This window comes from Singulisphaera rosea, from assembly GCF_054877945.1.
The window spans coordinates 1-115,343 of record NZ_JBTYIP020000024.1; the positions used below are offsets into that span (position 1 = coordinate 1).

General features: G+C 64.8%; 78 protein-coding genes and 3 pseudogenes (1 of these 81 running past the window's edge). 43 read left to right on the top strand and 38 right to left on the bottom strand.

The window, feature by feature from the left end; all coding sequences use genetic code 11:
* Positions 1 to 1,337, top strand: a pseudogene (locus ACYOEI_RS29985) (hypothetical protein); the annotation flags it as partial.
* 187 nt (positions 1,338 to 1,524) lie between these two features.
* Here ACYOEI_RS29985 and ACYOEI_RS29990 read toward each other — a convergent pair.
* Positions 1,525 to 5,073, bottom strand: coding sequence for a PVC-type heme-binding CxxCH protein (locus ACYOEI_RS29990; protein ID WP_462853348.1), 3,549 nt, complete (start codon positions 5,071 to 5,073; stop codon positions 1,525 to 1,527).
* A gap of 251 nt (positions 5,074 to 5,324) precedes the next feature.
* Here ACYOEI_RS29990 and ACYOEI_RS29995 point away from each other — a divergent pair, with 251 nt between their 5' ends.
* The 3 genes from ACYOEI_RS29995 to ACYOEI_RS30005 are packed head-to-tail and all read left to right on the top strand — an operon-like array spanning position 5,325 to position 7,158.
* The gene (locus tag ACYOEI_RS29995; protein ID WP_462853349.1) at positions 5,325 to 6,212 is read left to right on the top strand and encodes an RNA polymerase sigma-70 factor; all 888 of its coding nucleotides are present in this window, start codon (positions 5,325 to 5,327) and stop codon (positions 6,210 to 6,212) included.
* Positions 6,213 to 6,251: 39 nt separating this feature from the next.
* On the top strand, positions 6,252 to 6,710 hold the full coding sequence (locus tag ACYOEI_RS30000; RefSeq protein ID WP_462853350.1) for a carboxymuconolactone decarboxylase family protein: 459 nt from the start codon (positions 6,252 to 6,254) through the stop codon (positions 6,708 to 6,710).
* 19 nt (positions 6,711 to 6,729) lie between these two features.
* Positions 6,730 to 7,158 carry a cupin domain-containing protein gene (locus ACYOEI_RS30005; RefSeq protein ID WP_462853351.1) on the top strand — a complete coding sequence of 143 codons (429 nt, stop codon included), beginning with the start codon at positions 6,730 to 6,732 and terminating at the stop codon, positions 7,156 to 7,158.
* A 251-nt stretch (positions 7,159 to 7,409) separates the two neighbouring features.
* On the opposite strand, the gene ACYOEI_RS30010 is transcribed toward ACYOEI_RS30005, so the two are convergent.
* The gene (locus tag ACYOEI_RS30010; RefSeq protein WP_462853352.1) at positions 7,410 to 8,444 is read right to left on the bottom strand and encodes an NHL repeat-containing protein; all 1,035 of its coding nucleotides are present in this window, start codon (positions 8,442 to 8,444) and stop codon (positions 7,410 to 7,412) included.
* A gap of 98 nt (positions 8,445 to 8,542) precedes the next feature.
* Positions 8,543 to 9,877 (bottom strand): Fic family protein, encoded by a 1,335-nt coding sequence (locus tag ACYOEI_RS30015; RefSeq protein ID WP_462853353.1) that lies wholly within the window; start codon positions 9,875 to 9,877, stop codon positions 8,543 to 8,545.
* 263 nt (positions 9,878 to 10,140) lie between these two features.
* Between ACYOEI_RS30015 and ACYOEI_RS30020 the strand changes: the two genes are divergently transcribed.
* Positions 10,141 to 11,253, top strand: coding sequence for a DUF3500 domain-containing protein (locus ACYOEI_RS30020; RefSeq protein ID WP_462853354.1), 1,113 nt, complete (start codon positions 10,141 to 10,143; stop codon positions 11,251 to 11,253).
* 7 nt (positions 11,254 to 11,260) lie between these two features.
* Entirely contained in the window at positions 11,261 to 12,589 is a 1,329-nt protein-coding gene (locus tag ACYOEI_RS30025) for a HupE/UreJ family protein (protein ID WP_462853355.1), read from the top strand.
* Between the two features lie 19 nt (positions 12,590 to 12,608).
* On the opposite strand, the gene ACYOEI_RS30030 is transcribed toward ACYOEI_RS30025, so the two are convergent.
* A complete protein-coding gene (locus tag ACYOEI_RS30030) occupies positions 12,609 to 14,657 on the bottom strand; it encodes an ArnT family glycosyltransferase (protein ID WP_462853356.1) in 2,049 nt (682 codons plus the stop codon).
* Between the two features lie 575 nt (positions 14,658 to 15,232).
* On the opposite strand from ACYOEI_RS30030, the gene ACYOEI_RS30035 reads away from it, so the two are divergent.
* Both ACYOEI_RS30035 and ACYOEI_RS30040 read left to right on the top strand, forming a co-directional pair.
* Entirely contained in the window at positions 15,233 to 17,038 is a 1,806-nt protein-coding gene (locus tag ACYOEI_RS30035; protein WP_462853357.1) for an autotransporter outer membrane beta-barrel domain-containing protein, read from the top strand.
* A 270-nt stretch (positions 17,039 to 17,308) separates the two neighbouring features.
* Positions 17,309 to 17,584, top strand: a complete 276-nt coding sequence (locus ACYOEI_RS30040; RefSeq protein ID WP_462853358.1) for a hypothetical protein — start codon at positions 17,309 to 17,311, stop codon at positions 17,582 to 17,584.
* A 437-nt stretch (positions 17,585 to 18,021) separates the two neighbouring features.
* On the opposite strand, the gene ACYOEI_RS30045 is transcribed toward ACYOEI_RS30040, so the two are convergent.
* The 5 genes from ACYOEI_RS30045 to ACYOEI_RS30065 form a co-directional block, all read right to left on the bottom strand.
* On the bottom strand, positions 18,022 to 23,835 hold the full coding sequence (locus ACYOEI_RS30045; RefSeq protein WP_462853359.1) for a DEAD/DEAH box helicase: 5,814 nt from the start codon (positions 23,833 to 23,835) through the stop codon (positions 18,022 to 18,024).
* On the bottom strand, positions 23,804 to 24,349 hold the full coding sequence (locus ACYOEI_RS30050) for a hypothetical protein (RefSeq protein WP_462853360.1): 546 nt from the start codon (positions 24,347 to 24,349) through the stop codon (positions 23,804 to 23,806). Before ACYOEI_RS30050 ends, ACYOEI_RS30045 begins: the two co-directional genes overlap by 32 nt.
* On the bottom strand, positions 24,346 to 25,806 hold the full coding sequence (locus ACYOEI_RS30055; protein WP_462853361.1) for an Hsp70 family protein: 1,461 nt from the start codon (positions 25,804 to 25,806) through the stop codon (positions 24,346 to 24,348). Before ACYOEI_RS30055 ends, ACYOEI_RS30050 begins: the two co-directional genes overlap by 4 nt.
* A 259-nt stretch (positions 25,807 to 26,065) precedes the next feature.
* The gene (locus ACYOEI_RS30060) at positions 26,066 to 27,982 is read right to left on the bottom strand and encodes a hypothetical protein (protein WP_462853362.1); all 1,917 of its coding nucleotides are present in this window, start codon (positions 27,980 to 27,982) and stop codon (positions 26,066 to 26,068) included.
* Positions 27,983 to 28,104: 122 nt separating this feature from the next.
* Complete coding sequence (locus ACYOEI_RS30065; RefSeq protein WP_462853363.1) at positions 28,105 to 31,221, bottom strand: hypothetical protein; 3,117 nt, start codon at positions 31,219 to 31,221, stop codon at positions 28,105 to 28,107.
* Between the two features lie 566 nt (positions 31,222 to 31,787).
* Here ACYOEI_RS30065 and ACYOEI_RS30070 point away from each other — a divergent pair.
* The 10 genes from ACYOEI_RS30070 (at position 31,788) to ACYOEI_RS30115 (ending at position 40,637) form a co-directional block, all read left to right on the top strand.
* On the top strand, positions 31,788 to 32,873 hold the full coding sequence (locus ACYOEI_RS30070; RefSeq protein WP_462853364.1) for a dipeptidase: 1,086 nt from the start codon (positions 31,788 to 31,790) through the stop codon (positions 32,871 to 32,873).
* A gap of 181 nt (positions 32,874 to 33,054) precedes the next feature.
* The gene (locus ACYOEI_RS30075; protein WP_462853365.1) at positions 33,055 to 33,417 is read left to right on the top strand and encodes an ArsR/SmtB family transcription factor; all 363 of its coding nucleotides are present in this window, start codon (positions 33,055 to 33,057) and stop codon (positions 33,415 to 33,417) included.
* A gap of 2 nt (positions 33,418 to 33,419) precedes the next feature.
* Complete coding sequence (locus tag ACYOEI_RS30080; RefSeq protein ID WP_462853366.1) at positions 33,420 to 33,899, top strand: SRPBCC family protein; 480 nt, start codon at positions 33,420 to 33,422, stop codon at positions 33,897 to 33,899.
* Positions 33,896 to 34,390, top strand: a complete 495-nt coding sequence (locus ACYOEI_RS30085) for a DinB family protein (protein ID WP_462853367.1) — start codon at positions 33,896 to 33,898, stop codon at positions 34,388 to 34,390. Before ACYOEI_RS30080 ends, ACYOEI_RS30085 begins: the two co-directional genes overlap by 4 nt.
* A gap of 86 nt (positions 34,391 to 34,476) precedes the next feature.
* A complete protein-coding gene (locus tag ACYOEI_RS30090) occupies positions 34,477 to 35,250 on the top strand; it encodes a DUF899 domain-containing protein (protein WP_462853368.1) in 774 nt (257 codons plus the stop codon).
* On the top strand, positions 35,247 to 35,678 hold the full coding sequence (locus ACYOEI_RS30095) for a hypothetical protein (RefSeq protein ID WP_462853369.1): 432 nt from the start codon (positions 35,247 to 35,249) through the stop codon (positions 35,676 to 35,678). The genes ACYOEI_RS30090 and ACYOEI_RS30095 overlap by 4 nt, the downstream gene beginning before the upstream one ends.
* Positions 35,679 to 35,916: 238 nt before the next feature.
* Positions 35,917 to 36,444, top strand: coding sequence for a hypothetical protein (locus ACYOEI_RS30100; RefSeq protein ID WP_462853370.1), 528 nt, complete (start codon positions 35,917 to 35,919; stop codon positions 36,442 to 36,444).
* 327 nt (positions 36,445 to 36,771) lie between these two features.
* A complete protein-coding gene (locus ACYOEI_RS30105) occupies positions 36,772 to 38,571 on the top strand; it encodes an alpha-amylase family glycosyl hydrolase (protein WP_462853476.1) in 1,800 nt (599 codons plus the stop codon).
* 592 nt (positions 38,572 to 39,163) lie between these two features.
* Complete coding sequence (locus ACYOEI_RS30110) at positions 39,164 to 39,568, top strand: DUF4332 domain-containing protein (protein WP_462853371.1); 405 nt, start codon at positions 39,164 to 39,166, stop codon at positions 39,566 to 39,568.
* A gap of 118 nt (positions 39,569 to 39,686) precedes the next feature.
* Positions 39,687 to 40,637, top strand: coding sequence for a ComEA family DNA-binding protein (locus ACYOEI_RS30115; protein WP_462853372.1), 951 nt, complete (start codon positions 39,687 to 39,689; stop codon positions 40,635 to 40,637).
* A gap of 1,034 nt (positions 40,638 to 41,671) precedes the next feature.
* Here the strand turns inward: ACYOEI_RS30115 and ACYOEI_RS30120 are convergent.
* The 10 genes and pseudogenes from ACYOEI_RS30120 to ACYOEI_RS30165 all read right to left on the bottom strand — a co-directional run.
* Positions 41,672 to 42,331 carry an AAA family ATPase gene (locus tag ACYOEI_RS30120; RefSeq protein ID WP_462853477.1) on the bottom strand — a complete coding sequence of 220 codons (660 nt, stop codon included), beginning with the start codon at positions 42,329 to 42,331 and terminating at the stop codon, positions 41,672 to 41,674.
* A gap of 552 nt (positions 42,332 to 42,883) precedes the next feature.
* A pseudogene (locus ACYOEI_RS30125) lies at positions 42,884 to 43,042 on the bottom strand (AAA family ATPase); the annotation flags it as partial.
* A 249-nt stretch (positions 43,043 to 43,291) separates the two neighbouring features.
* Positions 43,292 to 44,731, bottom strand: a complete 1,440-nt coding sequence (locus ACYOEI_RS30130; RefSeq protein ID WP_462853373.1) for a DUF1501 domain-containing protein — start codon at positions 44,729 to 44,731, stop codon at positions 43,292 to 43,294.
* On the bottom strand, positions 44,728 to 46,098 hold the full coding sequence (locus ACYOEI_RS30135) for a serine hydrolase (RefSeq protein WP_462853374.1): 1,371 nt from the start codon (positions 46,096 to 46,098) through the stop codon (positions 44,728 to 44,730). The genes ACYOEI_RS30130 and ACYOEI_RS30135 overlap by 4 nt, the downstream gene beginning before the upstream one ends.
* Before the next feature lie 79 nt (positions 46,099 to 46,177).
* Positions 46,178 to 49,174 carry a PSD1 and planctomycete cytochrome C domain-containing protein gene (locus ACYOEI_RS30140; RefSeq protein WP_462853375.1) on the bottom strand — a complete coding sequence of 999 codons (2,997 nt, stop codon included), beginning with the start codon at positions 49,172 to 49,174 and terminating at the stop codon, positions 46,178 to 46,180.
* 486 nt (positions 49,175 to 49,660) lie between these two features.
* Entirely contained in the window at positions 49,661 to 50,140 is a 480-nt protein-coding gene (locus ACYOEI_RS30145) for a DUF4365 domain-containing protein (RefSeq protein WP_462853376.1), read from the bottom strand.
* Positions 50,141 to 50,151: 11 nt separating this feature from the next.
* Positions 50,152 to 50,631, bottom strand: coding sequence for a hypothetical protein (locus tag ACYOEI_RS30150; RefSeq protein WP_462853377.1), 480 nt, complete (start codon positions 50,629 to 50,631; stop codon positions 50,152 to 50,154).
* A gap of 238 nt (positions 50,632 to 50,869) precedes the next feature.
* Positions 50,870 to 54,241: a PVC-type heme-binding CxxCH protein gene (locus tag ACYOEI_RS30155; protein ID WP_462853378.1), complete on the bottom strand. Its 3,372-nt coding sequence runs from the start codon at positions 54,239 to 54,241 to the stop codon at positions 50,870 to 50,872.
* A 755-nt stretch (positions 54,242 to 54,996) separates the two neighbouring features.
* A complete protein-coding gene (locus ACYOEI_RS30160) occupies positions 54,997 to 55,770 on the bottom strand; it encodes a M13-type metalloendopeptidase (protein WP_462853379.1) in 774 nt (257 codons plus the stop codon).
* Positions 55,751 to 56,182, bottom strand: a pseudogene (locus ACYOEI_RS30165) (hypothetical protein); the annotation flags it as partial. The pseudogene ACYOEI_RS30165 and the gene ACYOEI_RS30160, both read right to left, overlap by 20 nt.
* Positions 56,183 to 56,594: 412 nt before the next feature.
* On the opposite strand from ACYOEI_RS30165, the gene ACYOEI_RS30170 reads away from it, so the two are divergent.
* On the top strand, positions 56,595 to 57,074 hold the full coding sequence (locus ACYOEI_RS30170) for a DUF1579 domain-containing protein (protein WP_462853380.1): 480 nt from the start codon (positions 56,595 to 56,597) through the stop codon (positions 57,072 to 57,074).
* 86 nt (positions 57,075 to 57,160) lie between these two features.
* On the top strand, positions 57,161 to 57,949 hold the full coding sequence (locus ACYOEI_RS30175) for a VOC family protein (protein WP_462853381.1): 789 nt from the start codon (positions 57,161 to 57,163) through the stop codon (positions 57,947 to 57,949).
* Positions 57,950 to 58,218: 269 nt separating this feature from the next.
* Here the strand turns inward: ACYOEI_RS30175 and ACYOEI_RS30180 are convergent, their stop codons facing one another.
* A complete protein-coding gene (locus ACYOEI_RS30180; RefSeq protein ID WP_462853382.1) occupies positions 58,219 to 59,043 on the bottom strand; it encodes a hypothetical protein in 825 nt (274 codons plus the stop codon).
* Between the two features lie 440 nt (positions 59,044 to 59,483).
* Between ACYOEI_RS30180 and ACYOEI_RS30185 the strand changes: the two genes are divergently transcribed.
* Positions 59,484 to 60,923: a pentapeptide repeat-containing protein gene (locus ACYOEI_RS30185; RefSeq protein WP_462853383.1), complete on the top strand. Its 1,440-nt coding sequence runs from the start codon at positions 59,484 to 59,486 to the stop codon at positions 60,921 to 60,923.
* A gap of 203 nt (positions 60,924 to 61,126) precedes the next feature.
* On the opposite strand, the gene ACYOEI_RS30190 is transcribed toward ACYOEI_RS30185, so the two are convergent.
* The 7 genes from ACYOEI_RS30190 to ACYOEI_RS30220 all read right to left on the bottom strand — a co-directional run bounded on the left by ACYOEI_RS30190 (position 61,127) and on the right by ACYOEI_RS30220 (position 69,893).
* A complete protein-coding gene (locus tag ACYOEI_RS30190; protein WP_462853384.1) occupies positions 61,127 to 61,507 on the bottom strand; it encodes a response regulator in 381 nt (126 codons plus the stop codon).
* Between the two features lie 21 nt (positions 61,508 to 61,528).
* Complete coding sequence (locus ACYOEI_RS30195; protein ID WP_462853385.1) at positions 61,529 to 61,966, bottom strand: hypothetical protein; 438 nt, start codon at positions 61,964 to 61,966, stop codon at positions 61,529 to 61,531.
* Positions 61,963 to 62,340 (bottom strand): response regulator, encoded by a 378-nt coding sequence (locus ACYOEI_RS30200; RefSeq protein ID WP_462853386.1) that lies wholly within the window; start codon positions 62,338 to 62,340, stop codon positions 61,963 to 61,965. Before ACYOEI_RS30200 ends, ACYOEI_RS30195 begins: the two co-directional genes overlap by 4 nt.
* Positions 62,341 to 62,410: 70 nt before the next feature.
* Positions 62,411 to 66,271, bottom strand: coding sequence for a PAS domain S-box protein (locus tag ACYOEI_RS30205; RefSeq protein WP_462853387.1), 3,861 nt, complete (start codon positions 66,269 to 66,271; stop codon positions 62,411 to 62,413).
* Positions 66,268 to 67,548 carry a PP2C family protein-serine/threonine phosphatase gene (locus ACYOEI_RS30210; protein ID WP_462853388.1) on the bottom strand — a complete coding sequence of 427 codons (1,281 nt, stop codon included), beginning with the start codon at positions 67,546 to 67,548 and terminating at the stop codon, positions 66,268 to 66,270. The genes ACYOEI_RS30205 and ACYOEI_RS30210 overlap by 4 nt, the downstream gene beginning before the upstream one ends.
* Positions 67,545 to 69,428, bottom strand: a complete 1,884-nt coding sequence (locus ACYOEI_RS30215) for an AI-2E family transporter (RefSeq protein ID WP_462853389.1) — start codon at positions 69,426 to 69,428, stop codon at positions 67,545 to 67,547. The genes ACYOEI_RS30210 and ACYOEI_RS30215 overlap by 4 nt, the downstream gene beginning before the upstream one ends.
* A gap of 255 nt (positions 69,429 to 69,683) precedes the next feature.
* Entirely contained in the window at positions 69,684 to 69,893 is a 210-nt protein-coding gene (locus tag ACYOEI_RS30220) for a hypothetical protein (RefSeq protein ID WP_462853390.1), read from the bottom strand.
* Between the two features lie 221 nt (positions 69,894 to 70,114).
* On the opposite strand from ACYOEI_RS30220, the gene ACYOEI_RS30225 reads away from it, so the two are divergent.
* Both ACYOEI_RS30225 and ACYOEI_RS30230 read left to right on the top strand, forming a co-directional pair.
* Positions 70,115 to 70,702, top strand: coding sequence for a DUF6985 domain-containing protein (locus ACYOEI_RS30225; RefSeq protein ID WP_462853391.1), 588 nt, complete (start codon positions 70,115 to 70,117; stop codon positions 70,700 to 70,702).
* 361 nt (positions 70,703 to 71,063) lie between these two features.
* Positions 71,064 to 72,365, top strand: a complete 1,302-nt coding sequence (locus tag ACYOEI_RS30230; RefSeq protein WP_462853392.1) for an acetamidase/formamidase family protein — start codon at positions 71,064 to 71,066, stop codon at positions 72,363 to 72,365.
* A 60-nt stretch (positions 72,366 to 72,425) separates the two neighbouring features.
* Here the strand turns inward: ACYOEI_RS30230 and ACYOEI_RS30235 are convergent, their stop codons facing one another.
* From ACYOEI_RS30235 to ACYOEI_RS30260, 6 genes are all read right to left on the bottom strand, one after another.
* Positions 72,426 to 74,528 (bottom strand): redoxin domain-containing protein, encoded by a 2,103-nt coding sequence (locus tag ACYOEI_RS30235; RefSeq protein ID WP_462853393.1) that lies wholly within the window; start codon positions 74,526 to 74,528, stop codon positions 72,426 to 72,428.
* 91 nt (positions 74,529 to 74,619) lie between these two features.
* Positions 74,620 to 75,591, bottom strand: a complete 972-nt coding sequence (locus tag ACYOEI_RS30240; RefSeq protein ID WP_462853394.1) for a hypothetical protein — start codon at positions 75,589 to 75,591, stop codon at positions 74,620 to 74,622.
* Positions 75,588 to 76,187 carry an RNA polymerase sigma factor gene (locus ACYOEI_RS30245; protein ID WP_462853395.1) on the bottom strand — a complete coding sequence of 200 codons (600 nt, stop codon included), beginning with the start codon at positions 76,185 to 76,187 and terminating at the stop codon, positions 75,588 to 75,590. Before ACYOEI_RS30245 ends, ACYOEI_RS30240 begins: the two co-directional genes overlap by 4 nt.
* 41 nt (positions 76,188 to 76,228) lie before the next feature.
* Positions 76,229 to 76,744 carry a hypothetical protein gene (locus tag ACYOEI_RS30250; protein ID WP_462853396.1) on the bottom strand — a complete coding sequence of 172 codons (516 nt, stop codon included), beginning with the start codon at positions 76,742 to 76,744 and terminating at the stop codon, positions 76,229 to 76,231.
* Between the two features lie 324 nt (positions 76,745 to 77,068).
* The gene (locus tag ACYOEI_RS30255) at positions 77,069 to 80,005 is read right to left on the bottom strand and encodes a sigma-70 family RNA polymerase sigma factor (RefSeq protein ID WP_462853397.1); all 2,937 of its coding nucleotides are present in this window, start codon (positions 80,003 to 80,005) and stop codon (positions 77,069 to 77,071) included.
* A gap of 244 nt (positions 80,006 to 80,249) precedes the next feature.
* A complete protein-coding gene (locus ACYOEI_RS30260; RefSeq protein ID WP_462853398.1) occupies positions 80,250 to 80,885 on the bottom strand; it encodes a hypothetical protein in 636 nt (211 codons plus the stop codon).
* A 1,305-nt stretch (positions 80,886 to 82,190) separates the two neighbouring features.
* Between ACYOEI_RS30260 and ACYOEI_RS30265 the strand changes: the two genes are divergently transcribed.
* A complete protein-coding gene (locus ACYOEI_RS30265) occupies positions 82,191 to 84,374 on the top strand; it encodes a polysaccharide biosynthesis tyrosine autokinase (RefSeq protein ID WP_462853399.1) in 2,184 nt (727 codons plus the stop codon).
* A 147-nt stretch (positions 84,375 to 84,521) separates the two neighbouring features.
* On the opposite strand, the gene ACYOEI_RS30270 is transcribed toward ACYOEI_RS30265, so the two are convergent.
* On the bottom strand, positions 84,522 to 84,746 hold the full coding sequence (locus ACYOEI_RS30270) for a hypothetical protein (protein WP_462853400.1): 225 nt from the start codon (positions 84,744 to 84,746) through the stop codon (positions 84,522 to 84,524).
* 73 nt (positions 84,747 to 84,819) lie between these two features.
* Between ACYOEI_RS30270 and ACYOEI_RS30275 the strand changes: the two genes are divergently transcribed.
* The 16 genes from ACYOEI_RS30275 (at position 84,820) to ACYOEI_RS30350 (ending at position 104,247) form a co-directional block, all read left to right on the top strand.
* Positions 84,820 to 85,584: an efflux RND transporter periplasmic adaptor subunit gene (locus ACYOEI_RS30275; RefSeq protein WP_487247903.1), complete on the top strand. Its 765-nt coding sequence runs from the start codon at positions 84,820 to 84,822 to the stop codon at positions 85,582 to 85,584.
* Between the two features lie 157 nt (positions 85,585 to 85,741).
* On the top strand, positions 85,742 to 86,470 hold the full coding sequence (locus tag ACYOEI_RS30280) for a sugar transferase (RefSeq protein WP_462853402.1): 729 nt from the start codon (positions 85,742 to 85,744) through the stop codon (positions 86,468 to 86,470).
* 26 nt (positions 86,471 to 86,496) lie between these two features.
* The gene (locus ACYOEI_RS30285; RefSeq protein WP_462853403.1) at positions 86,497 to 87,306 is read left to right on the top strand and encodes a WecB/TagA/CpsF family glycosyltransferase; all 810 of its coding nucleotides are present in this window, start codon (positions 86,497 to 86,499) and stop codon (positions 87,304 to 87,306) included.
* A 452-nt stretch (positions 87,307 to 87,758) separates the two neighbouring features.
* A complete protein-coding gene (locus ACYOEI_RS30290; RefSeq protein WP_462853404.1) occupies positions 87,759 to 88,895 on the top strand; it encodes an O-antigen ligase family protein in 1,137 nt (378 codons plus the stop codon).
* A gap of 10 nt (positions 88,896 to 88,905) precedes the next feature.
* Positions 88,906 to 90,057: a glycosyltransferase gene (locus tag ACYOEI_RS30295; protein WP_462853405.1), complete on the top strand. Its 1,152-nt coding sequence runs from the start codon at positions 88,906 to 88,908 to the stop codon at positions 90,055 to 90,057.
* A 100-nt stretch (positions 90,058 to 90,157) separates the two neighbouring features.
* Positions 90,158 to 90,694 carry a serine O-acetyltransferase gene (locus ACYOEI_RS30300; RefSeq protein WP_462853406.1) on the top strand — a complete coding sequence of 179 codons (537 nt, stop codon included), beginning with the start codon at positions 90,158 to 90,160 and terminating at the stop codon, positions 90,692 to 90,694.
* 118 nt (positions 90,695 to 90,812) lie between these two features.
* Entirely contained in the window at positions 90,813 to 92,033 is a 1,221-nt protein-coding gene (locus tag ACYOEI_RS30305; RefSeq protein ID WP_462853407.1) for a lipopolysaccharide biosynthesis protein, read from the top strand.
* Positions 92,034 to 92,113: 80 nt separating this feature from the next.
* Positions 92,114 to 93,433: a glycosyltransferase family 4 protein gene (locus ACYOEI_RS30310; protein ID WP_462853408.1), complete on the top strand. Its 1,320-nt coding sequence runs from the start codon at positions 92,114 to 92,116 to the stop codon at positions 93,431 to 93,433.
* A 56-nt stretch (positions 93,434 to 93,489) separates the two neighbouring features.
* The gene (locus ACYOEI_RS30315) at positions 93,490 to 95,241 is read left to right on the top strand and encodes a right-handed parallel beta-helix repeat-containing protein (RefSeq protein WP_462853409.1); all 1,752 of its coding nucleotides are present in this window, start codon (positions 93,490 to 93,492) and stop codon (positions 95,239 to 95,241) included.
* A gap of 110 nt (positions 95,242 to 95,351) precedes the next feature.
* Positions 95,352 to 96,149, top strand: a complete 798-nt coding sequence (locus ACYOEI_RS30320) for a class I SAM-dependent methyltransferase (RefSeq protein ID WP_462853410.1) — start codon at positions 95,352 to 95,354, stop codon at positions 96,147 to 96,149.
* Positions 96,150 to 96,386: 237 nt separating this feature from the next.
* Entirely contained in the window at positions 96,387 to 96,638 is a 252-nt protein-coding gene (locus ACYOEI_RS30325) for a DUF1016 N-terminal domain-containing protein (protein ID WP_462853411.1), read from the top strand.
* 173 nt (positions 96,639 to 96,811) lie between these two features.
* The gene (locus ACYOEI_RS30330) at positions 96,812 to 99,607 is read left to right on the top strand and encodes a DUF1553 domain-containing protein (RefSeq protein ID WP_462853412.1); all 2,796 of its coding nucleotides are present in this window, start codon (positions 96,812 to 96,814) and stop codon (positions 99,605 to 99,607) included.
* 35 nt (positions 99,608 to 99,642) lie between these two features.
* On the top strand, positions 99,643 to 100,062 hold the full coding sequence (locus ACYOEI_RS30335; protein ID WP_462853414.1) for a retroviral-like aspartic protease family protein: 420 nt from the start codon (positions 99,643 to 99,645) through the stop codon (positions 100,060 to 100,062).
* A gap of 66 nt (positions 100,063 to 100,128) precedes the next feature.
* On the top strand, positions 100,129 to 101,583 hold the full coding sequence (locus ACYOEI_RS30340) for a DUF1501 domain-containing protein (RefSeq protein ID WP_462853416.1): 1,455 nt from the start codon (positions 100,129 to 100,131) through the stop codon (positions 101,581 to 101,583).
* A 901-nt stretch (positions 101,584 to 102,484) separates the two neighbouring features.
* Positions 102,485 to 103,213 (top strand): hypothetical protein, encoded by a 729-nt coding sequence (locus tag ACYOEI_RS30345; RefSeq protein WP_462853418.1) that lies wholly within the window; start codon positions 102,485 to 102,487, stop codon positions 103,211 to 103,213.
* Positions 103,214 to 103,320: 107 nt separating this feature from the next.
* Positions 103,321 to 104,247, top strand: coding sequence for an SMP-30/gluconolactonase/LRE family protein (locus ACYOEI_RS30350; protein ID WP_462853419.1), 927 nt, complete (start codon positions 103,321 to 103,323; stop codon positions 104,245 to 104,247).
* 113 nt (positions 104,248 to 104,360) lie between these two features.
* Here the strand turns inward: ACYOEI_RS30350 and ACYOEI_RS30355 are convergent, their stop codons facing one another.
* The 3 genes from ACYOEI_RS30355 to ACYOEI_RS30365 all read right to left on the bottom strand — a co-directional run bounded on the left by ACYOEI_RS30355 (position 104,361) and on the right by ACYOEI_RS30365 (position 108,543).
* Positions 104,361 to 105,641 carry a Gfo/Idh/MocA family protein gene (locus tag ACYOEI_RS30355; protein ID WP_462853421.1) on the bottom strand — a complete coding sequence of 427 codons (1,281 nt, stop codon included), beginning with the start codon at positions 105,639 to 105,641 and terminating at the stop codon, positions 104,361 to 104,363.
* Between the two features lie 201 nt (positions 105,642 to 105,842).
* The gene (locus tag ACYOEI_RS30360; RefSeq protein ID WP_462853423.1) at positions 105,843 to 107,474 is read right to left on the bottom strand and encodes a sigma-70 family RNA polymerase sigma factor; all 1,632 of its coding nucleotides are present in this window, start codon (positions 107,472 to 107,474) and stop codon (positions 105,843 to 105,845) included.
* 127 nt (positions 107,475 to 107,601) lie between these two features.
* Positions 107,602 to 108,543 carry a methyltransferase domain-containing protein gene (locus ACYOEI_RS30365; RefSeq protein ID WP_462853424.1) on the bottom strand — a complete coding sequence of 314 codons (942 nt, stop codon included), beginning with the start codon at positions 108,541 to 108,543 and terminating at the stop codon, positions 107,602 to 107,604.
* Between the two features lie 171 nt (positions 108,544 to 108,714).
* On the opposite strand from ACYOEI_RS30365, the gene tilS reads away from it, so the two are divergent.
* Complete coding sequence (gene tilS / locus ACYOEI_RS30370; RefSeq protein WP_462853426.1) at positions 108,715 to 110,073, top strand: tRNA lysidine(34) synthetase TilS; 1,359 nt, start codon at positions 108,715 to 108,717, stop codon at positions 110,071 to 110,073.
* Between the two features lie 47 nt (positions 110,074 to 110,120).
* Positions 110,121 to 111,653 (top strand): NCS1 family nucleobase:cation symporter-1, encoded by a 1,533-nt coding sequence (locus ACYOEI_RS30375; protein WP_462853427.1) that lies wholly within the window; start codon positions 110,121 to 110,123, stop codon positions 111,651 to 111,653.
* Positions 111,654 to 111,849: 196 nt separating this feature from the next.
* Here the strand turns inward: ACYOEI_RS30375 and ACYOEI_RS30380 are convergent, their stop codons facing one another.
* Entirely contained in the window at positions 111,850 to 114,483 is a 2,634-nt protein-coding gene (locus ACYOEI_RS30380) for an Ig-like domain repeat protein (RefSeq protein WP_462853429.1), read from the bottom strand.
* Between the two features lie 646 nt (positions 114,484 to 115,129).
* On the opposite strand from ACYOEI_RS30380, the gene ACYOEI_RS30385 reads away from it, so the two are divergent.
* On the top strand, positions 115,130 to 115,343 hold the 5' portion of the coding sequence (locus ACYOEI_RS30385) for a hypothetical protein (RefSeq protein ID WP_462853431.1). Its footprint extends 1,460 nt past the window's final position; only the first 214 of its 1,674 coding nucleotides appear in the window; its start codon is at positions 115,130 to 115,132; its stop codon lies off the right edge, out of view.

A 115,343-nucleotide genomic window follows, 5' to 3' on the forward strand; every position in this document is an offset into this window, starting at 1 on the left:
AGGCCCTCTGGGCGTTCCGGGTCCTGAGCATCGTCGCGTTCGCGGGGGGCGGGGTGCTGCTCTGGCGGCGATTGAGGCGGGAGGATGTCGGGAATTCGTTGCCACGCCTGGCGTTGGCGTTCTTGTATGCGTTCGAGGTGAAGGGGGCCTCCTTCTCGATCAACGGGATGGAGACGGCCTTCATGCTGCTGTTGGTGGCGTGGCAGGTCGACCTGCTCGGGCGCGAGTTCCCCAGGCGTTGGCTGGCGCTGGGGCTTTGCTGGGCGGGCCTGATGTGGACGAGGCCGGATGGGTGCATCGACATCACGGTGCTGTCGGCCGCCGACCTGATCTTCGGCGAGGGGACTCGTCGGCGGAGGTTGGCCGATATCCTCGGGGCGGCCGCCGTCTGCACGGCGCTCTACCTCCCCTGGTTCCTCTGGGCCTGGTCCTACTACGGCTCGCCGATCCCGCAGACGGTCCAGGCGAAGTCGAACCTGGTCTCGTGGGCGGGGGGACAGTTCAACCCGTTCCGGCGCTACCTCGCGGGGATCGCCAAGGTCTTCCTGCCGGTCTATTACGAGATGGGTGACGGCGAGGGGTGGTATCCGGGGATCCACGGCTGGTGCACTGGCCTCGGGGCCTTTTGCGCGGGGTACTGGCTGCTCCCTCTGTCCGACCGCCTGGGGCGGGCCTGTTCGCTCGCGTTCGCCCTGTTCGGGATTTATCTCACTGTCTTGAATTATATGTTCCCGTGGTACGCACCGCCGGCGTTGATGCTCGGGCTGGTCGTCCTGGCGCGGGGCGTGCCGACGCTGGTGGGCCTGGTTGCGGGGCAGGGGAGGGTCGGCCGGGCCCTGGCCGCGGTGCTATTACTGGGGATCGCGGCGGAACGGGGCGTGATGTATGCCTGGACCGCTTACCAGATGAAGGTCCAGACGGCCGAGGTCGAGATGGGCAACCGGGCGAAGCTCGGGCTTTGGCTCAAGACACAGATGCGCGAGGGAGAGACCCTTTACCTCGAGCCGGTCGGCTACATCGGGTATTTCAGCGGGGCGAGGATTCGCGACTGGCCCGGCCTGGTCGCCCCGCAGGTCTCCGAACTGGCGAAACGGCGGAACTGCGACTTCTACACGGTCGTCCCCCCTCTCAAACCCGACTGGATCGTGCTCCGGCCCTGGGAGGCCCAGCGCATGGTGGAGCGGATCCCCGGCTTCCAACAGGGTTACGTGTTGGCCAACCGCTTCGACATCAACGCGAAGCTCCGGGACCTCGCGTTCCTGCCCGGCCGGAAGTACCTGACGAACGACGCGGCGTTCCTGGTCTTCCGCCGTCGAGGGGCGACGTATCGCGAGTGACGAGGGCCAATCGGCCCGCTGAATTCTACCGCTCGCTCCGGTTGACTCGTTGGGAACTCACCACAAAGGCACAAAGAAGTCCGGGAAGAAGTCCGAGGAATCCCCTTTCCGTCAGGATTGATCCCTTTGTGTCTTCGTGCCTTTGTGGTGAAGCGCCCTCCCCATCAGAGCTCGGTGGAATCCCGCGTCATTTCTTGGGCGCCGGTTCGCCCGTGCCGTCGAGGAGGTAGGCCATCAGGTCGAGGAATTCGGCCTCGGGGATGATGTTGCCGAAGTCGGCGGGCATTGGTGAGAGCCGGGTCTGGCGCTGTTCTTCGACGTCGCCAACGGGGATGACTTGTTCCTTGCCGGCCTGGTCGACCAGGACGATGTCCTGCCCTTCCTTGCGGCGGAACAAGCCGGAGAGGACTCGGCCGTCGCTCAGGGCGTAGAAGGTGCTCATGAACGCGGGGTCGACGTTGCGGTTCGGGTCGAGCACGTCCTCGACGATCCGCTCGAGCCCGCGCTTGCCGACGCCATCGAGCTGCGGGCCCACGAGGGCCCCCTGGCCTCCGACCTGGTGGCACGCGGCACAGTTCTTGACGAACACCGCCTGGCCCCGTTCCGCCGAGGCCTTCGCCCGGTCGAAGTGGGTGCGGCGACCTTCGATGAGCTTCTGGGTCTCCTCCTGGACCGGAGGCAAGCTCGCCGTGAGCTTGTCGACCCGCTCGGCGGCCCCGTTCGGCTGGGAGGCGAGGAGCTTGTCACGCAGGCCGGGATGCTGGAGCAGTCGGGGCGAGACCGTGCCCTTCTCGACCAACGCGAGCAGTCGGTCTCCCCCTTCGCGGTTCTGGGCGAGCGCGTCGGCGAGGACCGTTTGGAGCCTCGCGGGGACGGCCTTGAAGACCTGGGCGAGCGTCTCGTCCGACGGCGGTCCGTCGGAGCGGACGGCCTCCTGGGCGATCTCCTGGCGGAGCTCCGGCACGATCGCGGTGTCCGCGAGGCAGGCGACGAGCGCGCTTCGGGTGACGTCGGGGTGGAGGGTGACGATCGCGTGCGCGGCGGCCTGCCGGGCGGCGGGCTCGGCGAGCTCCGAGAGGGCGATCGCCCGGAGCGGCCCTTCGAGGTCGCGCAGGCCAAGCGACTCGGCGAGCTGGGCGGCGGCGACCCTGCGCCGGACCGCGACCTCGGTGGTGACCTCCGGCAACGCGACGACCGCGGGCTCGACCCGGGCGATGGCGACCCAGGCGAAGGACCCGACATCGACGTCGTCGACGACCTCCAGGTAACCCTCCTTGCCCGCGTGGGGGGCGAGGTCCCAGGTGACTTTCGTGGCGACGTCATTGCGAGGCGCGAAGCTCGAGGCCAGGATCCCGCCCGACCCGGCGAGACGGACCCTCACGAGGTTCCTGGGCACTACGGGGCGGTCCGGGTATCCGAGGTGGCCGCAGAGGTAGAGGCTCAAGGACTCGGGGAGCCGGAACGTCTTCGACCGCAGGGTCCCGACGTAGGTCTCGCCCAGCGGGAGGCTGCTGAGGAACGGGGTTGCTGCGTCGTTGTCCTGCGATTTCCTCGGTTCGACCTGCCAGCGGGGGCTGGGCTCGCCATTTTTCCCGGTGGCGATCCAGTCGTCGTTGCCGGGGCCGATCGATTCGAGCAGTCGCGCGGCGAGTGAGGCGCCCCACGCGCGGAGCTCCTCGGGCTCGGGTCGCCCCTGTTGACGGAGGCCGTTGCGGATCGCCGTCAAGAGCTCGAGCTGGAGGTCGATGTCGTCGGCCACCCCTTTGCGGGCGATCTCGGCGAGGGATACGACGTCGGTGTCGGGGGGCAGGTGCTTCGCGGCGTGGCCGAGCCAGAGGCTCATCGTCGCCGGCGGGGTCGGGCGACTCCGGAGCTGGGCGATCAGGAACCCGCCCGCCTCGTCGGTCGGCAGCGCCAGGGCCACGGCGGCCACCAGCGAGTCGTCGGCCTCGGGGTGCTCGCGGCGGCCCCACTGGGCCAGGGTCCCGGGGACCTTCACGATCTCCAGCAACGAGAGTTTGACCATGTGACGGAGGTGGACATCGTCCTCGGGGGTCTCCTTCCAGAGCGAGATCAGCCCGTCGATCTCCGACTCGTTGGGGTGCCGTCCCACGGCGTCGACCGCGGCGCGCCTTACCAGGGGCTCGGCGTCGTGCAGGCCCTTGTGGATCAATGATCTCAGCGTGTCGTCGATCTTCGGGGTTTCGGCGAGCGCCCGCATGACGTGCCCGCGGACAAGGCGGTCGGGGTCGGTGGCGGCTTTCACCAACTCGTCGGGCTGGAGGGTCCCGAGACGGTGGAGCGTCCAGAGGGCATGGGCCCGGACGGTCGTCGCCTCGTGCCCGAGGGCCGGGCGCAGGAGGTCAGTTGCTGAAGCCCCGATCCGGTCGACCAGCTCATCCGAGGCCCGCTGGCGGACGCCCAGGACGGGGTGGGCGAACGCTTCGATCAGGGCGGGAGCCTCCGCGGCCCGGAGGTCGGGCGAGGCGCTCAGCGGGGCCGGCTTGTCGCCCTCGCCCACGTAGGTCACGCGCCAGATCCGGCCTCGGTCGCGGTCGCGGCCGGGGTGGGTGAGATCGACCTCGTAGTGGCCGATGATCTTGTTGTAGAAGTCGGCGATGTAGAGCGCACCGTCGGGGCCGATCTGGAGGTCGACGGGGCGGAACCAGGGGTCGTCGGTGCTGACCAGGTCGGCTTCGGCGACGGCCTTCACCGTCGAGCCGATGTATTGGAGCGAGTCGCGGTTGACCCGGCTCGTCATGACGTTCCCTACAAACATGTTGCCGCGATAGTCGGGGGGGAAGTTCTCGCCGGTGTAATATGTCGTGCCGGCGATCGCGGTCGAGCCGTGCGTGTGCTCCATCACACCGGGCACGTAGCCGAGGCCGTTGTGCGGGCGGCCGAAGCTGTCGTAGTATCCGTTGCGGAGGAGGAGCATGATCGGCCGGGTGTGGCAGTCGGCGTTGAAGAGGTCGCCGGAGGGGTCGAACGCCATGCCGAACGGGTTGACCTGGCCCCAGGTGTAATGCTCGATCCGGGAGCCGTCGAGGCGCATCCGGTACGTGTTCCCCGTGATCAGCTCCACGCGGTTGCCGTCGCGCCCGGCCACGGATGAGACGTTCGCCCAGCCATGGTTGGCATAGAGCCAGCCGTCGAACCCGCGTCGGAAGGCGTTGTTCAGGCCGTGGGTGTCGCGGTCGAAGGCGAACGGGCCGTAGAGATGCTCGCGGCGGTCGGCCTTGCCGTCGCCGTCGGTGTCCTGGAAGTCGTAGATCGAGGGGATACTGAACGCGATCACCCCGTTCTTATACGGGTAGAGGCCGATCGGGATATTGAGCTCGTCGGCGAAGACCGTGGCCTTGTCGGCGCGGCCGTCGTGGTCGGTGTCCTCGAGGACCCGGATCGAGTCACGCCCCTTGCGGTCGCCGGGCGCGGCGAACGGGTACTCCGTCGAGCCCGCGACCCAGAGCCGCCCCCGGGCGTCGAACGCCATGTTGATCGGCTTCTGGATCTCCGGCTCCGACGCGAAGAGCTCGATCCGGAACCCCTTGGGGAGGTGGAACGTCGCCTGCTCCTCCCCTGGTGTGCGGGGCTCGGTCGGTCGCACCACCGCCTCGAACGGGTCGGGAACCGGCGGCTCCGCGCCGAGGGTGCCGAGGCCACCGAAGGCCAGGATCAGGACCAGCGCAGCCCCTGGTCGGGCCTGCGTGCCCTTCGTCAGTCGCTCATGTGGCATCGTCGCAATTCCTTCAGGTAGGCAGTCGGCTCGTAGCAGACCTCCCAGTATCGTGTCTGGGCCCCCTCGATTCAAACCCAACGTACTCCCCGGCGCAAACCGTGACGGGCTCGCCGAACATTCGGGGCCGCTGGTACTTCCGACGAAATCGCCGGGGGATGTCACCGATTGGCGAACTCATTCGTCCTTGGTAGCACTGGGGGCCGAGGTGCGAATCGGCTCGCGAGGGGTTGGGGGTGTCGAGGTATCCGATGAATCTCCCCGAGGATCGGCAGGTGGTCGAATTCGAGCGGATGCGTCCGAGGCTGCTGTCCTTGGCGTACCGGATGCTGGGCTCCGCGGCCGACGCCGAGGACGCGGTCCAGGACGCCTACCTGCGGCTCCGCCAGGCCGGCTCGATCGACTCGTTCGAGGCCTGGCTCGTCAAGACGACGACCCGGCTCTGCATCGACCGGCTCCGCAAGGCGAGGCATCGGGCCGAGTACGTCGGTCCCTGGCTCCCCGAGCCGATCCCCGAGGCCTGGGACGCCTACGCCCCGGACCGCCTGGAATTGGCCGAGTCGCTGTCGATGGCGTTCCTCGTCCTGCTCGAGACCCTCTCCCCGGCCGAGCGTGCGGCTTATCTCTTGCGGGAAGTCTTTGACTACGAATTCGACGAGATCGCCGCGCTCCTGGACAAGACCCCCGTGAACGTCCGGCAGATCACCGCCAGGGCCAAGAAACGGCTCGACCGTAAGGAGCCTCGCTACCGGCCGGAGTCCGGCCACGCCCACGAACTGGCGGACCGGTTCTTCGCCGCCTGCCGGGCGGGCGACCTCGCGTCCATCGAGTCGATGCTCGCCGAGGACGCGACCTACTACGGCGATGGCGGCGGCCACGCCCACGCCTCCCCCCGGCCGATTCTTGGCGTACGGAAGATCGCCAACTTGCTCTCCGTCGTCTTCCGCAAACGCCAACGCACGTGCGTGCTGACCACGAATACGGTGAACGGCCAGCCCGGCATCGTCTTTTCCCAGGAGGGGACGGTCATCCAGGTCCTCACCTTCGCCTCGGAAGGGGGCCGCGTCCGCTCGCTCTATAGCGTCCTGAACCCGGAAAAGCTTTATCTATGGGCCCCGTCCCCGTCCGACGGGTCCTAAGACCCCGCCCCCGAGCGGGACTTGAAAGGAGAATGATGTATGGAACCCCGACTCGATTACCCCAAGCTCGCCCCCGAGCCCGCCCGGGCGTTGTACAGCGTCGGCGCCTACCTCGCGGGGTGTGGGCTGGAGCACTCGCTCCTCGAGCTGATCAAGATCCGGGCCTCGCAGATCAACGGCTGTGCCTTCTGCATCGACATGCACACGAAGGATGCCCGCGCGGCCGGCGAGACCGAGCAGCGGATCTACGCCTTGAACGCCTGGCGCGAGACTCCGTTCTTCAGCGATCGAGAGCGGGCCGCCCTGGCCTGGGTCGAGGCCGTCACCCTGATCACGGGCGGCGTCTCCGACTCGCTGTATCACGAGGCGCGGGGGCAGTTCTCCGAGAAGGAGTTGGTGGACTTGACCTGGGCCTCGGCCGTGATCAACGCCTGGAACCGCATGGCGATCCCCTTCCACAGCGTGCCGGGATCGTATCAACCGAAGTCACATTCCTGAACCACTCGAGGAGACGACGATGAAACGAATCCTACTCGCGGCCGCGATCGGTGCGGCCCTCGGTGCCGGCGGGCTCTCGCTGGCTCACAACCATGATGACGGTAAGGAGTCGGTGAAGCCGCTCTCCGCCCGCGACATCAAGGAGCTCCTGGACGGCAAGAAGGCCCGCGTGACCACGGTCGAGGTGACCTTCGGCCCCGGAGTCGCCGGCAAGCCGCACCGCCATCCCGGCCCGATCTTCGGCTATGTCCTCGAAGGCGAGTTCGAACTCGGCCTCGACGACGAGCCCGTCAAGACCCTGAAGGCCGGAGACACCTTCTACGAACCTGGCGGGGCCTTGCATCGGGTCTCTCGCAATCCCAGTGACAAGAGCACGACCCGAGTCCTGGCCGTGCTCCTGCACCCCCGAGACGCCGAGGAACTCGTCCTCCCCCCGGCCAAGGATTGATTTTGCTTCTCCCGAGCTCCGCCAGGTCCTGTCCGGTCGTCCTTGTTGGAGATTCACCACAAAGTCACCAAGGCACAAAGGAATTCCGAAGGAGTCTCGAGAGTGATTCGAACTCTCGGAATCCTCCCTTGGTGCCTTGGTGCCTTGGTGCCTTGGTGCCTTTGTGCCTTTGTGGTGAAGAACTCCCCCGGCGAGAGCTCGATGAAGTTCGTTGAAGGATGATTTGTGGAGTCGAATGATTTACAGAGAGACTATTGCGAAACCGTGAATTTCTGGATTCGGTGGTTGTACGAGTCAACCACGTACAGTCCTCCTTTCGAGTCCACGGCCACGCCGTGAGGGGCCGTGAATTGCCCGGGTTCGGTCCCTGGCTCCTCAGTCAATCCTCGGAGGTATTTGCCTCCCGACGAGAACTGCTGCACGCGGCCGCCGACCGAGCTCACCCACACGCGGTCGTTGCGGTCGACGCAGACCCCGACCGCGCCTCGCATGGTGGTGCCGAGGTAGTTGCCCCCGAATTCGCCGGCCTTGTTCAAGTCTTTGCCCCAGGCGAGGAGGAACTTCCCGTCGGGCGTGAATTTCTGCACCCGGCACATCGAGCCTTCGGTCGTATAGACATGACCTTCGGAGTCGAGCGCCACGAATTGCGGCCCGCCCCCCCGGGCTTTGGGGTTGATGTTCCCCCCGAACTGTCCCTCCTTCGTGCCGAACTCGCCCCACTTCCCGAGGAATTTCCCTTGGGTGTCGAAGACCTGCACGCGGCGGTTGGTCTGATCCGCGACGTAGACACGCCCGTCCGGCCCCACGGCGATCCCGCCAGGGTAATCGAGCTCGCCGTCCCCTCGGCCTGTCTTCCCCCACTCTCGCAAGAATTCCCCCTGGCGTGAGTAGACGGAGACCCGATCGGGCTTGGGCTCCTCCTTGGCTCTCATGGCGGAGAAGTGCGTGAGATAGAGGTTCCCCTCGCGATCGAGGGCGATGCCCCCGGGGTTGGGCAGCACCTTGAAGCTGGTCAGGAATTCCCCCTCGGGGCTGAATCGCTGAAGCCGGGCGTTGTAGAAGTCGGAGACCCAAACGGTGTCGTCCCGATCCACGGCGATGCCGATGGGGAAGTCGAACTCGCCGGGTTTCTGGCCCCGCTTCCCCCACTCCCGCACGAAACGAGGCTCGTCTTCCGCCTTGTCGTCGGCCGCCGCGGCCGCGCTTGCGGGAGGGATCCAGGTCAAAAGGATCACTGTGACCACTGCCCACGACCCCACCAAAGGCGAACGATAGGAGAGTGTCATGTGTGTTAGCTCGTGTTGAGGTGCGGGAATCCCGAAGCTTGGTCGAGACAAGGTGCCCGACCCATTGTTTCGACAATCGTGCGCGACGCGTTGTGTCGTCAGGGCGAAGAATCAGGCACTGTCCCTTCTGCAATATCTGCGGCAATCTTCGCTGCCAGCTCCGTGGGTGATTCTTCGGAGATGATCCCGTTGCGCACGACGAGCCAGCGGTCTCGGCGGATTGTCATCTCTTCGCCTCCCGGGGACTTGGTCTCCGCGGCGGTCCAAGGCGGATATCCGTCAGGGTTCGGGATCGACCACTTCAGTACCGGCTGAACGGGTTCCGGTGAGAGTCGAGCAAGAAGGTCCCCGCCGAGGACACTTGCACAGGCGAGACGCTCAACCGCGGGCATTTCGGGGACGCGGACGCGAATGCGAAAGGCCCGACTGGGACGGACAGGGTGGCCCTCGCACAAATCAATGAAGTCATCAACATTGAGCTGATCTGACGCCTTGATTTCGACCGAGGCGGCCGAGTCCATGAACTGGTCGGCAAGTTTAGCTTCGACGTTTGCGAGCATAAGTTGAATGCTTGCGTTCCAGACTGCCAATCGATTGGACTGCACGCGGCGGTATTTTTGCTTCGAGAGATCATATCCTTGTTTGCGCTGGGCCGCCCGCTCGAGATCGCGGAGGGCGTCCTCCAGGCGACCCGCGACGATTTCCAGGAAAGCTCCCAGGTCGCCATCATCGGCTCGCCCGAGCGCGTCCAAGTATTGGTCTCGATCTTTACGGCGAATGATGATCGGCGGGTAGCCTGCGCGGACCAACTCGAGGTTTGTGATGGCCCGGCCCGTACGCCCGTTGCCGTCATCGAAGGGATGGATGTGTTCTAGCCAGGCATGCAGGACCGAGGCGCGTAGGAGCGGGGGGGCATCCGGGTGGTCCTTCGACCACGATTCCCAGTCCTCCATTTGATTCATGATCTCATGCCAGGTCCTCGGTGGGATATGTTTGGATCCTCGGTTCCGGACCTCGGATCTGCGAAAGGTGCCCGCCGCAATCCGTCCGGACAAGATCAACTCGTGAAGTTGCCGGAGCTGCTCGAGATTAGTAGGTGTCTGGAGTCTCGCCATCTCCGCGAGCTCGTCGAGCGCAGAGGCGAGAGCCTGGGCATCTTTCGAGAATCCCGGGTCATGACCGCTGATTGTGATCCCTTTGAGGACGGCGAGCTCGGTTTCGCCGACCGAGAGGGTGCTGCCCTCGAGCGCATTGGATTCGGCGATCTGGTCGAACCGCGTTTCCCCATAGTATTCGCGCAGCGTCATGTCGGTCAGCGTCCCCTCCGCGCGGAGGAGTTGAACGCGCAGACTCAGGTCGGCGATCACGTCCTGGATCGCTCGAGCCCCGTCGCTCGGGAGCAAATACGGTGTACCTTTCAAATCTTCATGCATGGAATGGTCACTTCTCGGAGTCACCTGGCCCGGGTCCAGAGCCGACCCGGCCCAGCGGAGGTTTTGACCCCGGCATGTCTGTGCGTGTTGTCGTGGCTTGCTCGCACCGAGGCGTCATCGAATAGGTTGAAGACGCTCCTGAACGTGTAAATGAAGCGGAATTTAGGAAAATCAATTTTACGATCTGATCGCGCCGAAGCTACCGTCGAGAGGGGAAGATGAGGGCCGACTTGGGCCGGGTGACGGAGAACGGAGGAATTCGGATGAGCAAAACCGCTCTTCTCGTCCTCGTCGGCGCGGCGGGTGCTCTCGGGCTTGGCCTGGTCGCGGCCGGGCTGGGGCCCGTCGCTCCTCGGGCTGTTGCACAGACCGCCCCGACGGTTGCGCCCGCGGCATTCCTGCCGCTCGCGGCGAATGCGGCCGACGTCGTCGACGCCGCGAACGCCTTCCTGGCCACGCTCTCGGAGGCGCAGCGGAAGGTCGCCCAGATCGAACTGACGCCGAAGCTCGCCGCCCGATGGTCGAACTTCCCGGGCGGCTCCAACCTTCGCAATGGGGTCTTCTTTCGAGAGCTCAAGGGGTCGCAGGTCGCCGCGGCGATGAAGGTCGCACGCCTGGCCCTGAGCGACGAGGGGTTCGCCCGGTTCCAGGAGATCCGGGCGGACGACGACCTCCTCGGCAAGCTCGAAGGGCCGCGAGGCCCCGGCCTCCGCGGTCCTGGTGGTCCGGGCGGCGGATACAGCGCGGCGAACTACATGATCGCGTTCCTGGGCAAGCCGTCGAAGACCTCGCCCTGGATCCTCCAACTGGGGGGCCATCACCTCGCCTTCAACATCCATTACAAGGGGGCCGCCGGGGCCTCGAGCCCGTATTTCGTCGCGGTTGAGCCGACGAGTTGGAAGGATGCGGACGGCAAGACACACGCCCCGCTCGCGCCGATGCGCGACGCCATGTACGGCCTGCTCCATTCCCTCTCGACCGAGCAACTCGCGAAGGCCCGGCTCGACACCCGCTTCAGCGACATTTACGTCGGGCCCGGCCGCGATGGAATGTTCCCCTCGAGCGTGGGGATTCCCGTCTCCGAGCTCTCCGGTGCGGCGAAAGGTCGGGTCAAGGAGGCGCTCGCCGCCTGGACCGGCGACACGCCGCAAGGGGCCGAGTATCGGAAGCTCTACGAGGCGGAACTGGACCGGACGAAGGTCGCGTACTCGGGCACGACGACCCTCAAAACCCGGGGCGACTACGTCCGCATCGACGGGCCGCACGCCTGGATCGAATTCTCCTGCCAGAGCGGGATCGTCATCCGCGACCAGATCCACTACCACACGATCTGGCGTGATCGGGTCGCCGACTATGGCGCGGAATTCTCTTTCTGAGGCACCCATGCGTCGATGGCTCCTGGCCTTCCTGCTCCTCGTGTCGGCGTCGCCCGCATGGGGCCACCCCATGCCCAACTCGGCGGTCGTCCTGCGGCTCCATCGCGATGCGATCGACGCCGAGGTGACGCTGCCGATCATCGAGCTGACGCTGGGCTGGGAGAAGCCGTTGCCCATGGACGCCGGCCAGGTTGTCCGGCAATACGGGGAGGAGCTCAAAGGCTACGTCCTGGATCACGTACGACCGGTCGCACCCGATGGTCGCCCCTGGACGGTGTCGGTGCGCGAGGTGGTCCCGGTCACCGAGTCGAACCCCGACGTCCGGTTGACGCTGACGTTGACCCCGCCCCCCGGCGCCCCGACCGATCGTCTGACCCTGCACTACGACGTGATCTTCCACCACCTGATCACCCACTCGGCGCTCGTCACGCTCGCGGAAGACTGGCGGCACGGCGTGACCGACGAGGTGCCGGTGCTCCTCGGGACGATGCGAGACACGAACCCCTCGATCACGATCGACCGTTCCGGAGGGAGTTGGCTCCAGGGATTCGTCGCCATGCTCCGCCTCGGCGCCCGGCATATTGCCGAGGGGGCCGACCACCTCATGTTCCTGCTCGTGCTGATCCTCCCCGCGCCCCTCGTCGCGGCCGGAGGGCGTTGGAGGGGCTATGCCGGCGCTGGGGTCGCCGTGCGACGGATTGTCGAGGTCGTGACCGCATTCACCATCGGCCACTCGATCACGCTCGCGATCGGGGCGTTTGGCGACGTGCGACTGCCCGAGGCGTTCGTCGAGTCGGCCATTGCCCTGTCGATCCTGGCCTCCGTCGTCCACGCCCTGGTCCCGATCTTCCGGGGCCGAGAGGCCGTCATCGCGGGAGGCTTCGGGCTGGTCCACGGCCTCGCGTTCGCGGCGACGCTGAACGGCTTCGGGCTCGACCCGCTGACACTCGCGTCGAGCGTCCTCGGCTTCAACCTCGGGATCGAGGCCTTCCAACTCCTGGTCATCCTCGCGGCGATGCCCTGGCTCGTGCTTTTGGCCCGCACGCGCATCTATGGGCCGTTCCGCGTCCTCGGCGCGGCGCTCACCGGGGTCGCCGCCTTGGCCTGGTTTGCGGAGCGGGCCTTCGGCCTGGTCAACTCCGTGGCGCCCTTCGTCGAAGGCGTCGCGTCCCACCCCCTCTGGTTGCTTGTGGGCCTCGCGATCCTTGCCCTCGCCTCCCTCGCCGTCGAGGCTGTGTGGAGGCGTCCGAACCTTGTGGTTGACCCCTCCTCAGAGCCCGACCATGCCTCGAACGAGCCTTTGGAGCCGATCCACTCCGCGCGCGTTGTTTCCTAGACTCGTTGGTGTTGGCCGATCAGCGGGACTGGCGAGCCGGCGGGGGGACTGGGCTGAGCTTTGGGTTGATTCGAGCACAATCGGCTTCGGTGACGTCGTAGACGAAGATCGAGTGGCCAACCCTGGCCGAGGGGGTCAGCTCGGAGAAGTAGCCGAAGGCGCCGGGCGACTTGATCGACGAGGGACCGAATTCCCCCGGGGAGCGGGCGTCCCAGGCCGCGGACCAGGTCATCGAGGGCTCGCCGGGGTCGTAGACGCGCCAGGACAGGCCGCGGACGAGTGAGGCGCTCACCGCATAGACGCCCGGCCTGAGTCTCGCCTCGGGCCCGATCAGGGCGGGGCTCTCGTACAACGCTCGGGTCGAGGTCGGCATGACCGGCGGCAGGAACCAGGGGAGTGGGCGGCCCCGCAAGGCGAAGATGTTCGGGTTGATCTGGCCGAAGTAGGCCAGGCCGACACGACGGCCCGGCCGGTTCTGCGACAGCCAACGCTCGAGCGTGACGAGGTCTTGGCCCCAGTCGAGGTTGCTGTCGATCAGGTGCTCCGACCCGCGGTCGGGCCCGCCCGAGACCCGGTTGAACGAGGCGAGGTAGCTCGGGTGGATCATCGCCGACTGCGCCGCCGTCAGGCTGAGAGCGACCACCACGACGGCTGACATGGCCTTGCGTCTCGGTGCGGCAAGGCCGGCGATCCAGGGCATGACCTTGCCCGAGGCGATGAAGACGAACGGGAAGACCGGCAGGATGTAGCGGAGCCCGAGGTTCAGGTCGGTCAGTGTGCTCATCGCCACCAGGACGATGGCCGGGAAGGTGAGGACGGCGAATTCGTCGAACCAGGCGGCCCGCGTCCGGCGGACCGCGACCAGAGCGACGATCGAGAGCAGGACGAGGACCCAGGTCCCCTCGGGCACCTTGTAGGCGAGGCAGGCGAGGTAATAGTACCACCAGCCGGTCGAGCGGAGGGTCCCGTCGAGGTAGACCGGATACCCGGAGGTCTTGGAGGGGTCGGCGGTCGGGTCGACCCAAATCCGAGGAATCCCCTCGGTCTCGATCCGCTGCGCGTCGAACCCCATGAGGTAGTGGTAGGGGAGGGGAGCGGGGATGGCGGCGAGCCAGGTGCCCCGGAACATGTTGACGCGATTGCGGAGCGCCAGGTCGACCATCCAGTTCGGGCCGAGCGGCCTCGCGACGGCCGGCGGGATCGGACGCGGGCGGGTGAGGCTCCGGCACGTGAAATCGAACGAGCCCAGCGGCTTCCCCACGCCCTCGAAGCCGTAGCCGACGTCGATCACGATCAGGCTGATCACCACGATCGCCAACCCGTGCAGGACGTCTCGCGCCAGTCGGGGCCATCCGCCGAGGTCGCGCTCGATGACGACGCGCGCCAGCCAAAGGAGTGGCCAGTAGGCGTAGAGCAAAACCAGGCTGAACTTCGCGAGCTGGGCGAGCCCCAGGAGGATGCCGGCGAGGATGGCCCGACTCCAGGAGGGGTGTCGCAGGTAGGCCCAGAAACCGAACGTCGCGCCGACCGCCAGGGCCGCGCCGGCGACATCGCTCGTCACCAGCCGGGCGTGGGCCAGGACGTTCGGGCAGAGGCACCAGAGCGCCAGGCTGAGCAGGCCTCCCGAGCGGCCGTAGAGCCGGGTCGACCAGGCGAAGAGGGACAACCCCGCGACGATCGAGAAGAGGGGCATCACGGCCCTCGCCCTCGTGAACAGCTCGAAATACCGCCCGGCATTCAGGAATGCGAACGACTGGCCGAAGCTCGCCTGGGAGGGTGGGTTGTTCGTCCAGCTCCCGAGGTGGTAGAGCGGCTCCGTGACCGGCCGGGCCAGCAATACCGGCAAGGCTGCGACGAGCTTGGCGAGCGGCGGGTTGTGAGGGTAGAGCTTGAACGTCCCCGTCTCCCAGTAGGAGACGCCGGCCGGGAGATGGGCGATCTCGTCGACGGTCGGGTTCTCGCGTCGGAGGCTGTCGAAGGCCAAGGCGTAATGGACGCCCAGCAAGATGACGACGACCAGGGCGGTCCACGCCTTCGGGATGTCCGCACGAGGCGTTGAGGCCGGCATCAGTGGGCGTGTCGTCGAGGCCTTCGCGTGCAAGCTTCGAGACAAGAGCAAGGCCTCCGAGACCAGGACACCCCCACGCCCGGCAAGCGGGGAACATCCATCAATCGCGTCGTGACTGGATCTCGACCTCGGTGGACCGGCCTATGTGTACATCGGGCGGATAGCCTTCGCGACCTCCAATTTCAGAGAAGATCCACCCCGTTATATCTCGGCCTCCGAGAGGATGCCACCGCCTTCACGCTTGCCGATCCAGGGTGTCCTACTGTCATGTTCGCGAGTGTGTATCGACGTTCGGATTGGGAAGACTTTGCCGGATATCTCGCCGATTGTCGGCCTCGAGGATTCGACACGGATCCCGGCCCGATGTGGCTTCCGCAAGACGTCGGCACCGGTTTGGCGTGTCGCAGCTCCAATTCCAGCCGAGCTTTACACCACGCCCGTGCCCGACGTCTCGCGTTCGTTGTGGCACGCCGAACATTCTGGGAGAAGCTCTTGTGTGAGTTGTGCCGATAAGGAGTGGTGGTAGGACCATGCAGACGGCGCCGCGGGGCGGGCCGAGTCAAAGGGAGTAGGCGATGAGACAGAAAATCGTGCGGCTCCTGAACAAGGCCCGGCCGACGCTCGAGGGCCTGGAGGGGCGGCAGCTTCTGAGTGGGAAGACGGCCGCCGTCACCCTCAGCGAAGATCAGAGGCTGGAGTACAACACGCCGCAGGGCACGCACGTGGTCATCAGCCTTCTGGGCCCCGGAAGCCTGGGCGGGACGACGGTCGCCGCGGACGGGTCGCTGAGCCTCGTCTACCGCGGGACGAACCAACTGAGCGCCATCGTCGGCAAGGTCACGGGCCGGGGGGGGAGGAACAAGGACGTCCCCCTTCAGAGCATCACGAATGCCAACCTCGACATGGACGACCTGAGCGGGATTGGCAGCAGTGCGCTCAGCGTCGTGAACCTGAAGAACTTCGACCTGGTCTCCGGCGGCCAGATCAACATGACGGGGGGCGTGCATACGCTCTTCCTGAACTCGGTCGCCAGCAACACCCAGGTCAACCTGCGCACGCTCCCCGACGCGATCCTGAACGGGGACTCGAAGACGGATACCGCCGAAGGGGTGACTCTCACCTACAACTACGACGCCTCCGGCGCCCTGATCCTCTCGAGCGTCTCGGGGCAATTCGCGGCCGGCGAGAACATCGTCGAGCCGCAGCCGACCGTCGGCACGGGCAACAGCGTGGCGAACGTCCCCGGCCCGCCGCCGGCCCCGCCGGGCCTGATCCTGGCCATCAACCACGTCAAGGGGAGCCCGAGGGTCCCCGCGTCGATCGGCGATCCGCAGATTTTCGGATATGACGCGACGGCCAATACGCTGATCCGGTTCGACGCCACCACGGGCGCCGCGCTCCAGTCGATCTCGATGGCCGGGCTCTCGGGGCCGGTCGAAGGAATCGCCCTCGGCCGTGCCAACGGCCAGCTCGTGGCGCTCGTGAACGCGGGCACGAATATCTATGCGTTCAACGCCGTGACCGGGGCTGCGCAAGGGCAGTTCAGCACGGCCAACCTCGCCGCGTCGGGGTTGACCGGCATCGACGGGATCGGCTCGACCGACAGCCAGACGGTGGTGACCGACTCGCTCGCGGGCAACGGCGGTCTGGCCCAGATCATCGACGTGTCCTCCAGCCTCTCCAGCGGCCAGGCGGTCGCGCTCGGGAGGCCTTATAATCCGCAGGGGCAGTTCGCGTTCTCGAACGGGGCGACGGGTATCCCCGGCTCGCAGACCCTCTTCGTCACCGGATCCGCGTACTTCAACACGCTCCAGCCGTTCACCACACAGTTCGGCATCCTCTCGCTCAAGGCGAGCACCAGCGGCCAGCTCAGCTCGGCCGGGGAGTCGGCCGTGTTGCCATACCAGAACGTCGACCGCCCGGGGACCTTGCCCCCCGCGCCTCTCGGCAGCGTCGACCAGAACCTCGCGTTGTTGACCGGCGTCTCCAACGGGAAGAACAACGTCACGCTGCTCAGCCCGGTCGGCTTCTCCAAGCAGGGGACCCTCACGCTCAACGACCCGAATCCCCTCACCGACCTGACCGAGTCGTTCCGCCCGACCCTCGCCGGGGCGGCCCTCATCGATGTCCAGGGCGACATCCAATCCGTCCGAGGCCGCGATGCCGACGGCCTGGTGCTCAACGACTCGGGCAACCTGAACCTTGTCAAGTTTACTCAGATCTCCAACTCGGTGATCATCGGCCAGCCCTTCGGCCACGCCCAGTTCAAGCGGCGGACGAACGTCTCGATCGTCACGCCCACCCGGACCGCCGGCCAGCGCAACGGCGTGACCATCGTCAAGGGACTCGACCAGGTCGGCCCTCTCTCCCTGCCTTCCTGACGATGGCTTGATCCCTCAGGCCGTTCGAGAATCGAAGGGATGGGCTGGTTCTCCAGTCCGGGCCCGCCTCGAAAGACGCCAGATAATCGACCCCGCGGATTAGGAAACCGATCCGCGGGGTTTATGTTTTGAATGGGTAAAATTGTAGATCGGGCTTGATTCATCTCATTCCAACCCGGGAGTCGGTCCTGCCTGATCACCCTTGCGCCTATGGGCCTTCTCCCGATCTTCTTACACTGAATGGGAGGTGGCCAAGGGAGGGGGTGACGAATGCAAGGGATGAAGTTCTTCGTCGGGCTCGTGATCGTCTCTGCCATCGTGTTCGCGGGCCTCGGGGCATGGATCGCCCGCCAGAACGGCCGCAGGCCGGCTGAAGGGTTCCTGCTCGGGTTCTGCTTCGGTCCTTTCGGAGTCCTGGTCGAGGCCCTCATGCCCGACTTCGGCTTCCCCGCGGGGCGTCGACGCCCTCGCGCACTCACCGACGCCGAACTCGCCGAGCGATTCCCGGCCATCGCCGAGAGGATGGGCCGCCGCTCCAGCCGGTAGCCCAATCCGGAGACATCGCACGCGAGCCGCTCACGGAGTGGCAAGGTCGCATGCGTTTCTCCGTCATCAAGTCGTGAGCCGTCATGCGGCGGCTCAGAGCAGCAAGCCGGCCTGCCAACGCCTGCAAGCCCAATCCAAGATCGGTGGGCCTATCGCGTACTCGTCCGCCGTCGCGAGCACTCAGGACCTGCCGACCTCGATCCGCGATCCCGACCAGACCACGGAGTTGGTCGAACGGGTCGCGCACGGGCTCGAGTTTGTCAGCCCAGAAGCTCGGCCGCGGAGGCTACGGAACCTTCTGCCGCCCACGAGGTCTCTGCTGGCGTGGGTAGAACGGTGAGGCATCCGATGGTTCGTCCACGAAAGCGGGGACTTGGTAGCTCGCCGCCTGATGCTCCGGACTATGGCAGCGTTCATGCAATCCAGGCTCTCCCGCGCTATAATCCAAGAAGTGGGGCGAGATCGGCCGGCACGCCTGGGAATTCCAGGATGTAGGACTCATTTCGCGCCCGCCCGCTCCTTGGATCCTCGATGTCGAGCCCCCGCTCGAGAAAGTAAAGGGTTTGGTTTCCATCGACGAATGTAAACACGATGAATCTCATGTGTAAAGCGTGATGGCGCTTTCGTTGCAGAAGGATGTTCGGTACGAGCGTCGGGTACGACCCGAAGTGCCTCTTGAGTTCAGTGAGATGGCTCGCCGTCGGGATAGAATGCCGATCCTTCAGTTCCGGTTCGGAGAGTTGAGTCCGGATCTCGAAGGGAATTGTGGCGCCGGAGGAATGCCACGGAACAGCGCGGAGAAAGTCTTCCAAACACTTCAACTGATGTTCTGTGGCGAGATAAGGGTCTTGGAGGACTACTTTCTCGATTGGTGCAAGTGAGGCCGCATGGAATACCTCGGCGAAGTCGACTCTCGCCCCCTTCGGGATCGCGTGGATCTGGTACCCATCCGGGACCGTATCTCGGATCGGCATCGGCGTCGTGAATCGCTCGAGCCAGGTCTGCATCGCCGGCTCGGCCTCGGCCAGTCGACGCGAGCTCCGATTATACCAGAGATCTCGTCGGTGAGTCTCGGAATCGAATGCAGTCGTTCGCGAGGTGCTGCCCCAATGGAAGGCGGCCATGCGGCCGTCTGACCCGACTGCCAGCAGAGCATAGGGAGGCGGAGGAGCATCCTCCCGGACTTGGAGGAGGATTGCGCCTGCCTGCTGGACCGCGAGCAACGGAAGCCTGGAAGTTAAACGCCCGTCGATCGACGCCCGTTCCGTGCGGACAGCGAGAGTCAGGGCCTTGTGGTGGGCGGCGACCTCTTGAAGTAGGATGTACCAGGGCCCCCCTTCATCGGGCCCGCCGATGGCCAGGCCATCGACGACGAGGGCGGCACGGCAGCTTTCCCGCAAGGCGGCGCGGAGTGCGCTCGCCTTATCGGAGAGCGTATACAAACGGTCGGACTCGGGATCATGAGCCACGGAACCCCATAGCTCCTCGAGATAGTCGGCTGCCCCCTGACGCACGAGGAGATCATGGCAGAACTGGTTGCGGTAGCTACGCAAACAGCGGTAGCAGGACGCAGAGGTATCGCAGCCGCCGCACTGGACTACCCGCGCGAGGGCCGCCTCAAGGACCGCGATCAACTCCTCTTGGTCCTCCAATCGCTGGATGTGGCCGGCACCGCCCGGAACATCGTCGAAGAGGACGATCTCCTGAGTGATGTCGCCGTCGGGCAGACGGATGGGACGGATGACGCCGTTGATGTCCTGGGGCTCGATCCCCAGAGCATCGGACATGCCACCGAGTAACGCGTAGAGCAAGGACATCCAAAAGGATTGGTCGTCGTAGGTCCGTCCGGTACCGCTAAACGTAAGCCTCGCAGCACAGCCTCGGAAGTCGTGGCCAAGGTGCACGGGCGAGACAGTCCCCTGACAGGCCTTGCCGAGCGGGGTGAGGTGCTCCGCCTTCCCCTTGGGCGAGGGCTCGAGCAGTCGACCGCAGTAGCGACACAGTGAGAACCCCTTTCCGGAAGGGTCCTCACCGTCGTTGAAGACAAAAAAGTCGGCGTTGATCGTCGTCCTCACCTCGACCCGCAGCCCCGCCCTTCCGCCGAGCGAGAGCTGCGTGGGATCGTCTGCGTCCTTCTGGGGGACGAAGAGGACCCGAGATGCCGGGATACGTATCGGTCGATCGAAGGCCAGGTCCTCGCCCTGGACCAGCAGATCCGTCGTGAAGCCGAAGGAGGGCACGATGTAGTGATGCTTGCGGCGGAGGGGATTCTTCCCGTCGTGACCGCAGACGGGGCAGACCGTGTCCCGAAACACTTCGTCCTTGTCGAGGTGGCGTTCGACGTGCCAGCAACGGGAGCATATCGCGTAATGCTTTTTCTCGAGGGCGCCGGATCTGGGGGGCATGCGAATCCCCACGCTCCGCCAGAGCCGTCCCTTGGCCACAATCGCCGCGCCAGGGGCATACTCGGACAGCGCGATGCGCAGGTCCCGCTCGAGCTTCAACTCGGAATTCGTCGTGACCAGCGTGACGTTATAGATCGGGAAGGCGTAACCCGGAAGCACGCCACGATCGCTGAAGAAGCTGACCCAATCTCGGCGTTGCAGGGACTCGACCCGTTGTTGCAGGAACGAGATGAAGCCGGCGATTCCCCGAGCCTTATCAAACTTTCTAGCCTGCTCAAATTCGTTTCGCCGAACAATGGCCTCGTCGAGAGCGTCCTGATACATCTGGACCTCCTGTCCGAAGTAATCGCGGGCCTCGCGCACGGCCTCGCGGACCCGGCCTGAGAGATCCTTCAGATAGGTTGTCGGGAGGTCGGGAGGGACCAGTTCCACTAGGGACCAGCCGTTTCGATCGATCGCTTCGCCCAGACCTTCGAAGAACGAATCAAGGGGCGAGGGCCCCGACGATTCTATGGGTGTGACCAACTGGCCGATCGAGCGGAGCTCATTTCCCGTTGCATCGTCCCAGCAGTGTACAAAGTCGGCTAGGAGCACGGCCTGGATATGCCTGCGCCCGATCAGTTCGTTGCCAAGATTGATGCGCGGCGGGCTGATACGACCATCGACCATGCCCTCGGGGGCGGCGAAAAAGTGTTCGTCGTGCGACCGGGGCAAAGAGAACGTGACCACGAAGGCGGCGCTGCCGATGCCCCGGCCTGCCCGGCCGGCACGCTGCTGGTAGTTGGCAGGGGATGGAGGGATGTTGCGAAGGAAGACTGCTTCCAAATCGCCAAGGTCAACTCCCAGCTCGAATGTAGTCGAGCAGCTGAGGACGTTGATCTGACCTTCATCGGGATGATGGCCATCCTGGAATGCCTCCTGGTATGCCGTGGCCAGCTTGGGCCCAAGTTGGGCCGTGTGCTCGCGGGAGGTAAGAGGGACGGGGCTCTGCTCGGGATTCGCGTAGCTCCGCCGGTAGTGGTTCTCGCCGAGGCGATCCCCCGGGTCCGCGGGTTCAAGCAGGCCATCGCACCGAAAGCTTGGGCAGATCCGCAGGACGCTCGACGGCGACCACTGGTTGCACTTCGTGCAGACGAACCAGAGGCCACGGGTCGAGAAGCCGATATCGTCCCACTTGAGCTGCCACCCCGCCTGTCCCGGAGCGAGCTGCTTCGATCGGAAGATCGGTCGAGGAGACTCGACGAGCGATGTCCAGAGTGCGTAGAGGGCTTCGAGGACATCGCGATCGCTCCGGGCAGGCTGACCAGCGCGTGCCGCGGCAGCATCCATGACACGACCGAGGAAAGCGGAACGGCGCTGAGTCGTCGACTTCCTCTCCGGGCAGAACCCGTGGAGCTTATATTTGCCGTATCCGGTCTGGCTCCCCTGGGCGACGAAGGCCTGCTCGCCGCGCTGGAAGCCGAACTCGACTGCGTTGGATGAGAGAGGCGGGGGTAGCTCGACCGCCCTCTGCAGTCGGACCGTTGTGAGCAGGATTTGGGCGAGGTCCTGCTGCTCCTCGGGAGAGAGGCCGAGCTTCGCCAGGAGTTCGGGCGGTTCGATCCACCGCTTCAGGTCGACCCGGCACGCGACGAGTCCCAGGGCCTCGAGCGACTGGCGGCGGCCGATGGGGAGGCAAAACTCGACGACTAAAGCCGTGAGGAATTCCTTTTGCCTGCGGTGCTCGTCCCAATCGTCCGGAAACAGGTGTTCCTCCTCGGCTACCCGTCGCATGTAGTCGACCAGCGACCGACAAGAGACCTGTGCCGAGAACTCCTCGGCCTGCCGCAACGCGTGGTGAATCAGCCAGCGAGTCTTCCGCGTCTCGTGGGTATTCTCCAGGTAGGGCGCGAAGTAGGCCGCCGATTGCCGCGAATCGGCGAATGCCAGGAGTTTTCGACCCTGACCCGGATAGTATTGGGCCTGCTTGTTCGCCGATGGGGGGAGGTTCCGGTAGAACGCCTCGGCGACCACTGCCTGCGCGGCCTCGGCCTCGGCCCGGATCGCGGTGACCGTTGCGTTGCCGCCGCACGCGAAGCAGCGGGCGAGCTCCTCCCTTCCTCGCTGGATCAGCCACAATGGCCGCCACGGGGCCGACTCTCCACCCTGAGCGGGTCGATAGGCCCCGGTCGGGGGATGGTAGACGACCGGCTGGGCCGCCGCGGGTGTCTCCTCCGCTTCGTCTGCCTCGTCCTCGGAGCATGGGACGGGTGGATCCCAGGTCAACCACGACGGCTCGCCGCGCCCCTCGCGTGGCGAGCCGAACGCCCGAAGCACCCGCCCGTCATCCCCGTTGAATGAGTAGGCGAAGATGTACGGCTGGCCGCACTTGCGGCAGACGCGTAGCTCCAGTGTCTTGGTTTCTCCATCGGGGGTAACGTTGGTCGGGTCCAGGTAGAGGCTCGGAGTGGAATCTGCGTCGGGGGGTGAGTCGAAGGCGATAAAGGCACCGTTCAGGCCGCGGACGAAGAAATGGTAGCGGCATGGGACGAGCCTGGCATCGCCTCCGGGCATTCGCGCGAGACTGCAGATCCGGACCAGCCCGCTCAGGCGGCGCAAGGCCGCCTCATCTTCCGAACCGAAGACCATCCGGGCCGCCGTCCCAAGGTCGCGTGGATCCTCGGACGCCTCACGCAGCCCTACCGCCCGGGCGTCGTCTCGGAAGACCTGGTAGAGCCCTTCATCGAACGACCGCTCGCCTAGGCTCGCCGCCTCGGCAATCCGTTCCCGGCCGAAGCCCGCCCGCTCGAGGGCTGAAGAGAGTGTCACGCTCCACCGCCCCGTCTCGCAGCTCTCCAGGAGAGAGCGGTCCTCATAAAGCGCCGGGTCCGGTTCGGTCATCCCCTCCGCGGGGGCATGCTCCTTATGTGCTTCAATGATGTCCTCCGGGACAAAGGGAGCGTGGAACAGGTCCGAGGCGAAGTGAGCGACTTTTTCCCTGCGGCCCTCCGCGCTGGTCCCGAGCGTGGCGCTTGTGCCGATATACTGCGGCGGCTGACCGGACTTCCCTTTGACCCGGTGGCGAAGCCGCCTCAGGAGGAGGGCGACCTCGCTCCCCTTGGCCCCCGTGTATGAATGCGCCTCATCCATCGCCACAAAACTCCACGGCCCGGAGAACAGAGGCGTGTCGTCGTGCCGGAGGAGCAGGTACTCAAGCATTGCGTAGTTGGTGATCAGTATGTGCGGGGGCGACGCGCGGAAGACTTCGCGGGAAATCACCTCATTCGCCAGCGAGTCGGGAAATCGACGCTCGGCTTCTTTTTGAGTGTTGGGGGTGGTCTCGATGTTGACGTAGCGGCCGAACCGGATCTCGGGGGTGTGCTGGAGAACCCGCTGGAGGTTTTTTAGCTGGTCGTTGACGAGCGCATTCAGGGGGTAAAGTAGCAGCGCGTGGACTCCAGGCGCCGGGTTCTCAAGGATCGAGGCCAAGATGGGGATTAAGAAGGTGAGCGTCTTCCCGCTGCCGGTACCGCTGGCAACCACGACGTTCCGTCCGGCCCTGAGCCGGCGGATGGCTTCGACCTGATGTTGGTAAAGCTGGCGATCGGGGCTGTCCAAGAGCGTGAGTTCTGCGAGACGAGGCGGCAAGACGCCTTCGCGAATCAACTCGCGCAGCGTGGCGTCCAGTGTGTACGGGGCGAGCCCGTGAAGGTAGGGACCTCGGAAGAGCCGATGCCGATCGGCCAAGGCCTCCCGGAACTGCTCGCGGAGTCGGTGGTAGCGGGGAGAGACGTCGAAGGTCGTCCCCAAGTAGCCCCGGACGCGGTCCTGGATGTCACGGGCGATCTTGATTGGTTCGATTGCCATTGGGGCGTTCCAGTCGGAAACCGGGCTCGCCGGCGATTGCAGCGAGCCGCTGCTCGATCGTCGAGACGGAGTGCCCGAAGACTTCGCCTCGGAGGATCTCAACGACCCGCGAGCTGATCTGAGTCGATTGGATGGCCAGATTGCTCGATGTTCGTCGAAGCTGTTCTGTGAAGTAGAGGATCTCGAAAGCCTGCTCCTCGGCGAGTCGCTCTTCGATCGTGTCGAAAGCCGCGAACAAACCGAGCGCCTGGGCTTCAAGCCAACGGAGCCGGCGCGTCTCGGTCATGCGAACCCGCTTGTCCCCCCAGAAGAGGTGCGCGTTCCATTGCCTTTGCTGATCCGAGGTCACATAATCATAGAAGCTGGGGTTCAGGCTGATGGGTAGTAAAGGGTTGCGGCGTTTGATGTCCGCGAGTTCGAAGACGGAAATGTTCCGGAACTCGTTCTGGTAGTCGTTTGACATCAGGTTCGACCTGACATGGAGGTTCGCGATGGTGCCCCGCTCCTCATTCATCGAACCACCTCCATCTCGTGCCTCGCGGCGACCCGGGCGGGCATCTCGAAGCCGAGATTCAGATCGGGGATCCAGACAGGCTCGGCATGCTCAGCCCGGGCAACGCTTCCGGATGCGACGACCCGCAGCACTAGGTGCCGGTCGACCGAGAACTCGACCTCGAGCCAACTCTCGTTTTGGTCGATCGGGATAGAGATGATCCTCAGGAGCCGCCCCTGAGGCTTGGTATCCGTGTCCGGTCGGTTGCAGACCAAGAGGCGGGCGACCCCGCTCGCCGCGTCACTGACGAAGAATCGTTCCTTCTTGGGGGCGAATGTCACCCGCTCACCGGCCCGGAAGATGGGAAGGAAGGCGTCGTGGTCGTCCCAGGCGTGCGCGAGCCGGACTCCGACGTCGCCCGCGAAGACCGGCCGCGTCCCGTGGACGGCAAGTAGGGCCGCGCCGAGCGCGGTGGCATTGCCAATATCGTCCATGCCGCCCGGATCCGACCGCAACTGCGGCGGGATTGCGATCGACGTCACGATCCGTTCGCCCGCGATCTGCCGCGAGAGCCGCTCCTGGATGGCGGGAATGTTGCAGGTGCCGCCCGAGAGGAAGAGCCGGGCGAGGAGCCCCGGCGAGATGCCTGTTTCGCGGATCGCTCGCTTGAGTCTGTTCACTGCCTCGCCGACGGACTGGTCGATCCACTCCTCGAATTCTCTGGGGGAGAGGGTGTAGTCGAGATCGGCTCCGCCGACCAAAGCCACGTACTCCATCGAGCCGGGCCGGCCGCCGCTCACTTCGAGCTTGACCTGCTCGGCCCGTTGCCGGAGCCGACGCCCCCGCGTGGTGGACAGGATATCGTCGGCCGTGTGGGGGAGTTCGGGGTGTGACCGCAAGAAGGCCTCGACGGCCTGCCCGCAGATCATCTCGTCGAAGTACTCTCCGCCCCGGTGCCAGCCCTCGACCTGGCGCGTCCAGGCGATACCGTCCTGGATCTTGATCGTTGCGATGTCGAGGCTCCCACCTCCCCAGTCGAAGACCGCCGCCACTCCCGAAGTCGGATGGACAAAGAGATCGCAATAGAGCGCGGCAACCGGCTCAAAGAAGAAGTGCGTCACTTCGATCTCCGCCCGCTCGCAAGCACGGAGTAGGTTGATCCTCGCCCTGGGAGGGAACTCGACCGGGATGGAAATTGCTGCCCGGTCCATCGGCGTGGAAGGGACGGCCTCACCCACAGCTCGGCGTAGATGAGTAAAAAAATCGGCCGTCATTTGTACGGGATCCATCGGACGACCTTCGACCTCGACCGGATCGTCGCGATCGAGCAGCCATTTGATGGATTGAGGCGACAATGCCCCCTGGCGACGCTGCAGGGCGGAGTAACCGAAGGCGGTGGGCCTACCGCTTTCGTAGTTCACCTGGGTTGGCATGCTGTACGAGACGCCCCGATCGTCGTAGATCGGGACCATGTGCATCGTTTTACCGTCGTAGTGGGCAACCCGTGTGTTGGTCGTACCGAAGTCGATTCCGAATACGGATTGCCCCCGCTCCATCTCTTCCCCCCGCTTTACGTGAATCGACCCAGCTTACCTGTGACCCAAGCTAGCGTAAGATCAGTATAGCTTTGCCGTCGAACTCTCAATGAGGCATTTCAGAAAAACTTCTGTCGAGCATTGGAACTTTGAAATTTGTTGCAGCATCAAACAGGCCGGCCCCGACCTTTGGCAAGTGGGATCATTCGCCGATTACGCCGGTCTCGCGCAGCACGCCGAGGATTTTTCGGAGTCTCTGATGGAACCTCGTCTGCTCAGCGCTGAGCTCGCTCAGGTCCCGATCGTCATCGAGCACCTCGCCCAAGTAAGGTTCGATTCGACGCCTGAGCTCGAACTGGAAGGTCTTCACGCCCAGTTCCTTCTCCTTCTCGGCGCGGTGGACCTTGTCGTCCGCCCGACGTTCAGTCTCTTCGATCTCCCCGAACGCGTCCTCCAGGTCCTTATCGAGCTGCTTCGCCCGCTCCTCGGCTTTACGAGTCGCCTGCTCGCCGGCCTCGAGCCGTGATTCCAACGCCGAGATCCGGGCTATCTGTTCGGCCAAGGCGGTGCGTACCTGCTCGAGGGCCGCGGCGGTGGCCTCCGCGCTCCTCTCAGCCTCGGCCAACTTAGCCCTGTGCTGGTCGTTATCCCTCTCGGCCCGGGCGCAACGAGCCAGGAAGTCCTGGCGATCACCGTCGCGATCGCGGAAGAACCCCGTGATCTTCTGCGTCACCTCGGTGAGATACGACTCCAGATCGCCCAAAGTGGATGCCTTGGCAGTGGGGCGGGTTCCCTCTGATGGCGGGGGCGCGGTAGCCTTGGTTGCCCGCTTCGACCTGGAGCTCTTGCCTTTCTGGGGAGGCGGGTCCGTCGTCGGTTCCGAACTCGAGGCGGGGGTGCGATCCCCTAACAATACCTCAGGTGTGCGAGAGCCAGGTGGCTCCTTCACTTCCGAGTCTTCCGGAGCCGACGCCGGAGACATTTCTCCAGCCTTTGGCAATTCGACCGGATCGGCGGCACTCTTGCGTTCGGCCGTAGTGCTCAGTAACACGTCGATGGATTGCAACGGTGCTTGCGACGGCGGGGCCTCGGTGGCGTGCTTTCCGTCAGCCGCCTTTCCCTCTTTGGGACCATTCGCTGTCGCCGTGACGTCCCTCAAATGCACTCCCCGCCGTTCGGTCGGGTCATCTGGCGCAGTAGGTGGGTCGGCGGTGGCCGGCTCGTTTTGGGCCGGGACTGGGGTATCCGCCTCTCGACGTACGACCGAATCCATAACGGGAGAAGGCTTCGAACTCACCCGAACGCCTCGCGGCTCTGCCTCCGCCGCTGGTTGTGCGGCATCCGGAAGATCACACTCCGTAGTCATCGTGACGGTCGACCCCGTGAGTGGGCTATCATGAGCTTTTTGCGCCGCGTCGATTCTCGCTGACGGCTCAGGTGGGGCATTCTCCAGAAGGGTAACAGGGGAACGATCGGTAGTTTTCACCGGGAGAGTCCGCTCCGGTGCCGACCTGGCCCCGATCAACTTCAGGTTCTCCCCCGCATCCCTTGCCCCGGCGGGCACCTGACCGGATTTCCACGGGGGCTTCTGACCGGGATCAGGGCCGAGTTGCTCGATGGCCGCAATTAACTTGCTCTTCAGTACTGGAGTAGCCGGGGTTCCGAGCAACCTTTTCAGGGTCCCGTGCCACTCCTCCTGCGGCATGTTGTGGCCAAGAACTATATGAACGACCGCGAGCGGGTCGCGATGTTGATCCTGCTCCCAAAGCTGAAAGAGATCGCGGCGGACCACGTCCAGATAGGCACTATCGTTCATGCGATAGAGAATAGGGAGCATCGCTTGATGGGCACGGTCCTCGGGGTCGGTCGCCTTGGCGATCATGATCGCGAGACTGTAAATCAATTTATGTTTATTTGTTTGCAGGTTTGTCTCGCACGCAGTGGCTAGCCCCTTCGAGAGGATGACCAGGAATGGATTCCCCGATGCCCACGGGCTATTCTTCCTCATATGATCGGCCAAGATGGTGAGGCCGCTGTGCTCCGCCAGCAGCCGCTTGATATACTCGAGAAGTCGAGTGTCGGTCTCCGGCGAACGTTTTCCATTTCGGAAAATGTCCAAGACCATCTCCCAAGTGGCCTGAACACTCGTGCCTCCTGACTTTCGCGATCCATCAACAGGACTCATATTGGCCTTGCACTACGAGGGGATGTCTTCGAACTGCGAACGCCCGATGGAATCTCTCAGATCGTTTCTTCGAGGAGCACTTCACGTAATGCGTCGTGCTCATTCTGGCGGGACCAATCGAGTAACCTGCGGAAGAGTATACCCGCCTCTTCGTTCCGATTCTCGACTCGACATTGACGCAGGCGGAGCAAGTCGATGCCGAAAAACTCGTCGCTCGTGAGGCCGTGGAACTGCGAGAGTAGTCTCCCCGAGGCGGCGACGTTCCCGGCCGACTGGAGTAGGGCCAAACGGATCAGCTCCGCGTATTCTTCGGCGAAAACGGGAGGGGTCGAAATCGCCGCAGGTGGAACGGGCCGACCCGGGAGCCAACGAAAAGGCTGCAGCAGATAGCGAGCGGCGGAGCGCAGCATGGGCAGCCATTCCCACTGTCCGCCGGTCGGCAACCCTTCGGGAAAGCGAGGCTCACGGCCGAGCATGAACAGTGCAAGCCCGCGCAGCAAGAGTGCCTCTTTGGAATCAATCGACCGGGCTGTGTCCTGGTCATCCCCCCCCACGATGGGGTGCAGGATCGAGTCCAGTCGCCTCAAGCAGCTCTGCCACATTGCGACGCCGCCTCCCTTCCCGCACGCGTAGCGGGAGTGGTGCTCGGCGATGATGAGTTGCTGAAGCGGGCACGATACAGGCATCTCGGCGAGCTCGCGGCCCTTTCGCGGGATGTCGGAGCGCGGGACGGCGCCGCGTCGCAGATCGTATGACGAGCGGATGATCGTTTGCTCGTATAGGTCCCCGCGCGCCTTGAGGCGTTCGAGCATGCGTTCTACCCCGGACATCAGGCCGAGGTGGAGGTAGCTCCTGGCCGCCGCGAGATGGAGGATCTCTTGCTCAGGTGACGGGCAGTCGGCGGCTTCGGCCCGCGCGACGCAGCGACCGAGATCTCGAAGTGCAGCCGCCTCGTCCTCGACGCAGACGGCGGACTCCAGCTCGCAAAGTAGCCGTTTCCGGTCATGTTGACGAACGTCTTCTCCCACGACGGCAGGCGCGAACGGGGGAGCCCCCCGGCCCTGCAAACACACCAGATCCATCCAGCCTCTGGTGGTCCGAAGCTGTACGGTCCCTGCGGCCTCGGCTCCGAGCGAGTCGCGCCAACGGTTGAGGGGGATGTCGTAGGTGTTCGGAACGCGGCATGGGTCGCCTGAGGAGACCTCGGCCCCGCCGACTAGCCGGCAGAACGGCCGACCGTCCTCGAACTCTGGCTCTCGGTGGAGCTCGACGCGCAATCGGTCCTCGAGCTCGATGTCGGAGAGTCGGAGAGTGAGCGGTGGCGTTTCCCATGGGCCGAGAGGGTTGACACGCGACAGCCGCCTCAGCCTGGTGACCGGGGTCCTGATCCGCAATTCAGCCCCGGAGCCGGGGAGGATCACGGTCACGCTGGGCGATCGGAGCGGGTCTTCCGGCCAGGCTATGCAGACACCGTTGGCCATCGCGATCCTTGTACCGGCACCCGGTGCAACCTCCGAGTCCTCCGTTCTGATTTGCACCGCTGCGCAGGATTCGAAGAGCTCGGGGGCCTCGACGTAAGCGAAATCGGCGGGTCGGAGCCGGACCAAGGCGAGCGAGAGCGGCGGATGCTCCGGGAGTGCCGTCAATCGGCAGGTGAGGAGGATTGAGCCGTAGACGTCCCTGAGGTCGGGGGCTGCCGAGAGGTCAAGGTAGGCGCGACCACGGTCGTCGCCGATGGAAACCTGCTCACCCACCCACAGACGGAACCCAGGAGCGGCTTCGTCGCGAGGACTTTCGTGGGCAATTTCCAACGCCGCCTCGGCGAAATGAACCACGCCGTCGATCCAGAGGCGCGGCCATCGATCGATCCAAGTTGGGCGGGTGTTCTCGAAGAAGACTTCGTGGTTAGGAGGATCCTCTGCTTGCCAACTCGCCCTCGATCCCGGCACTCCGATGGTATACGGCCCGACGTCCGCCCCTTCCTCCAGTTCCAGGCGAAATCCACGCCACCCATGCCATCCGATCGGCTCGTAGTCGACGGGCTCGAGGACCCGGACCCCTCGGATGGCTGCCACTGCGCCCGCCCGAGCTTTAGGGGCCAGGGCCAGGTAGACGCCCTTCGGATGCGACGTCCCGGGCTCATGAGGGAGGAGACGGCCCTCGGCCGAGAACAGCACGAGCGAGGAGTCCGGAGGCGGGAGCTGAAAAACATCCTCAACCATCTCGCCCAAAGGTCTGAGCTCGACTCGGATGGTGTACCGGCTTGCCGGATCGAGGGGCTGCGATCGCACTTCACCGACCCGGACCCTGTCCGGTGCAGCGAAAACCTCGGGCTGAACGACCTCGGCCTGGGTGACCGACCAAATAAGCTCCTGGCCTGGAGACAAGGACTGCCCCGGGAGGATTGCGATCAACTGCTGGCCGTCGACATCCCACCGCAGGAACGGCCGGGCTGTCGGATGCAAGCTCCGTCGGCGTGGCCGTTTTGGCTTCTCCACGGCAGGCAGAGGCTCATCCTGACGCGACAGGCGATCAAAAAGATACCCGAGGATCGGATAGGATTCACGCCAGCTACAGGGACATCCATGGCTGGCGGCGACCTGCCAGCCGACTTTGCCGATGATCTCGGCCAATCGCCAAACCAGCCGATTCTCGCAGTAGAGCCCCGAGAGACGGTGCAACGCACCGGGAAACCGTTCCAGCCGGTCACCGACAAGGACGTTGAAGTCGCTGTATGAGATTCCGTCCAGTTCGGCGAGCAACCTGTCGCCGACGAGCGGGCGGAGCCAGCTGATCAAGCCGTCCGAAAAGATGCGGTCGACGAGCTTGTTGTCGATCGCCCCGGGACTGCGGTGGACCAAATGATCGAAGCCCGTCACTCCCCCATCCCAGGCCCAGTCGACGAGTCGTTCGATCAAGTCGACATCGCCGGCTGCCAGCGGATCGACTGCACCCGGGGAGGCTGTTCCTCCGGTGTAGATCCAGTGGAGCCGTACCAGGTCCTCAAGGGTATCGACCGACACGAATCCCCGGTCTTCGACTCGCCGCGAGCGGAGATAGGCGATCCCTTCTTGGGTGACTTGCCAAGTGCAAATCGCGGCCGAGCCTTTCGCACCGTAGATCTGGCCGACGATGCAATAACCTCCATCTGCCTTGCGGTGCAGGCGCGCCACTCTTCGCCTCCGGGCTATTAATAGATTTTTACATTGCATTTATAATCATATGTATGTAAGTGTTATAGATCGATTCTGGGTTCGGGTGAAATGGCGTCTGGAGCGGCCACCGGCCACTCATCTCGAATGGCAAAGCCATTCAATGACGAAAGTTTTGAGCCTGGGGCCATCAAATCTTCTTTGGATAGCCAAAGCGGCGTCCACTCAGATCCAACGCGGCTCATCCTCAAGCATAGCGGATGGTTTGGGAGGAACAAGTCGGCCGCTCCGACTTGTGGCCACTCATTAACTCGCCCGGTTTCCTCGAACCCTCGTTTCGGCCCGGGTACAATCGGACGGGTTGGCTGGCACTCATCGCTGAAGTCCATGTGGAGATCGGCGAGGAGTGTCCGGTCTGATATGATCGGAGTTGACGGTCGGCACCGGCGTTCGATGGGGAACGCCACGATCACGTCCTCCGGGCGAGGGCCTTGCGACGAGCTCCGGGCGTTCCCGGTGCGGTCGCGACCGGGACGTGGCGACGGGACCGGTCGTCCGACGGATTCCACAAGGCGGAGGAGTTATCCATGCGGCCGATGATCGATGCCCACCTCGACCTCTCCTGGAACGTGCTCTCCTTCGACCGCGACTTGCTTGCCACCGTCGAGGAAGTCCGACTCGCCGAGGAGGGGATGACCGACGAGAAGGGCCGTCGTCGGAACACGCTGACCCTGCCCGAGCTGCGCAAGGCGCGGATCCCGATCTGCGTGGCGACCTTGCTTTGCCGAAGCGGCCCGGTGCCGATCAAACGCCCCGGCTTCCGGCGGACCGACCTCGACTTCATGACGAGGGCCGCCGCGTACTCGCACGCCCAGGGGCAGTTGGCCTACTACCGCCTGCTCGAGCGGCAGGGGCACATGAAGTTCCTCACCCGTCGCGACCAGGTCCGGACCCATTTCGACGCCTGGCTCGCCGCCCCCGAGACCACGCCGCTCGGGATCATCCTGAGCATGGAAGGGGCGGACCCGATTGTCAGCCCGGACCAGGCCGAGTTCTGGTGGGACGCCGGCCTTCGCGCCGTCGGACCCGCCCACTACGGGCGGTCGCACTACGCTTATGGCACCGCCGTGGACGGCCCGCTGAGCGATGACGGGGTCACGCTCCTGAAGGAATTCATGCGCCTGGGGATGATCCTCGACGTTACGCACCTCTCCGACCAGTCGTTCTTCCACGCGATGGACGTCTACCAGGGGCCGATGCTCGCCAGCCACCACAACTGCCGGGCCCTCGTCCCGGGCGACCGCCAACTCGCCGACGAACAGATCCGGATCCTGATCGAGCGCGACGCCGTCATCGGGGCCGCCTTCGACGCCTGGATGATGTACCCCGGCTGGGTCCGAGGCGTCACCCAACCCGAGGTCGTCGGGATCGAGGCGGCGGCGGACCACGTCGACCACATCGTGCAGATGGCCGGCAGCGTCCGGCATTGCGCCCTCGGCACCGACCTCGACGGCGGCTTCGGCACCGAGCAGACCCCCCGCGACCTCGACACCATCACCGACGTCCACAAGCTCGAAGATATCCTCACCCGTCGCGGCTACTCGGCCGCCGACGTCGACGCCATCTTCTACGGCAACTGGCTGCGGTTCTTCGAGAACGCCTTGCCCGCCTGACCCGACCACGCTCGGTCCACCGTTCTTGATGTGCGAATCCTCCCGCCCCGTCTCGGCAGGGGCCCGCCTTCGGCGAGCCCCGCGCCGAAGGCCCGCGGGCCGGGGATGACGGGGCGCCCCCACGCCTTCGAAATCCTTCCCGCTCGCTTGACATATTCCCATTAGGGTATATTATCCTCGCATGGCACGCTCGCCGACGACGTCCGACGCATTCAACGCCGTGGCCGAGCCTCGTCGCCGCCAGATCCTCGACTTGCTCGTCTTGGGCGAGAGGCCGGTGAATGACATGGTCGCTGCGCTAGGTTTGGCCCAGCCGCAGGTGTCCAAGCACCTGCGCGTCCTGAGGGAAGTGGGCCTCGTCACCGTGCGGGGCTCGGGTCAGCAGAGGCTCTACAAGTTGAACGCCGAGCGACTCAAGGCGATCCACGACTGGGTGAAGACGTTCGAGCCGTTCTGGGATCACCAGCTCGACCGGATCAAGCAGCGTGCCGAGCGGAAGGCGAGCGAAACCGTGGTCCCCGACGAGTCCGACAGGGAGGATTGAACATGTCGACGATCGATATCGAGCAAGAGATTCAAGTCGTCAGCATCGCCCGGGAGGTCGAGATCGCCGCGCCGATCGAGATCGCGTTCGAGGCGATCCTGGAGGAGATCGGCCCCGGCGGCGAGATGCCGGACGGCAAGCCGTTCCCGATGGTGATCGAGGCGTGGCCGGGCGGGCGTTGGTACCGCGACCTCGGCGAGAACGCCGGGCACCTCTGGGGACATGTGCAGGTCATCAAGCCGCCGACGCTCCTGGAGCTCTGCGGGCCGATGTTCATGTCCTTCCCGGCCGCCAACCACGTGCAGTACCGGCTCTCGGCCGAGGGGGACGGCACCCGGCTCAAGTTCATGCATCGGTCGATGGGGCCGATCCCGGAACAGGTGCGCGAGGGGGTCGGGCACGGCTGGGAATACAAGCTCAACCGGATCGCGGAGGTCGCCTCGCGCCTGGTCGCCGAGCGCAACGGGGGGAAGGCCCGATGAAGGCCCTCGACTTGATCCGATGGGCGTTCAAGTTGACCGACGAGTCGACGGAGCGGCTCGTCGGTGACATGCACGACCGGCCCCTGACCCCGCCGACCCCGCGGGGCGGCAATCACGCCTTATGGGTCATCGGCCATCTCGCGATCATCGAGGGGATGATCCCGCACACCGTCTTCGGCGAGGCGAACCCCGTCCAGGACTGGTGGCCGATCTTCGGGACCGGCTCGACCCCGTCCGACGACCCCGGGGCCTACCCGCCGTTCGACGAGGTCTTCTCCGCCTACCGCGAGCTCCGCGCGAAGAACCTCGCGAGGCTCGAGGAGATCGGCGAGGAGGGCCTGGAGCGGGCGCCGAAGGTCATCCCCCCCGGGTTCGAAGAGCCCATGAAGACGATCGGCCGGACGTACCACCTGATTGCCATGCACCAGATGTTCCACCTCGGCCAGGTCGCCGACGCCCGACACGCCGCCGGCAGGGAACCGTTCGTCTGAGCCTGATCCGAAACCCGGTTTCTTCTTCAAAACCGGGTTTCGGGATTCGGTCTCGAGACACACACTCAAGATCAACGGAGGATCTCATGACCGATCATGCCGTCGTCTCTCGCGAGGACTGGATCGCCGCCCGCACGCAGCTCCTGGAGAAGGAGAAGCAGTTGACCCGACTGCATGACGAACTCTGCCGCGAGCGCCGGGAACTCCCCTGGGTCAAGGTTGAATCCACCTATGTCTTCGACGGGCCGGACGGGAAGGAGACGCTCACCGACCTCTTCGCGGGGCGGAGCCAGTTGGTCGTGCATCATTTTATGTTCAGCCCCGATTGGGAAGAGGGCTGTGTCGGGTGCTCGTTCCACGCCGACCACGTCGACGGGGCGCTCGTGCATCTCGAGAACCACGACGTGAGCTTCGTCAGGGTCTCCCGGGCGCCGCTCGCCAAGATCGAGGCGTTCAACTCGCGGATGGGTTGGCAAGCGAAGTGGGTCTCGTCGTTCGAGAACGACTTCAACCGAGACTTCCACGTCTCCTTCACCAAGGATGAGGTCGCGGGTGGCGAGGCCTATTACAACTACACGAAGACGAAGGAGGCCATTGAAGAACTCCCCGGTGTGAGTGTGTTCACCAAGGACGAGGCCGGCGACGTCTACCACACCTACTCGTGCTTCGGCCGGGGCGACGAGGGGGCCGTGGGCGCGTACTTCTATCTCGACCTGACGCCCAAAGGGCGCAACGAGACGGGCCCCCACGGCAACCTGATGGACTGGGTGCGGCACCACGACCGTTACGGCTTCGACGGGTTCGTCGACGGGACGAGCCTCTACCGGATCGGCCGGGTTACCTACGAGGCGAACCGGTGAGCCCTCGGCGATGCTGCGGGGAGGATCTGACGCCGTCCCTGGCGCGACGATCTTCCCTGGAGATCGCCGGATGGCTCGTCCCGGCGGCCGTCCTCGCGCTCTTGCCGAAGTGCCCCGCCTGCCTGGCCGCCTACGTGGCGATTGGGACCGGCCTCGCCCTCTCGACATCGGTGGCGGCGGGGGTGAGGGGCATGCTCCTCATCCTTTGCGCTGCGACGTTGTCCTACCTCGCGGCGAGGCGGATCCGGCGCCTCCTCTTCGAACGAATTCGGACATGTTTCTGCGAAAATTCTGAGGCTCCGGCCGCCACGATAGGCAATGCCTCGCCACTTCATCGGCAGGACCGCTGCCATCGTGCGGAGCCGACGTCCAACTCGGCCGCGACGGGTGCCCGGCACGTCCTTCCCCTTCAATCGGCGATCGATTGAGAACCTGACCCCCTTTTCTCACCCCGGCTCGTCGAGGACCATGAGAGCGAATGTCGGGAACGCTGGACCGACGTCGCGCTCGGCGGCAACCCCATCCGGCTGTCGCCCGGCAGTCTCATCATTGACCTGGGACGAGCCTCATCATGATCAGCTCGGGGATTTTCGAACAAGCCCGGAGGATAGACAAAGACCTACAATCGATCGGTCGCTTCCGCCAGTCTCTCGGGGGAGGAGTGCCTTGAAGCTGCCAACCCGGAGGGAATTGCTTGTGTGTCTGGCGATCACCCTATGCCTCTGCGCTTACCTCTTCCACCCGTTCTACTTATCCGAGAACTTCGGCAAGCCTCTCGGGCAGGACACTCCGACCGAGCCTCCCGACGAGGCAAATCGGTTGGTGCATCCCCTCGGGTTTTCGATCGTCTATCCCCCGAATTGGGTGCCGAGGATCCAGGTCGAAGACAAGTCGATCGTCGGGGAGCCCAGGAAGTTAATCCCGAGTCGAACCTCAGCGACGATCTATGCAAGGAAACTCGGGGTGATCGCGCCCGAACTCTCGGAATGTCGGCCTATCGAGTTCCAGGGGCAGCCCGCCTATGAGGAATCCTCTCGGAGGGACGGGAACTGGGATGAACCGCCTCGGTTCAGCCACCACATATTCTTCCAACGTCGGGGCGATTGGTATCAGCTCAGCTACTGGATCGGTGCAGACCCGCCGGCTCTTCCCGAGACGATCCGTCGATTCATCAATACCTTTCGAGCCAAGTGACCTCCCATAGATTCCGCCGACAGCCCATTCGAGATAAATTGATGTCGCCGACGTCAACGATGACGCACGTAGTGAGGCCCATCGACGAGGGGTTTCATCCTCGTGCGGGATCATTTCACGCCATTTTTGCGCCGTCTACAGGTGGGATGCAATGCCTTTGACGAGCATCCCGGTCGCCTGGCTTCGGCACGGCAATTGCTCTCAGGGTGATGGCCTTGCTCTCATTCCTTCCGAAGCTTCCAGCTCCCTCTAGGCAAACCGAATATGCGTACGACCGTCATGCGTGCGGATTCCAAGTCGAAAACCGTGCCCGCGGCGCCCAAGAGCATGGCGCCGACGGAGGCCCGACATCCGGGCATGGGCGCGATCCCTTATGAGGTGGGGGTGGCCTTCCGGGTGTGGGCTCCCCATGCGGAGCGTGTCTTCGTCGTCGGCGACTTCAACGAGTGGAAGGAAGACGCCACGCCGATGGAGCACGAGGAACACGGCTACTGGTACGCCGACGTCCCCGAGGCGAGGGTCGGCGACGAATACCGCTACCTGATCGTCAACGGCGAGGCCCGGCTCTCCCGCATCGACCCGTACGCGAGGCAGGTGACGAACTCGGTCGGCAACGCGGTCGTCCAGGATCCCGAGTTCGACTGGGAAGGCGACGCCTTCACGATGCCCGGCTGGGACGAGCTGGTCATCTATGAGATGCACATCGGGACCTTCAACGACGATCCGGGCGGCCCCGCCGGCACCTTCGCCGACGCCGAGGAGAAGCTCCACCACCTCAAGACGTTGGGCATCAACGCGATCGAGGTCATGCCGGCCGCCGAGTTCGCCGGCGACTTCTCCTGGGGTTACAATCCCGCGCACATCTTTGCGATCGAGAGTGCCTACGGCGGACCCGCCGCGTTCAAGTCGTTCATCAAGGCCGCGCATCGGCTCGGGATCGCGGTCATCCTCGACGTCGTCTACAACCACTTCGGCCCCGGCGACCTCCACCTCTGGCAGTTCGACGGCTGGAGCGAGAACAACGGCGGCGGGATCTATTTCTACAACGACTGGCGATCGGAGACCCCCTGGGGCAACTCCCGGCCGGATTACGGCCGTGGCGAGGTCCGCCAGTTCATCCGCGACAATGCCATGATGTGGCTCGAGGACTACCACGTCGACGGCCTCCGCTACGACATGACCCTCTACATCCGCCACGTCCGAGGCAACGGCGACCCAGGCGCCCAACTCCCGGATGGCTGGGGCCTCGCCCAGTGGATCAACGGCGAGATCCGCGATCGCTTCCCCGGCCGGATCACGATCGCCGAAGACCTCCAGAACGACTGCTGGATCACCAAGGGCGCAGGCGTCGGCGGTGCAGGCTTCGGCTCGCAGTGGGACGCCGGGTTCGTCCACCCGATCCGGGCGGCCGTCACCGCGATGCACGACGAGGAACGGGACATGGTCTCGGTCCGTAACGCCATCGTCCACGGCTACAACGGTGACGCCTTCCAGCGTGTCGTCTACAGCGAGTCGCACGACGAGGTCGCCAACGGCAAGGCCCGCGTTCCCTCGGAGGTCGACAAGTTCTCCGCCGACAGCCTCTACGCCAAGAAGCGCTCGACCCTCGCCGCCGGCCTGGTGATGACGGTCCCCGGCATCCCGATGCTCTTCCAGGGCCAGGAATTCCTCCAGCACGGCTGGTTCCAGGACACCGTCCCGCTCGACTGGGAGCTCAGCGACCGGCACGAAGGCATCGTGGGACTCTACGGCGACCTCATCGCCCTGCGGCTCGACCGCAGGGGGGCCACACGAGGACTTCGAGGTCATCACGCCGATGTGTATCACGTCAATAACATCGACAAGGTCGTCGCCTTCCGACGTTGGGATCAGGGAGGCGCCGGGGACGACGTGATCGTCGTCGCTAATTTCTCCTCGAAGACGTTCACCAACTATCGGATCGGCCTTCCCGCAGAGGGTACCTGGAAGCTCCGCCTGAACAGCGATTGGAACGGCTACAGCCCGGACTTCGCCAACACCCCCGCGTGCGATATGACGGGCCACGCCGGTTGCTACGACCACCAGCCGTGCCACGGTGAGATTGCGATCGGCCCCTACTCGGTCCTGATCTTCTCCCAGGATCGTTAGGAAGTAGACAGTAGACAGTAGACAGTAGACAAAAGTGAGGATGAAAGTATTATGAAGTAAATCGTTGCAGGCAGCAGTTCTATAGATGACCTGTTCGTGCGGACTCCGCAGAACTGGACATTGGTCGGCAAAGACGATACTGGCACGCCGGCGGGAACACGAACACCCGCCGGCGTCTCGCGTTTTCGAAACTTGTCTTTCGCAGGGTTGGGCCTACCCACTCGAGTGAGCCAGGTTTAAGATAGGTAAGTCGTTCGACTTCCGACATCACGATTCTTCGAGAACCGGTCGCGATTCAAGAACGTGGATCGAGGGCCGAGAGGACTTCGGGTGTCGAGGTAGCAATCATCGCGAGTCCGTGACATTTCTCTAGATCCTGAATGTCTTCGAACGGGCTCGGCCGCGGCCACATTCGAGAAGTTCTCGTAGACGTGTCCTGACTCGTGGGCTGCGAAGAATCGGGGCGGATCGGTTGTGGGATCGTCCTCCTCGTGGGCGCGAGTCGACAGTCGCATCGCCGAGTTCAAAGCGCCGTCGGACGGCGTACTCGATCGTCGGAGGGACCCCATCCTGGCCCGAAAGGAGCGGATGGATGAGCGACGTGATCACGCTCGAGGGGGTTGGCGACGTCTATGCAGCGAAGCTCAGGGCGGTCGGGGTCGCCACGGTCGAGGCCTTGCTCGAGCGAGGGGCTTCGCGAGAAGGCCGCGGGCGGCTCGCCGAGGAGTCAGGGATCAGCGAAGCCCTCATCCTCCGCTGGGTGAACTTCGCCGACCTGTTCCGAGTCCCTGGGGTCGGGACCCAATACTCCGAGCTACTCGAGGCGGCGGGGGTCGACTCCGTCCCGGAGCTCGCCCAGCGCAACCCGGCGAACCTGCACGTGAAGCTTGTCGAGGTGAACGAGGCAAAACACCTCGTCCGGCAGGTCCCGAGCCTCGCTCAAGTCACCGGTTGGATCACGGAGGCGAAGACCTTGCCTCGGGTCGTCACCCATTGACGGTCGGCCCCGACTCTCGTTCGGTAAAGAGACCAAGCTCGGTGCGAGGTTGCGGGGACACCCGGCCTCGAGATCGTCGTCGCTATAGTCGCTATAACAGAAGACGAAGGGGACTCTGATGGTTCGCTCTCCACTCTCGAACGTTGTCAGCTCGCTCGCGTTGGCCGTCGCAATCGCGATGGGCCAGGGCATTCCGGCGCATGGGCAGACGCCCACCAAGCCCGGCGTCATCCCCAAGGTCAAAGCCAAGCTCAAGTCGAAGGCCGAGGAGCGTGCGAAGGCCAAAGCCGAGGCCGAGGAAAAGTCCGAGCCCAAGGCCGGGGCGATGCTCGACCTGAACAAGGCGACCGCCGAGGAGCTCGAGAAGAACCTCCCGGGCGTCGGCGCGGTGACGGCCAAGAAGATCGTCGCCGGCCGTCCCTACACCAAGGTCGACGACCTGGCCAAGGCGGGCGTCCCGGCCCGGACGATCGAGGGGATCCGCTCGATGGTCTTCATCGGCGCGACCCCCGCCGCCAAGCGGGCCCGCGCCACGGCCACGCCCAAGTCTTCGGCGGAGGAGATGGCGAAGGCCCCGATCGACCTCAACTCCGCCAGCCTCGCCGATCTCGAGGCCTTGCCCGGCATCGGCCCCGTCCACGCGAAAGCCATCATCGCCGACCGCCCCTACAAATCCGTCGATGACCTCGACCGCGTCAAGGGGCTCGGCAAGGTCCGGATCAATGCAATCCGGAGCCTGGTGATCGCCACCACCGAGGCCGCGCCCGCGCCCGTGCCCGCCGCCGTCGAGGCGAAGGCCACCAAGGCCATGGAGCGTAAGGCTGCCAAGGCCGCAACGAAACCCGCCACCAAGCCCGCCGCGACGTCACCCCTCGCGGGCGGCAAGCGGATCAACATCAACACCGCCACCAAAGCCGAGCTCATCGAAGCCCTCCCGGGCATCGGCCCCGTGAAATCCCAGGCCATCATCGACACCCGCCCCTTCAAGACGATCGAAGACATCATGAAGACCAAGGGGATCAAGGAGGGCGAGTTCTCCAAGATCAAGGACATGATCACGGTCGAGTGAGGTGGGTATAACCTGAGAACTGGCCTGCTTGTTCAAAGGCCGGTCCGTCCGAGTTGGACCGCCTCATAATCTTCGGCCGCTGCGGGGCCGCGCGAAGCTTCGGGGGTTTTGGCAGGATCTTGGGATGGACGAAGATAACGCGGCCCGTCGACCCTCGAAGATTTGACAGGAGGAGACCTCCAGGGAGGTTTTCAGGCTTTGGCGATTTAAATTCGAAGGCCAACCGAGAAGCTATCGAGGCTGAACGAGGCTCAGCTCCCATTTCCGTCGTATGCTCGGAGAGATGCGCAAATCAAAGACATCGTAAGAGAGAGCTGTAAATGGCCGGTCCGGACGGATCCAGGCCATGATATCCTCAAACCAAAGCTCGCGGATTTGTGTTGCGCTCGCTACTCCGAGGGCAAGCTGAAATCTTCTTACGAGAGGCAACAGGTAGTGTTCGACGTGGTACTCGTATGCTTCCAAAAGATCGGGGCGATTCAGCTTTAGGACCCTGATCGTCTCATATCCTCGAATGCTTCCGTTGCGGGCAAAGGCATTCCATCGGGGACGGCCTTGCTGCGACACGGGTCTGAACTGGATATGGCGTAGCGGATTGTCACGGCAAGGGTCGATGAGCAAGGGACTCTCGGAGCGAATCGATTTGTCTTCGGGAAGCAGGACGGGACTCCCTGCGGCCAGAGGGAATTGATCACCCTTGGCGCTTTCGTTGCAGTTCTTGCAGGCGAACAACAGGTTCCCCCACGTCCAAGCAAGCCACCAATACCCGTGATCCGGAAATCCGACTCCTCGTGTAGCGCGAATCGCGGGACGGAAATGCTCGAGGTCGTTGTGAGATGCCTCAAGATAGTTGTTTTCGCAGTAACAACACTTATTATGCTGTGCCGACCTGAGGTCCTTCCTGACCGCCGTATATCGACGTCCGAGCTCGGTACGTATGGGAGACCTTCCCAGGGTCAATGGCCGAATGCGGGCCAATTCCGCCAGACGGATTCCTCGCAAGTTTCTCGGCTCCGGACCTCGACGGATTCGGATCACGTCCGTTTACCTCGCCCTGCAACCTTCTTCTTCCGGGGCGTCGGCTCCCAGCCCGGGTCCACTCCCGCACCTTGAAGCCGCACGAGGATCGCCGCCAGCTCCCGATCCTCATCATCCGTCCGTCCAGGGTCGCTCGACAGGTAACCGTATCGTTGGAGGTCGGCCCCGACATCCGTGGGATACAGGCGATCGATCCCGAAGAACGTATTGTAGATTTCACTCCCTGTCATCAACGAAGGCGATTGGTCCGCCTTCTTGACCTGGACATTCCCCTCGTCATCCTGGAAGACGTGGAAGATCTCGTCCGCTTCCAGGCCGGGCAGGAGCATGGGCGAGTGGGTCGTCGCCACGAACTGCAAGCGGGGGAACACCGCTTTGAGGGCCTGGATGAGGCCCAACTGCCACGTCGGATGGAGATGGATGTCCAACTCGTCGATCAGGACGAGGCCCTCCATCTCATCGAGCGGAACGGCTTCGCCGGCATCCCAGAAGATCTGGCCAACGAGATCGGCAACCCAGGAGATCATGGATTGATATCCATGAGAGAGCCAGGTTGCCGGAATACTAACCAAGTCCTCACCGGCCTGGAATCTGAAAAGATGCGCATCGGCGAGCGACTTCGCCTTCTTGGCCTCGTCCCATCGGCCAAGGCTCACGGATTGAATCCTGGGGAGCAGCCGCCTTTCCTCGATCAGTGCTCGCAGCAATACATCGGCGTACGATTCTGAGAGCGCTGCGTTTTCGAAGAGCTCGAGGAATCCGGTACCGATGAGGCGCCGGCGATCGAAGAGCGGGGCCAATCGATCCAATACAGGGTCGGCCAGATTCTCGACTTCCATCGGAGGAGGCAGGGATCTCGTTACCCCATAGCCTGCGACGAACCAATGGGATAGACCTCGAGCTCTCGCCACTTGCAGGGGATATGTCAGTTCCTTCTTCCCGTTCCCGCTGTTGTAGGAAACGGAATCACCGGTCGTAGAATTCAGATATTGAGAATTGCCGAGAAAAATGCGGAATCCGTCGAAAATCGTCAAGGTCGAGAAGAGATCGGGAGTCCCTTTATAGCTCGGATCGAGCCCAGGAAATTCTCGCCCTTTCCTCGCGGCACCGAACCCGAAGAGGGCGCCAATCGTGCTCGATCCGCCCGGGTTTCGACGGTCGGCCAACGACCTCGCGTCGGTGAGTAGTTGATTGGCCCGATCCGGGCCGCCCGCAGCCAAGGCGATCGCCTGGAGGATCGTCGTCTTGCAGAGTCCATTCTCTCCGACGAGGACAGTCCAGGGTCGAGGTTTTCCGTCTCGAGTGAACGGGATCCTCACGTTGTTCAGCAATTTGACGTTAGAAAGATGAAGTTCTTTAATGAACATGACTGATTATTTCAAAGTTTAGGGACGGATGAAACTCGAGTGCTCCTGGTGAACGGATCGAGGCGAGCACTTCCAACTCACCCGCGACACCATTTTCCTCCGGTTGCGACAACCTGCTGATATTAGACGACAGGACGTGCGCGACCACCAGCCCTGGTCCTGAGTTGACCGGGCCGGACGATGATCGGCCGACGTCGAGCGTTGAATCGCTTGACGTGCATGCCTCGATAAATAGCCGGGCGCGGTTGCTTACGCCAGGATCTCCTTGATGACGTGCCCGTGGACGTCGGTCAATCGGCGGTCGATGCCGTTGTGGCGGAACGAAAGGCGGGTGTGGTCGATGCCGAGGAGGTGCAGGGCGGTGGCGTGGAGGTCGTAGCAGTAGATGGGGTTCTCGGCGGCCTTGTAAGACCACTCGTCGCTGGCGCCGAAGGTGGTGCCGCCCTTGATGCCGCCGCCGGCGATCCAGGAGGTGAAGGTGAAGGGGTTGTGGTCGCGGCCCTTGCCCCCCTGGCTGCACGGCATCCGGCCGAACTCGGTCGTCCAGATGACGAGGGTGTCGTCGAGGAGGCCGCGGGTCTTCAGGTCTTTGAGGAGGGCGCCGGCGGGCTTGTCCATGCTCCGGCCCATGTCGCCGTGGTCGCGGGCGAGGTCTTCGTGGGAGTCCCAGTTCCGCCGGGGGAAGCCGTTGTCGGCGCCGCTCCAGACCTGGACGAACCGGACGCCGCGCTCGAGGAGTCGGCGTGCGATCAGGCAGTTGCGGCCGAAGTCCTCGGTGATCGGCTCGTCGAGGCCGTAGAGGGTCTTGGTCGCGTCGGTCTCGCCCGAGAGGTCGAGGACCTCGGGGGCGCTGAGCTGGAGCTTGGCGGCGAGCTCGTACGAGGCGATCCGGGCGTCGAGGCGTGAGTCGCCGTCGCGGTCGGATCGGTGCGAGCGGTTGAGGGAATTTAAAAGCGCGAGGCCGTCGCGCTCGCCCTCGGGGGAGACGCTCGGGTCGTCGGGCGGGAAGAGGTCGAAGATCGGGTTCTTCGAGCCGGCGCGGACCATCGTCCCCTGGAACGAGGCGGGCAGGAACCCCGCGCCCCAGTTCGCCGGTCCGTTCGGGGCGTACCCGCGCGAGTCGGGGAGGACGACGAACGACGGGAGGTCGTCGGTCAGGCTTCCTAGCCCGTACGAGACCCAGGCGCCCATGCTCGGGAAGCCCGGCAGGACGAACCCGGTGTTCTGCATGAACGTCGCGGGGCCGTGGACGTTCGACTTGGAGATCATCGACGGCAGGAACGCGATGTCGTCGACGCACTCGGCCATGTGCGGCACGAGGTCGCTCATCCACTTGCCGGATTCCCCGTACTGCCGCCATTTCCAGGGGCTCTGCATGACCGCGCCCGGCGAACTTTGGAACAGCTCGACCTTGCCGCCGGGGTCGAACTTCTCGCCGTGCTTCTTGATCAGGAGCGGCTTGTAGTCGAATGTGTCGCACTGGCTGGCCGCGCCCGACATGAACATCTGCACGACCCGTTTGGCCTTCGCCGGGTGGTGGAGCCCGCCGTTGAGCGCGGCGCGGGCCTTAGGATCGGCCGTCCCCGCGAGGAGGCCCTCGGATCCGAGCAGGTGCGCGAGCGCGACGCCGCCGAGGCCCCCGCCCAGCCGCCAGAGGAATTCGCGACGATCGACATGGGTGGCCGTCATGGTTTCTTCTCGGGGGTGGGCGACGCCTCGGGCGCCTGCTTCTTGGCCTCGACGTCCTGGCCGTTCTGGTGCAGGACGAGGTGGGTGGTCTTCCCTCGCGCGTCCTTCTCGAAGGTGATCGACGCCTCGACCACCTTGTAGAAGAACGACGTCTCCGACTCGGGGTAGATCTCGTATCGCGCCTGGCCGGTCAGTTGGGCCATCAGACGGTCGCCTTCGCGGGTGATGGCGAAGGTCACCTTGGACGCGTCGTCGACGTATCGGCCTACGTAGGCATCGAAGACCTTGGGGTCGAGCGTGATCGCCTTGCGACGGCCCGGGATCGTGTATTTCTCGCCGAGGGCGATCGCCACGAGGTCCCGGGCGATCGCGCCGACGTTCGGATCCTCGACGTTGCTCAACGCGACGGCGCAGACCTTGTCGTCCGGGAGCCGGAAGATCGAGCTCGAGAACCCGTTGATCCCGCCGTTGTGCGTCACCATCGGCCGGCCGAACACCTTGCCGGAGACCCAGCCGTAGCCGTACCCGTCCTTGAACGGCGTGAACATCTCCTTGAGGGTTTTCTGCGGCACGGGCGTGTCGCCGAGGAGCCCCTGGTCCCAGAGGAAGAGGTCGTCGACCGTCGAATACAGGGCCCCGGCGGCGTGGGGGATCGACATGTCGATCGGGGCCGCGTTGACGAGGAGGAAGAGCTTCCGCGAGTAGCCCGACGCCCGGTGCTTGAGGATCGGCGAGGCGCTGTCGTAGCCCGTGCTGTTCATCTTCAGGGGGTCGAAGAGATTCTCGCGGAGGAAGCCGACGTAGCTCCGTCCCGAGGCCGACTCGATCACGCGGCCGAGCAGGATGTACCCCGAGTTGCTGTACTTGAACTTCGTCCCCGGCTTGAAGTCGAGGGGCTTGTCCTTGAAGCGGCCGACGAGCGCATCGAGCGTCGTCGGGATCTCCATCGTCTTGGCGAACTCGGGGAAGTCGGTGTAGTTCGGGATGCCCGACGTGTGGGTCAAAAGGTGTTGGACCGTGACGTCGTCCCAGGTCTTGGGGCTGTCGGGGAGGTACGTCTTGATCGGCTTGTGGATGTCGAGGTTGCCACGATCACGCAAGAGCATGACGGCCGCCGCGGTGAACTGCTTGGTGACGGATCCGATCCGGAACTTGGTCTCCGGCGTATTCGGGACGTCGTGCTCGAGGTTGGCCATGCCGTAACCCGCCCGGGCGAGCACCTTGCCGTCACGCGCGATCAGGATCGAACCGCTGAACCGGTCGTGCTCGACGCGGGCGCGCATGTACTCGTCGACCTTCGAGGCCACGTCCTCGGCCTTGGCGTCGGAGACACCGACGAACCAGGCGATCGCGAGGGACGCGATCACGGTGCCTCGCCGACGACGCCCATTTTCCCCAACCCCAGCACGTCCCGTCATTGTCGAACACCCTCGGGCCCGCCAGAGCCTAGTCAATGAACATGAATTCGTTCGTGTTGAACAGGAGCCGGCAGGCGTTCGCCAGGCCGTGCTTCCCGGCGTAGGCGACGAGGGCCGAGCGTTCCTCGGGGCGGGGCGGGCGTCCCAGGGCGAGGAGGTAGGCCGACTCGACGCGACGACCGGGGTCGTCCTCCATGGCTTCGAGCCGGCGGGCGAAATATTGCGACTGCTTGACCATGAACAGGTCGTTGAGCATCGCCAGGGCCTGGAGCGCGGTGATCGTGGTCGGCCGGACGGGCGTGTTGATGTTCGGGTCGGCGCAGTCGAGCGACTCCAGGAACGGGTTCGGCACGCTCCGGACGACGAACCGGTAGACCGTCCGACGCCGGACCTGGGGGTTGTCGATCTTGTCGGGGGCGGTGTGGTCGTAGATCGGCGAGTGGTCGTCCTTGAACCGGAAGAGGTCGAAGCCGGGCCCCCCCATCTTCGGGTCGAGCGTCCCGCTGACGGCGAGCACGCCGTCTCGGATCGACTCGGCGTCGAGCCGCTGGCGGTTCATCCTCCAGAGCAGCCGGTTGTCGGCGTCGATCGCCGCCGAGTCCGGGTCGTGCCGCGACGACTGGCGATACACCGCGCTCGTGACGATCGTCCGGTGCAGGGCCTTGAGCGACTGCCCGTGTGCGAGGAACTCGACCGCGAGCCAGTCGAGCAACTCGGGGTGGGTCGGCTTCGACCCGTTGCGGCCGAAGTCGTTGGGGGTGTCGACGATCCCCCGCCCGAAGTGATAGTGCCAGGCCCGGTTCACGATCGATCGCCAGGTGAGCACGTTCTTGGGATTCGCGACCCACTCGGCCAGGGCCGCCCGCCGCCTCCCCTCGTCCTCCGAGCCGCTCGAGGCGAAGTCGGAGTCGAGCCCCGCCAGGCACGAGAGGGCCCCCGGGGCGACGAGTTCGCCGGGCTGCTCGACGTCGCCTCGTCTCAGAAGGTTGATCGCCCTGGGGGCATGGGGCAGGGGGGCATAGACCTGCGTCTTCGCGTCGAACGACTTGAGCCGGACCTCGATGGCGGCGACCTCGGCCGTCGCCTGCTCGAGTTCGAGCCGCGCCGAGGCACCCACCAGGGAGTCCCAGAGCGCCTTGCGGCGACCTTCCAGGACCTGGGCCTGGTATTGCAGCTCGTTCCGCTGCGAGGCGAGCGAGGCCGTCTGGGGGTCGTCGAGGCTCGCGAGCTTGGTCCGGCTGTCGAACCCGTCGACCAGGTTCGCCTTGGACCATCGCCCGGCCTCGATCGAGTCGAGCGCCGAGACCTCGGCGCCGGGGGCGAGATTCTTGCCGCCGGAGATGACCTCGAGCTCGCCGAGGGCGAAGACGAAGTCGTTGATCCGCGTCCAGAGCCGTGAGGCCGAGACCCGGACGAACCGCGCGGGGCGCCGGCCGGCCCGGACAATGTAGGGCCGGGCGCCCGGGTTGGGGAAGTCGGCGTCCGAGTGGTCATCGAGGACGACGGGGTTGGCGAAGTCGGCGGTGTCGGAGACTTCGACCCGGAACCGGAGGGGGAAGCCGAAGCCGGGGCGGTCGGGGAGGAAGTCGGTCGGATGCGTCGGGATCAGGCGAATCTCGTCGATCGAGACGGCCCGCCCGAGGTCGACCTGGACCCACTTCACGACGTCGGGCGTCGCCGAGACGGCGCTGTGGTAGCCGTTCGTCGCGCTCGGGGTCGAGGCGGCCGGGTTCGGCAACGCGGCGAGCTCGCGTTTCAGGGCGGCGACCTCCTCGTCGAGCCTGGTGAGCTCGGGGCTCGTCGTCTCGCGGGCCTGGGTCGCGAGGGCGTCCCGGCGCTTCGCGAGGGTGGCCTTCCTCGCCTCGAGCTCGGCCTTCGCCTCGGCGTCTTCGCGAGTCAGATACGGGCGGTTGCCGCGATCGACGCCCGCGAAGACGGCCTGGAGCCGGTAGTAGTCTTTCTGAGGGATCGGGTCGAACTTGTGGTCGTGGCAGCGGGCGCAGTGGACGGTCAGGCTCTGGAACGTGGACATCGCGTTGGCGAGCATGTCGTCGCGGTCGTTGAGCCGGGCCTTGTTCTTGTCGACGGTCCCTTCGCGGAGCTCGACGTGGCCGACGAAGTCCCAGGGGCCCGCGGCGACGAACCCGGTGGCGACGATCCCCTGGGGATCTCCGGGCCAGAGGACGTCGCCCGCAAGCTGCTGCTTGATGAAGTCGGCGTAAGGCTCGTCGCGGTTGAACGCCCCGATCACATAATCGCGATAGGGCCAGGCCTGGTCGCGCCTCTTGTCCTTGTCGTAGCCGTGGGTGTCGCCGTAATGGACGACATCGAGCCAGTGCCTCCCCCAGCGCTCGCCGTAGTGGGGCGAGGCGAGGAGGCGGTCGACGACCGTCTCATAAGCGTCGGGCGACGTGTCGCCGACGAAAGCCTTGACCTCCTCCGGAGTCGGCGGGAGCCCGTGCAGGTCGAAGGTCAGGCGGCGGATCAGGGTACGACGGTCGGCCTCGGGGCTAGGCACAAGCCCTTTCGCCTCGAGCCCGGCGAGGATGAACGCGTCGATCGGCGTGCGGACCCACCCCCTGGACTTGACCTCGGGCAGCTTCGGCCGCGTCAGGGGCTCGAACGCCCACCACGCCTGCCCTTCGAACCGGCGATCCTTGAGGGCCATCCCCTCGGGCCAGTGGGCCCCCTGTTCGATCCAGGTCCGGACGCTCGCCACCTGTTCGGGGGGCAAGGGGGCGCCGTTCTTGGGCATCTCGGGTTTATCTCCCGAGATCGCCTCCAAAAGCAGGCTCTCGTCGGGGTTCCCCGGCACGATCGCCGGCCCGCTCACCCCTCCTTTGCTCAGGGCCTTGGCCGTCGTGAGCGCGAGCTTACCCTTCGGCGCGTCCTCGCCGTGGCAGCTCACGCAACGCTTCTCCAGCAGCGGCGCGACGTGCTCGCGGAAGAGCCGATCATCCCCCGCCGAGGCCGCGCCGGGCGCAACCATCGCCGCCCCCAGCAAGAGGATCCGCCGCATTCTCATCGTGATGGCCCACCCGGGGTTGCGCTCGCCGAAGGCTGGTCCGACCAATCGCATTGTTGACGCGGCCGAACGGCACTGTCAAGGGCGTCCCGGTGACTGAAGTTATGCTGATTTTATGTGATTAATCGAATTGGAAGGTTGGTGATAATCCGTTGGTCCGGAATGTTGTGGGCGGATCGAGGTGAACGAACCGGATGAGAACGGCGAGGTCGTGAAGCCGAAACCCTGAGAGAGTCGAAGTCTAGGAGCCTGTCCAAGAATTAAGTCGTTTTTGCAGTAACAGGTTGCGTATTTTCTTAATATGGCAAATCGCCGTTTTCCCCGAGATTTCGAAAACCGGCGCGGCGGCCAATCGACGTAAGTCCTTAATGTGCCATTAGTTGATTCTTGGACAGGCTCCTAGGGGGAAAATTGGGGTGGCCCTGATTTCTTCGATCGACGATGAGGCGAAAAATGGCGAGGGACAAGCAGGGGTTGGACGGTTTATCAATCGAATAAGTACAGTTTTTCTTCGAAGCTATCATACCATCGATCGATTTTGCTGGTTATGGTGTTTAGTGCGGAGTCGTCCGCAAGCTGGCATGTAAATCGCTCGTGGATTCTTAGCTTGGGAGCAGAATCCGCCAAGACGGGTTCAGCTTGCCAAGCGTAGTAGCCTACGTCCTCTTTCATCGAGAATAGGAGGATAATGACTGGCATTGAGAGTGAGGAAATCTGCCGACGTTTCCGGAAATCGGCACCCAGGTGAGCGTCTGCAGTGCGTGCATCCGGGAGGGAAAGGCTCGTCCCCTTCACAATGACCCCGAAGAGTCGTTGCAGTCTGCTTTCGGAAGTGATTTTGGCAATTTGGTCTATATCTAATAGATGGTCGACTCCGAAAACTTCGACATTCAGAGAGCCGGTCAGAAACACTTGTGCCATTGCTTCGGAACGACGACCGATGATGGATGAAGAAGAGGTTTGCATGGAAGTACCACTTATGAGAAGTTCGAGTCGAGCATGCGATTGACGGACGTGGTCCAGTAGGTGTCTACCTCGTTCCAAAGCCGCAATAGGTTCGGACAGTTGAGCTCGTTTGCGATAGGTATGCCCCTGAATCCTCGAGTTGATTGCGGTGTAATGGCCTTTATAAAACCTTGCTTGGAGTCTATGTCGATGCCGACAACGTAAGCGGGAAAGCCGAAGGCTTTCATTTGGAGCACGTCTTTTTTAGCGACAGCCACATCGAGTTTCTTTCCAGGACCGTTGCCGAGATAACGCGATCTGGTCGATTTAATCTGCACGAAGAACATTGCGGAACGAGCGTTCGGATCGATCAGTTCCACACAGAAATCTGTCGTAGGATGCTTGTCTCCAAGGAAGGTTTCGGAGAACCATGGCCTCCCATTACACCATTCGCTGATAATGACGGCAAATATGCTTTCGCCCCGCTTCCCTATGCGGTCCTTGAGGTTCATCCCGAATACCCGGGGTGTCTTGCGTTGCCTCCCGACAAAGGGACTGGGCCTGGGGCGACCATTTCAGCCTCTCAGGTTAACAAAAGAGGGCGTTTATCGGAAGGGTCGGGTTTAGGAATTACGTGGACCTCAGGAGGAGCCGACCTCGTGCTCTTCGGTAGGTAGATAGGGTTCCAAAACGCTCGCCGGGAAGTCCGGACGCCCGGTGAAGGGCGTCCGGACTCCTTTGGACGAGTGTTCAACGGAGGCTGTTGAGGAACGCGACCAGGTCGAGGAACTCGACCGGGGCCAACGTCGCGGCCAGGCCTTCGGGCATGCTGCTCTGCTTGAGGGTGGTCCGCTCTTCGATGTCGGGCACCTTGATCTCACGCTTCTCCTTGCCGTCGAAGATCACGACCTGGTCCTTGGTCTCGGAGACCAGGAGGCCGGTGACGGTCTTGCCGTCGGCGGTGGCGATGGATGTGGCGAGATACTTGGGGTTGAGCTCGGCGTTGGGGTCGATGATCGACTCGACGACCTTGTAGCGGGTGAGGCGGCGGCCGACCGGTTCGGGGCCGTCCATCTGGGGGCCGAAGTCGGCCCCTTCGCTGCCGACCTTGTGGCAGGCGAGGCAGTTCCGCCGGAAGACGGCCTTGCCGCTCTCGACGTTGCCCCCTCTCATGTCGGAGAGGGCCTGGATCGCCTTGTTCTTGGCTTCGCCCGACTGCGGGTCCTTGCCGAGGAGGATTTGCAGGTAGGGGACGGCCTGCGCCCCGGTCTTGGACTGCGAGATGATCCCGTCGAGGAGCTTGCGGGCGGTCGGGTCGTTGCGGGTCAGGGTTCCCTTGAAGTAGTCGCCCTGCCAGGCCGCCTGGTTGGCCCCGAGGGCGGCCTCGGCGGTGTACTGGACCCAGTAGTCCTGGCCGTCGCGGAGCGCCGTGAGGACCGCCGAGGAGGCCTCGGGGGTCGCGAAGAAGCTCAGGCCTCGGCAGGCTTCGGTCCGGACCCGGCCGCTCTCGTCGTTGGCGGCGGCGATCAGGAGCGCCTGCGCTTCGGGAATCCCCTCGCGTTCGTCGGCGAGGACGCGGACGGCGGCGGCCCTGGCTTCGAGCTTCTTCGCCGACATGACCGACTTGAGCAAGGCGAGGTCGACCGCGTGGAACGTCTGCTGGACCCAAAGGGCCTCGCAACGGAGCCGGTCGAAGTCCTTGTCGTTCGGGTCGAGCCCGGCGACCCAGGTCTTGACGGCGGCGAGGGCGGCGGCTTGCGGCCGGGCCCTGAGTTCGATGTGGGTGGCGTATCGGGTCCGCCACTCGTACGCGCGGAACTGCTCGAGCAACTCGGCCTCGCTCTTGCCGTGCTGGGTCACGGGCTTGAGCAGGGGCTTCCCGTTATAGACCAGGCGGTAGAGCCGGCCGTTGGCGTGGTCGCGGTTCGGGTCGCGCTGGGAGTATTGCATGTGGCCGATCAGCGGGTTCGCCCAGTCGCCGAACCAGAGCGCGCCGTCGGGGCCGATCCTCGGGTCGACCGGCCGGAAGTGCTTGTCGGTCGACTTGATCAGGTCGAAGGCCGTCTTGGGATCGGCCGGGTCGTGCCGGACCCGGACCCCCTTGTACCCGGCGCCGTCGTCGGAGAACGTCCAGCGCGGCAGGCCATTCATGTTGATCACGCAGGCGTAGACGAACTGTCCCTGGACGTCGTCGGGGAAGTGGCGGGACATGAGGAACTCGCTGCCGACGACCGGCCGCATCCCCTCGATCGGGAAGACCGGGTTGAGGCCCTTCCGGCCCTGGTACTGGGCGCCGGAGAGCGGGGTGTCCCAGTGCTGGTTGGCCCCGGTGCCGTCGCCGCAGAACCCTTGGCCCCACTCGTTGAAGACGTAGCACCAGGGGTTGCCGTAGCCCGGCGTGACGTAGTGGCGGACCTTGAGGGTCCGGGGGTCGAGCACGTACGAGCCCGATGAGCCGAAGTTGCGGAAGGGGCCCCAGGGGGTCTCGACCGTCGTGCTCATCGCGATGCCTTCGAGCATGTAGAGCAGGCCGCCGGGCCCGAACTCGAAGGCGTTGATCGTGTGGTGCGTGTCCTGGGTGGCCCAGCCGTCGATCAGGTGGACGACCTCATCGGCGACGTCGTCGCCGTCGGTGTCCTTGAGGAAGATCAGGCGGGGCTGGTCGACGACGATGACGCCGCCGTTCCAGAATTCGAAGCCGGTCGGGCAGTGGAGCTTATCATAGAATGTGATGCACTTGTCGGCCTTGCCGTCGTTGTCGGTATCCTCGAGGATCAGGAGCTTGTCCGAGGGCTTGGGCTGGCCGGGCTTCCACATCGGGTACGTGGGCATGGTGGAGACCCAGAGCCTCCCCTTGCCGTCGAAGCCGAGCTGGACCGGCTTGGCCAGCTCGGGGAACTGCTTCTCGTCGGCGAACAGCTTGATCTCGAACCCTTCGGGCACCGTGCAGGTCTTGATGAAGTCCTGGGGCGGGAGGATCCGCGGCCCGTCGGGCGACTCCGAGTACTTGTTCTGGCCGAACCGGGTCTCGGGCGTGATGAGCTCGCCGGTGTTGCTGTCGTCGGGCGTGGCGGGGACCTTCTTGCCATTGGCGATGTCCCAGACGTAGTGGTCGCGGACGGCCGCCATCGCGCGGATCTTCAGGAACTCGCGGGGGAAGGTCTGGGTATCCCAGGTCCGCCGGCCGCCGTAGACGTACCAGCCGTTGATCATCCGGTAGTCCTGGAGGTGGATCCAGGACTTGTCGTTGACCGCGGTGCGGAGGGTTTCGTAGTCGGTCGAGCCGACGTTGGCCGGGTTTTCCTTCGCGAACAAGGCCTTGTCGAGCACGATGCCGACGGCCTTGTCGCCGAGCTCGTTCAGGTGGCAGCCGTTGATGGTGTACTGGAGCCCCGGGGCCGCGGCGAACAGGGGGGCGGTCGGCGTGAACAGGTCGACGAACGCGAGCCCTCGCTTCGCGGCGACCTCGGCGACGGCCTTGGCGTAGAGCGCGAGCCGGGCATTCTCGGCCTTGCCCGACGGGAGGTTCGGGTCCTCGGGCGACTCGAACGCCATCGGCGAGACCAGGACGAACCGGGCGGGCGAGCCGGTGTCGTCGCGAGGATACGTCTTGGTGTAGTCGTCGAGGAACGTCTCGTAGTCGGCCTTGAACTTGGCGACCCCCGCCTCGCCGGCGTGCGACTCGTTCCACCCGAAGAACGCGATGAACGTGTCGGGCGAGAACGCCGCCAGGGGGTCGTCGAGCCGGGTGTAGTCGGTCGGCCGCTGGCGGAGGGACACCTCGTCGGCGGGCCAGCCGAAGTTGCGGACGACCAGCTCCTTCTCGGGGAACCGGCTGTGCAGGAGCGTCTCGAAGTGGCCGAAGAGGTTCATCCGCTCGGCGGACGAATTGCCGACGAAGGCGACCTTCTCGCCTTTGAAGAACTCGAGGGGGAGCTTGCTCGGGGCGAGCTTGGGACGAGTCGGGCGGGGCTGAGGTTTCAGCAAACCGGCGGCATCACTCTTCGATTGGGCTCTGGTTGTGCGGGGCGCGACGGCGATCGCGGCGACCAGCGCGGCGAGGGCCGCCAACGCCAGTTTTCGGGCCGGGAACAAGTGGCGAAAGTAGGGCAGCCGTGTCAAGGGACTGGGTCCTCGTCTGGGGTTCGCTGCGATCGCCTGGGCGGCGCTTTGGCATGGGGGCGGGAGCATCCGACTCGGAGCCGAGCCAACCCGGGGCTATTGCCAGGGTCCGAGTTTTCGCCCCATCTTCCCGAGACGGAGAACGACCGTCAATCATCCTCCGGCCGGCCGGCCAATTGCTCCCTCCATGATCGATGTGCGGACGAATTGCTGGAGATCATTAATCGCGAAAAATGTAAAAATGATGAAAGCGAGATAATTGCGTGCGTTGGCTTGACGTGAGGGCCCTTTCGAGCCCTTGGCGATGATGGGGACCGGCCCCGCCAGTGGCGGGCACATTGCTGGCCGGATCGCCATTGGTCGGCGATCCGCCCGAGCTTCGGATAGGATGCGTCGGGCCATAAGAGAGGACACCGATCCCCAATCGATGCGCCTACCCCGCCTACGCATCTGGCATTTCATGGCCGTCGTAGCGATTACAGCCTCGGGTGTCGTTGCGTACCTGTCCATCGCCGAGGATACCCATTGGCATGATTCGTACGTCAAGATCGGTGATCGCACTTTCTCGGAGGCATCCCCGGTCTTCTGGCTGGTCCTGATGGTTCCGGTCGCACTCCTCACCGGGACGGTCATGGCTTTCGTGTGGGCCGTGAAGACCTGTCGGAGACGCAAGGCGACCGCAGGGAATCACACGAGTGTGGATGAGCTTTCTCGACGATCCGATCGTCCCGCATCCCCCATTGCGATCGATCAAGTCACCAGAGCCTCACGCGGTCCTGCGGGGGGAGATAAAGCGTCTGGCCAGGGGTGACGTTGAAGGCGTCGTACCAGGCGTCGAGGTTCCGCACGACGCCGTTGACGCGGTACTGCGCCGGCGAATGATAGCCATTCTTGAGGAGGTAACGCATGGCGTTGTCGGTCGCGATGTAACGCCAGGTCTGTGCCCAGGAGAGGAAGAATCGCTGGGCGCCGGTGGTGCCGTCGAGCACCGGTGCCTTTCCCTGGTGGTGGTCACGCAAATAGAGCCGGTAGGCGCGATAGGCGACCGAGACCCCCGTCAGGTCGCCGATGTTCTCGCCCGATGTCTGTTTGCCGTTCACGTGGAGCCCGTCGATCGGCGAGAAGGCGGCGTATTGATCCACGAGTGCGTCGGTGTGTCGTTTGAAGTGGGCGGCGGAGTCCTTCGTCCACCGGTTGCGGAGCCGTCCCGAGCCGTCGAAGTTAGCCCCCTGGTCGTCGAAGCCGTGGCCCATCTCGTGGCCGATGATCGCGCCGATCGATCCGAAATTGACCGCGGGGTCGGCGTTCGGGTCGAAGAAGGGGGGCTGCAGGATGGCGGCGGGGAGTTCGATCGCGTTGAGCAAAGCGCTGAAGCTTGCGTTGACCGTCTGGGGGTTCTGATACCAAACCTCGCCCCGGTCGGAAGCGTCGAGTCGTGAACGCTGGAGCGTCCAGGATCTCGTCCAATTCGGCCTGGATCGGAGAGAGCCCGAGTTTCTCGAGGCGGTCCGTGTCGATGAAGCCGGCACGCAGGTCGAGAATCTGCTGCTTCGGGTCCCCGACGGGGGCTTTCGACCGACAGGCGTCGAGGATGATGTTTCTGATGTCCTGTTCGGTCGTCTTGCTGAGCTCGCTGAAGGCGCCGAAGTCCCAGGAATCGGCCGGCAGCTTCGTCGTCTTGATCCATCCTTCGTTGACGTAGGTGAAGAAGTCATCACCGAGTTGGACGTGTCGGCTGAAGTGTCGCGTTTCGACGCCCCACGCGCCGAACATGGCCTTACCGGTGGAACCCGACTCGGGCAGGGCTCCACCTGGCTTCGCCGTCGGAAGGTCATCCTCGGCCAAGCTCGCCGAAGGCCAGGGGGGTATGGTCGCAAGACCCAGGGCCGTTAAGAACACCGCGACGAGCGAGGTGACTGATGTCGTTCGGTGATCCCACATGATCGTGCTCCGTCGCAAGGGTTCAGGGCATCCCGGGCGTGTCGACACTTGCCAGCCCGGTCGATGTACCGACTTGTCGGCAAACCTCTCTTGCCGAAGTCGAAGGGGTTTTGTACCGGGTTAGCGCCCACGGCGGTTCAGGCGGCCGGATTCCGGTTCGGCTCCAAATTGACTGTACGTCTGTTGACATTTGGTCGATAACTCGTTTCAATCCCCGATGTCGGAATGCGACTGTTCAAACGACCACGTTGGGCTGGGTCACTTCATGGACTGGAGTGAATGGGCAGCCGGTCGATTTTCGGGGAACTGATGGCGGTCAATAGGGGAGTCGGGACGAGTGGATGAGGGGGGGCACTCCGTTGGGCCGGAGGGAGCCTCCCCATCCTCCCCACTCGAGCGAAGGAGCGTCGCGATGAATGCCGAGCCGCAGCAAGAACATCGTTGGCTGGAGCGGTTGGTCGGGGCGTGGACGTATGAGGGCGAGTACAGCATGGGGCCCGGCCAGCCGTTGGCGAAGAACGCCGGTTCCGAGGTCGTCCGGTCGCTCGGCGGCTTGTGGACGATCGGCGAGGGCGAGGGGGAGGCCCCGGACGGCAGCAAGGCGGAGACGGTGATGACGCTCGGGTATGACCCGGATGCGAAGCGCTTCGTCGGGACGTTCATCGCGTCGATGATGACGCACTTGTGGACCTACAGCGGCTCGCTCGACGAGTCTGGCAAGGTGCTCGCGCTCGACGCCGAGGGGCCAAGCTTCGTCGGCAAGGGCCTCCAGAAGTATCGGGATTGCATGGAGTTCGTCGACGACAATTGTCGGATCCTCACCTCGAGCCTTCAGGGTGAGGACGGCCAGTGGCGGGTCTTCATGACGGCCCACTATCGCCGGAAGGTTTGATTTCGCCGGGTCGTCGGCGATGGTCGTCCGCGGCCGTGCTCTCCAATTCAAAAGACCTTGGACCGGATCGATCGGGGAGATTTCCCATGACGACGACCTTGCGCAAGACGGGCGATTTCTGCTGGATCAACATCCTCACGCCGAAGCCGGCCGAGGCGATGGAGTTCTTCGCCGCGATCCTCGGCTGGAGATACTTCGAGATGGGGGGCATGGGCCACGGTATGCAGGTGGCCGGCCATAATATCGGCGGCCTCTTCGACCTCAACGGCCCGAACACGCCCCCCGGAGTGCCTCCTCATATCGGCGTGATGGTGAAGGTCGACGACGCCGACGCCACGGCGGAGAAGGTGAAGGCGCTGGGAGGCTCGGCGAAGGAACCGTTCGACGTCCTCGACAGCGGCCGCATGGCCGTCTGCTTCGACCCCAACGGCGCCGCGTTCGACGTTTGGCAGGCGAAGTCGATGCCGGGCAGCGACGCTCTACGCTCCTTGCATGGCGCGCCGAGCTGGACCGAGAACATGACGACGGACGTCGCGCGTGCCACCGAGTTCTACACCTCGCTCTTCGGCTGGACCTCCCAGGTGATGCCCATGCCCGGGATGGACTACACGATCTTCCGGAACGACGACAACCAGATCGCCGGCCTGATGCCCGTCCCGCCGGGCAAGGAATCCTGCGACATCAAGCCGCACTGGTCGACCTATTTCACCGTCGACGACACGGACCTCGCCGCCAAGAAGGCGACGGACCTCGGCGGCTCGCTCTTCGTGCCCCCCATGGACATCCCGGGCATCGGCCGGTTCTCCGGCATCGAGTCGCCCCAGGGAGTCAAATTCTTCGTGATCAAGTATTTGCCGAGGCATGAACCGAATTGACTGGCTCGTAAAAAGTTTAAATTGGGATTTGATGTTAATTTTAAGGGCTTGTGAATTGGATCTGCGGGTTCCTTCCCTGCACCCGCTTCGCTCCGTGAGCCGACCTGGTTTCTTCTTCCAGGACGGGTTTGAGGGCTGCCGTGCTGCAATCGCGGGGGCAAGAGATCCTCGCTTCCGGGTCCGGTAGCGTGGGTACTCCCGCTCCTCGACATAACGAGAACCTTCGACCCCCGGCGTTCTCTTCCACGCCGGGGGGTCGTCGGCGAGGGTCAGCTCGCGACGCGTTGCGTGCGGCGGACTCCCAGGATGGGGACCGGCTGGAGGAGCTCGCCGGAGCCGACGAGCGAACCGGTGATCACGGTCGCAACCGAGACGATCATCCCGATGAGGGCCCACCATGAGGCTTCGCGGGCCCCTTCGGCGGCGCGGCCGGTGGCCTCGCGGACGTCGGGCCGGTTGGCAACGTCGCGGGCGACCTCGGGGAGCGACGACGGGTCCTGACGGAGGCGGTCGATCTGGGTCTTGACCTCGGCCTGGGCTTTCTTGGCCTGGTCGTCGGTGAGACCGGCCTTCTTCAGATCGTCGACGAAGCGATCACTACCGAGCTCGGTGTCATAACGCCGTCGGAGGGCGTCGACGACCCCGGACGAGGCTGAAGTCGAGTCGTCATCGGCGTTGACTGCGACGTCCCTGGTGACGGTGTACGCCCCGGAGGCGGCCCCGACCACGCCGCCGAACCCGGCGCGGACGCCGGCGCTGAGCAGCCAGAGCATCCCCAGGAAGAGGACACCCCAGAGGATCAGGCCATAGAGGACGGCCTCGAGCTTGCTCTCGCCGACGGCCAGGCGGCTGGTCGCCCAACCGCCGAAGAACATCGCCAGGAGCAGCGACACGATCGAATAGATCGCGGCCCCGGCGCCGAGCCTCGTGTCGGCACCCCTCACGGCGGCCTCGATCCCGAGCGCGACGCCCAGCATCGATAAGATGATGTAGATTGACAGGGCTATCATCGCGCCCGCGGCGATCGCCCCCCAACTCACTCGACTGCGTACGGACAGCAAGTCGATGGCTTTCGGAGCAGTGGTCTCGGCCATTTGATCTCAACCTCTCTCGGTTCGGAAATCTCTGCGATCCCGGCGATCGGAAATCGCTTGCCCGGCCCGGGGAGTTCATCCCCTCGCCGCCGCGTACGACAACCGACCCCAGCTCGTCGCGCCAAAACACTCACGCACGGTCCTCGATAGGACCGGAATTGACTCTCGGTGTCGCCAGGGGCGTTGACCGTCGAGGACGGCCTCGCCTCGCCTCGCCTCAGGGTGTTCTCAGGGGAATTCGCCGGGAGGACGTCCATCACCGTCCGGCAATCACCCGTCGATCCTCGCAGAATATGTGGAATGCAACATCGATGCCGAACCGGTCTCGGCGTCCCGATTCGCGGCCCGAGACTTGCACGAAATGGGACCCGTCGCTCGCGCGAATCCGAACGATGATGCTTGGGTTTGATTCGTGTCTTTTGATAAGAATTCAAGAATTGATGAGCCAGGTCGACGCCGAAGACGGCCCGTCGCCGCCACGAGAGGTCTACGAGCAACTCGCAGCCGCGAGCCCCGAAGAGCGGGCTGAGATCATTTTGCGCAGGATCGAGGCGCATCCGGCCGGACGACTGGTCTTGCCCGCGAGCGAAGGGCTCTCGGCGATGCTCGACGACGTCGACCTCGGCCCGGAGGCCCTCGACCGACTGGAGGAGAGCGTGGGGGTGGTGTTCCGCCGGGATCCCGAGTCGGGGGGGATCGACCTCCGTGGGGCCGATCTCCGTGGGGCGAGCTTGAGAAACGCCGACCTCCGCCTGGCCAGCGCGTCGAAGGCCGACCTCCAGGGGGCGTTCCTCGGAGGGGCCAAGCTCCAGCGGGGGCAGTGGAATGAGGCCGACCTTCGCGGGGCCGACCTCGCCGGGGCCAAGCTCTCCGGCGCCTCGTTCGGGGGGGCCGACCTGCGCGGAGCAATGCTCGAGGAGGCCGACCTGGGGGGCGCGACCATGCGGTTCGCCCGGCTCGGGGACGCGGTGCTCGAGGACGCGAGCCTGGCGAAGGCCGACCTTTGGGGCGTGGACTTCGAAGGGGCGATCCTGACCAAGACGGACCTGCAATCGGCCCGGCTCGAAGAGGCCAAGCTGCGCGGTGCCGACCTCGCCGGTGCGGATTTGCGGGGGGCGAATCTCAACCGGGCCGACTTCCGCGACGCCCGGTTCCAGGGGGCCGACCTGCAAGGGGCGAGCTTCGCGAACACGAACCTGCGAGGGGCTGTCTTGCGGGACGCCAAGCTCCAGGACGTCGACCTCTCGCAGTGCGACCTCACCCACGTCCACCTCGGTGGCGCGAGGCTCGACGACGTCCGGTTCGAACGCGAGCAGCTCGGCGGGGCCCTGGGGGAGGAGCTTGCCGGCGAGTACGAGCAGGCCCGTCGCGGCTACCTCTCACTCGAGCGGGCCTTCCTCGAACAGGGAGATCACGACGCCGCGGTTTGGGCCTACTGCCGACGTCGCCGAATGCAGAAGCGCGCCGCACTCCAGCAGGCCCGCGCGGCCCGGGCGTCCGGGCGTTGGGCGGCGATGGCCCGGTCGTACGTCGTCTATGCGAGCGACCAGGCCGTGGAGTGGCTCTGCGACTATGGAGAGAGCGTGCCGAGGGTCCTCGCCTCACTCCTGGCGCTCTACCTGTTCTTCGCCGCCGTCTATGGCCTCACCGACAGCGTCGTGCGCGAGCAGGAGGCCCCGGCGGGCGTCGTGCGAGTCACGACACGCCACCCGGTCGACCTCGCGATCTTCGGTTTGCTCGCGATGACGACCGGGAGTATCGGCATCCGCCTCCTCCCGGCGCATGACCTCGCGCTGACGATCGTGGGTATTCACGTGTTTATCAGCGTCGCCCTCGTGGGATTGCTTGGATTTGTGCTTGGGAACCGCATCCGCCGATAGGTGGACCTGACAGAAAACAGGCTTTGAAGCAAGAGCCGGGTCTTGGAAGGCGGCTTGAGTTCTCAGTGTTTGTCCCCAAACCCGTCTTTTCTTAAAAAGACGGGTCTCTGTTGGGTATACGCGATGACGTCCGGGGAAAGGTTGCCGACGTCAAGTACGTCAGAAACCCGCTTTTTAAGAAAAGCGGGTTTCGGTCCAGGCTCTCAGCCGTTGCCAGTGACCTTCTTGAGCATGGCCTCGATCTGGGCGAGTAGGCGTGGGAGCTCGACGGGCTTGGTGTGGTGGTCTCCGCAGCCGGCCTCGAGGATTTTCTCTCGGTCCCCCTCCATGCCGTGCGCGGTCACGGCGATGATGGGAACGCCGCGGGTCTCGGGACGGGCGCGGATCCGGCGCGTGGCTTCCCAGCCGTCGATGATGGGCATGTTCATGTCCATCAAGATCAGGTCCGGCGACTCGGCGGCGGCCGCCTCGACCGCTTCCTGGCCGTCTCGGGCGACGATGACCTCGTAGCCTCGTCGGGTCAGTCGCCGGGAGAGCATCTCGCAATTCTCGTCGTTGTCTTCGACCAGCAGGATCTTCGTCATCGCTCCTCCGGAGCTCTTCGGTCACGTCGCCGGGCGGTCGGGCTTGGATTCCGGGCCGAGCCGACGGTCGACGATCTCCGCCAGGCGTCCTGCGGCGTCTCGGACCCGTCCCAGGTCCCGGGACGACCGGCCGTCGGCGTTGTCTTGCAGCAGTGCCTGACATGCTTCGGCGATCCGGCCCAGGAGGGGGGTGAGCCGGGAACGGAGGGCGGCCAGGTCCGTCTCCTTCGGGACCGCACTGCCGGGGGGGAGTGTCGCGTTGATGAGGCGGGCGATTTCTTTGCCCAGGCTGAGGATCGTCGCCAGTTCCGCCGAGGGATTCGCCCGGCCCGACTCCTCGGTTTCCTCGAGGAGCAATTCGCCGTATCCGACGATGTGGTTGACCGGGGTCAGGAGGTCGTGGCGGAGGTCGCCGATGTGCTGCGGGATGTCCCCGGCTCGCGGTTCGTCTGTCATCATGAGGCGACGCCGGGGGCGAGCCAGGTTTCGATCTTCCCGAGCAGGCGGGGGAGGTCGATCGGCTTGATGTCGTAGTCGTCGCAGCCCGACTCGAGGGCTTTTTCGCGGTCGCCCGACATCGCGTGGGCCGTCAGGGCGATGATCGGGACCTGGGCGGTCCGAGGGTCGGCGCGGAGCTCGCGTGTCGCCTCCCAGCCGTCCAGGACCGGCAGGCTCATGTCCATCAGGATCAAGTCGAAGGCCGTGTCGTGTGCCATCTCGACACCTTGCCTCCCATCGACCGCGACGAACACGTTATATCCCTTGCGTGCCAGGCGCCTCGAGAGCATGTCGCGATTCAATTCGTTGTCTTCCACCAACAGGATCTTGGGCATCTCGATCGTCTCCATGGGTCGCCCCCGCCAGGCTATCGCACAGGAGGATGTCCCCGCGGCCTCAACGTCCTCAGCCCTTTCCTCCGAGATGGGCCGAGACTGCGCTCTGGATCCGGCGCAGGAGTTCCTCGCGAGTGCACGCGCCCTTCTGCAAGTAGCCGAGCACGTCGCCGTTGAGCCGCCTTCGATCGTCTTCGGTCAGGTCTTTGGCCGTCAGCACCAGGATCGGGATCTCATTCCACTCATCATGCCGACGCAGTTCTTCCGTGAAGGAGAACCCGTCCATCTCGGGCATCATGAGGTCGAGGAGGATCAGGTGAGGGCGACGCTCGCGGAGCCGGTCCAGGGCGACCCGGCCGTTCTCCGCCTCGGTCACTGTCCACCCATTTTTCTCTAGCAACTCGCGTACCATCTGCCTGGAGAGCAGGTCGTCCTCGACCAGCAGGGCCGAACATTCGCCCAGGCAGAGGTTGCGATACCGTTTCAAGATGCCCGAGAGTCGCTCGCGGTCGATCGGCTTCGTGAGGTAGTCGGACGCCCCGAGGGTGTACCCCAGGTTCTTGTCGTCGACCATGGTGACGATGACAACAGGGATCTCGGCCAGCTCGGGGTCGGATTTCAGGGCGGAGAGGACGGCCCAGCCGTCCGTGCCCGGCATCATCACGTCGAGGGTGATGGCGTCCGGCCGCATCTCCTTCGCCAGCCTGAGTCCTTCTTCGCCGCCGCTGGCGCAGATCACCTGGAATCCTTCCTTCGTCAGGGTACGCCTCAGGAGGTCGTGGACCGTCAGGTCGTCGTCGATGATGAGGACCAGGCTGCCCGGCGCCACATCGAGGCCGGCCGTCGAATCCGACGTCGCCGAAGGGTCCGGCCCGGGGGTCCGGTCGGCGATGCGGGCGGGGAGCCGGACGGTGAACGTGGAGCCCCGGCCGAGCTCGCTCCGGACCGAGACGTCGCCCCCCATCAATTGGCAGAACCTGCGGGTGATCGTCAGGCCGAGCCCCGTCCCGCCGTACTTCCGGGTCGTGGACGCGTCGGCCTGGGTGAACGGCTTGAACAGTTTGGTCAACTGCTCCGGGCTCATCCCGATGCCTTGGTCGGTCACCTCGAAGACCAGCCAGTCCTCCCCTTCAAACAGCTCGCGGGCCACCCGGAATGCGATCGTCCCTTGGTCCGTGAATTTAATCGCGTTGCTCAGCAGGTTCAGGAGCACCTGACGGACCTTCGTGAGGTCGGCGTGCATCGTGCCGAGGCCCTCGTCGCAGTCGACGTGCAGGACGTCGCCGTTCTGCTCGGCGAGCGGCGTGACCGTGCCGGCGACGGCCCGGGCCATCCCCGCGACGTCGAACGTCTCGAGGTAGAGGTCCATCTTGCCCGCCTCGATCTTCGAGAGGTCGAGGAGGTCGTTGATCAGCCCGAGGAGGTGCTTGCCGGCCCCCTGGATCTTCTTCAGGTCGGCGACTTCCGACTCTCGACCTTCCTCTTCGGCTTCTTCCTGGATCATCTCGCTGTAGCCGATGATGGCGTTCAAGGGAGTGCGCAGTTCGTGGCTCATGTTGGCGAGGAACGTGCTCTTCGCCAGGTTCGCCGCCTCGGCCGAATCCTTGGCACGCTCAAGCTCTTCTTCGTTCCGGCGCTGCTCGGTCACGTCGGTGTTGCTGCCGAACCAGCGGAGCACCCAGCCGTGCTCGTCCTTGATCGGCACAGCCCTCGAGAGATGCCAGCGCATCTCGCCGTCGCTCCTGCGGAGCGGGAAGGTCTGCTCCCAGGGTTCGCCGGACGCGATGCACGCCTTGAACGAGTCGAGCACGCGTGGCAGGTACTCAGGTTCGAGCACGGACTGCCAGCCCCGGCCCTCCATCTGTTCGAAGGTGGTGCCGGTGTAATCATACCAACGCTTGTTGTACCAGAAGATGTGTCCGTCGGGTCGGGCCATCCAGGTCAGTTGCGGGATCGAGTCGGCCATGACCCGGAACCGTTCCTCGCTCTCGCGCTTCGCTTCCTCGGCTTTCCTCCGGCGGGTGATGTCGGTGAAGGTGACGACGGCCCCGATCGTCTCGCCGTCGCGGCGGATCGGCCGAGAGTGGTACTCGACCGGGAAGCTCGCCCCGTCCCGACGCCAGAAGACCTCGTCGTCGGCGTGAGTGCCGACCCCGGCGCGGAGCGCGCGGTAGATCCGGCAGCCCGCCTCGGGGTTGGGAGAGCCGTCGGGCTTGCTGTGGTGGAATTGCGCGTGGAAGTTCTCGCCGAGGACGTCGTCGGTGTCCTCGAGGCCGAGCATCTGCATCCCTGCCGGGTTGACGAAGGTGACCTTGCCGTCGAGATCCAGGCCGAAGATCCCCTCGCCGGACGAATCGAGGAGCAGGCGAATCCGCTCGGCGCCGGCGCGGATCGCCGCTTCGGAGGTCTTGCGCACGATGCCGACGGCGATGCCGTCGGCCACGGTGCCCATGGCCTGGAAGGCGGCCTGAGAGAGCGGGTGGCGGGCGAACATCGCCATCACGCCCACGAGCCGCCCGTCGACCGAGAGGGGATAGCCCGCGAAGGCGACCATCCCCTCGCGACGGGCCCAGTCCTGGTCGCCCACCTGCGGGTCGCCGAGCACCTCGTTGGTGAGCAGGGGCCGTCGGTCTCGCGCGATCTGCCCGATCTTGTATTGGCCGACCGGGATGCGGCCGTGCGGCCCGTCGGTATGGTTGTACAGCCCCTCGCTCGCCTGGAGCTCCAATACGGACCCGTCCTCGGAGAGGGTCCAGATCCGGGCGAAGGCGCCGTCGAGGTGGCCGACCAGGGCCTCGCAGCAACGCCGGAGGATGTCGGGCAGACTGTCCCCCTGGTTCAGGGCCGTCCCGATGTCGGCGGCGAGGTTCGCCAGGCGTTGCCGCTCGTTGGCCGCGGCCTCTTCTCGCTTCCGCGAGGTGATGTCCCGGATATAGGCCGTGAACATCGGCGGCCCGTCCAGGGCGATCGGGGTGATCGCCATCTCTGTGGGGAACTCCGAGCCCTCGGCCCGCAGGGCGGGGAGCTCGATCCGGCGACCCAGGACCGGGCCTTTCCCCGTCTCGACGAAGCGCCTCAGTCCCTCGCGATGCTGTTCGCGGAAGGACGGCGGGATGATCAAGGTCGCCATCGCCTTGCCGACCGCGACAGCACGCGGATAGCCGAACATCTGCTCGGCCGCCGGGTTGAACTCGACGATATCCCCCTCGTGATCCATGGTGATGATCGCGTCGAGCGCCGACTCGAGGATGGCGGCCTTGCGTGCCTCCGAGCGTTGCACGGCCAGGCCCGCCCGTTTCCGCTCGGCGTTGTCGCGGCGGACCAGATAGAAGGTCGCACCGAGCAGCCCGAGCGCCAGGGCCGTGGCGAGGATGAGGGTGCCGATCGTCCATCGGATGCTCTTCTCCGCATCGGCGGTTCGGCGTTCGAGGAGCCGCATCTCCCGGCCCCTGAACTCGTCCGCTTGTCGCTCGACCTCGTCCATGAGGTGCTTGCCCTGGCCCACTTCGATCGACTGCTGGGCTGCGTCGAAACCTCGCTCGCGCCGCAGGGAGACATTCGACCGGAGGGCATCGAGCCGTTCCCCGACCGCCCGGCCGAGTCGATTGATCGCAGCGCCTTGCTCGGGGTTGTCCGCGACCTTGAATCCCAGGTTCGCGATGTCCCTCTCGATCACCACGGCGTACTGGTCGAACCGATTCAAGTATCCCTCTCGGCCCGTGATGACATAGCCCCTCTGGCCCGACTCGGCCGCGCGGAGCGTCGAGACGAGGCCGTCGAGCTCGGCGAGGACCTCGCGGGTATGCAGGACCCACCGGCCTGTGGTGACGATCGCCGAGACGTTCCAGGTCGAGACCAAGGCATTGACGATCAGGACGACCAGGGCTATCCCGAACCCGACCGTCAATCTGCGTTCCGCGGCGTCGCTCATCCCTCGCGTCCTCGCTTGTTCTGCGCCCGAGACTCGCCCCAATCGTGGCGCGGTGCCCCGGGGTCGGCCGTCATCTCGAGCGCCAGGATCGAGATATCGTCCCGGACGCCGGCCGTGTCACACCATCGTTCGACGTCGGTCCGGAGGACAGCGACAGCCTCCGCCAGCGGCAAGGCGCGGTCGCGCTCGGTGGCCGAGAGCAGTCGTCCTGGACCGTACTGCTCCCCACCCACTCGCATCGCCTCGGGGACCCCGTCGGAGTAGAGGAAGAGGCGGTCCCCCGGCCCGAGTTGGACCGTCAACTCCTTGTAGACCCCCTCCGCCAGCCCGACGGGAAAGCCTCGCCCTTCGAGGAACCGAGGGCCGCCGGTCGCCGGCGCGAGGGCAGGGGCCGGGTGCCCCGCCAGGACGTATCGGAACGCGCCGGTCTCGACGTCGAGGATGCCGTAGGCGAGCGTGAAGTATTGCTCGGTCGACACGTCGAAGGGGAAGAGGAGGTTGAGCCGGTCGGCGACTTCCGCCGGGCCGACCGGCCCGTCGTCGTCGTCGTCGCCGACGAGGATCGAGGCCGGGTCCCCCGGCGGTGCGAGGAGGCGGGTGATGCTCACCGACAAAAGCGCCGAGGCCACGCCGTGCCCGCTGACGTCGAGCACGTACATACCCACGTGCCTCTCGTCGAGCGCGATGACGCCCAGGCCGTCGCCCGCCAATTCGTCGCAGGGGCGGAAGTCCCACGCGAAGGAGACGCCGGGGAGGCGGGGGATCGCATGCGGCAGGAGGGCCGCCTGGACCCTGGCCGCGGCCCTCAGGTCGTTCGACATCCGCCCGTTGACCGCCTCGAGGGCCCGGTTGCGCTCGGCCAGGTCACGTTCCAACTCCTTGATCTGCTCGACCGCCCGCTTGAGTGACAATTGGGTCTCGATTCGCGCGAGGACTACGGGGAAGTCGAGGGGCTTGGTCACGTAGTCGTTCGCCCCGAGCCCGAGCGCCTCGACGACGTCCTCGCTCCGGTCCTTGGCGGTCGCCATGATCACGGGCAGGTCTGTCGCCGAGTGGGTCACGCGGACGATCTGGAGGACGCCCAGGCCGTCGATGCCTGGCATCATGACGTCGAGCAGCACGACGTCGAACGCCCGGTCGCCGACCATGTTGAGGGCCTCCTGGCCGTCGGCGGCGACCGTGACCTCGAACCCCTTCTTGCGGAGGCGCCTCGAGAGCATGTCGCGGTTCAACTCGTCGTCATCGACGACGAGTAGCGAGCCGGGTCCTTCGCTCATCGGGCGACCTTCTCAGTCTTTCCGCGGTTGGTCGCCTTGACCGGCAACTCGGGTTGCGAATCCGAGCCTGCGGGGGCCGGCTCGATCTCCGCGAGGAGCCGGTCACGGGCGTCGGCGAGCGTGAGGGCCACGGACGACGCCCCCACGTTGACCAGCCGCTCGGCCGCCGCGGCCCCTCCCCCCGTCTCGCCCCATCGGCCGACGAGGAGCGGCAGCCGCTCGAACTGGGCCCGTAGCCGCCGGACGAGGTAACGCGCCTGGGTCAGGCCCTCCGGGGGCAGGTGCGAGAGGACCACGAGCTTCGGCGAATGCTCCTCGATCCAGGTCGCGACCTCGAGCGGCGAATCGACCTCGGTCAAGACCTGCAGGTCGCACCGACTCGGCCCGACGAGCTGGGCGAGCATCTTCAGGACGAGGGCGTCGGAGGTGTCTTCGACCGCGATCCCGAGCACCGTCGCGGGCGGCCTGGCGGGGCTTGTCGCCGGAGAGCTTGTCGAGGTCTCGCCGATCGGGACCGGATTGGAGAGGCTGATCTCGGCGACCCCGTCGAGGCTCTCGATGACCTCTTCCACGACCCGCCAGACGAACGCCTGCTCCTGTTCCCCGAGCTCGTCGCGGGCCGCGTCTCGCTCGGCCCGAGAGAGCGCCGGGATGATCACCTGGTCGTAGACCTCGACCCGTGGTTTCTGCTTGAGCGCCTCCTCGATCAAGGCGATCGCGCCATCACGATCGAGCGCCACGAGTCGCTGGTAGAACCGGACGTCCGGGTCGAGCTCCACCTCTTCGCCCAGGAGCGTCGCGAAGAACTGGAGGCTCGGCACATATTTTCCCAGCACCGCCAGGCAGACCGTCAGCGGCGTCGAGAGGAGCAGCCCGAGGGTCCCCCAGAGCCAGGTCCAGAACATCGCGGCGACGAGCAGGCCGAGGGCCGAGACGCCGGTCGTCTTCCCGTAGATCACCGGTTCGAGGTAGCTGTTCAGGGCCACTTCAACCACGGCGAAGAGCCCGATGACCTCCAAGGGCTGGGCCCAGCCGGGGAAGTGGGCGAACGAGAAGACCAGGGGGAGGACGAAGGCCACCGCCGGCCCCACGTACGGGATGAACCGCATCATGCCCGCGAGGCAGCCCCAGAGCACCGCGTACGGCACCCCGATGACCGCGAGGCCCACGCCGATCACAAGGCCGAAGCCCGAGTTCACCAGCGTGAACGTCGCGAGATACCGGGTGATCCGGCGCCCGATCTCCTCCATCGTCCGGGTCGTCAGGCTGACTTGCTGATGGCCGAACAGGTGGGTGATCCGGTCGCCGAGGTCCTCGCGCCCCATGAGGATGAAAAGGACCAGGACGATCACGAAACTGCCCACGCCCATGAACTCGAGGTATGGCCCGGTCGCGGTCCGGAGCCGTTCCTGGAACGACGGCGAGGAGACGACCTCGACCTTCTGGATCGGGTCCACCTCGCCCTCCTCGGTCGGGAGGGGCTTGTCGATCTTCGCCGACACCCGGTCGGCCAGCCCCGACAGGCGGTCGATCGCCGACTGCTGGCCCGGCCGGAACACCCCCTTGAGCTTCGCCTCGATGTTCTCCTGGTAGTCCGGCAGCCGGTTCGCCAGGGCCGTCAACTGCTGTCCCACCACATACCCGACCCCGCCGAGCGCCCCGAGGCTCAAGACTCCCGTCAGGACGACCGCGGCCGGCCTGGGGACCTTGCGGTTCTCCAGGAATCGCACCCCCGGCGCGACCGCGAAGCTCAGGAGCACCGAGAGCGCGAGCGGCTTCAACACTTCGCCCGCGAAGTACATGAAGGCGATGATCGCGAAGATGATCATCGTCAGCTTGAACGGGTCGGAGAGCACAGAGGCTTTGGAGGGCGAAGCCATGGCTGTACCTGCAGGCTGGGGGCGTGTGGGGTGGAGGATGTCGTCGGTGCTTGGCGGAGGAGTTGCAATAATGGTGCCGATCTTGACGTCCCGCCCCCGAACCCGTCCCGACGCCTCACCGCCTGCCCTGCCATCCCGGAGCCCTTCTACGGAAGGTCCTCGACCTTTCGGCGTGCGCCCCGAAGGATTCCCGCCCGGCCTCCCCGCACCTGGGAGGTCGAGGTCACCCTCGCGAGGCGCACGCCTCGGGGCCGATCAAAGCTCCTTCTCCGCGGCCTGGAACCGCCTGGCCTGGCTCGCCACGTACGCCCACCCCGCCCAGCCGCCAGCCACCCCGCACAGGATCAGCCCGGGGATGTCGCTCTTGTAGATATGCTCCAGCCCCATCGCGAGCCGGGCCAGCCAGACGATCGCGAAGGTCCACATGAAGACCCCGAGAACCATCATGAACTTGAACATCTTCATAGCCCAGTCTCCCCTTTCGCATGAGGCCGGCTCCCGGCCTCTCCCGAGAGTCATCAGCCTCCGGCGTCGGATCGGACAAAATAAAATCCTCCGACGATCGGCCGTCGGTGCGCGCGACAAGTTGTCTTGTCGCCGGGTGGGGAATCGGGCGCGGTGAGTACCCGGGCCTGGTACCATCTCTTGCCGTCCGTCGTCCTAGACATCTGCCGAGGAGCACTCCCATGCCCGACGATCCGCTTGTGTTACCTCCTTTTCCCCTTCTCACCTGGAACGACGGGTTCTGGACAGGAACGGATCGCCTCCCTTCATGGTCCGGCTTCCAATCGAGAGGTGGTCTTTACGCATCAAAGAACGGCGATGGAGCCTCGGGCGGGACTGTGCAGTTGAGCGTGAATATGGGTGTCGAAGACGGACCGGTGCCCCCCGCGGAAGTTCAGGCATCCGCTTACCGCTTCCTCAAGGAGAACGAATCCGCCGTCGCGGCCGTCGTGCTCAAAGCCATCTTCGAGAAGTACCCCGAAATCCGGGAAACCTACGGCGACTCTTGCGAGGATGGCGAGCTGCCGGACATCGAATCGCCGGAGGATCTCAAGAAGCTCATCGGTCTCGGAATCATCCATGTCCTGCCGGTGGCGAAGGATGGCATCGCCTATCTCGGGTTCGAGATGGGATGCACATGGGATGGCGAGCACGGCCTGGGGGTCATGCTGCACAAAGACCGGACGGTTGACGTCGGTGGCGCCGACACGTCATTCCTCGAATGGATTGCGGAGGCGGATGGCGGGGAATTTATCTGGGATGAATCCTGAGGGCTTCGTGCTGGCGCCGCGTGGCCTCCGGATCGTCTCACCGGGACCTGCATCGGGCTAGAATTGGCCACGGATGGGACACAGACAAGAAAAGGCGGATCTATCCACAGATGACGCAGATTGGCACAGATGGATTTTAGGTGTTTATGGTTGAAGTTGTGTCGATCTGCGTCGTTTGCGGATCGCCTTCAGTCTCATTTTGTTAGCCCGATGTCGGGTTGTTGCGAAATAATGCGAGTCATTGACCGAACCCATTCCGGACAGGGCTTATCTCTGTTCGACGACCAAGCCGAGGTCCGTCGAGAGGGGTGACATTTCGAACGGACTCCCTGGCCCGCTGGAATCATCGAGGGTTTTCCCAATGGTCTCTCGCTGTCTCCTGCTCGTGTGGTGTCTCTGCACTCCGCTCGTCGCCCAGGACAGGGTCGATGAGAGTTGGGTGGTGAAGACCGACCTCTGGGGAAACCCCCTCTACCAGATACTCACGCTCCACCGCGACGGAGGCCAGCTTACCGGCGAGATTGGCGGCGATTCGCTCGAAGGGCATCTCGACGGCGACGTTATCGAGTTCGTCTCGATGAATGCGGGGATGTTGAAGTCCGAATATCGTGGGAAGCGAGACGGCTCGCTCTCGGGCACGGTGGTCGCGCCGGACCCGAATCATCCCGACGTCCGTGTCACGCACACGTTTACCGCCCGAATGATCCCGCTACGCCCCGACGGGCCGCCGCGTCGGCACGAATTCAAGCCGACGGATTACTCCAACGAGTTCACCCCGCATCGCTTGCCCATCCTGACGATCTGGCCCGGCGACGCGGTGCATACGACGACCGTGGATTCCGGGGGTGTGGATGAGAAGGGTGTCACACGCGCGCTCTTCGGCAATCCCCAGACCGGCCCCTTCTTCGTCGGGGGGGCCAGGCCGAGCGACACCCTCGCCGTCCGGATCGTGCGCCTTCGCCTGAATCGCGACTACGCCGACAGCCTCGACGACATCGTCGGCCGCGCCCAGGGGAACAGCCTCGCCGCGAAGGCCAAGGGCCTGGGAAGGCCCGTCCGCTGGAAGCTCGACCGCGATCGCGGCCTCGCCAGCCCGGAGAATGCCTCGGGCCGTCTGAAGGGCTTCACCGTGCCGGTGCGGCCGATGCTCGGCGGCCTGGCCGTGGCTCCAGGTTTCGGGTCCGCGCCAATCTCGACGGGTGATACCGGCCGCTTCGGCGGCAACATGGATTTCAACGAGGTCGTCGAGGGGAACACTGTGTATCTCCCGGTGTCACAGCCGGGGGCCTTGCTCTACCTGGGAGACGCCCACGCGTTGCAAGGGGACGGCGAGACCTCGCAATTCGCCCTCGAGACCTCGATGGACGTCGAATTCTCCGTGGACCTTCGGCGCGGGCGGCCGATCGCGACGCCCCGGGTGGAGTCGCCAACCCACATCATGGCCCTCGGCCAGGGCGGGTCGCTCGACGACGCCTTGCGCCAGGCGACTGGCGGCCTCACCCAATGGCTGGAGCAGGACTACGGACTCACCCTCGCGGAAAGCGCCCAGGTGCTCGGCAGCTCGGTCCAGTACGTCGTCGTCAACCTCGCCGGCCGTAACGTCGGCCTCGCGGCCAAGCTGGAGAAGGCCCGGCTCGCCACCCTCTCTCGGGACGAGAAGTAGGCGAGCGGAGTCGGTGTCGAGGAGATGCTGCGGTCCGCTCGTCCACCACGATTCCGGCCCTTAGCGTTTGAGATCGTGGATGGGGCAACCGATCGCTTCGACGCGGGAGACGGCGACCGGATGGTTGGCGAGGACCGCGTCGATCGCGTCGCGTAGGTCGTGCCGGCTCGGTTCGGGGCGCTGGCGGCCGAGTTTGCCGAAGCGGTCGTCGATGCGTCCGCTGTAGGCGACGGTCCCATCGGGCGTGATGACCGCGGCTTCGGGAGTGACGGCCACCTTGGTCCGGGCGACCAGGGTGTGTTCGGGGTCGAGGAGGACCGGCAGGTCGAGGCCGTATTCCCGAGCGTGTTCCCGCGCCTGGGAGGGCGTCGTGTCGGGGTCGGTGTGGACGAGGTAGAAGGAGATGGACTTCGACGCGTAATCGCGGGCAAGGCGCGCGATCTCCGGGGCGTATTGGTTGGCGACCGGGCAGTCGCGGGTGACGAAGAGGAGGACGTTGGCCTTCGTCCCCTCCGAGGGGTGGAGGGGTTGTCGGAGCTGGCCGTCGAGGTCGGTCATCGGCGGGTCGGAGGCCGGGCGGCCCGATCGGAATGGCCGGAGTCTGAGTTTGGGCCGAAAGGGGCTCCCCGAGGCATCCGGCGTCGGACGGCCTGCGGCGCGGAAGGCTTCGACCTCGCTCCGCTCGAGGGCGCCATTGCCGTTGGTGTCGACACGTCCCATGAAGGCTTGCAAACGCTCGGGGATCTCGTCCCCTTCGAGCTTGCCGTTCTTGTCGACGTCGAGCAGGTCGAAGATCGCCAGGAGTCGTTCCGGCCCGAGGTTTCGCAGGCCGTTGCCGAGGCCTCCGACGTTCCCTCTTCCACCCCCGAGGCGGCCGACCATGTCGCCTCCTCCGAAGATCGCGGGCCCTTTGTAGGAGGCGAGGTCGGCTTCATTGACGGCGATAAAGGCGAGCCCGATCGACCCCATCTCGTCGGTGGATCCTTCGCCCCAGCGGACGTGCTTCGGCGGATTCGAGGGGTTGCGGGGGTTGTCGGCCGAGTTGTCATAGACGATCGTGCTTCGGACGACCGTCCCCTTGGGCAGCCGAACCGGCGTGGCGTAGTTGTAGCGGCCCTGCCAGTTGAAGTCCCAGTCGTCGATGGCGAAGAGCTTCTGCTCCTCGCCGTTCGGCAACTCGGCGACCGCCTTCATCGTCCTGCAGAGGTAGTGGGCATGGCCCCCCATCGAGACGACGTCGACGTCGAACGGGACGGTCCACTCGTCCTGGATCGTGAAATCCTTCTCGCCCGGCTTGATCCCGGGGGAACGGAGCTTGGTCCCGAGACCGAACGCCATCGGCACCTGGGTGCCGAGGAGCCGCTTCTGGGGTGGGTTCTTCGCGAAGTGGAGCCCGAAGCTGGTCTGCTCCCGCTCGGCCTTGCCCGAAGGGTGGAAGTGCATCTGGACGACGAGATCCGAGCCCTTGGGGAGCGAATAGGCGAGGTCCATGGGCAGGTGCCTCGGCGTGGCCCCCACCGCCCAGCCGCCGAGCGTCCCCGTGCGGGGGAAGCCCATGCGGCCGAACCCCGGCCCGGGGTCCGCCGCGTCGAGCTTGCGTGCCGCGCCCGTGCCGTCGAGGAAGTAGAGGGCATGGTGGACGACGGAGCGGGCGGTCGGGCGAATCTCGACGGCGGTCACCCACTGGTCCTTGTCCAGCGCGAGCGGCAGGACGAACATCCGGTAGATGTCCGGCCCGTCGGCGGGGACGTCGAACTCCTCGGGGAGCGTCACGACCATGTCTGGCTTCCCGAGCGACCAGCCCCCCTCGGCGAATTTGGGCAGGGCCGGTAGCTTCTCGGCAGGCCCTTCCGCCATCCCCGATTCGACCCAGCGGTCGAGCAACGAAATCTGCTCCGCAGACAGTCGGCGCTCGTCCTGGAAGTGCCCCCAACCCTTGGCGGGGGGCCAGGGGGGCATGAACCCCTCGTCGACGACGTTCCGGATGAGCTCGCCACGCTTCTTGACATCTCGATAGCTCAGCAGCGAAAACGGGGTGCCCTCGCCCGGGCGGTGGCACGAGGCGCAGTTCTGGAAAACGATCGGCGCGACGTGCTCCGTGAAGGTAACCGGGGCCGGTGCCTCGGCACGAGTCTCGTTGGCGGTCGACACGATCAAGGCCATGAGGAGGCCGATCGGCGGCAATCCGTTCGCGAGCCGACGGAGATTGGGTCGATCGAAAGAGGACGATGACTTGGGGGCTCGGTCGCTCATATTATTCGCCTTTGAGGAGGAGAGAACCGAAGAATCGCACGAGCTCATGACGGCGGCGGAGCCGACGGTCGGGGCCGAGGATCGTGGCCTTGGCGTCGAGGTGGGACGCCATCCGATACGCCGAGTCGGGCTCGTCTTCGTCGCGGTCGAAGGTGAACGAGACTTCCGCCAACGGCCTCCCCTGACGGACTCGGGAGAGGACGACGTGGCGCACAACTTTGGAACGCTCGTCGATATCGACGGTGATGGATCGAAGGCGAGGGCGGGGGTGGTCGGGCCGGGGCGTGCCTCGAATTCGGGTCACCCCCGGGGGCACCCCGGCGCCTTCGCGTTCGACCTTCGCGTCGAAGTCGGTCGCGAGCAGGTCGAGGACCGTGTCGAGGTCCAGGCTGAAGACGTCGAGCGCGGTCTCGAGCGGCTCGGGGACTTCCTCCGGGTCGAACTCGAGGCCGACGTCGGGTGTGGGGGCGATCCAAACACGTCGATGTTCGTCGCGGCCCAGCACCCAGGTCCTGGACCCTCCTCGGATGTCGATCCGGAAGCGGTCGGAACGGGTCCAGATCCGATGGTCGAACGACGCCAGGGCCGCGAGGAAGGGTGCCTCTTCGGCCATGCCGGGGGCCAGGACGATCTCCATCCGATAGGACCGGTCTTTCCGAGACTCGAGGGCGCCCCGGGCTTCTCGGACGAGCTTGACCGCATCCGCATAGGCCGAGGCTTGCCGGAAGTTCCAGGCGAAGCCGATGAGGAGGAAGACGGCCGCGGTCCCGGCCATCCACCGCAGGGTGGCAAGGGCCCCGTGCGAGGCGAGGCGATGACCGGTCCGTCGCGAGCGGGGCTCGGGCTGGGCGGAGCGTTTCGCCTGCACCCCTTCCAGGATGCGCTGCGGGTCGACGGTGGCTTCCTGGTCGCGGAGGTAGTCGCGGACCAGGACCTCGACGTCGTGGGGGCGTCTCGGGGTGTTCGGGTTCATGCCTCGGGACCTCCCCGGTAGGGGGCCAGGTGCGCTTCCATCGCCGTACGAGCCCGGTGGATCAAGACGCCGGCGTTGCTCGGGCTGACCCGGAGGATCTCCGCGACGTCTTGCAGCGAGTGCCCCTGGCTCTTCAATTCGAGGGCCGCCCTCTGCCGCAGGGGGAGCTTCGCCAATCCCGAGGCGATCGCCTCGGCGAGCTCTCGGTCCAACAAATTCTTGCCAGGAGCCTGGACCGAGCGATCCTCGACGTCGGTTTCTCGCCCGTCCTTCCGGAAGAGGGAAAAGACCGAGCGTCGTCGTGTTTTCAGGTTGATGCATGCGTTGCTGACCGCCGTCAGCAAGAGCTTGAGACCGTCGACGGGCAAGTCGTAGACGCTCGCCTTCGCCAGCAGCCGGCAGTAGCAGTCCTGGACTACGTCTTCCGCTTTCTCACGGTCGCGGAGTAACGAGGTGGCGTACGCGACGGCCCTCGGCGCCGTGGCAAGGACCCACGACGACAGGTCCGCCTCGCTTCGCGAACCTTCCGGCTCGACGTCGCTCAGTCTCGGGTAGCTCGGGACGCTCACCGTCATCTGCCTCGAAGGATACGGCATGTCGCCTCGGATCGACTCCCGAGGCCAGAGTGGCGAAGGGCTCACGGCTTCAGCGAGCCGAGGTCGGAGACGATGGCTTTGACGTCGCCCGCGATCGTTCGGACATCGGCTTTGCTGAGCCCGCTTGCGTCGATCACGACGAGGAGATCGGAGGCCGTTTGCTGGGCCAACGCCAAGGGAATGTTCGCGCTGACGAGGACGTTTGTCACGTCTTTCTTGAGGATCAGGGCTTCCGCGGGCGTGATTGATCCTTGTGCGACGACGATGCCGATCTCGGTCCGGAGCGCATCCACCGCCGCCGGATCCGGCTTCGTGGCGACCTTGGCGATGGCGGTCAGATCCGTCGCCAAGGCCCGGACCTCGGCCGGCGTGACCGTCGAACCCGCATGAACGTCGGCAACGTCCGACACCAGTTTCTGGACGTCTTGCGAGAGCGTCGACAAAAGCTGACGCCCTTCAAGCCCCTCGCATCCGGGGGCGAACGCGCCTCGAGGCCGGGGCCTCGCGGGCTCGCGATGGGCCAGGCCTGCGGTTTCGAGCGTCCTTGACGCAAACATGGAAGACTCCCTCAGCCCGGGCTCGTTCCACCGTTGGAGCACCCAACGTCCTGGAACATTCGCGGGCTTGATGGGAGAACACACGACGTCCCGGATTCTTACAGACGAAATCCCGGTCGGTCCCGAACCTCCGGCTTTTTCTTCAACGACCCAGCGTCGGGCTAAGACCAGCCACGGATGGAACACGGAAAGAAAAGAGGGATTCATCCGCAGCTGACGCGGATCGACACAGATAAAACAGCAAGGTTTTCGATTTTATCTGTGTCGATCCGCGTCAGCTGCGGATCGTCCTCGCCCTCTTTTCTTAGGCGGCATGCCTCGACTTCAAGGCTGGCCTTCCGGTCTCGCGCCGAGTTTCTGGTCGCCCAGGTCACGAGTCTCGCCGGGTTTCATCGGGGAGACCTTGATGACGCGGGGGCGGATGCCCGGGCGGTTTCCTCCGACGACGAGTCGGTAGGGGAGGCCCGGGGCGATGCCCTCGACCTGGAATCGGCCGTCGGACCCCGTGAGGATGCGTTCGGGACGGTGTTCGATCTCGCCTCCACCTTTCCTCGGTTTGCCCACGACGCCGGTTTCGACGACGACGTCGGCACGCGGGGCGTTCTCCTCGTCGAGGACCCGGCCGGAGACGACGCCCCAGGGGGCGAGAGTGACATGAACGGGGCTGGCCTCGTCGCTGGCGATGTCGCGCCAGCCGGCGAGCTTGCGGCCTTCGTGTTGGAAGACGAGAGTGCGCTCGGGTCGGGGAGCGGGCGGGGAGCCTTCGGCACCGGGGAGGACGGCCTTGGTCACAGGAACGCCATCTTCGGAGGTCTTCCTCTGGGCCAGGACCTTGAATGCGGCCCCTTCCAGCGGTTCCTGATCCCAGCCGCCAAGGCTGTGCAACCCATAGACGAACGCGCCGGCGAGTGGTTTGCCATCCGGGTCGAGAACCTCTCCGGAGACAAGCCGTCCGGCGTCGAGCTTAAACTCGATGGGAGCGGGAGACCGGCCGTCGGCGAGGTCGACCTTGAGTACGGCCTGGGCGAGGGATAGGACGTTGGGGATGTACTCTGCGCCGATCGGTTTGTCGGCGGGCGCGACGTCAGGATATTCGTGGTGCATCGCCTCGACCTCGATGATCCCTCGACCCGGCAAGGCGGGGCAGCGGAATCGGCCGTCGGGGGCGGTCTCGGCCTGGAATTCGTAGCAATGGGGTGGGAGATTCGCGAATCCAGGGGAGCCGGCGAGGTGGGGATTGTCGGCCCTGGCATGGTAGCTGACCGAGGCTTGCACGCCTTTTCCCGTGGCCGCGTCGACGACGTGGCCTTCGACGACGACTCCTCGCGTCATCGCGATGTCACAGACGACCGGCCCGAGGCCGGGAGGGTCGGTGACCTTGAGCCGGACGGGCAAGTAGGGCGTCCCCTCGGGGCCGATCGCCGCGATCTCGTTCGCGGGGCCGCGCGGCATGCCCAAGAGCGTGTATCGGCCTTCGGCGTCGGTGGTCACGGTGAGCAACGTGTTGTTGCCGATCCGATCGTCCGAAAACTGGAAGGTCTGCACCCGGAACCCGGCCAGGGGGACCCCCGACTTGCTGTCGCGCACCACCCCCGTGATCGGTCTGCCGGGCGAGACCACGAGTTGCGGCCGGGAGCCGTACACCGGGAATGATGCCTCAGAGGGCGCCTGCGGGTCGAGGGGGAACGTCAGCGGACCCGACTCGCGAGTCATGACGCGCACCACGGCGAGGCGGGTCGCCGTCCCCTGGATGCGGAGCTCGGCGAGCCGCTCGCGGCCCAGGCCCGCCAGGCGGAAACGGCCCTGGGCGTCGGTCGTCGTCGGGGCGATCGGTCCTTGCCCGGGGTTGGGCACGAATAACCCATTTTTTAGATATTTGTACATGACACTGTAGGCGTCCTCCTCTCCGGCCTTGCTGGCCGCCAGCCAACGGTCCAGATTACCTTCCACCGGCGCCAGTACCCCCATGACAGAGACCTTGGCCCCAGCGAGGGGTCGGCCTTCGAGATCGAGTACCCGGCCCTCCACCGGCAAGTCCTCGGCCAGCTTCAGTTCGATCTCGCGCCCTGTCGTCACCTCCGACGGCTTGGGGACGGTGAAGCCGTATCCCTCGGCAACAGCCACGACCTGAAGACTCGCCCGACGGGCCGGCTCGATGAGCTTGAATTCCTGGGCGGGGATCTCGAACGCGAACCGGCCGTCGAGGCCGGTCTTCGTCCTCGGGGGGTAGGATGCCGAAGGATCCATCGATGTGAAGACGTAAAGAGCGGCCCCGGCGACCGGCTTCCCCTTCGGGCTGACGACGCGTCCCGCATAGCTTTGCGGCTTCGCGTCTGAGTCCTTCGCGGACGCTCGCGCCGGGGCCGGTTTCGGAGAGCCGTTGACGGAGAGGGGAGGCGGCGGACCATCTCCCGCCGAGGCCGGCGCGAGGTACGCTGCGGTCAAGCCAGCGACGGTGGCGACGGCTCCCAGCGTCGCGGCGAGGCCCTTCCCACGGGCCAATGTCAGCGTCCTCGCGACCCTCGTGGCCAGGGCAACGGCTGCCAGGCCCGAGGCCGGTCGGGAGATCGCCTGGAACGTCGATGCGACCCAGGCCTCGGGCACGGCCGCCGCCGACTCGCCGGCCAGGATGGCGACGAGTGCGGCGGGCGTGAGCGCCAGCCCTCGACGAGTCAGCCGGTCGCGGAGCAGGGCACGGGCCTTGGCCAATCGTCCACGGACGGCGCCGTCGGTCCAGCGGAGCCGGTCCGCGACCTGGCCTCGGGTCATCCCCTCCAAATCACAGAGGACCAGGGGGAGCCGCAGTCGCTCGGGCAGGCGGTCGATCTCGGCGTGGAGCGCCCGACGCAACTCGTCCACGGCCACTGTCGGCACGCCCCGACGAGCGGCCTCCTCGGCGGCCTCTCGCTCGATGTCGCGACGCCTTTGGGCGTCGGCGTTGGCCTGGAGTGCGACACGGTACGCGACCCGATGGAGCCAACCGCCGAGCGAGTCGCCGACCCAGAGCGAGGCGCCTTTGCGGAAGAGGGTCAGGAACGTGGCCTGGAACGCATCCTCGACGTCGTTCGGGTCGCGGAGGACCCCTCGACAGACGGTCAGCACCATCCCGCCATGCCTCGCGACGATCGCCGCGAACGCCGCTTCATCCCGCTCCGCGACGAACCGGGCGAGGAGTTGACTGTCGGCGAGGCCGACTATGGTCCCGTCCCCGAACAGTCGTTGGATGTGCCGCAAGGCCGTCCCCATGGATGCGGTCGTCATCGCCTACGTTCCTCCCCCACGCCCTCTGATTCGGGTCACGTCTCACTCTACCTAAAGGGGCGGGGCGTCCCGATCGGCAAAACTCTTTCGAAGGATTTCGAGGGACTGGTTCGAGGGGCGAGATCGGTGGCTGAGTAGACAGAGCGGGGTCACAGACCCCGCCTACAAGGGGATTTCCCCGCTGTAGGCGGGGTCAGTGACCCCGCTTCTCTTCGTTCGTCCAACGCCGGTCCTTGGGATCGACCTACTTGCTCACAGCCACCGGCTTCAACCCGCCCATCCGAGGACGACGCAAACTCCAGTAGTGTTCGAGCACGCGTAAACTCCTCCTCACCCACCACACGCCCCCGTAAGCCGCGGCGGGACCACCCAGGGCGAGCTTGATTCTCGTGATCGAGGTGAAGCCCTCGCCCCGGAACGCCAACCAGGGCCCTGCGGGCAACATGAGGATCAGCAAGACCCCGACGATGACCCCCATCGCCGCGACCGCCACCATCAGATAAGCGCCGGCCGGCGTCGGCTCCGACTCGAACCCGTGTCCGCACACGAGGCAGATCCGAGGACGTACCAGGACGAAGCGGTCATATCCATAAAACGCAGTCGTCTCGGCCCCGTCCATCGGACGGACCGATCCGCTCCCGCATGAGGGGCAGGACTTCCCGGCCGACGCCGGGGCCGGTTCCGGGAGTCTCGGCAGGTCCCGGGGAGGATGCGGCACATTACCCCCGCGGAGGTGGAACCAATACCCGAACCCACCCGCCAGAACACCCGCCGCCACAAGGTACCACCCCGCCCCATTCAGGTCGGGGAGCAGCAGCATCGCAAACCCGGCGAGGACCATGATCCCGCCCAGGACGATCATCCCGTGTTCCTGTCGCATGGTAATGGCTCAACATGTTTCCGGTGATCCGCCCCTTTTCCGCACTTTAAACGGACTCTGCCCAGACGCGTGACTCGCAACCTCGAAGGACAGCCGTTGGATGTCTTTTCCTGCAGCCCATCTTACCCCGGCTGGTCTTCGTCCTCTTCGCCGAGGACCGCTCGCTACTCTCGACTGGCGAGGGCTATCAGAATAATAAGGAGGAAGATAGGTTCCTCCTCGTCGTTGTTATGCCACTACTCGTTCATCTCCAGTCGATTGGTGCACGGGTCGAGGACGAGCGTGTAAGCCAGACAAAGCTACGAGGAGAAGATCCTCAAAGGTATTGTGAAGTTGCACGCACGGACGGACTTGGGGCGAGCGGCTCGAGACGACGTCAAGGTCGTCGAAGCGATCGGGCGGCTTATGGACTGTTATCTTAGGCTGTCACGTTATCATTCGGCGCATTATTGTAGGCGAATACGACAGCCTGAAATCGAGCCGAACTACGCCAAGAGCAATGTGGCGATTCCTGACTGCGTCGACTTGCCTCTCGCCGAACGCCAGGATGTGACGCCCGATGGGGGGAAGGCGGAGTTACGCTTCTAAACGGCCCATCAGCCAGTAGTCAATGTTAATTTATTGATAGATTATCGTCAAATCGACGGTTTCATCTGTTTTCTGTTCACAAAAGACAACGGCCACGATGTCTAGAATAGCGTTTACTTGGCTTTTGGCCGCCGGTATCTCGAGAAATGATGGGGTGTGGCGTGTCTTATTTCGGGATTCATCGATTGCATTTAAGCGTGATCGGCCGAAGTGGATTGTGACTATTATTTTTTGAGTTGACAGCAAGATAATCACACCCATATGATACTTCTCGAGTCGATGATGTTTTGTTGCACGCTGGGCGTGGGTGCCCCAAGATTCTCACGCCCTCGACTGTCGATTCCTCTCCTCTCCCCCACCTTCCTCCCAAGTGTGGACCCGGCCGTGCCCGAGATATCGTTCGTTTTCAACGACCAAACCTCGGGCTAAATCCAGCCGAAAACCGAAGGATCCTCCGGAGCTTGTTTTCAAGCCGATTTTCGACCGGTGCCCGCCTCCGGTGGCTGTAGACAAGCCTCGAACACAACCCCAAGAAACATCCACTTGCTAACCCGATCTTCGGTCATTGTTTGTTTCGACGCGATGTGACCTCGAAAAACGATCTTCAAGGACGCCCCCGACATGCTAGACGGGAAAACCGCGGCCGAGCATGGTGCTCGACTGACAATCGAAGATATGGTAATATTTTGGTATTCCGTGGCGAGAAGCTGGCGGTTGATGCTGATCGGGTCATCGCTCGGTGTCGCTCTTGTCCTCGTCGGGACCGCTTGGTCGCAGCGGATCTATCGTTCCACGGCGAAGTTCTTGATCGTTGAACGCGAGGGCCGCCCCATCAACGTGGCGAACAATGATCCCACTCGTCAGGCGGCACCCGACAGCAAGATCGATTACGTCCAAACCCATGCCTTGATCCTGAGCAGCCCGGTCGTGATCGCGAGGGCCATCGAATCGATCGGACTCGACGCTCTTCCGTCACTGAAGTCGGCGGAAGCCAAGGGACGCAGGGCCCTCGATGCGGCGGTCGCCGCGGTTTCCGTGTCGAGACCCGACCGGAACGCCAACGTCCTCGCCGTGGACTGCACGGCTTGGTCTCCGGAAGAGGCGACGAGGCTCTTGACGGGCGTGGTGCGAAGCTATCGGGAATTCCTCAAGATTACCTATGAAGACACGAATCGCGATGCCGCCACTTTGATTGTCAAGGCGAAGGACGAGCTGGGCGCGGAGCTCGACACCCTGGAGTCCAAGTACGTCGAGTTCCGGCGCGAGGCTTCCTACCTGACCGACGAGGAGACGGGTTCGACGGTCGCTGACCGTCGGCTTGCTCGGACCTCGCGGGAACTCTGGGACGCGGAGGCCAAGGCCAGGGCGCTCAAGGTTCAGCTCGACCTCGTTCGGAAGCTGGCCGACAAGGATCACGAGATCTGGAGCATCGCCCACGCGGCGAGTTTCCTGGGAGGTGAGTCGGGCAGCCTGGATACCACGATCGGCGCGGCGACGACCTCGCCGTCTTCGGCGGCTTACCTCGCTCAACTCATGGTCGAACAGCAGCAGTTGATCGAACGATTCGGGGCTGAGAATGCCAAGTCCCGTGAGCTGCAAGCGCAGATCCAACGTGCCAGCGAGCAGGCTCGGCTCGCTCGCAGAACGTTAGGCAAGACTGAAGTCTCGAAATTGCTCGAATCGATCGCCGAGGGTCTAACCTCCGCGGAGACCATGCGTCGGGAGTTGGCCGAGACTTGCCAGCGGCAGGAGGAGCAGGCCCGCCGGAGCGAGATTGAGCAACTCGCGGGCAAGAACCTCTGGTCCAAGGTCGAACGGCAGCGAACCTTGTTCGACACGGTTGTGGACCAGCTCAAACAGGTTCAGTTTGCCGGTGGCGCAGGTGATGTCCTCGCGCAGGAACTCGAAGCGCCCCAAGCCCTCGTCAAACCGATCCATCCGCGGACCGGTCTCTTGCTGGCGGTCGGATTGCTGGTAGGAGGCTCTGCCGGCCTCGCCTCCTCGCTGCTGCGAGAGAGACTCGATCGACGAGTTCGCACGACCGGCGAACTCAAGGCCGCCCTCGGACTTCCTCTGCTCGGCCAGGTGCGGCGACTCGCCGGGGAGGATCGGTTCCGGCTTGACGAGACGACATCGTGCGCTTCGGACGCCCTGACGGCCCAGGCGTTTCAGACGATCTTCACCCATCTGGAATCGTGTCGGCGACGGTCGCTGTTCAAATCGTTGCTCGTGGCGAGCCCTCGCCACGACGACGGGCGGAGCATCGCCGCGAGCAACATGGCCGCCGTCGCCGCCAGGGCGGGACGCAAGGTCCTTCTCGTCGATGCCGATCTCCGCAATCCCGCGCAACGACGGATTCACGGCCTGCCAGGACCGCGGGGGCTTGCCGACCTGCTGGCCAGCGGTGGCCCGAGCGAGCCGTTGATCCAAAGCTCGGCCGTCAAGAATCTCGACGTTATCCACGCCGGCTCACCCACCACCTCTCCTTTCGAGCGACTTCTGTCACCGCGCCTCGCTGAACTTTTCCAGGAGTGGGGCGAGCGTTACGACTTGATCATCGTCGACGCCCCGCCGTTGCTGGAGGTCGCGGATGCCACGATCCTCGGTTCGCTCGTCGACCGGGTCGTGCTCCTCGCAAATGCGTCCAGCTTGAGATATCGGGATGTTGAATCCGTTGGAGACTGGATTGAGTCGATCCATGCGGTTGTGATCGGGACCATCTTCAACGTCCAGGACAGTGGCGCCTTCGAGCCGATTCCCTGCCGGACTCCCGGCGGAAGCGATTCGGAACGGAGCGGTCGAACGATGCTCTTGTGGAATAGTGCCGGCACAACTCTTAGGAAGGTTGGTGTTGGGGCCGCGCGGCTCGTCCGCGCGAGAGCGTTCGACATCGGTCCCTGAATCGCCTTGCACGATCCTGGGACGTTTCGTCTGGGCTTGCCCAGTAAGGGCCTGCGTAAGGCTCCCGAATCCCCTATGGAAGAGGCTTTCCCCGAACGAGGCCGTGAGGGGATCGTCGCTCACTCAATGGACCTGCGCGTCCCAAGGTCAGGCAAGGCGATCTCGCCGCGAAGCGGACGAATGAATGAGCAGATCGAAAGAGAAATCATCAATTAGTTCAAAAAATAGATTGGGGAAAAAGATGGTCGGATTGAGAATCGTGATAACAGCGGTCGTCTGGATTTCGATGACGCTGAGTTTCCACGCCGCGCGGGGAAGCGAGCGGGACGCCGTTACTCTTGGCCATTGCACACTCGAGTATGCCGCCAGCACGCGAATTGGGATCCATGCGACATCAATTGGTTTCACATCGATGCAGGACTGCTATGCAAATCCAGGCGATCGAGTGAAGACAGGGCAGGTCCTGGGGCGTGTTGCGGATCGAGATCTCCGGGCCGACCGGGAGACCCTTCAGGCCGAGATGGACAGCGACATCGAGATCCGCGCGGCTGAGCTCAAGCGCGACCTCATGGTCAGCAAGCAAGCCCGCAGTGCCCGTCTCCAAGCTCGCGGTCCGGGCTACGTCAGCGAGGAGGAGAACACCTCCCAGCGGCTGGAAACTCAGATGGCCGTGCTCGAGATCCAGAAGGCATCCTTCCGTCGCGAGCTGCTTCGAAAACGCATCCAGGCGCTTGACGTTCAGCTCCAGGCCCGCGAATTCGTCAGCCCTCACAACGGCGTCGTCGTCGAAGTGCTGAAGAAGCCTGGCGAGGCCATTGGGCCGGGCGAAACGGTCTTCTGCGTGATCGACCCATCGGTCGTCCGCGTCATCGGCTACGTCAATCTTCAAGACTACTGGCGAGTGAAACCGGGCCAATCGGTCCGCCTCCATCCCGAATTCGAGGGTGTTGAGCTCCCGGTGGAACGCCTCGAATTCACGGGCCGGGTCGTCTTCGTCGACCGACGAATCGAGCCCGAGACGAAGACGTGCAAGGTCGTCACGTTGATTGAAAACCGCGACGAAATCCTTGCCTCCGGACTCGAGGCGCGAATGGAGATCGACCTGAATTCCACGGGTCCCGAGGACTCGGCAGCACCCATCGCTCCGGCGCGACCCATCAGCCCGGGAGCCGTTGGAACGCGAGTCTCTCCTCCGACGACCGATCACTAACTCACGAACGCCCAGGTTTCTCTCCCGGTCTTGCTCGCTGGTTGGACTCTCGACAGCCCTCTCCTGGTTGGTCTTTTGACAGCCCTCTCCTGGAACGACGCTCGCCAAGGCATCCGTCCTAAAAATGGCACTCTAAACCCACGACTGAGGATCTCAGATGAGTCTACAGGAACCAATCCTGAGCTACGAACCGCTCGGCCCGGACGTCATTCACTCACGCGAGGGACGAGGGGCGCGTCCCTCTCCCCTCTCCAAGACCCGACAAATAAATCACTACGGGAAACTGAAGCGAGCTTTCGACTTGGTCGCCGCGAGCGTGGGCCTCGCGGTCGTTGCTCCGTTCCTGGTCCTCATCGCCCTCGCCATCCGCTTGGATTCCCCCGGACCCCTCTTCTTTCGTCAGGTCCGAGTCGGCCGGGGCGGCAGGGCCTTTCGGATTTGGAAGTTCCGGACGATGCATGTCAACGCCGAGGCGATGCTCGGCGACCTGGAGTCTCGGAACGAATCCCCAGGCGGAATTCTCTTCAAGCTGAAGCACGACCCGCGTGTCACCAACGTGGGCGGATTGCTTCGTCGCACGAGCCTCGACGAGATCCCTCAGTTCTTCAACGTACTGGCAGGCGAGATGAGTCTGGTTGGGCCTCGGCCTCTTCCCGAGCGTGACTGTCGGCTGTTGCAGGAGTTCGACCCGGAGGGTTACGCACGCCGGCTGGAGGCCGTCCCCGGAATCACTTGTTTCTGGCAGGTAGGCGGACGAAGCCGACTCGGCGCCCAGGACATGCTCCGTCTCGACTGTCAGTACATCAAGGAACGGTCCCTCTGGTTGGACGTGCGGCTCATCGCTCGCACCGTCCTCGTCATGGCCGATCATGGCGGAGCTTGTTGACCCTTCACCAAATCAGGTTTGCACCCATGAAATTTACACTTTCCAATGACGGCATCCTCTCGGCGGAAGTGCCTCCGCGATCGAAGACCATCCTCGGCACCCGCGTCGACGCGACCAGTTACGATCGCGCGATCAAAGACGTACTGCGCTGGTCGTCCGCTGGCGAGTCGCGTTATATTTGCGTTTCGACGGTCCATATGATAATGGAAGGATACGATTCGAGAGAATACCAGGACGTGGTCAATGGGGCCGACCTGGTCACGCCCGACGGGATGCCGCTGGTCTGGCATTTGCGCCGTCGGGGAATCGCCGACCAAAGTCGAGTCTACGGTCCGGACCTCACTCGAAAACTGTTGGGCGCGGCCGCGGACGCCGGGATACCCGTCGGGTTCTACGGCGGAGATCTTGAGGTGCTCGAACGCCTGCTCACGGTCGTCGGCCAGACGTATCCGGAACTGATTGTGGCCTATGCCTTCTCCCCTCCTTTTCGCGAATTAACGTCTGCCGAGGATGCGGCGGTCGTTAACGCCATCAATAAATCGGGCACGCGGATCCTGTTCGTGGGACTCGGCTGTCCGAAGCAGGAGCGCTGGATGGCCGGCCATCGGGGTCGCGTGAAAACGGTGATGCTTGGCGTCGGGGCGGCGTTCGACTTCCTGGCGGGCACGAAGGCTCAAGCTCCTCGGTGGATCATGGGCCTGGGGCTGGAATGGCTCTATCGTTTTTGTCATGAGCCGCGCCGCCTTTGGAAGCGCTACCTGAGGCACAATCCTCGATTCGTCCTTTTTACGGCCCTCTCGCCGCGAAATCGGGCCGCCTCAACGAATGATGTCTAGGAATAATGAGGACCTTGCCCGATGTGTCTTCTGGTTACTGGTACGGATAAGCCCAACGGTCTTTTGAGGAAGATCTTGGATGCCTCTCGCCCGCGCGGGGCGCTGGGAGGTTGGGCTCCAGCGACCGATCTCGGCGCCGGGTCGATCACGACCATCGACTGGTATCGCGTCATTAACACCGAGGCCGACTCCCCATGGTGAGTCTCGCGGGGGCCTGGGAAAGCCCCGATCGCTTCGCGCAGAGATCTCGGCCCAGGATCGATCGGCTTGGCCGATCCGACGCAACGGTGGCTCGCTTCAACTCTTCGAGGGAGAGGAGGGGGGCGCGCACCATCCGAATCACCGCTCTGGTTCTGGCGACGCTTGCCTTCGTCAACCTCGTTCCTGGCGTAGATCCTCTGAAAGGCGGAGGGACGACGGTCCGAGGTTTTCTTGAGATCGGGTTGCTCATCATGTCAACGGCCCTGGCCATGTTCAAGGCACGCAAGAGTGTACTCTCGCGGATTGCGTTGAACTCGCCGGAAGCCTGGGTCTTGCTAACGTTCTGCGTCTGGGCCGCCACATCGGCGATTTGGGCACCCAACCCAGTACTGGCCCTGGCGAAGAGCGTAGAACTTGCTCTGATCGGGTTCTGCGCGATCACGATCGCCGCCACGGCGCTCCCCGGCGAAAGGGGGTTGAGAGATGACGTGGCCATCGCACTCGGGGCAAGCGTGGCGGTCCTCATGGTTTTCAATCTGGTCGTCCATCACACGCCGCTCCCTCTTCAACTCGATAGTTTTGAAGAGTTGGGTTCATTCGGCTCACCCCTGGAAGTCAAACGACCGAGACTGGTTCTGGCCTACGCACCCCCCTTGCTCGCCGGCGACCTCCTCAGCCTGCTGGTCATCGCTCTGGCCGTCTCGGAAATGGGGCTGCTCGCCAAAGTGATCGGGCTTCTGGGTTCGGCCTGGCTTCTGATGCTGACCGACGCCAGAACGGCCTTCCTGGCCGTCCCGGCGGCCATCGGCGCCGCGCTGATCCTGGGCACCTTTCGCGTCTCGGCGCTAGCGCTCGTGGGACTGGCCGCGAGTTTCATCGCCACCGTCCTGGCGATTGTCATGATGTTCCTCAACAACGGATCCGTCACCGGCGGCCTGGATCTCGGCGAGGACTTCTACACGGTCAGCGGACGGATGGACCTCTGGCAGTTCTCCTGGCCGATCATCCTCGATCAATGGATGACGGGAATCGGCTTCTACGGATCGCGCTACCTGCTCTTGCCTCGATGGTTCTGGGCGGGACACACGCATAATTCATTCGTGGAGGTCGCACTTTGCCTCGGCCTGCTCGGCCTGGTGATCCTCTGCGTGTTTATCGGGATCTCGGTCTGGAAAGCGCTCAAGACCTCGGATCGCCTCCTCGTAAGCATGCTTGTCTACACGGGGATCATCGGCAACATCAACCCGATCATCTTCGATCCCACCCTTCCGATGTTCTATCTCCTCCTTGCTCTTTCGCTCAGCGCGAACACGGCCGCGAAGCGGGCGCGGGCGGAACAGTCCTTCCACGCGGGGCGGGTCGATCGCCCCATCACCTTGACGAGTTGAACGAGTGGAAATGACGACGTCGATTACTTACTCGCTCGCGGACCAGGCTTTCGACCGGACCAAGTCGGTCGGTATCCTCAACGTCTCGCTCAGTCTTTTTCGTCGTCTCGCGGACTGCGAGGAAGTCCAGGCGATGACGCTGCTGTCGAACAGGACGTTGAACATGGAGGCCTCGAGCGACGTCTTGTCGAAGGTGGAGATTGTCCCATACGACTCGGCGGTGTCGAGTCGTATCAACCGCATCGTCTGGGACCAATGGGGCGTTTCCTCGGCCGCGGACAGGGCTGGCCGAGAATGGTTGCTGCTCCCCAAAGGGTTCGCGCCGTTCGTTCGCAGGCCTCGCGCGGCGGTCGCGGCGTACGTCCATGATACGATCCACGAGCATTATCGTGAACGCCGCCCTTCAGTCATGCCAACCGGAGAACTTGCCTATTTTCGGCGATGTCTGCGCGCGACGTTACAATACGCCCGCGTCATCCTCACGAATTCCAGGTTTACTCGAGAGAGTCTGGAGATCCTCGCGAGGCGTGAGGGCCTCACCCCCCCTCCGATCGTCGTCGTCGGCATCGGGTTTGAGGATCCGGGCGTGCCACCGTCGGCCAAGGGCGATTTCGTCTTGCTGCTGGCGGGTGGCTTCAACAAGCGTACGGACCTGGCGGTCAACCACCTGGAGAACTGGCGACGGCGATCGGGTTACAAGGGCCGGATCGAGGTCGTCGGGTCGGCTCCCGCGGGTCTCGAGAGACCGGAGAGCGACGCCTGGGTATGGCTCCCTCGACTCGCTCCCGAGGCGTTCGACCGAAAAATGAGGGAGGCCCAGGCCCTGCTCTACACCTCGGAGTACGAAGGTTTCGGTATGCCTCCCGTCGAGGCCATCCTCCGCGGCACGAGCCCGGTTTACTCCGACCTCCCCTCGACGCGCGAGGTCATGAATGGCGCAGGTCGGCCGTTCCAGAATGAGTCGTTCGATTCGTTCGCTCGGGCCCTGGACTCCGCCCTCGTCGACGACCCCGGCCGAATCGACGGTTGGAAGCGCGAGTTGTTGACCCAGCATAACTGGGACCTTGTGGTCGCCCGTGTTCTCGAAGCCCTCCGAGAGCATTCTCCTCGGAAAGCCCACGAGCGTCACCATACCTTGGAGCGACCCCTTGCGCATTCCTGATCCAGATCCGGTTCAGCACCCGCGACGCGTCTCTCCGTACCCTGGGCTCGCCACGTGCCTGAGGGCGGACTGGGCACGAAACCGAGGGAATGAGAAGGCCATGGTCGTCCTGATCGCCTATAGGTTTGGCCACGCCCTCCATCGGCGACGAGAACGCACGGCCCTGTGGGCTCCGGTTTTCTTCTTCTACAAGGTCGCTTACACGTTGCTTACCGAGTGGCTGCTGGCTTTGGAGATCAAGTTGTCGACGCGGATCGGGCCCGGCCTGCAACTCGAACATGGCATGGGCCTGGTGGTGAACCAAAACGCGGTGATCGGCGCGGGATGCGTGTTGCGGCAGAACACGACCATCGGTGAAAAGCCCGATGGAGTGGGTGGATTCGTCTACCCCTGGCTCGAGGACGATGTCGTCGTCGGGGCGAACGCCGTGATCCTCGGAGGCGTGACGATTGGACGAGGCGCCGTGATTGGCGCGGGAGCGGTCGTGACGCGGAGCGTCCCGGCGGGGGCCGTGGCGGTGGGCAATCCCGCCCGGTTGCTCTCGCACTCGAACCTGGCCGCCGACAACGGCGAATCCGAGGGATCCGGCCGCGCCGAAGCGGAGTATGCAGAGAGGGCTTGCAGCCTTGACAACTGAAGCTGCCATCGAGCGGGGCGTCATCTCCTCCGAGGCCGGAACCGCACCGCGACATGTTGATGTCGCGACCGGCGATCCGTGCGCTGCGCCAACAACTCCTCGAACAAGGCCAGTCTTGATGACGGGAATGTTCGCGGTGCTCGATCAGGGGCTCTTCGCGATCGGCAACTTCACGCTCACGACAGCTCTTGCCCGAGAGACGTCGTCGGAGGTCTTCGGAGCGTACTCGATCGCCTTCGCCTGGTTCCTGCTCGTGATGGTGGTTCACTCGTCGCTCGTCACGGAACCGCTCGTCGTCTTCGGCCCGCGCGGAGGGGGCTTGACGTACTATCGTGCGGTGGCTCGCCTGCATTGGGGCGTTACGGCGGGGGTCTCCGCGGTGTTGTTGACCTGGGCAGTCCTTCCCTCCGTCTGGTCCGACTCGATCGCGAGAACGGCGTGGCTATCCGTGATCGGATATGGAGTTGGATTTCTTTACATGTATTATGTGCGACGGAAGTGCTGTGCTCGTTTTCGAATGGACATCGCCGTCGCGGGAGGTCTGGCCTACCTCCTCTCGAGCCTGCTTCTTCTGGTGTCGCTCATCAAGACCGGGGGCCTAACTCTGCCGGCGGTTCTCGGAGGTCAGGCCGTGGCCGCTCTCATCATCGCCTGGGGTATGGATCGTATCCTTGACCGCACCCTGATGGATGAGGATGCGAAGTTTGATTTTCGGGGTGTCGCCAGGGATCATTGCCACTACGGGCGTTCGGCCGTCATGTACGGGCTACTTTCCGTCCTTTCCACGCAGATCTACCTTCTGGCTCTGGAGACCAAGGCGGCTGCCTCGTTCCGAGCCTCCATGAACGTAGCGATGCCTCTGCTCCAATCCTACAGCGCCCTGGGCGCGATCCTGGTTGCCAGGATGTCACGCGAGTATTCCGTGGAAGGTCGCCGTCCTCCCCGAAGCCTTGTCTGCTGCGCGGTCGGGCTCGTCGGCCTGGCGGTTGTTCTGGCCTTACCAGGGATCTTCGGCGCTCGAACGATCCTGTCGATCCTGTACCGAGGACGGTACGACGATTGCCATGCGGCCGCGGCCCTGTTCGTCGTTCAGACCATTCCCATGGCATTGGGCGTGGTTTTGGCCAGCGCCTCGCGTGCAACGAACAATCCGTCGCACGTCGTCTACGCCAATATGGTTTGCTGCGCGCTCTCCGTTATCCCCGGGATACCTCTGGCCTACCAATACGGCACGCTCGGGGCCGTCGCCGGCTTGTTGATCGCCACGGTCGTGGCCGCCGTCTTCCACGCGATTCTCTGGATTTCCATCGCCCGACGTGATGGGTGTTCGAGAGCGTAAGGAAGGCGGGGCCATGAGTGACCAACGATGCATGATTATCAGAGAGAACTCAAAAGTTGACGAGTTTCCGAGAGGGAAAGATGCCGCCCAGGATTTCTGGAAACGATGACGTCCGCCTGCGCGTGCTGATCTCAGCCTACTGCGTGTCGCCAACCTGGGGTTCCGAACCCGGGGTCGGCTGGAACTACTGCACGCGCCTGGCTCGTCACCACGACATCACGGTCCTGACTTGCCCCGGCAGTCATGGCGGGGACGAGTTCCGGGAGACCGTCGAGGAGTCCTTCCGAGATCGGCCTCCGATCGACGGGCTCGACATCCGGTACGTCCCTCAGCCGTTCCTGTCGCGCTGGCTTCAAGGAGACGATCGCCTTCGTCGCTTCACCGTCAACTACGTCGGCTACGCGGCCTGGCAGCGCGCGGCGTTGCGAGTGGCGAGACAACTCCACGCCGAGGAGCCGTTCGATGTTATTCATCATTTAAATGTTATTGGATTTAGAGAGCCCGGCTATCTATGGACCCTGGAGGCTCCCTTCGTTTGGGGCCCCGTCGGCGGAGCGTCCGACACGCCCTTGCGGTTTCTGCCCCGGATCGGCGGGGTGGATGCGTTCCTGCTGGGATTCCGAGGGGCGGCCAATCGCTGGCAGCGGCGGGTGGCGGTGCGTTCTCGCAAGGCCGCCCAGGCCGCTCGACGAATCTGGGTCGTTGGTGAGGAAGAGCAGCGGTTGTTTTCGCGCTGGGGACGCGATGATGTCGAGAACATGCTTCCCGTCGGTACCGAGCCCGACCCCGATCCGACCCTGCGGACCTACGACGGCGGCCGTCCGCTTCGTTTGGTGTGGACGGGAACACTGACGGGACGCAAGGCGCTGCCGATTCTCCTTGAAGCCATCTCGCAACTCTCCGAACCGCGTCGTGTGGAACTGACCGTGGTCGGGGAAGGCTCGCGAAGGAGGGAATGGACCTCGCTGGCGGATCGATTGGGATCGTCGGAACGCGTCCGTTGGTTGGGACACATCCCTCGTCATGAAGCTCTTGGGGTGATGAGACGCTCCGACGTGCTTGTCCACACGAGCGTGGAAGAGGGTGGGCCGTCGGTGGTCTCGGAGGCCCTTTCACTCGGCCTTCCCGTCCTGTGTCACGACGCCTGCGGTATGGCGGTCGTCGTTAACGAAAGTTGTGGAATCAAGGTCCCCTTGCGCGACTTTCGCACGAGCGTCGAAGGGTTCCACCGGGCCATCGTCGATTTGTTGAGTGAACCAAGGAGGGTCCGTAGGCTCTCGGAAGGGGCGATCCGCCGAGCGTCCGAGTTCGATTGGGAAGCGAACATCGAGCGAATCTCGCGAGCGTACCGGGAGGTGGCCGCGGAGAAGGCCGTGGATCGGCTTCGACTGTGCGTTTGATTCAGCGAGGTTCGGTCGAGTGTTTGATCCGATGGGCGCTCGCAAGGGAGAGGATCATGCGGCGGAACGGAAGCACGTGGGGTCGGATTCTGACCGCCTTCGCCGCGGTGGTCTTCGTTCGCAGCGCCGAAGGGGCAACCCCAGATCGCGTCTACTCCCGCGATGGGTCCATATTCATCAAGGATACTTTGTATGAAATTCCTGCCGGGGCGTGGTTCGTGTCGCCCGTCGGGCGCGACTCGGCCCCTGGTAACGCGAGGGCCCCTTGGAAGACCTTGAGTAAGGCCGTCGCGGCGGCGAACCCAGGATCCACCATCATTCTCCGAGGGGGTGCCTACCGCGAAGGCGAGATCAAGACGGGCGGGAAGGCGCTGACGATCCAACCGTATCCGCACGAATCGGTCTGGATCAAGGGGAGCGTCGTCGTGAGCGACTGGACGAAGGACGGCCGCACCTGGCGGTTCGAAGGTTGGACGCCGCGAATCCCCCATGACTCTGACCCGCGAGCGATCGACCCCGCGCATCCCCGAGCCGCCTGGCCGGAGATGGTCTTCGTCGACGGCAAGCCTTTGCGGCAGGCGGGCGACGCGACGTCGGTCGGATCTGGGGACTTCTTCGTCGATGAAGACCGAAAGCGGATCGTCATCGGCGACGACCCGGCGGGAAAGATCGTCGAAGTCTCGGCGTGGCGGTTCGCCCTCAATGCCTTTGTCGCCGACGGTTTAACCATCCGTGGCCTGGGATTTTGCCACTATGCCACGAGCGCCACGCCCGAGTTCAAAGCGGCGCTGATCCTGACGAACACAAGGGCCGTCGTCGAGGACTCCACCTTCGCCTGGAACGCCACAAGTGGACTCGCCGTCTTCGGAAAGAAGGCCGAGATCCGTGGGAACACCTTCGTGTTCAACGGCCAGGTGGGGGTGGCTGGCTGGAGATGCGACGGATCGGCGATCGAACGCAATCACATCTCGTATAACAACGTCGAGCACTTCAAGAAGGATTGGGACAACGGAGGCCTGAAGATCACCGAGACGCGAGGCCTCGCGTTGCGCGATAACTGGGTCGAATGCAACGAAGGCCCGGGACTCTGGCTCGACGTCTCCTGTCGCAACGTGGACATCGTCGGGAACGTGTTGAACGGCAACGCGTCCATCGGGGTCTTCTATGAGATCTCCGCGAAGTGCGTTATTGTTTCGAATCTGTTTCTGAACAACGAGATCGGTATCAATGCCGGGGCAGGGTCGGCGAACGTACTGATTTATAACAACACGCTGATCGGCGACCGCGAGTCGATCCGCATCGTCGACGACGAGCGGGCAAGCACCGCCGAGCCCGACATGCCCTGGAACACCCGCGACGTCGAGCTGAAGAATAACGTCATCGCCGAAGTCCCGGGGCGGTCCACAAGGGCTCTCCAGGTCCTCGACTTCTCGAAAGCCCCCAGGACGGCCGAGGCAATGGAGGTGCGAGTCAACTCGAACGTCTACCGACGCGCCGACGCCCGCTCCCTCGCCGGCCTCGTCTGGTGGTCGCGAGGGGCGAAATCGTCGGTCTACGGAACGCTTCGCGAATTTCTCGCGGAGACGCGGCAGGAGTCGAATGGAGTTGAACTCGACGATCGTTCCCCCCGTCTCTTCATCGATGAAGAACGGGGCGACTATCGAATCTCTCGCGAGTTCGAAGCGGGATTCCAGGCGGCCGAACTTCCCGAACCCGTCGCCAGGGCCTTGAAACTGTCGCCGGGCGTCCGGCCGGGTCCCGGTGCGACCTACTGGGCCGGCATGCCGCAAGGCCCACGGTCTCGATGACACGCTTGAACAAAAGCCGCATCCCCCTGCAAGTTCCGTGTCGTCGAATCCCAATCACCCACGACCTACGAATGATATGACGGTTTCCCATTCCTGGAGTTGAAACACTGATGATCGCTCACGACGGATTCTATCGCGACACGCTGGCCGACCTCCTGTCCCGAGGCGATCTGTCTCGGGACTCCCGAATCCTGGTGGTTTGCGGCGGAACCCTCGACCGGGACGTACTGGTGGATCTCGGCTTCACCGACGTCGTGATCTCCAACCTCGACACCAGGACGGCGCCAAGCGCATTCGCCCCTTTCGAGTGGAGCCTTCAGGATCTTGAAGACCTGAACTTCGCCGATAATTCCTTTGATTTCGTGATCGTACACTCCGGGCTCCACCATTGCCGGTCGCCGCATAAGGGGCTTCTGGAGATGTATCGAGTCGCATCCCGCGGGGTGATCGCCTTCGAACCCCTCGAAAACTGGACAACCCGGCTGGGAGTGCGCCTTGGATTCGGCCAGGAGTATGAGATCGCGGCCGTGGCCGACAACTCCTATCGTTTCGGTGGCGTACGAAATACCCAGGTCCCGAACTTCGTCTTCCGCTTCACCGAGCGCGAAGTGCTCCGAACGATCAAAACCTATGCCCCCCACGTCCAGACCGATTTCCGTTTCTACTACGGCTTGCGCATGCCCTGGGCCCGCTTTAAGCAGTCCCGAAACCGGCTCCGGTACATGCTCGCGCTCGCGGCCTATCCGGCGCTCAAGGCGATGACGACCGTGTTCCGACGCGAGTGTAACAACTTCGCTTTCACCGTGTTGAAGTCGCCGGAGCACGCCGCGCTCCAGCCTTGGCTGAAAATGGAAGAGAATCAAGTTATTTTCAATCAAGAGTGGATTAGCACGGCCTGCGGGTCCTGACCGCACGGATGGCCCGTCTCGCATTTACTGCCCGAGTTTCGACCGCCCCGATCATGGCAAGCGAGGAGCCGGCAACCGGCCGTGGTCAGCCGCCGTCAGGCGACGCCTGAATCAAGCCTGCCTGGCGAGGCTTGGCGAGGTGGATCCATGGCAAGATTTGAAATCCTCTCCTGGGCGACATTCGGGCCCTGATTGAGTCTGCTCGCGAGCAGACGGGCCTCTCGGTCAACTCGGCCCTTGTCGGCCTCTGCTGGCACATCGGGGAATCGCATCCGCCAGGACGTTTTGCGGGAGAAGCGGGCGGAGTACGGCGAGCAGATTGTGTCGACGTTGTCGGCCCAATTGACCGTTGAGTGCGGCCGAGGCTATGACCGTCGGAACCTCTATCATGTGATTCGGTTTGCCGAGGTCTTCCCCGGCGTGTCGATTGCGAACGCGCTGCGTATTCGAGGCTCGAAACCGGATCGACTGGTTGTTCGGAACTCCTGAGCGGCTGAGACCGCGTCAGGATCGATCGGCGAGGCTTTCTCGGTCCGAATCCTTCCGAGATGATGAAACGGTACTGGACAGGTGAGATGTCTCCCATTCCCCGCCTTTATGCGCTGTGGTAGTATTTGCGAAATGTTAAACCCGCCTGCGACGGTGCCTGAGGGTCGCTTGCCATGACACGCTCGGTCTTCTTCTTTGCCCTCGTGCTGAGCTTTTGGTCCGGCTTGGCTCTGGAGTCGGAAGCGGCGGGCCCGGCGTCGCTTTTCGACGAACAGATTCGGCCGCTGCTCGTCGACAAGTGCTTGGCGTGCCACTCGGGGGAGACGCCCAAGGGGAAGCTGGACCTGACGCGGCGGGCCTCGGCGATGGCGGGGGGCGAGGGGGGAGAGGCGATCGTGCCGGGGAAGGCCGAGGAGAGCCTGCTCTTCGAGAAGGTCGCCTCGGGCGAGATGCCGCCGAAGAACCCGCTGACTCCGGAGCAGACGTCGGCGTTCAAGGCCTGGATCGAGGCAGGGGCTCCCTACGCGGGCGAGCCCCTCGCGCCCAGGCGGGCCGGCGCCGACTGGTGGTCGCTGAGGAAGGTCGCGAGGCCCCAGGCCCCGAGCGTCGCCGACCCTCGGCAGTGGGCTCGCACGCCGATCGACGCGTTCGTCCTGGCGAAGTTGCAGGAGAAGGGTCTCGAGCCCGCGCCCGAGGCGGACCGCGCGAGCTTGATTCGGCGCGCGTCGTTCGACCTGATCGGCCTGCCGCCGACGCCCGAGGAGGTCGACGCGTTCGTCGCCGATTCCTCGCCCGACGCGTATGAGCGGCTCGTCGACCGCCTGCTCGACTCGCCGCATTACGGCGAGCGCTGGGGGAGGCACTGGCTGGATGTCGTCCGGTTCGCCGAGAGCCACGGGTACGAGACGAATATCCCCCGGCAGAACGCCTGGCCGTATCGCGACTACGTGATCCGGGCGTTCAACCGAGATACCCCGATGCCTCGGTTCGTGCTCGAACAGTTGGCGGGGGACACGCTCCTCGACGGCGACTGGCTCACCCAGGCGGCTACGGGGTTCCTCGTGGGGGGGACGCACGACGAGGTTGGGATCGCGACGATCGAAGGGCAACTCCAGCAGCGGGCCGACGACCTCGACGACATCATCACGGCGACCTCGACGGCCTTCCTCGGGCTGACGGTCAACTGCGCCCGGTGCCACGACCACAAGTTCGACCCGATCCGGCAGAAGGATTATTACGGGCTCCAGGCGGTCTTCGCGGGGGTGCGGCACTCCGAGAGGACCGTCCCCAGGGCCGACTCGGAGTCGAGGCTCCGCGAGGCCGAGAAGGTCCGCGACGAGCTGGCGCGGATCGACGTCCGGCTCGACGAGCTCGAGCCGTTCGCCCGCCCCGACCTCGGCGCTCCCGCTCGCGCGATGGTGCGTCCCACCCGTAACGTCGAGCGATTCCCGGGCGTCGAGGCCCGGTCGATCCGGCTCACGATCCTGGCGACCATCGACGGGACCGAGCCTTGCGTCGACGAACTTGAAGTCATCTCGGCCGGCGACCACCCTCGCAACGTGGCGTCGGCGACGGCCGGGGGCAAGGCGTCGGCGTCGTCAGAGCTGCCCAACCTGGCGATCCACAAGGTGGCTCACCTCAACGACGGCCTGGCCGGGAACAGCCATAGCTGGATCTCGAGCGTGCCGAGCAAGGGGTGGATCCAGGTCGACTGGCCCGAGGCCGTCGCGATCGACCGCGTCGTCTGGGGCCGGGACCGCGAAGGGGGATACCGCGACCGACTGGCGAGCGAATACTACATCGAGGTGGCCACTGCGCCGGGGCAGTGGCATGTGGTCGCCTCGTCGGGCGACCGGACGTCCTACCAGGCGCAGGCGAGGCCTCACGAGGCGTCGGGGACGTCGAAGGAATCGGAGGCAAGAGGGGCGCTCCTCGCCCGTCAGCAGGAGCTGCGTGACCGGCTCGCGACCCTCACGGCGACGCGGCCGATCTACGCGGGGACGTTCGCGACGCCCGGCCCGACGCATCTCCTCCGTCGCGGCGACGTGATGCAGAAGGGCGAGACCGTCGCGCCGACGGCCCTGGCCTCGGTCTCGCCGCCGCTGGAGCTTTCCCCGGGCACACCCGACTCGCAGCGTCGTCGGGCGTTGGCGGAGTGGCTCGGTAGGCCCGACAACCCGCTGCCGGCCCGCGTGATGGTCAACCGGATCTGGCACTATCACTTTGGCCGGGGGATCGTCGCGACGCCGAGCGACTTCGGCTTCAACGGCGGCCCCCCCTCGCACCCCGAGCTGCTCGACTGGCTCGCGGGCGAATACATCGACAACGGCTTCCTCATGAAGCCGATCCACCGGCTGATCATGAAGTCGGCGGCTTACCGCCAGTCGAGCCGACCCGATCCTAAAGGCTTCGCCGCCGACCGCGACAACACGCGCCTCTGGCGGATGACCCCCAGGCGACTCGAGGCCGAGGCGATCCGCGACTCCATCCTCGCCGCCAGCGGCACGCTCGACCTCCGCATGGAAGGCCCCGGCTACTCCCCCTGGGAGAAGAACACGAATTATGTCGCCGTCTACAACGCCAAGCCCCGCCTCGGCCCGGACGACTTCCGGCGGATGGTCTACCAGTTCAAGCCCAGGAGCCGCCAGGATCCCACCTTCGGCGTCTTCGACTGCCCCGACGCGGCCCTCGTCGCGCCCCGGCGGACCGTCTCCACCACCGCCCTCCAGGCCTTGAACCTGCTCAACAGCACGTTCCTCCTCGACCAGGCCCAGGCCTTCGCCGACCGCCTCGCGGCCGACGCCGGTATTGACCCCCGGGCCCAGGCCACTCGCGGCTTCCGCCTCGCCTTCGGCCGCTCACCCAACGAGGTCGAGCTCGCCGCCGCCGCCTCCCTCATTCGAGACCATGGCACCTCGACGTTCTGCCGCGCCCTCTACAATTCGAACGAGTTCATCTACGTTCCCTAAGAACCCGAGGGAGGTGGATCGTGGAGGTAGGGCCTATGGGGAAAGCGGTCGTCTCGGCCAAGATCGAAAATATCTTTGATGTCAAGAAAGTCGATCGAGGCAGCCTCGCGAGCGAACAGGTTCGTCGGGTCGATGTCGAAGATGCGAGAATCGACACCGGCGCGACGCTCCTGGCTATGCCCAAGAAAATGATCGAACAGCTTGGGTTAAGACATGTCGAAACAAAGCCCGCGAAAACGGCCGCTGGCGTCATCTCCGTGGGCATCCATCAGTCGGTCAGGCTGACCGTGCAAGGGCGAAGCTGCGAGATCCGAGTGACGGAAGTCAACGACTCCCGTCCGGTGTCGATCGGCTATATCCCCCTTGAGATGCTCGACTTCGTCGTCGATCCCAAGGGGCAGAGGCTGATCGGGAATCCGGATCATTGTAGCGAACATATGTTTGATCTGTATTGAGTCGGCGTGACGCGGGTCCCGACAACGAATGCGGTTGATCGCCACCTCAGCGAGGTTCGAGAAACTATGAGCCGACGACCGTCTCTCCCGGCCAACCACCACCTGATGGACCGTCGAGGGTTCCTGTCCCGGATGTCGGGCGGGATGGGGGGGGTGGCGTTGAGCTATCTCCTGGCGAACGACGGGCTGCTCGCGGGGCAGGTCGAAGACCCGCTGGCGCCGCGACGGCCGCACTTCCCGGCGAAGGCGAAGCGGGTGGTGCACATCTTTTGCACGGGCGCGGTCAGCCACGTCGACACGTTCGACTACAAGCCCGAGCTGATCCGTCGGCACGGCGAGGCGATGCCGGGGGTCGACAAGCTGATCACGTTCCAGGGGGAGAACGGGAGCCTGACTCGGAGCCCCTGGGAGTTCAAGCCTCGGGGGGAGTCGGGGAAGTACATCTCCGAGCTCCTGCCGCACCTGGCCGAGTGCGCGGACGACCTCTGCTTCGTCCACTCCTTGACGTCGAAGACGAACACGCACGGGCCCGGCGAGATCTTCATGTCGACGGGGTTCACCCGCGAGGGGTTCCCGAGCATCGGGTCGTGGGTCTCTTATGCCCTCGGGACCGAGAACCACGACCTGCCGGCGTACGTGGCGATCCCCGACCCGCGTGGCGTCCCGCAGCAGGGGCCGGCGAACTGGGCCAACGGGTTCCTGCCCGCGGTGTTCCAGGGGACCGCCTTCGGCGCCGATCGCCCGATCGACCACCTCGCGCGGCCGTCGAGCCTCTCGGCCGCCGACGACCTGGCCGCCAAGGATTTCCTCCGGGTGATCAACGAGGAGCACCTCGCGAGGAACCCGGGCGACACCGAGCTCGGCGCCCGGATCGCATCCTACGAGCTCGCCGCGCGGATGCAGCTCAGCGCCCCCGAGGTCGGAGACCTCTCCAAGGAAGGCCCCGCCACAAGAGAGCTCTACGGCCTCGACGACCCGAACCCGGTCCTCGCGGGGTTCGGCCGGAATTGCCTGCTCGCCCGTCGCCTCCTGGAGCGCGGGGTCCGCTTCGTCACCCTCTACAACGGCGCCTTCGCCATGGGCGAGGGGGCCTTCAACTGGGACGGCCACAAGCGGATCAAGTCCGACTACGACCGACATGGCCCGATCCTCGACAAGCCCGCCGCCGCCCTGTTGAAAGACCTCAAGGCGCGGGGGATGCTCGAAGACACGCTCGTCGTCTGGACGACCGAGTTTGGCCGGATGCCGACCTTCCAGAAGGGCACCCAGGGTCGAGACCACAACCCCAAAGGTTTCACCGCCTGGCTGGCCGGCGCGGGGGTCAAACGCGCCTACACCCACGGCGCCACCGACGAATTCGGCCACCAGGCCGTCGAGGACGTCGTCACCGTCCACGACTTCCACGCGACCATCCTCCATCTTCTTGGTCTCGACCATGAGAAACTTACTTATTACAATAATGGGACACAACGTCGATTGACCGATGTTCATGGGCACGTGATCCGGCCGATCCTGGCCTGACCTCGCGCCTGCGGAGATGGGCCCGCGAACCAGCATTCCGAAACCCAATTTCCTCTGAGAAATCGGGTTTCTGTCGCAAGACTCGATGATATCCCGACCTGGGTCGTCGACGTCGAGTGGGTCAGAACCCCGGTATTGAAGGAAAATACCGGGTTTCGAGGACGGGACTAAGAGATTTCGTCGTTGTACGTCATCGTTCCATGTGAGCCGACGAACGAACCCAGGGGATGGTCCGTCGACCGTCAACGGTTTTTCCTCCGATCCCACGATCCCAATCGAGGTCCAGGGGAGGGGCGACGATGAATATGGCGAATGTCTTGAGGTCGTTGAGGTTTCGGCGATTCTTGCGGCCCGACGAGTGGGCCGTCCTCGCGATCATGATCGTGGTCGTCTCGGGCGGGATATGGTTCCTCGACCTCATGCCAGGGCGGCTCAAGGGGGAAATTATGGTCCCCAAGTCTGCGTTCCGCTTGATCGCCGCCCACGAATCTGACTCGCCACCTCCTCTCATTGCGGCACCCAAGGGCCAAACCGTCGTCGGGTTACCTCCGATTCCGATTCCGAGGCCATGGCCCGGCGAAGCCGGTCCACCCAAGGCCTTGAAGGGTTTAGATGAACAAAGGGACGAACTCAACGCCAGAATCAAAGCGTTGAGTGCCGACATTGCTCGGGCGAAAAGTCGCGCGGAGGCCATGCGGTCGCGGATCCGTTCAAACGACCTACCGCCGTCCAATCTTCCCGTCGACCGTTGCCTGATCCCGGCACCGCAGATCGACCAGTCGTTCGTCGTCCCGGCGCCCCAGATTGACCCTGAATTCGTCGTGGCGCCACGCGTGGTGGGGCGAGCGGTCGGGTATGATCCCGTGGACATCGCCCCTTAATCGAAAGGGCTGGCCCGACGATGGGCATTGACACGATCGGGCTCATCGAGAGCTTCAACCTCTTCGTCCTGCCGCCCCTCGTTGCGGTCGTGGTCTTCGGGGAGTTCCTCTGGGGCCGTCGTGCCTCCCAGGATCCGTCCGTCTCCCACGGGGAGGCTGAGGCGACCCGTGGAGAGTGGCTCGACCGCGAGCGCACAGTCAGGCGGATCGGGCTCCTGAATTACGGGCTGGCCTTGCAGGCGGTCGTCTCGATCGTCCCCGAGATCCAGAACTACCTCGCGACGGGAAGCTTCTGGTCGTTCGCTGTGGTCGCCGTGTACGTGCCGATGATCGTGATCGCGGTGAACGTGGTCATCGCCCTGGGCCTTCGCCGACTGCATGCCTGGGCCCGCTGGATGGAGGTCGTCTGGAACCTCCTCACCCTGGCGGTGACGCTCCCGCTGGAGGCCTGGCGCTGGCGCTTCGGGGCTGCCTTGGTGCCCTCGGAGTGGCCCGAGAGGATCGCCGTCCTGAATGTCCTGCCGTTCTTTCTCGTTGTGGTGATGCTCCTGCCCGGGACCGCTCGCGTCGTCTCGGCCAAACACCGGGCTCTCATTGCCGAGACTCCTGGAGCCACGGGCGAACCGACCCGAAGGTCGGTCGTCTCGTCGTTGACGTTAGGCTTCCTGATCATCCTCGGCTCGATCGTGATCCTGAACGCCATCGACTGGGTCATCCGGATCCGACCCGAGATGGCTAACGTCGGGTGAAGCTCTGAGTTGCTCGTCGTGCGGCCCTTCCTTGACCCTCGTGCAACCCTCGAATAGGGTACGGGCTTCTCGTGTCCCCCAACGAGTCGAGTCCTGGAGCTGGCCCCATGCCTTCGCCTTTCCTGCTACTCTTGCTGATGATCGCCGCGGCCCCCGAACCTGCCCGAGACGAAGTGGTCGCCCCAGGAGCGACGCTGGAGAAGCTCTGGGGCGAAGGGAGTTTCACCGAAGGGGGGGCGTTGGCCGATGACGGGGCGATCCTGTTCTCGGACATCGGGAACCGGATGATGCGGTTCGATCCCAAGACCCGATCGGTCTCGGTCTACCGCGACCCGAGCGGGCGGTCCAACGGCCTGATCTTCGACCCTCAGGGCCGGCTGATCGCCGCCGAGGGGGCGAATACCGGAGGTGGGCGGCGGGTGTCGATCACGGAACGCGACGGGACCGTGCGAACGCTCGCCGACCGCTACAAGGGGAAGCGGTTCAATAGCCCGAATGATGTGGCCGTCGACCGCAAGGGGCGGGTTTATGTCTCCGACCCCCGATACGTCGGCAAGGAACCCCGCGAACTCGACTTCGAGGGCGTCTTCCGGATCGACCCCGACGGCTCGGTGACTCTCCTGGCGACGACCGCCACGAAGCCGAATGGCCTGGCGATCAGCCCGGATGGCAAGACCCTGTACGTCGCCGACAACGGCTCGAAACAACGCGCGTTGCTCGCCATGGACCTCGACGCTGAAGGCGCGGTGTCGAATCCCCGGGTCTTGCGTAGCCTCGGCCGGAACGAGGGGATCGACGGCATGACCGTGACCGCCGACGGCCGAATCGTCGCCGCGTCGGCCTCCGGCGACCGAGAAGGCGTGACCATCTACACCGCCGACGGCAAGCTCGCCGGCTTCATCCCGGTCCCCGATTCCACCACCAACGTCGAGTTCGGCGGCCCCGACCGCAAGACCCTCTACATCATGGCGGGAACAAGTCTCTACCGCATCGAGACCAACATGATCGGCCACCACCTCTGGCCGTCTCGGTAGGCGGCCAGATGAAATACGGATAACACAGATCGAACAGGAAAATTTTAAGATTTAAAAATTTCTTGAAATTGTCTGTGTCAATCTGTGCTATCTGTGGATAAATCTGTCTTCTCTCACGAGATCGTGAGCTTCCAGGGCGAGCGATAGGGGCGGCGTTGCATGGCCGCGGTCTCGGTGTCGCCGACGATTTCTTCGCGCGAGGGGTCCCAGCGGATTGGCCGGCCGGCGCGGATGGCGATGTTGGCCAGGTGGCAGACGGTCGCCGACCGGTGGCCGATCGCCACGTCGCAGATGGGCTTTTCTCGAGTCTTGATGCACTCGAGCCAGTTTTCGTAGTGGTCCGCGCTCTTGTAGAGATGAACGTCATCTTTGCCGAGTGGCGTCTCGACAAGCCCCTTTCGGTTCGACTCGATCTTGCTTCGTGAGACGTAGAGCCAGCCGTCCTTGCCCTCGAAGGTGCAGCCCTCTCGGGCCTTGTTGTCCTTGCCCTGGTCGCAGATGAGGCGGACGCCATCGTCATAGGTGAAGACGGTCTGGCTCGACTCGGGGACCTCGTACCAACCGTCTTTCTGGAAGGTGGCCTTGGCCTCGATGGCGACGGGGCCTGACTCGTCTCGGTCGAGGCCCCACTGGGCGATGTCGAGGTGGTGGGCGCCGAAGTTGGTCATCTGGCCGCCGGAGTAGTCCCAGAAGAAGCGGAAGAGGTAGTGGACCCGCTTCGGGTTATAAGGACGCTCGGGGGCTGGGCCGAGCCAGAAGTTGTAGTCGAGGGGGGCCGGGGCCGCGGTGTCGGGGACGGCGGGGCCGTCGAAGTTCACCTCGGGGAGTCCGACTAAAACCGTCTGGACCTTGCCGATCCGGCCGCTGCGGACGAGCTCGCAGGCCAGGCGGAACCGGTCGTCGGAGCGCTGTTGGCTCCCGGTCTGCACCACGCGGTTGTGCTTGCGGGCCGCCGCGACCATCGCCTTGCCCTCGTCGATGGTCAGGCTCAGCGGCTTCTCGCAATACACGTCCTTCCCCGACGCGCAGGCGTCGACGGTGATCAGGGCGTGCCAGTGGTCGGGCGTGCTGACGACGACGGCGTCGATGTCCTTGTCGTCGAGCAGTTGGCGGTAGTCGGAGTAGGTCTTGCAAGGCCGGCCCGCCTTCTCGACCACGCCCTTCGCCGAGGCCAGGACGTCCTTATCCACGTCGCAGATGGCCACCGTGTGCTTCAACAAAGGCTTGAGGTTCTGCATCCCCCGATTCTTGACGCCGATGTGCCCGACCCGGATCGCCTCGTTCGCCCCGAAGGCCGAGGAGGGGATGATCGTCGGGAAGCCGGAGAGCAGGCCGGTGCCGACCACCCCCCGGACGAAATCGCGTCGGCTGAACCCTGGACCCTTGGGCGTCATCTTCCAAACCTCCCGAGTTTCGTCGATGCGGCGGACTGACCCATGCGTCGCCATGATAGCAGAGCCGGCGCTCGACCTAAACGAAGAACCGGCCCCTCGGGCAACGAGTCCCTGGGGCCGGGTCGGTTCGGGGAAGCGATGCTGGCGGCCGACGTCTCAAGATCGAGGAATTCTTACCTCGGGATTTGCTCATGCCCGCGATCAATTGTCCCGTTTGTTCAGTTTCTCGAGGATCTGATCGAGCTTGCGTTCGACCTCCATCAGGCGAACTTCCTGGTTCGCTCTCAGCCCGTTTGGCGTGACCTCTGTCCGGGAGAGGCCAGGCCTGGAGGGCAATCCGTGGAGGGTCGGCGTGTTGCTCGGCGTCGGTTTGGGTGAAGGGTGATTATGTGAAGGGTCGGTGCAGCGACTGAGCTCGTCTCGATCGAGATAGACAACCTGGACATTTCTGATTCCGGTGTGATCCACGAAGTCGACGGTGCATTTGAAGTGGCGATGAACGAGTCGGCTGTGACCGACAAGGGGATAGAATCGACAGGGATCAGTCGCTTCCCCGATCTTGGTAATGACAAATGACGGGTTTTTGACCAGCGTTGGGATGAATTTTTTCCAGACCTCATCATCGGTCGGATAATCGTTCGGTACGGACGCGGTGGGTGCCGGCGGAGCCGGCGGTATCTCGGGAGTGTCTCCCGTCGCACCCGGAATGGGCCCGGGAGACGGCGGAGCCGGCGGCATCTCAGGAGTGTTGCTCGTCGCAACGGCCTCAGGAGGCTTCCCATTCCCGTCCCTCGACGCCAAGCCGTTGGACGTTTCAGGCTGATATGTGAACATCGCCGAATTAAGATTCGCTGTCTTGAGATTAGGATATTGGGGTTTCAGAGGGCCCACAGGCTGTGGGCTTCGGGCGGAGGACACCGCCTGGGGTTGTCCCTCGCCGGTCGGAGTGGCGGTTGGCCCTTGTCCCGCAAACCCAACCGCGCCGGCGGTCATGAAACCGGTCGCGACGACGGCGGCCGTGATTCTGAGCTTGGTCCAGAACATGATTCGGAGGACTCCTTCTGTAAGAGAGGTCACGGCCAGGGATGTGGTCGCGTGGATCGTTGTGCGGCCCGCCGCGAAGGGGATCGCGGACAGGATCGTCCGGGTTGCCAGGGCCAGGGGGACGGTCGCCGCGTCGCCCGCGGAGCTTGCCCAGGCCAGGAGGGCGCCTGGGGCCAGGCCGCGTCGGGCGAGCCGTTCGCCGAGCTTGGCGCGGCCGCGGGCGAGGCGGCTGCGCACCGTGCCCACGGGCCAGCGGAGTCGCGCGGCGGCCTGCTCGTGGGACAGTCCTTCGAGGTAGCACAGGATGATCGGGATCCGGTAACGCTCGGGGATTCGGCCCAGCTCTTCGTGGATCGTCGGCTCGAGATCGACGCGGTCGTCCTCGGGATTAGAGGCGACGAGCCGACTCGTCGCGATCTCGGCCGCCTGGCGCTCGTGCGACCGACGCCGCGCGGTCGCCGATCTGGCCTCGGCGGCGACGCGGAGCGCCACGCCGTGGAGCCAGCTCCCGACCGAGTCTCGCGTTCGGATCGACCCCGCGCGCCTGGCCAGGACCAGGAACGTGGCCTGGAAGACGTCGTGGGCGTCGTGCGAGCCGACGACGCTCCGGGAGACGCGGAGGACCATCGGCCCGTGCCGTTCCACCAGCACGGAGAAGGCCGACTCGGCGGACTCGTCGCGGCGGGTGGTGAACCGTTCCAGGAGTTGCCCGTCCGTCAGCGCGGAGTTCGTCCCCACGCTGAAGAGCGTGTCGATGCGGCGTAGGACCTCGCCTCGATTTCCGTTCACGAGTGTCGCCCTCCCCCGAATGTCCGTCGAATTCCGGAGTAGTGGGATGAGCCAGCTCGCGCAATCCCACTTTTCGGAGAATCGTATCGGGATTTCGGGGGTGGGCGGTAGTCTTCGGATGGAGACGTTAGGCCCGCGTGCCGACCACGTTGACGCCGCTGCCGATGACGAGGTCGTGGTGGTAGGCCCAGTCGTAGACGCGGCCCGAGCGGGCAGGGGGGAGGACGACGAGGTCTTTGAACCCCTCTTCGGCGAACCAGCCCTTCAACTCGTCGACGGTGTGGTGGGACTGGTAGCGGGGGGCGTACCAGTCGAAGGTGTCGCAGACCCGGAGGGTCCAGTCGGGGTGATTCGAGAAGTTCGCGACCTTGTTCAGGGTCTTGTTCAGGACGGGGACGCCCCCGACGACTCCGAGGCCGACGCAGAGGGGCTCGAGGACCCGCGAGGGGAGTCGCGAGGTCAGGGTGCGAAGGCCCGAGTTGATCCACTCCTGGGGCGGGGTGTTCTTGCGGTAGAGCCAGACGGCCAGGCGTCCCCCCGGCTTGACCCTCGCCGCGACCTGGGCGAACGCCCGGCGAGGGTCGGAGCTGTGGTGGAGCACGCCGATCGAGAAGGCGAGATCGAAGGACTTCTCCGCCAGCGGGAGGTCGAGGAGGTCGGCCTGCACGATGGTGACCTCGGGCTCGTCGGCGCAGAGCGTCGCGGCCTTCTCCACAGCCGTGCTCAGGTCGACCCCGACGACCTTCGCGCCGTGCCGGGCGGCCAGGCGCGCATAGCGTCCTCCGCCGCAGCCGGCGTCGAGGACGAGGAGCCCTTCGAGTGAACCCAGGTTGAAGCCGGTCTTGACCGGAAAGGTCGCCTCGTCTTCCTCGTCACGAGCGACGTCGTAGCGGTTCCACTGCCGGCCGAAGCTGGCGGTGTACGACTCGCCCGCGAAGCGGGGGATGCCCCGGACGATGGGAAAGGTCGAGCCACAGCCCCGGCAGCGCAGCTCCGGAGGTTCGCCCGAGGAATCCACGACCCCTCGGCATTTGGGACACTGGAGCGTCTTCAAGAGGGCTGCATTCATCGCGCATTCTCGTCACCGACCCCTCCCGGCGTCACGACCGACGCGATCGCGTGACGTGGAGGAGGCAAGCCGTTGGTAGTATGGTGGTCGGCAGGCGGACCTGTCGGCAAGGCCCCGAATCTCGAAGAGGTCGTCGTGACTCCCTTTTGGATCGGTCGGATTCGTGGATTGTTGAAACGCTGGCACGGGGCGGGGCTCGGGCCGGAATGGGTCGTCGCCGTCTCGGGGGGGAGCGACAGCGTCGCCTTGCTCCGGATCCTCCACCAACTCGGCCCCGAGTTCGGGCTGCGACTCTCGGTCGCCCACCTCGATCACGGGACACGAGCCTCGAGCGTCGCCGACGCCGAGTTCGTCGAGGCCCTCGCCGGGTCGCTCGGCCTGCCGTTCGACCTCGGCCACTGGCGGCCGGAACGCCCTGCGCACTTCGAGGTCGACGCCCGGAACGCCCGCTACGCCTGGCTCGTCGAGACTGCGGCCGCCCGAGGCGCCTCGGCCGTGGCCGTCGGCCACACTCGCGACGACCAGGCCGAGACCATCCTCCACCGGATCGTCCGCGGGACCGGGCTCCGGGGGCTTGCGGGGATGCCCAGGCGTCGTCGGCTCGGCGAGTCCTCGACCCTCGTCCGGCCGCTCCTGGGGGCGTCCCGGCTCGACCTCCGCGCCTATCTCGCCGACCTCGGTCAGCCCTACCGGGACGACCCGACCAATCTGGACGTCTCCCGGACGCGGGCCCGGATCCGGCACAAACTCCTGCCCGAGCTCGTCGAGGAGTATAACCCACGAGCCGATGAGGCCATCGTCCGGCTCGGCGAGCTGGCCTCCTCCTTCGGCCGAGCTTTTCGGCACCGAGTCCTCCAGGTCGAGCGGGAGGTGACCTGCTCGGCGAGCCCCGACGAGGTCGTGTTCGTCCGGTCGGCCCTGGCGGTACTTCCGCCGGTCCTCCGCGCGGAGGTCTTGCGCGAGGCCTGGCGACGTAGCGGGTGGCCCGAGGTCGGCATGAGCGCCGAGCGCTGGCGACGGCTGGCCTCCTTGGCTCGGAACGTTGGAGGGCGAGCCTCCATCGGAGCGGGGGTCGAGGCCCGGACGACCGACGGTTTCCTGACCCTGAGACGAGGGAACACGGCGGAGGCCACCCTCGCGTCCCAGTCGATCGTCCCAGTCGTCCTGGCCTTGCCCGGCGGAGTCTCCTGGGGGAACCGCCGCCTGGTCGCCACGCTGGACCCGGACGAGCCTCGCGACGAGACCCTCGACCTCGATCGGCTGGCCGGCCCCCTTGAGGTCCGTCGGGCCTTGCCGGGCGATCGGTTCGAACCGCTCGGGATGGGAGGGAGAAGCACCCCGCTGAACGACTTCTTCCGAGGCCGCCGAGTCCCCCTCGAGTCGCGAGGAGACATCCCCGTCGTCTGCGACCAACTGGGGATCGTCTGGGTCGCGGGGCATCGGATTGCCGACCGCGTCCGGATCACCGAGTCGACCCGCCGATCGGTCGGCCTGCGCTGGGATGTGGATTGCGAGGATCGCCCCGGATAAGTTCGGTGGGAACGCGATTTCCCGTTCCGTCCTGAGGGCGATCGAAGATGGACACATCCCCAGTCCAGGCGGCCGAGGGGCACGGTGATGTGTCACTCGACCCCCGGATCTTTGACGACTCGGCGTACTGTAATCCCGACCTCGCGCCGACCCCGCTCGCCCAGAGGCGGTGGGGGACCTGGGACATCGCCGCGCTCTGGATCTCGATGTCGGCCAGCATCCCGACCTACATGCTCGCGTCGTCCCTCATCGCGGAGGGGATGAACTGGTGGCAGGCGGTGGGGACGATCATCCTGGGGAATACCATCGTCCTCGTCCCCATGATCCTGAACGCACACGTCGGGACGAGGTACGGGATCCCCTTCCCGGTCTACTGCCGCGCGTCGTTCGGGATCCGCGGGGCCAACGTCCCGGCGATCCTCCGGGCCTTGGTCGCCTGCGGCTGGTTCGGCATCCAATGCTGGATCGGCGGGGCGGCAATCCACACGATCCTCGCGGTCGCGGTCCCCGCCTGGAAGGCGCTGACGCCGATCCCCTGGCTCGGCATCACCGGGCCGCAGCTCGGAGCGTTCCTCCTCTTCTGGGCCATCAACATGGTCGTGATCTACCGGGGGATCGAGTCGATCCGGATCCTCTTGATCATCAAGGCCCCCCTCCTGATCGTGCTCGGGCTCATCCTCCTGGCCTGGGCCTACCGCGGGGCGAACGGGTTCGGGCCGATGCTGTCCCAGCCCTCGCAGTTCGGCGCGGGGGGGGCCAAGGCCGGGCAGTTCTGGGTGTTCTTCTTCCCCGCCCTGACGGCGATGGTCGGCTTCTGGGCGACGCTGTCGCTGAACATCCCCGACTTCAGCCGGTACGCACGCTCCCAGCGGGCCCAGGTCGTCGGGCAGACGCTGGGGTTGCCGACGACGATGGGCCTCTTCGCGTTCATCGGCGTGGCCGTGACCTCGGCGACGACCCCGATCTTCGGCGAGACGATCTGGGACCCCATCGTCGTCCTCTCCCGATTCTCCAACCCCTGGGTCCTCTCGCTGGCGATGCTCGCTCTCGGCCTGGCCACGCTCGCGACCAACATCGCGGCGAACGTCGTCGGCCCCGCGAACGACTTCGCCCAGCTCTGGCCCCGGCGGATCTCGTTCCGGACCGGCGGCCTGATCACCGGCCTGGTCGGGATCCTGATCCAGCCCTGGAAGTTGATCGCCGACCCCTCGGGATACATCTTCCGTTGGCTCGTCGCCTATTCCTCGCTCCTCGGGGCGGTCGGAGGCATCCTCATCGCGGACTACTACCTCGTCCGTCGTGCGAAAATCGACATATCGTTGCTATATCAAAAAGGCACGCCGTACTGGTATCTCGGTGGCGTGAACCCAATCGCCCTGATTGCCCTGGCCATCGGCGTCGCGCCCTGCATCCCCGGATTCCTGGGGACAATCGGGGTCCTCGAGGTCGCGCCGGGCTGGGTCACCCTGTACCACTACGCCTGGTTCCTGAGCTTCGCCCTCTCGATGGTCGCCTACCTCGGATTGACGACGGCTTTCGGGAAGACGGGCGACAAAGGTAATATGAATACAGATAATTAACAAATGACGAAAATGAACGTATATTAATTCAAGAAAATTTGATTTTGAAATTCTTGATTATTTGCGTTCGTCTGTGTCATCTGTTGATCGTCGTCTTCTTTCATCCCCGGCCGGGAACGCCGGAAGGACCCCGGCCCTGGTCGTGACGACGCAGGGCGGGGTCCCTCCGAGGGATCGCAAGGGAAGCGGGCCGGGCTCAGGCGTGCTTGGAGCGTGCGGCCTGCCTCTGGACGGTCTGGACGAACTTGCGCGGGGGGTATCCGCGGTTGAGCCGCCGGGTCCAGAAGTTGATCTGCTTCGTGGAGGCGGGCTCGTGGAAGGTGTCGAGGTACACCTGGTTGACGTACCGCTGGGTCGTGGTGCCGACGAAGACCGGGAGCGGCGTGGCGTTGCTCGCGATGAAGTTGGCGTCGCCCTGGTAGGTCGCCGTGATGGTCTGGGTGCCGATCGCGAGGCCGGTCGTCGTCAGGGTGGCGGTCCCGTTCGAGGAGACCGCGGCCGAGCCCAGGACCTTGCCGTTCGCCGAGAAGGTGACCGAGCCCGTCGGCGAGCCGTTGGCGGGGAACACCGGCGTGACGAACGCCGTGATGGTCACGGGCTGGTTGACTGCCCGAGAGTTCGTCGCCGTCAGGGTCGTGATGGTTGGGCCCTGGGAGACGTTCTGGATGAAGGTCCCCGAGGTCACCGCCTGGAAGTTGGCATCTCCCTGGTACTGGGCCGTGATCGGGTCGCTGCCGGCGGGCAGGAAGCCCGTGTAGAGGAAGTTCGCGATCGTGTTGCTCAGGGCCGTGGTCCCGAGCAGAGTCGACCCGGAGAAGAACGAGACGTTCCCGGTCGGGGTCCCCGAGCCGGAGCCGCCGGCCTTCACCGTGGCCGTGAGGACGAGCGACTGTCCGGCGACCGACGGATTCGTCGCCGAGGATACGACCGCACTGGCCGTCGACTGTGTCACGGTGAACGTCGACGCCGTCGAGGTGCTCGTGCCGAAGTTGCTGTCGCCGAGGTACGTCGCCGTGACCGAGTCGGTCCCGACCGGGAGCGCCGTCGTCTTGAACGTCGCGACGCCGCCGGCCAGCGTCGCGGTCCCCAGCGAGGTCGAGCCGCTGAAGAATTGGACGGTCCCCGTCGGCGTGTTGGAGTTCGGGCTCGTGCCGGTGACGGTCGCGGTGAAGGACTGCGACTGGCCGAAGACGAGCGAGCCCGAGGTGGGCGAGAGCGACGTCGTCGTCGTCGAGAGGATGTTCACCGTGACGTTCGTCGAGGTGCTCGTGGCGTAGTTGGTGTCGCCCACATACTTGGTGGTGAGCGTGTTGGTGCCGACCGGCAAGGTCGTCGTCGAGAAGGTGGCGGTGCCGTTGGTGAGCGGCACGGTCGCGAGCACGTTCGCGCCGTTGAGGAACTGGACGGAGCCGGTCGGCGTGCCCGTCCCCGGGCTGGTCGCCGCGACCGTCGCGGTGAGCAGGATTGACGTCCCCACCGTGCCGGAGGTCGGCGAGGCGGTGAGGGCCGACGTCGTGGACGCCTGCGACACCGTCACGCTCGAGGCCGCCGACGTGCTCGACGCGAAGGTCGTGCTGCCGAGGTACACCGCGGTGACGGAGTCGGTGCCGACCGGCAGTGCGGACGTCGAGAACGTGGCCACGCCACTCGTCAACGTCGCCGTCCCGAGCACCGTCGAACCCCGGAGGAACTCGACCGTGCCGGTCGGGGTGCTCGCCCCGGTGACGGTCGCCGTGAGCGTGATCCCCTGGCCGTACGCGGTCGACGTGGCCGACGTCTGGAGGCTCGTGCTCGAGGTGGTCGTCCCCGTGTTGCTGGCGACCGACGTCAGGATCACGTCGTTGCCGTCACCCCCCTGGTAGCTGATCGTGAATGCTTTGCCCGAGATGCTCACCGTCGTGCCTTGGGCGAGGCCGGCGAACGTCCCGTTGACCGCGGCGGTGCCGGTGTTATTGATGATGGTGAACGCCTGGCCGACCGTCGGGGTGAAGCCGACCGACAGGTTGAGGTTGGCGTTGTTCAGGTTGATCTGGCCCGCGGCGCTCAACTGGCTGTAATCCGTGCCGGCGTTCGAGCCGTTGAGCACGGCCCCGAAGGCCGAGCCGTTCCCGAGCGTGAAGGCCCCGGCGTCGGTGAGCCGACCCGGGCCCGCGTCGCCAGGTGCGACGGTCCCCTGGAAGGTCGCGATCGAGGCGACCGTGCCGATGCCGTCGAGGGTCGCCCCCGAGTTCACCGTCACCGCGCTGCTGGCCTGGGAGCCGTCGACCTGGAGGGTGCCGCCGTCGACCTTCGTCGCCCCGGTGTAGGTGTTCGCGGCCGCCAGTTGCAGCGAGCCCGGGCCCGTCTTGTCCAGCCCGCCGGCGCCGCTGACGACCCCGGTGAGGATCAGCGATGCGGCCGACTGGTCGACCGAGACCTTGGTGTTGGCGGCCACCGAGATCGGCAGCGAGACCGTCGAGGATCCCGAGGTCTGCGAGGCGTCGATCGACCCGGTCAGGGTGACCGCAGCGCCTCCGATCGCATAGCCGCTCGCCCCGACCGTCAGCGTGCCGAAGCTGCTGATGTTCGCGAGGTCGTTGGTGTTGCTCGTATGTGCGGCCCCCGTCGGGAAGGTCAGGTCGTTGCCCGCCGCCGGCGCCACGTCCCAGTTGCCCGGGTCGGACCACGAGCCGCTGACCGCCCCAGTCCACGTGCTCACCGCGGGGACGACACGGATCTCGAGCGATTCGAGACCGCCCGGCGCGAACCGGACCCTCAACCTCTTCCGCCGGCCCTGGCCCGAAGGCCGGGTGATTTCCTGGAGGCTACGCCGCACGTCGGAAAACCGCATGGAATAAACTCCAAGAAGCGCGAAGATCCCTGCGAATGTTGACGTTTGAGGACGCCACGCAAGGCCCGCATTGATCAGACAATCCGGGTGGTGACGGTTCGCCGTCGCGTTCGTGCCATCCCTCGATCGACCCCACGCCGTGCGCCGAGCCCCCGGCCGGCCTCCGGTCTTCGGGAAAGTCTGCGCACAGATGTGGGGGGGAGAGCGCTTCGGAGATGCAGCATCCTTGCCCGGGGATCGAGGTCGTGGTCATCGATGGACGCCAGCAGGCGGGCCGATCGGACGACGTCGTTCTCTATCGGAATCCCCCGACGCCGGGGTCTCACCGAAGCGCCCCGAAATCTACCGGCGCGATGTTGCGACCCGTGCAACGGTCGTTCTCCATCCGGCGCCTCGCTTCACCTACGATCGTGAAAACCGCACGCCACCACCCCTCCCGCCCGACTCCCCAGAATTTCGATTGGGCTGCATGAATTGATTTTGCTAATAGGGAAAAATGGGAGGTATGATTCGAGCGGGGAGTTTGGGCGGTCCGCTGCTCATTCCCACCGGGGACGTGCCAACACATTGTTATCGGAGATTCGCCCCGGTCACCAGGCCACAGGGAGTCTCGTCCCGACTTCCTCGATTGGGAGATGTACCGGCTATGCGTCGACGAACCGGTTGGATCACCGTCCCAACGCGCTGCCTTCGGCCCTCGCTCGACCGGTTGGAGGACCGAACGACCCCTTCGACGTTCTATGTGACGAACGCGCTCGACTCTCGCGTGCCGACGCCCGGCTCGCTGCGCTGGGCGATCGGGCAGGCGAACCTCCCCCAGAATCAGGGCTCGACCGTCGCGATCACCCCCCAAGTACAGG

Coding starts and splice junctions, on each gene's coding strand:
- ACYOEI_RS30285 (WP_462853403.1), top strand. CDS start 86,497: ATGAAATTTACACTTTCCAATGACGGCATCCTCTCGGCGGAAGTGCCT.
- ACYOEI_RS30170 (WP_462853380.1), top strand. CDS start 56,595: ATGAATGCCGAGCCGCAGCAAGAACATCGTTGGCTGGAGCGGTTGGTC.
- ACYOEI_RS30305 (WP_462853407.1), top strand. CDS start 90,813: ATGACGGGAATGTTCGCGGTGCTCGATCAGGGGCTCTTCGCGATCGGC.
- ACYOEI_RS30320 (WP_462853410.1), top strand. CDS start 95,352: ATGATCGCTCACGACGGATTCTATCGCGACACGCTGGCCGACCTCCTG.
- ACYOEI_RS30310 (WP_462853408.1), top strand. CDS start 92,114: ATGCCGCCCAGGATTTCTGGAAACGATGACGTCCGCCTGCGCGTGCTG.
- ACYOEI_RS29995 (WP_462853349.1), top strand. CDS start 5,325: ATGAATCTCCCCGAGGATCGGCAGGTGGTCGAATTCGAGCGGATGCGT.
- ACYOEI_RS30175 (WP_462853381.1), top strand. CDS start 57,161: ATGACGACGACCTTGCGCAAGACGGGCGATTTCTGCTGGATCAACATC.
- ACYOEI_RS30265 (WP_462853399.1), top strand. CDS start 82,191: ATGCTGATCGGGTCATCGCTCGGTGTCGCTCTTGTCCTCGTCGGGACC.
- ACYOEI_RS30090 (WP_462853368.1), top strand. CDS start 34,477: ATGACCGATCATGCCGTCGTCTCTCGCGAGGACTGGATCGCCGCCCGC.
- ACYOEI_RS30050 (WP_462853360.1), bottom strand. CDS start 24,349: ATGAATGAGGAGCGGGGCACCATCGCGAACCTCCATGTCAGGTCGAAC.
- ACYOEI_RS30025 (WP_462853355.1), top strand. CDS start 11,261: ATGCGTCGATGGCTCCTGGCCTTCCTGCTCCTCGTGTCGGCGTCGCCC.
- ACYOEI_RS30190 (WP_462853384.1), bottom strand. CDS start 61,507: ATGACGAAGATCCTGCTGGTCGAAGACAACGACGAGAATTGCGAGATG.
- ACYOEI_RS30045 (WP_462853359.1), bottom strand. CDS start 23,835: ATGGCAATCGAACCAATCAAGATCGCCCGTGACATCCAGGACCGCGTC.
- ACYOEI_RS30110 (WP_462853371.1), top strand. CDS start 39,164: ATGAGCGACGTGATCACGCTCGAGGGGGTTGGCGACGTCTATGCAGCG.
- ACYOEI_RS30350 (WP_462853419.1), top strand. CDS start 103,321: ATGCCTTCGCCTTTCCTGCTACTCTTGCTGATGATCGCCGCGGCCCCC.
- ACYOEI_RS30280 (WP_462853402.1), top strand. CDS start 85,742: ATGAGTCTACAGGAACCAATCCTGAGCTACGAACCGCTCGGCCCGGAC.
- ACYOEI_RS30000 (WP_462853350.1), top strand. CDS start 6,252: ATGGAACCCCGACTCGATTACCCCAAGCTCGCCCCCGAGCCCGCCCGG.
- ACYOEI_RS30220 (WP_462853390.1), bottom strand. CDS start 69,893: ATGAAGATGTTCAAGTTCATGATGGTTCTCGGGGTCTTCATGTGGACC.
- ACYOEI_RS30335 (WP_462853414.1), top strand. CDS start 99,643: ATGGGGAAAGCGGTCGTCTCGGCCAAGATCGAAAATATCTTTGATGTC.
- ACYOEI_RS29990 (WP_462853348.1), bottom strand. CDS start 5,073: ATGCCACATGAGCGACTGACGAAGGGCACGCAGGCCCGACCAGGGGCT.
- ACYOEI_RS30240 (WP_462853394.1), bottom strand. CDS start 75,591: ATGAACCCGAACACCCCGAGACGCCCCCACGACGTCGAGGTCCTGGTC.
- ACYOEI_RS30295 (WP_462853405.1), top strand. CDS start 88,906: ATGACGACGTCGATTACTTACTCGCTCGCGGACCAGGCTTTCGACCGG.
- ACYOEI_RS30035 (WP_462853357.1), top strand. CDS start 15,233: ATGAGACAGAAAATCGTGCGGCTCCTGAACAAGGCCCGGCCGACGCTC.
- ACYOEI_RS30255 (WP_462853397.1), bottom strand. CDS start 80,005: ATGACGACCGCATCCATGGGGACGGCCTTGCGGCACATCCAACGACTG.
- ACYOEI_RS30330 (WP_462853412.1), top strand. CDS start 96,812: ATGACACGCTCGGTCTTCTTCTTTGCCCTCGTGCTGAGCTTTTGGTCC.
- ACYOEI_RS30010 (WP_462853352.1), bottom strand. CDS start 8,444: ATGACACTCTCCTATCGTTCGCCTTTGGTGGGGTCGTGGGCAGTGGTC.
- ACYOEI_RS30210 (WP_462853388.1), bottom strand. CDS start 67,548: ATGAGCGAAGGACCCGGCTCGCTACTCGTCGTCGATGACGACGAGTTG.
- ACYOEI_RS30070 (WP_462853364.1), top strand. CDS start 31,788: ATGCGGCCGATGATCGATGCCCACCTCGACCTCTCCTGGAACGTGCTC.
- ACYOEI_RS30380 (WP_462853429.1), bottom strand. CDS start 114,483: ATGCGGTTTTCCGACGTGCGGCGTAGCCTCCAGGAAATCACCCGGCCT.
- ACYOEI_RS30105 (WP_462853476.1), top strand. CDS start 36,772: ATGGCGCCGACGGAGGCCCGACATCCGGGCATGGGCGCGATCCCTTAT.
- ACYOEI_RS30080 (WP_462853366.1), top strand. CDS start 33,420: ATGTCGACGATCGATATCGAGCAAGAGATTCAAGTCGTCAGCATCGCC.
- ACYOEI_RS30185 (WP_462853383.1), top strand. CDS start 59,484: ATGAGCCAGGTCGACGCCGAAGACGGCCCGTCGCCGCCACGAGAGGTC.
- ACYOEI_RS30015 (WP_462853353.1), bottom strand. CDS start 9,877: ATGCATGAAGATTTGAAAGGTACACCGTATTTGCTCCCGAGCGACGGG.
- ACYOEI_RS30300 (WP_462853406.1), top strand. CDS start 90,158: ATGGTCGTCCTGATCGCCTATAGGTTTGGCCACGCCCTCCATCGGCGA.
- ACYOEI_RS30340 (WP_462853416.1), top strand. CDS start 100,129: ATGAGCCGACGACCGTCTCTCCCGGCCAACCACCACCTGATGGACCGT.
- ACYOEI_RS30205 (WP_462853387.1), bottom strand. CDS start 66,271: ATGAGCGACGCCGCGGAACGCAGATTGACGGTCGGGTTCGGGATAGCC.
- ACYOEI_RS30020 (WP_462853354.1), top strand. CDS start 10,141: ATGAGCAAAACCGCTCTTCTCGTCCTCGTCGGCGCGGCGGGTGCTCTC.
- ACYOEI_RS30085 (WP_462853367.1), top strand. CDS start 33,896: ATGAAGGCCCTCGACTTGATCCGATGGGCGTTCAAGTTGACCGACGAG.
- ACYOEI_RS30260 (WP_462853398.1), bottom strand. CDS start 80,885: ATGCGACAGGAACACGGGATGATCGTCCTGGGCGGGATCATGGTCCTC.
- ACYOEI_RS30145 (WP_462853376.1), bottom strand. CDS start 50,140: ATGCAAACCTCTTCTTCATCCATCATCGGTCGTCGTTCCGAAGCAATG.
- ACYOEI_RS30375 (WP_462853427.1), top strand. CDS start 110,121: ATGGACACATCCCCAGTCCAGGCGGCCGAGGGGCACGGTGATGTGTCA.
- ACYOEI_RS30040 (WP_462853358.1), top strand. CDS start 17,309: ATGCAAGGGATGAAGTTCTTCGTCGGGCTCGTGATCGTCTCTGCCATC.
- ACYOEI_RS30290 (WP_462853404.1), top strand. CDS start 87,759: ATGTCAACGGCCCTGGCCATGTTCAAGGCACGCAAGAGTGTACTCTCG.
- ACYOEI_RS30225 (WP_462853391.1), top strand. CDS start 70,115: ATGCCCGACGATCCGCTTGTGTTACCTCCTTTTCCCCTTCTCACCTGG.
- ACYOEI_RS30235 (WP_462853393.1), bottom strand. CDS start 74,528: ATGGCCTTGATCGTGTCGACCGCCAACGAGACTCGTGCCGAGGCACCG.
- ACYOEI_RS30195 (WP_462853385.1), bottom strand. CDS start 61,966: ATGATGACAGACGAACCGCGAGCCGGGGACATCCCGCAGCACATCGGC.
- ACYOEI_RS30140 (WP_462853375.1), bottom strand. CDS start 49,174: ATGAGAATGCGGCGGATCCTCTTGCTGGGGGCGGCGATGGTTGCGCCC.
- ACYOEI_RS30250 (WP_462853396.1), bottom strand. CDS start 76,744: ATGTTTGCGTCAAGGACGCTCGAAACCGCAGGCCTGGCCCATCGCGAG.
- ACYOEI_RS30200 (WP_462853386.1), bottom strand. CDS start 62,340: ATGCCCAAGATCCTGTTGGTGGAAGACAACGAATTGAATCGCGACATG.
- ACYOEI_RS30345 (WP_462853418.1), top strand. CDS start 102,485: ATGGGCATTGACACGATCGGGCTCATCGAGAGCTTCAACCTCTTCGTC.
- ACYOEI_RS30150 (WP_462853377.1), bottom strand. CDS start 50,631: ATGAACCTCAAGGACCGCATAGGGAAGCGGGGCGAAAGCATATTTGCC.
- ACYOEI_RS30215 (WP_462853389.1), bottom strand. CDS start 69,428: ATGGCTTCGCCCTCCAAAGCCTCTGTGCTCTCCGACCCGTTCAAGCTG.
- ACYOEI_RS30115 (WP_462853372.1), top strand. CDS start 39,687: ATGGTTCGCTCTCCACTCTCGAACGTTGTCAGCTCGCTCGCGTTGGCC.
- ACYOEI_RS30180 (WP_462853382.1), bottom strand. CDS start 59,043: ATGGCCGAGACCACTGCTCCGAAAGCCATCGACTTGCTGTCCGTACGC.
- ACYOEI_RS30245 (WP_462853395.1), bottom strand. CDS start 76,187: ATGCCGTATCCTTCGAGGCAGATGACGGTGAGCGTCCCGAGCTACCCG.
- ACYOEI_RS30365 (WP_462853424.1), bottom strand. CDS start 108,543: ATGAATGCAGCCCTCTTGAAGACGCTCCAGTGTCCCAAATGCCGAGGG.
- ACYOEI_RS30075 (WP_462853365.1), top strand. CDS start 33,055: ATGGCACGCTCGCCGACGACGTCCGACGCATTCAACGCCGTGGCCGAG.
- ACYOEI_RS30355 (WP_462853421.1), bottom strand. CDS start 105,641: ATGACGCCCAAGGGTCCAGGGTTCAGCCGACGCGATTTCGTCCGGGGG.
- ACYOEI_RS30005 (WP_462853351.1), top strand. CDS start 6,730: ATGAAACGAATCCTACTCGCGGCCGCGATCGGTGCGGCCCTCGGTGCC.
- ACYOEI_RS30130 (WP_462853373.1), bottom strand. CDS start 44,731: ATGACGGCCACCCATGTCGATCGTCGCGAATTCCTCTGGCGGCTGGGC.
- ACYOEI_RS30230 (WP_462853392.1), top strand. CDS start 71,064: ATGGTCTCTCGCTGTCTCCTGCTCGTGTGGTGTCTCTGCACTCCGCTC.
- ACYOEI_RS30315 (WP_462853409.1), top strand. CDS start 93,490: ATGCGGCGGAACGGAAGCACGTGGGGTCGGATTCTGACCGCCTTCGCC.
- ACYOEI_RS30030 (WP_462853356.1), bottom strand. CDS start 14,657: ATGCCGGCCTCAACGCCTCGTGCGGACATCCCGAAGGCGTGGACCGCC.
- ACYOEI_RS30055 (WP_462853361.1), bottom strand. CDS start 25,806: ATGCACATGGTCCCGATCTACGACGATCGGGGCGTCTCGTACAGCATG.